Genomic DNA, 115,343 nt, shown 5'->3' on the forward strand with positions numbered 1-115,343 from the left:
TGGTGTCGCCGTTGCGGATGCCGACCTGCCATTGCAGGCCCAGCTCGCGGATCACTTCCTCCATGGCCCGGCCGATATCTTTGGCCAGGGCCCGCAGGGGCGTGATCCACAGCAGCTGCAGGCCGTTTTTACCTTTGGCGGCATACCGGTCGGGGTGCTGGTTGATGAATTGAATGAGGGCGCCCAGGAAAACCGAAAATGTTTTGCCGCTGCCCGTGGGGGCATTGACCAGGCCGCTGTTGCCGTTGCTGATGTGCTGCCAGGTTTCCTGCTGGTAGGCAAAAGGCTGGAAACCTTTCGATGCCAGCCAGCTGCTAATGACCGTATATCCTTTAGTCCGGGTTAATTCCAAGCTGATTGTTTTAGCAAATCCCCTGCATAAACTAGTCCGAAAGTGGCGCTCTATATTCCCTTCAGGTATTCGATCACGGCTGTCCGCTCGTCGCCGGTTAAAAGGTCACCGAAATAGTGGCCGTAATTGCCATAACCCGGCAGGTCGGTGTTGTAGGTTTCGGGGCTGCCGGGGGCCTTTTCTTCCCGGAATTTCCAGCCCACCTTTTGGTAGTCGTATTCCGGATTTTCGAAGTTGCGCGACCAGTAGCGGGGGCGGGCCTTGCTGTTGAGCAGGGCTTCCAGGGTGGGCACCGAGCCGTTGTGCAGGTAGGGGGCGGTAATCCAGACGCCGTCGAGCGGCGGGGCGATATAGCCTTCGAAGGGCTCCAGGCGGGCCCGCCGGCCGCCCTGCGAGTACCAGCTGCTGTTGTACCAGTTGATGAACTGGGGTGCGGTGGTCTGCATTTTAAACAGGAACGAATCGGTCTGGATGATCGATTGGGGGATCAGCAGGTTGGGATAGGTTTCCTGGGCGCCATAGGTGCCGTGGCAGTCCGAGCAGTGGTTTTCGAACAGTTGTTTTCCTTTGGCCGCCAGGGCTTCGTTGCGGGGGCGGGAATAGGCCGGCGGTTCCAGGGAATGGAGGTAGGCCAGCAGGTCGGGCATGCGGTCGTATACCTGCTGCGCTTCCACGGTGTCGCCGACGGTCAGCAGGTTGGAGAGCATGATGAAGCTGGCGAAGTCGCCGCGGCCGAAGCCGGTATAGAACATGCCGTTTTTCTTTTTCAGCACCCACCAGGGCGGGGTGTCCGAAGGGATCACCTCGGCGCCAAAGGGGTAAAGGGGAGTATCGCTCCACTTCAAGGTCTGGGGATCGCGGTGGGCCATCAGCATCCAGGTGAGGCGGTTGGCGGTGTTCACGCCCTTGATCGGCGCCATGATGGAGGGGCCGATGGTGCGGGTGGCGGTCAGGAAGCGGGCGGAGGCTTCGTATTTCGAGCGGGAGGTGGTCTTCAGCAGGGTTTCCACCAGTCCCAGGCCTTTGCCGCCGTACCTGCGTTCATCGGTAAAGTCGATGTTGGCATTGCCGAGGCCCATCACCAGCTTACCCTCGAACACCTGGGCATGGCATTGCATGCAGTTGGGCGCCACCACCAGTTCGCCGTTGCGGGCTTCCAGGGCGGTGAACTGGTGCGAAATGAACTGGTTGGGGCCGGTGCGGTTCAGGAAATTGCTGCTATCCTTGCCGGCGGCGCTCAGGAACATTTTATAGGGGATGCCGCTGTTGACGTAATCGCCGGTGACCAGGTAGTCGCGGCCCTTTTGGGCATCGCCCAGGCGTTGCGGATTGGCCGGGATGGTTACCGGCTGGTCGGTAGTGCCGAAGCGCCCGATAAAGGCCGACAGCAGGATGCCCGCCAGGGCGATGGCTAAAATGGTGGGTGTCTTTTTCATGGACTTTAAGTTCCAGAGTTCCAAAGTTCCAGAGATTCCAACCTTCAGTTCCTGAGTTCCTGAGTTAGGCGGAGCTGTTCCTGAGTTCGTGCTGCGTTTCTGGATTTACTTAGCTGAAACCAACTCCAAATTTAAAACTCTAAACCGAATCTGGGAATAGGTAAATGCAACTCAGGAACTCAGAAACTCACTTCCCGTAGATCTCCAGCATCTTTTTGAGATCGTCGAGCGTGTTGATCTCGTCCACTTTTTTGTCGTGGCGCCAGCGGCTGATGCGGGGGAAGCGAAGGGCCACGCCCGATTTATGGCGGCTGGAGGCGGCAATGCCTTCAAAGGCGATCTCGAACACCAGCTCGGGCTTGACGGTGCGGACCGGGCCGAACTTTTCCAAAGAATTTCTTTTGACGAAGGCGTCCACCTGGGCGAACTCCTTGTCGGTGAGGCCGGAATAAGCCTTGGTGAAGGTCACCAGCTTGTCGCCTTCGCGCACCGCAAAGGTGTAGTCGGTGTAGAGGTTGCTGCGGCGGCCGGCGCCCTTCTGGGCATACACCATCACGGCGTCGATGGTCAGCGGCGACACCTTCCACTTCCACCAGTCGCCCCGCTTGCGGCCCACCTGGTAGGGTGAGGCCTTCCGTTTGAGCATAAAGCCTTCGGCGCCCATCTCCCGCGACGATTCGCGCAGCTTCGCCAGCTCTTCCCAGCTGTCGAAGGGTACTACCGGCGACAGCAGCAGGGCAGGGTGCGCCAGGCCCAGGATCACTTCCTCCAGCCGGCGCCGCCGTTCTTCCAGCGGTTTCGGCCGTAAATCCTCGCCCCCATATTCCAGCAGGTCGTAAGCGAAGAAGGCAATCGGGGCTTCCTGCAGTTGTTTTTTGGTGACGTTCTTGCGGCCGATGCGGGTCTGCAGCAGGGCGAAGGGCAGGGGCTTCTGGTCGACGCTGGGGATGATCTCGCCGTCGATGGCGATGCCGTCGGGCAGCAGGGCCAGCAGCGAGCCGTATTCGGGGAACTTGTCGGTCATCAGCTCCTCGCCCCGGCTCCAGACGAAGAGCTCGCCGTTACGGCGGATGATCTGGCCGCGGATACCGTCCCATTTCCATTCGGCCTGCCAGTCGGCGGGGGCGCCCAGGGCGCGGATCTCCCCCTCTTCGATCGCGTAGGCGAGAAAGAAAGGGTAGGGCTTCGAATAGTCGGAGGTGACGGCCTCATGGCTCAACAGCTCTTCGTAGGCGATGGTGGAGGGATCCCAGTTGCCGCTGATGCGGTGGGCGATCACCGCTGCTTCGAGCCCCGTGGCTTTGGCCAGGGCGTTGACCACCAGCTGCTGGGAGACGCCGACGCGGAAGGACCCGGTAATAAGTTTGTTGAACACAAAGCGTTCGGCGCTGGTCATGCCCGCCCAGGAGCGGAGGACAAAGTCCTTGCGCACTTCTTCGCTTTCCTTTTCGATGCTTTTTAATTGTTCGATATAATAGTGCAGGGGGTAGGATTCCTCTGCCGGTCCGCCGGACCCGCTTTCGGGCAGCAGCAGGGCAATGGTTTCCGCCAGGTCGCCGACCGTGTGATACGATTCCTCGAACAGCCAGAAGGGCAGGCCGCTCACTTCCACGGCCCAGGTCGCCAGCTGGGTGGTGGTCACCGCCCTTTTGGGCCGGCGGCCGCTGAACAGGGCAATCACCCACACTTTATCCTTACCGCCGCCGGAAGAGAAATAATCCACCAGCGCTTCCAGCTTGTCATTGGTTTTGGTGCTCGTGCCCAGCCGCATCACCAGTTCTGCAAATAATTTCATACGATGAGTAATGAGTGATCAGTAATGAGTTTCCCTTCCTAATTCCCAATGAACCAATTCCCTATTGCTCCTTGTCCATTGCCCTTTCTTCCTCGCCCCCGGTAGTTTCCTCCTCACCCGCATATTCGGTTTTTACTTCGGAGGCCCGGATGCCTTGTTCGTTGAGGTAGCGGCTGAAGGCAGCCTGGAAGCCGTGGGTGGCATAGACGTGTTCGGCGCCGGTGGCCTTGACGGCCTGCAGCAGGCCCTTCCAGTCGGCGTGGTCGCTGAGGGCGAAGCCGGCATCGGCATTGCGGCGGCGCATGGCGCCCCGCACCTGCATCCAGCCGCTGCAGACGCCTACCTCGTAGGGGGCGAACCGCCGGATCCAGGGTGAGCCTTCGGCGCTGGAAGGGGCGATGACCACGGCGCCTTTGAGTTGGTCTTTCGGGGTGTCGGGGGTGACCAGTTCTACCGGGGGGAGTTGGACGCCGGCATTGACCAGGGCCTGGTGCATGTTGTACACGGCGCCATGCGCCAGGATACGGTCCGCCACTCCCTGCAGGCAGGGCAGCAGGCGCTGGGCTTTCCCCAGGCTGTAGGCGATGAGCACCGAGGATTTTCCTTCCCGCCGGTTCTTTTGCACCCATTCGCGGATGCCGGAAAAGATCTGCTCCTGGGGCTTCCAGTTGTAGATGGGCAGCCCAAAGGTGCTTTCGGTCACGAAGTGCTGGCAGGGTACCGGTTCGAACTCACCGCTGAGGCCGTCGTTTTCCACCTTGTAGTCGCCGCTGACCACCCACACTTCTCCTTGGTGTTCTACCCTTATTTGCGAGGAGCCGATGATGTGGCCGGCGGGGTGCAGGCTCACCCGGACCCCGTTGAGCAGTACGGGTTCGTGCCAGCCGATGCTTTCGTAGGCGTTGTCGCCCAGTCTCGCCTGCAACAGCGGCCGGGTGAGGTGGTGGCAGAGGTAGGCGCGGCTGCCCCAGCGGGCGTGGTCGCTGTGTGCATGGGTGATGACCGCTTTGTCCACCGGCTGCCAGGGGTCGATATAAAACCCGCCGGCGGGGCAGTACAGGCCTTTGTCAGAGAATTCGATCAGGGGCATAATTTAAAAAGTTCACGGGTTTACGCGTTCACAAGTTCACGGGTTCTTGGCTTCACAGGTTGCTGTTTTGGGTTTAGAGTATTCCAATTCTTATGCTAGGATTGGGGAGGGCGGGGTTGTAAATGTTTCGCTTTCTCAATATATTACGATACTATCGTATGCAGCAAGCGTATCCGAACAATGGCTTCCGGTCCTATTGGCGCACCGTCAGCGCTACCTCGCCTTTCCGGGGTTCCGTGTTTTCGGGCGTTCTCAGCTGGGTGTATACCTTCCTGAAGGTGACCGCCCAGATCGTGAAGGATGCGGCAATCGAGCTGGCTTTCCTGGTCGTCTTCTGGCTGGTGATCACCAAAATGGGCCAGGGCAGGGACCTGATTGTCAGCCTGTTCGAGCCGGACGGCATTTACAACATCGGGCGGATCTTTTATACGGTGCTCAGCGTCATCAGCTTTTCGGTTTCGATGTGGATCATCCCTGCCTATATTTTTCAGAAAAGGGACCGGAAGGATAAAGAGTACGGCAGGGATACCCGCCCGGGCTACCGGACGGTTTTTCAAAAGCACCTCTTTTTTGCCCACCGCGTATTGCCGCTGGTACCGTTCTGGCTAATGGCTTATGTGTTGTTTCATGGTCCGCATACCGACCTGGTGTTTTTCGGCCTTTCGTTCCTGGTCCTGGTGCTGTTGAATCTCTTTAATGAAAAAGTGAAGGCACCCGGTTGCCGGGGGCGGTACGTGCTGGCGGTGGGGGTGTTGCTGTTGGGGGCTATTACCTGGTTCTGTTTTATTTACAAGGAAAAGTACACTGGGGCCAAGGTAGCGCTCAGTACCGTGCTGTACCTGCTTTCCTTTCTCATGAATTTTATTTTCCAGGAGGTGGACCAGCGCATCCTCGCAGAGAATCAAAAGCCCGACGACCCGCGCCAGCCCGCCTTTTACCGGTACCGGATCAACAGCTGGTTTTACCTGGCGTACCTGTGCTTTCACCTGGTGATCATCGTCCTGGTGTTCAGTCCCCGGCGCTTTGTCATCGCCCCGGAGTCGATGATGCTGTACCTCTTTTCGCTGAACGTATTCCTGATCGACCTGTTGGTGTACGTAGTGCAGGTAAGCCCGCTGCGGCGGTTGCTGGCCACGGTAATGGTGCTGGGGGTGGTGTTGCTGTTTTTGCTGAGCCCGTCGGTGAACCTGAACCTGCACCATTATACCATCGACCGCATCGACGACAGCTCGGTGCTGCGGGGGCGGGAGCGGCTGGCCTTCGCCGACCGCTATGCAGTTTTAAAGGAACGCATCCGGGCAAAAATGTCGCCGCAACCTTATCCCATCTTGTTGGTCAGCGGGGAAGGAGGCGGTTCGCGGGCCGGACTGTGGCTGAGCCAAAACCTCATCAACTTCGACTATGCTACCCGGGGCCGTTTCCGCGAACATATTTTTTCCACCTCCACGGTTTCGGGCAGTTCCATTGGCCTGAGCACCGTCCTGGCGTTCTGGGAGCAGCCGCAGCAGGGCGACAGCATCGACGGCAAATGGCTGGACCTGCCCTCGAAGGTCTTTGCCAACAACTTCGTGGGCAGCTCGATCAGCGGCCTGCTGCTGACCGACTTCTGGCGGACGGTGCTGCCCTTCCAGGTGGAACGGGACCGCAACAGCCTGCTGCAGGAAGAGGAAGCGTATTATACGCAAAAGGCGCTCATCGAACTACAGGGAGGCCGGAAGCTCAAACGCCACGAGGAAATACCCGATTCCCTTCGCCTGCTGCGCCGCGATTTCATGGGGTTCTTCTATGAAACGGACAGCGGTCGCCTGGTGCTGAAAAAAGACCGCCCCCTGGTACTGATCAACACCACCCGGAGCAACGACGGCCGCAGGGGCATCTTTTCGCCGGTAAAGCTCCAAAGCGACGTGTTCAACGATGCCATCGACATCAACGCTTACCTGTACGAGGACTCGGTCTGCGACGACAGCGGCGCCAAGCTGTGCTACAGCCGCAAGCGAAACATCTCCCTGGGGCAGGTCTGCAACACCAGCGAGCTATTTCCGCTGTTCAGCGCTCCGGCCTATATCGACAGCCTGGGCAGCTTCGTGGATGCCGGCTACCACGAGAACTCGGGCCTGAAGACCACCCTGGACGTTTATGAAAAGCTGAAGGATACCCTGCACAAGGACGGCCTGGACGGCCGCTACGAGATCTTTATCCTGTACCTCAAGAATGGCTCTTCGGTGAAGGAGTTGTACAAGCCGCTTCCTTCCGAGGCGCCGATCACCCTCCCCTTCAAGGCGTTGTACAGCCAGCCGTTCCAGGGCAGCACTTCTTATTTCGAGGAACGGGCCCGGTACGTGGGCCGCAAGGACCCGTCCGTCCAATACATTGAAGTGCAGCTGGACCACCGTCAGCTCGTGGAGACAGCCATTGTCGGCAGGGACCCAAAGATCGAAAAGCAAATCCTTGCCGACCTGACCAGCGCCATCGATACCACCAAAAAAGACACGACCCTCAACTTCCCGTTAGCACGGTGGTTGTCCATGTCTGTTATTCACCGCATGCGGGCCAATGCCCGGCGGATCCAGTCCACTCAGCCCAATCTAAAAGCATTGCTGGAACGGATCAATGCGGAGGTAAAGGATACGGTCAGGACGACGGCGCCTGCATCTTTGTATAAAGGCCGGACCACGTACCCCGGAATACAATTCCGGGCTACATGGTCCGGCCTTATTCGAAAAAAAAGAGGCTGCCTTTTGAAAAGACAGCCTCTGACTAGTATATGAACGTTTGGGAATTAGTCCTCTCCCTCTACATCCTTGCCGTGGCAGTTCTTGTACTTTTTGCCGCTGCCGCAGGGGCAGGGATCGTTGCGGCCGATCTTGGGGCCTGCATGGATGGGCTCCTGTTTTTCGTCCTCAATGACCTGCGCCTCTTCGAAATAGTCGCGTTCGTTGGCGCCGTAGTCCTGGCCGATGGCTTCGATCTCATCCTTGTTGATCTGGATGTGGCTCATGTCGGTCGGCTCGATATAGCCTTCGTGCAGGTGTACCGGCTCTTCCTCCTGGGCTACCGGCAGGGCGGCATGGCACAGGAAGGAAACGATCTCGCGGTTCATCTCGCTGTCCATCTGCTTGAACAGGTTAAAGGCTTCCACCTTGTAGATCACCAGCGGGTCTTTTTGCTCCAGGTAAGCGGTCTGCACGCTTTGCTTCAGGTCGTCCATGGCACGCAGGTGCTCTTTCCAGGCATCGTCGATGATGGCCAGGGTGAGGGTGCGCTCCAGGGAAGAGGTCAGCTCCTCGCCGCCGGTTTCCACCGTCTTGTCGAGGTTGGCCAGCACGTTGATGCCTTTGCGTCCGTCGGTAAAGGGTACCACCACGTTTTCGATATGGGGTCCCTGGATGTGACGAATGTTGGCAAATACCGGCACGGCCTGTTGCTTGATCCACTCTTTATGCTGCTCGTAGTTGTTGATGGATTCGTCGTACAGCTTGTCGATAAGGGTGTTGGCGTCGGTTTTCAGGAACGCGTCCTCGCTGATGGAAGGCGTGATGTCGATGCCGAAGTTGACGATGCAGGCCAGCTTGAAGCCTTCATAGTCGTCCTGCTCCTTGAACGAGGATACCAGGCCCTCGGACACTACGGAGAAGGCGTTGTCGATATCCAGTGCCAGGCGGTCGCCGAAGAGGGCGTGCTGGCGTTTGCCGTAGATAACGGTACGCTGCTTGTTCATCACGTCGTCGTATTCCAGCAGGCGCTTCCGGATGCCGAAGTTGTTTTCTTCCACTTTCTTCTGTGCCCGTTCGATGGACTTGGTGATCATGCTGTGCTGGATCACTTCGCCTTCCTTGTAACCGAAGCGGTCCATCAGGCCGGCAATGCGCTCGGAGCCGAACATACGCATCAGGTCGTCTTCCAGCGACACGTAGAACTGGGAGGTACCGGGGTCGCCCTGGCGGCCGGCACGGCCCCGCAGCTGGCGGTCCACACGGCGGCTTTCGTGGCGTTCGGTACCGATGATGGCCAGGCCACCGGCATCTTTCACGCCGGGCCCGAGCTTGATGTCGGTACCACGACCGGCCATGTTGGTGGCGATGGTGATGGCGCCCGGCAGACCGGCTTCGGCCACTACCTGGGCTTCACGGGCGTGCTGCTTGGCGTTCAGTACGTTGTGGGGAATCTTTTTCACCTGCAGCATCTTGCTCAGCAGTTCGCTCACCTCTACGGAGGTGGTACCTACCAGTACGGGGCGGCCGGCGGTGCGCAGGGCTTCTATTTCGTCAATAACGGCTTTGTACTTTTCGCGTTTGGTTTTGTACACCAGGTCCTGCTGGTCCTTACGGACGATGGGAACATGGGTGGGGATGGTCACCACGTCGAGCTTGTAGATGCTCCACAACTCGGCGGCCTCGGTTTCGGCCGTACCGGTCATACCGCCCAGCTTGTGGTACATGCGGAAGTAGTTCTGCAGGGTTACCGTGGCGTAGGTCTGGGTGGCGGCTTCGATTTTTACATTTTCCTTTGCTTCGATCGCCTGGTGCAGGCCATCGCTGTAGCGGCGGCCTTCCATGATCCGGCCGGTCTGCTCGTCCACGATCTTCACGGCCTCGTCGATCACCACGTATTCCACGTCCTTTTCAAACAGGGCGTAGGCTTTCAGCAGCTGTTGCACCGAGTGGATGCGGTCGGCCTTCTGCGAGTAGTCGTTCAGCACTTCTTCCTTCATGCGCAGTTTGTCTTCGGCAGAAACCTCGGCCTTTTCCAGGTCGGCCAGGCGCATGCCGATGTCGGGCAGCACGAAGAATTCGGGGTCTTCGCCGGCCTTGGTGATGGCGGCGATGCCTTTATCGGTCAGTTCTACGGACTTGTTCTTTTCATCGATGTGGAACAGCAGCTCTTCGTCGATGATGTGCATGTTGCGCTGCTGGTCGGCGATATAATAGTTTTCGGCTTTCTGGAGCTTTACTTTAATGCCGGGTTCGCTCAGGAACTTGATCAGCGGGCCGTACTTGGGCAGGCCGCGGTAGGCGCGGTAGAGGAACAGGCCGCCGCTCTTGGGGTCGTCGTCGCCTTCGCCGATCTTCTTTTTCGCCTCGTTGAGGTAGCCGCGCACCATGCGTTCCTGGGCTTCCACCAGTTGCTGGATCCGGGGTTTCAGGATATGGAACTCCTGCTCGTCGCCGCGGGGGACGGGACCGGAAATGATCAGGGGCGTACGGGCGTCGTCGATCAGTACGCTATCCACCTCATCCACCATGGCGTAGTGGTGCTTGCGCTGTACCATCTCTTCGCGGCTGTGGACCATGTTGTCGCGGAGGTAGTCGAAGCCGAATTCGTTGTTGGTGCCGTAGGTGAGGTCGGCCATATAGGCCTGGCGGCGGCTTTCGCTGTTGGGCTGGTGTTTGTCAATACAGTCCACGCGGAGGCCGAGCCATTCGAACACGGGGCCGTTCCATTCCTGGTCACGGCGGGCCAGGTAGTCGTTCACCGTTACGATGTGCACGCCTTCGCCGGGCAGGGCGTTGAGGTAGGCCGGCAGGGTGGATACCAGCGTTTTACCTTCACCGGTAGCCATTTCGGAGATCTTACCCTGGTGCAGTACGGTACCACCGATCAGCTGAACGTCGTAGTGCACCATGTTCCAGGTGACCGTTCCGCCGGCGGCGGTCCAGGTGTTCTGGAAGATGGACTGGTTGCCTTCGATGGTGATATAGTTTTTGCGGGTGGCGAGCTCGCGGTCGAGGTCGGTGGCGGTAGAGACCATCTGAGGATTTTCCTTGAAGCGGCGGGCGGTTTCCTTTACTACGGCAAAGGCCTCGGGCAGGAGCTCCTTCAGGATCTCTTCGATCTTCTGGAGGCGTTCCTTGCGCAGCTTGTCCACCTGCTGGTAGATGCTGTCCTTGCCCACCAGGTCGTTAAAGGGAAGCTCTTCGGCACTTTTATTGGTGGCCTCGATCTCTGCGTCTATCTCTTGTATATGCTGTTTGATCCGTTGACGGAATTCTACTGTTTTATGGCGCAGCTCGTCGTTGCTCAGCGACTGGTAGGAGGTGAAATTCTGGTTGATCTGTGCGACAAGCGGCATGATGTTTTTCACATCTTTTTCCGACTTACTGCCGCCGAATAATTTAGATAGGAAACCAATCATAAAAAATGTTGTTGGGTAATCTCAGTGGTCAATAATTAAAAAGGTACCTTGTCAAAAAAGGTGCTAACAAATCTGTTAAAGCCAAATTGACAGTGGTCAAAGATAGCTTAAAAAGAACTCGTCCTGCCCCTTTGTTTCGTCCCGGGCCGGGGGGTGTAATTTATATATTATTTCAGTTCACCCAAACAGGTGCGGCCCGCGGGCGCCGCTTTGAAAGCGCATGGTTATGTACAGAAGGATTCTTTGGGTAGTGTTATGGGCCTGCGCCTTGCCGGCTTGCCGCAACGGCGATGCGCCGGCTCCGCGTGCCCCTGCAAGAGGGGTGCCGGCGCCCCTGTTCCTCGACTTCAGCGTGGAGGGCGGCGAAGGCGAAGAGTCGGTCACCTGCCTGTTTCGGTTCCGGCGCGGCCATAAGGACGGCGTCGGGCAGCCGCTGGAAGGGGAAGGGGAGGTGCAGCTGGACGGCGAGGTGCTGACCGCCGACACCGCTTCCTTTACCGGCACCTATTACGAGGCCATCCGGCCGGCGGAGGGCTTTGCCGGTACCCACGAGCTGGTATTTACCGATGCGGCCGGGGAGCGGCATGTGCGAAAATTCCGCTTTGCGCCCTTCCGGCTGGCGGCCGAGCTGCCGCCGGTGGTGCACCGGAAGCCGTTCCGGCTGCCGTTCGCCTCCCTCCCGGACGGGCTGCGGCAGCTGCACCTGGTGCTGGTGGATACGGCGCTGGCTTCCGGCGGGGTGAACCAGTACGTGCCCCTGGTCGACGACGCCCTGCAGGTGACCCCCAAAATGCTCCAGCACCTGAAGAGCGGGCCGGTTTCCCTGTACCTGGCCGCCGAGGTGGAGCAATCCCTAAAAGAGCCGGGCGGCCCCCGGGGCCGCCTGGTGATCCGCTACAGCCTGAAGCGGGCGTTTGAGCTGGCGGATTAAAAGGGGGGTGGTTGGGGGGAAAACCTGAGCGGGCGCAGCATTTCCCTTGATTCATTTCATGGAATTTCCGTATTCCTGCCGTACTTTTGCGGCGCGGAAGAGGAGGGGTGTGCGATTTCCACCGGAAAAAGCCGCCCGCCGGCAGGAGCTGAAGGCGTTGAATACGGAATGACAGGCAGGAGGAATACTTTTTTCGCCCTTTTGATCATAGGCAAAATATTGAGCCTGAACCCAAAACAAATAAAAGCAAATTATAAATTTCCATGGCTGGTCAATTAAAAGAAGTTCGTAACAGGATTAAATCGGTGCAAAGCACCCAGCAAATTACCAAGGCAATGAAAATGGTGAGTGCTGCCAAGCTGCGCCGGGCAACGGATGCCATTCTCCAAATGCGTCCTTATGCCAAGAAACTGCAGGAAATGCTGAGCAACATCGTCAGCAGCAGCGAGTCGGAAGGGGCCATCTCCCTGGCCGCCGAGCGTCCCGTGGAACGCGTGCTTCTTATTGTCATTACCAGCGACCGCGGACTGGCCGGCGCCTACAACGCCAACGTGATCAAACGTGCCAAGCAGGCCATCCTGGAGCAATACTCCGCCCAGGCCGCCAAAGGCAACGTAGATATCTGGGCCATCGGCAAAAAAGGCTACGAGCACTTCCTGAAAACCAACTATAAAGTAGACGCCACCCATAAAGACGTGTTCCTGAACCTGAAGTTCGAGACCGTGCAGCTGGCCGCCAAAGACGCCATGGAAGCTTTCCAGAACAAGGAGTACGACGTGGTGGACCTGGTCTACAGCGAGTTCAAGAACGCCGCCACCCAAGTGTTCCAGGTAGAGCGCTTCCTGCCCATCCCCAAGGTGCAGAAAGCCGCCAGCACCGTGAAGAATGCCGACTTCATCTTCGACCCCAACAAGGAAGAACTGGTGGCCGAGCTGATGCCGAAGATCCTCAATACCCAGCTGTACAAGGCGGTACTGGATGCCAACGCTTCCGAGCACGGCGCCCGGATGACGGCCATGGACAAAGCCAGCGAAAACGCCAACGAACTGCTGCGCAACCTGAAGATTTCTTACAACCGTGCCCGCCAGGCAGCCATCACCACCGAGCTGACCGAGATCGTGAGCGGTGCCGCCGCCCTGAAAGGCTAGGACGGGTAGTGGATATAATAATTATAGGGAAGAGGGTATTACGGAAGTAGTACCCTCTTTTCTTTTGTGCCGATAATAGCGGTGAAAGCTTAAATTCGCCTTTTGCGAAAAATCAACAGGGTTTGGGTGTTATGGAAACGGGTAATCTTATTCTGCATATCGAGGCGCTGATCTTTGCCAGCGACAAGCCCCTGTCCTTAGCGGAAATGACGGAGCTGGTCAACAGCGCTTTTGCCGCTTCGGGGGAAAAGCTGGCCGAGGAGCAGGTAGCCACGGCCCTGGAGGGCATCGTGGAGAAATACAGCTCGGAATTTTACCCCTTTGAAGTGCGGCAGAGCGGCGGGGGCTGGCAGTTTCTTACCAAAAAAGTCTACCACAAGACCGTGGCCCAGCTCAATGGCGAAAAATTCCTCAAGCGCCTGTCGGCGGCCGCCCTCGAAACCCTGGCCATCATCGCCTACAAACAGCCCATTACCAAGGGCGAGATCGAAACCATCCGCGGCGTGAGCAGCGACTACAGCGTCCAGAAGTTATTGGAGAAGGAGCTGATCGTCATTATCGGCCGCAACGAGCAGATGCCCGGCCACCCGCTCATTTACGCCACCTCCCGCAGCTTTATGGATTATTTCGGCATCAACTCGCCCGAAGACCTGCCCCGGATCAAAGAAGTGTTCGCCAACCAGGTGATCGCCCCCAGCATCGTCAACGAGGCTTCCTTTGAAAGTTCCTCCCTGGTGGTGACCGATACCGGCGAACTGGTGGGCGCCGCCGACGAGCCGGAGAAAAAGGAGCCGGGGGGCGCCCGGCTGTTCCTGGAGGGTGATGAAACGCCTCCGGAAGAAGGTGCGGCCGGAGCGGAGCCGGCAGCAGGGGAGGACGAACCCTGACCCTTTGCTTTTTGCCCCGGAATTCGCCATTCCTTCTCTATCTTCGCGGCCATGTCGCAAAGTTTATCGCATACACAACTGGTAGAGCTCGCCAACCGATTCGGTACGCCCCTGTACGTGTACCATGCCGAGAAGATCAAAGAACAGTACGAAACCCTGCAAACCGCTTTCCGCGGCTGCAATTCGAAGTTCTTTTACGCCTGCAAGGCCCTGACCAACATCAATATATTAAAGTATGTGCAGCAGTTGGGCGCCAACATCGACTGCGTCAGCATCAACGAGGTCCAGCTGGCCCTGAAGGCCGGCTTTTCCCCCGACCGCATCCTGTTCACGCCCAATTGCGTGGATTTCGCGGAGATCGAGGCCGGCAAGAACCTGGGCGTAAACCTGAACATTGACAACATCTCCATCCTGGAGCAGTTCGGCAATAAGTTCGGCGGCAGCTATCCCATCTGCATCCGCTTCAACCCCCACATCATGGGCGGCGGCAACTATAAAATCTCTACCGGACATATTGACAGCAAGTTTGGCATTTCCATCCACCAGATGCGTCATATTGAACGGATCGTGAAGTCCACCAACCTGCAGGTGCGCGGCGTGCACATGCATACCGGCAGCGACATCAAGGATGTCAGCGTGTTCCTGCAAGGGCTGGAGATCATGTTCGAGATCGCGGAACATTTCCCCCAACTGTCCTTTGTGGACCTGGGCAGCGGCTTTAAAGTGCCCTACCACGAGGACGACGTGAGCACGGATGTAGCGGCCCTGGGTGAGCGCGTCAGCGAGGCGTTCCAGCGCTATGCGCAGGAAAAAGGCCGGGAGCTGGAAGTATGGTTCGAGCCCGGGAAGTTCCTAGTGAGCGAATCGGGTTATTTTATTACCAAGGCCAACGTGATCAAGCAAACCACGGCTACGGTGTTCGTAGGCGTGAACAGCGGCTTCAACCACCTGATCCGCCCGATGTTTTACGAGGCGTTCCACCGCATCGAGAACATCAGCAATCCGTTTGGCAACCCCCGTATTTATACGGTGGTGGGCAACATTTGCGAAACCGACACCTTTGCCTGGGACCGCAAGCTCAGTGAAGTGCACGAAGGCGACTACCTGGTGTTTTACAATGCCGGCGCCTACGGCTTTGAAATGTCGTCCAACTTCAACTCGCGCCTGAAGCCGGCCGAGGTGCTGGTGAAAGACGGCGAGGCCCTGCTCATTCGCAAACGCGACGAATTCGAAGACCTCCTCAAAAACCAGATCGAAGTATTATAATCGAAGTAGTATAAAGGAAAAAGCCCGTCTCGCCTTTCGGCCAGACGGGCTTTTTCGTACATGGACAATGGTCAATAGTCATTGGCCATTGCCCGAACTCAGGAACTGAACTCTGGAACTCGTGAACTTTTTTACATTCCCGTCAACGTTTCCGTGGAGGTGGACTTTGTGGACATGGGGATGCTTTGACCGGCCACTTCGACGGTGCCCGTGCCTTCGAAGTTGGTCGTGCGTTGCTTCGGTAAGCCGGATTTCTTATCCACGGTAAGCTTGCCGGTCGATTTAAGCTTCATGTTCACCAACGCCTGCATGCCCATGGCTTCCTGGGTTTTCTGTACGCTGCCATCGGAAGTAAAATCGATCAGGATATCGGTGGCGGTAATGTCGGAAACGGTGTAATGGGCCAGGGAGGCGCCCATATTGGCCACTTGAATAGAGTCGGTCCAGGTGCTGCCCTTTTTGATGCTTTGGGTCGGTAACACCTTGAAAATGCTGGCGGTGCCGGCTTTAGGCCCCTCGATACCCTGCATCATCTGGGCAAGGGGATTCTCTTCATCCTCTTCTGCTGCATTTGCGGCTGCGCCCTCCTCCGTTTTTACCGAAAGGATGCGGCCGGTGGCGTCCACGTCCAGGGTATACTTTTTCATGCCCTTCTGGAGCTGCTTGCCCGTGGAGCTGTTGCGGTCCGATTCCTTGTCGGAGTCGAACGACTGCTTTTGTCCCATTCCTTCCGCGGTAAACTGGAGCCTCTTGATTTTCGATTCCATGGTGGCTACCTCATTTTTTACGTCGGTCACATCATACGCCTGTACCACCGTATTCTCCATGTTCATCTCCAAGGGCATACCCATCATTTCCTGGGTGATCACCGATTTGGATTGGATGGTCCATTCCAGCTTTTTCCCCTTGGGAAAGCTGATCTTATTCTCCGTCTTTTGGGCGGAGCTGTTCAGGGTCAGCATCACCAGCGCCGGTAACAGTATTCTTCTCATAATATTATTGAAGGTTTGAACGTCAAATATAACCGCCCGGCAGGGCTTTTCATTGATTCCTTCCAAAATCCATTAATTCCCTTCTTCGCCGGCGGGCAGCAGCACGTGGAATTCGGCGCCCTTTCCTTCCTCCGAGCGGGCAAAGATCTCGCCGTGGTGGCCGGCCACGATCTTTTTGCAGATGGCCAGGCCGATACCGGTGCCTTCGTAGGAGGAGCGGGCGTTGAGGCGCTGGAAGATGGTAAAGACCTGCTCGGCATACTGCTGGTCGAAGCCGATGCCGTTGTCTTTAAAAATGAGTTCGTAATAGGTCTTTTTGGCGTCCAGGTGCGGGAAGGCGGAGAGGGAGCCGGGCGGCCGCTCGTGGCAGCGGATGGTAATATGGGGCGGCTCGTCCTCGCGGGAGAATTTCAGGGAATTATTAATGAGGTTGTAAAACAATTGGCCGATCTGGAGGGGAATGATGTTCAGTTGGGGCAGGGGGTCATATTCGATCGTAGCCTTTTTCTGGGCGATCACCAGCTCGAGGTCTTCAAGGGTATTTTTCAACAGCATATTCAGGTCGGTTGGCTCGAAGGCATCTTCATCCGCCCGGCTGACGCGGGAAAAGTTCAGCAGGTCCCGGATGAGGGTGTTCATCCGGTCCGAGGCGTTCAGGATCTTGTCCATGAACACCCGCGACCGTTCGGCGCTGCCCCCTTCCTGTTCGCGGTCCAGCATGTTGATGAAGGTGCGGATTTTGCGCAGCGGCTCCTGCAGGTCGTGGCTGGCCACATAAGCAAACTGTTCCAGCTCGGAATTGGAATGCTCCAGGGATTTGTTGGCTTCCTGCAGCTCGGTGGTGCGGTCGGCCACCTTTTGTTCCAGCAAGGCTTCCTGGGTTTTCTGGTCGTGGATATCGGTGGTGGAGCCGTACCATTTGATGATAGTGCCTTCTTCGTTGCGCAGGGGGATGGCCCGGACCAGGTGCCAGCGGTAGGTGCCATCTCGGCTCAGCAGGCGGATCTCGTTTTCGTAGGGGCAGCCTTCCTCCAGCGAGCGCTGCCAGGTGTGAAGGGTCCGGTCCACGTCCCCGGCATGCAGCCAGTGGAGCCAGCCGAAGCCTTTGCTGTGTTCGAAGTCGCTACCCGAAAAGGTATACCATTGCTGGTTGAAGAAGTCGAGGCTGCCGTCGGGCTGGGCCGACCAGAGGATCTGGGGCATCAGGTCGGTCACGAACCGGAATTCGGTCAGCAGGTCCTGGAGTTCCCTGTTTTTCTGTTGCAGGCTTTCCTCGGCCTGCTTGCGTTCGGTGATATCGCGGAAATACCAGGCATAGCCGTAATAGGTGCCGTCGGCGCCCACTACCGGCCGGGCCCGCCGTTCCAGTATTTTGCCGTCCTTGAACAGCAGCTCGTCCTCCTGCATTTCGCAGGGATGGGCGTAGAGGTATTGCACGCGGGCGGTGGCCTTCTCCGGGTCCACCAGCTGGCTCATGGCCAGGGAAAGGGCGGCAAAGTCGTCGCCGGCGGCCAGGATGCCGGCCGGCAGGTTCCACAGTTCGGCAAAGCGGTGATTGGAAAACAGGATCCTGTTGCGGCCGTCCGTGATGAGGATGCCGTCGGCGGAGGCTTCCTGCTGGGCCTCCAGCAGGGCGGTTTTATACTGCTGGGCGGCAATGGCTTTTTTTTCTTCGGTGATTTCCATGATGGTGCCGATAAAGCGGCACACCTGCCCGGCTTCGTTTAGATAGGCTCTGCCGACGGCCCGGATCCAGCGCAGTTGCTGGTCTTCCTGGCCGATCACGCGGTATTCGACCTGGTAGTCGCCCGTGTTGGAAGGATTGAGGGCGCGCTGGACCATCCATTCGGTTTTGGCGCGGTCATCGGGATGGAGGCCGGCGCGGAAGGTATCCAGGGTAACGGGCTGGTCGGGCGAGAGGCCCCAAAGCTCATAACATTTTTTCGACCACACCAGCTCACCGCTCTGGGGGTCGTAGTCCCATACGCCTATATCGGAAGCTTCCAGGGCGGTACGCCACCAGTCCTGTTCTTTGTTTCTGTTTTGTGAATACAGCATACGTCAAGCAGGGTTATTCTATGCCGGAAATGAGTTTGGAAACCAGGAGAAAAACACAGTAATCGGTAAGTAAAAGTAGAGCAATTAAGTGTTTTATCCTAATGCGCCTTCCTGATGATGAAGCGTTTTTTTCTGTGGGCGCCCGGGTAGTGAACTGTCAAAAGAAGGGGTCTTTTGCCTATTGTACGGTACTTCCGTAGCTTGCAGGGAAATTGCACCGGATGAAACGGCTCCTGTTCTTTGCGCTCCTTTTTTCCCTGAAAAGTTATGCCGGCGACACTACCCGCCTGCTGTACCGGCCTTATGCCGACGCGGCCCGGGAGGTGGAGGCGCTGCTGCAGCGGGCCCGGGCCGAAAACAAGCGCCTGCTGATCCAGGTAGGCGGCAACTGGTGCCTGATGTGTTACCGCCTGAACAGCAGCCTGCAAACCGATACGGCGCTCAAATCCCTGCTCGACCGGGATTACCTGCTCTACCATCTCAATTATAGCCGGGAGAACAAGAACCTCGCCCTGCTCAACAAATGGGGCGGGCCTCAGCGGTTCGGCTTCCCCGTACTGGTAGTGCTGGAGGCAACGGGCCGCCGCCTGCATACGCAGAACTGCGCCCTGCTGCTGAAAGGCAACGGCTACGACCCCGCCAAGCTGCGCTCCTTCCTGCTGGCGTGGAAACCGCAAGAAAATGCGCAGTACGAAGTGGGAAGTACGAAGTAAAAAAGGCACATCCGGTGACATTATTGCAGGTGTTTTTCATTTAACAACTCCTTGATCCTGTTTTACTTAGAGGGGCAAAGGCCGTCGTCAACTTTCACATTCCCTTTCAAATATCCGCATGCCCTTTGACGTATAGAAAGCGAAAAACAAGGAGTATATATGAAAGGGTTAAAGCTATATGGACTACTTATAATGTCCCTGGTGCTGCTGGCCGGCTGTGCCAGCGTGGCCCATGTGGAGAAAGATGAAACGGTGAATTTCAGCCGGATCAAAACATTTTCCTGGATCAAAACCTCGGATACGAAAAGCGACAGCGGGTACCGCGTGTCGGATTTAACGGAGCGGAACATTCGTAAGGCCGTGAATGCCGAACTGGAGAAGGCCGGCTGGCGCGAAACCAAAAACCGTCCCGATGTGCTGGTAAGTTATGACCTGCTGGTGGAACGTTCGGTGCGGGAGACCGCCGACCCGGTTTATTCCGTTCCGGTCAGCCGCTATTATTTCAACCCCTACTGGGGGCGCTGGAGCCGGGTATATTATCCCTCCCGGTTCATGGGTTACGAATCCTCTTCCTATGCGGTACGCGAAGGCACCATGACCATCACGCTGATGGATGCCCAAACGGAAAAGACCATCTGGCAGGGCTGGACCACCGACGAAGTGGCCGGCCGCAACCTGACCTCCAAAGAGGTGCAGGGCAGCATTCGCAGCATCTTCAGAAAGTTTGACGTAGCGCAGCGCTAGAGGAATTAGTTAATTGGTTAATTGGTTAATTGGGATATTGGTTAATTGGGATAGTAGAAGGGCATAGTCTGAGCATACAGTTTTGTCTTTAGTGAAGGCCTCCCCGCTTTGGCGGGGGGGCTTTTTTTTAAGAATTTTCGAAAATTAGTTTGATGAGTTACATCCATCCCTATATTTGCACTCCCAAACGAAACGCCGCGTTCGTCTAAGGGTTAGGACACCACCCTTTCACGGTGGTGATACGGGTTCGAATCCCGTACGCGGTACGAATCAAAAGCCTCCTCACCGGAGGCTTTTTCGTTTTCTGCCCCGACTATTCCGGCACGGGCATAAATTTTTGCTCCTTTAGAAAAAATATTTGGCGGAATCAGATTCACGTCTATCTTTGCACTCCCAAACGAAACGCCGCGTTCGTCTAAGGGTTAGGACACCACCCTTTCACGGTGGTGATACGGGTTCGAATCCCGTACGCGGTACGAATCAAAAGCCTCCTCACCGGAGGCTTTTTCGTTTTCTGCCCCGACTATTCCGGCACGGGCATAAATTTTTGCTCCTTTAGAAAAAATATTTGGCGGAATCAGATTCACGTCTATCTTTGCACTCCCAAACGAAACGCCGCGTTCGTCTAAGGGTTAGGACACCACCCTTTCACGGTGGTGATACGGGTTCGAATCCCGTACGCGGTACGAATCAAAAGCCTCCTCACCGGGGGCTTTTTCGTTTTCTGCCCTTCCTGTTCAGCCGCGGTATGATATTTACGGTAGCTTCAGCCCCGGCCGGCGGGCATCCTTCTTTCCCTCTTGCCTGCCCGGCGGATTTTTTATATTTATCGAAAATGAACCGTATGCAAGGACTTCCTATAACCGTCAGAAGAGCTATTGAACTGCTGGGACTGTATTTTCTGGGCATGACCGTTTACCTGGCCAGGGATATCCTGACGCCGATTGTCATGGCCTTTTTTATTGCCCTGGTGCTGTTGCCGGTGTACCGGTTCTTTGTACGCCGGAAATTTCCCGAGCTGCTGGCCATCACCCTGTCGTTGCTCCTGCTGTTCGTGTTTGTCGGCGGCCTCCTGTGGTTCTTCTCGTCCCAGATCGGCAACCTGATCTCCGACTTTCCCCAGATCAAACAAAACGTCACCATTCACTTAAATTCCCTCAGCGACTGGATCGACCGGACGGCGAACTTCTCCACCGAGCGGCAGGTGCAGATGATCAATGATCAAAGCAACAAGCTTTTCAATTATGCCGGCGGGCTGCTGCAGGGCGCCGCCGCCTCGGCAACGGGCATCCTCATCTTCTTCGGCCTGCTGCCCATTTATATTTTCCTGATCCTTTATTACAAAAACCTGCTGCTGCGGTTCGTGTTCCTGTGGTTTCCGCAGGACACCCATCAGAAAGTGGAGGAAGTGATGCGGGAAACCGAGGTTATCATCAAAAGCTACCTGGTAGGCCTGCTGATCCAGATCTCCTACATTACCATTTTGGTGGGCGGCATCCTGATGATCATCGGCATCAAGCATGCCCTGCTTATCGGGGTGATCTTCGCCGTGCTGAACCTGATTCCTTATGTGGGCGCCCTCATCGGCAACGTCATTGGCGTGCTGCTGACGCTTACCTCCTCGCAGGAGCTCTGGCCCATCTTCGCCGTCCTGGGCACCATTGCCTTTGTGCAGTTCCTCGACAACAACATCCTGATGCCCCGCATCGTGGGTTCCAAGGTAAAGATCAATGCGCTCGCCACCATCGTGGGGGTCATCGCCGGCGGCGCCCTGGCCGGCATTGCGGGCATGTTCCTTTCCCTGCCGGTCATCGCAGTGCTCAAGATCGTGTTCGACCGCACCAACAACCTGCGGCAGTGGGGCGTACTTTTCGGCGACGAAAAGCCCAAGCACAGCCCCATGAACTTCCCGGTCTTCCGCAAGAAGAGCGAGGCCGTCCGCAAAGAGCTGGAAGTTCAGAATAAGATCGAGCCGCCCAAAGAATGAATAAGCAACAGGCAATAAGCAATGGACAAGAAGGTGCCGGCACGGATGGGGTTGCCCATTTGCCAATTGCTTATTGCCTATTGTTCCTTTTCTTTGTTCCCATAAATCAATCCGGATGCAGATAGCTTCTTATATAGATCATACGATTCTGAAAGCGGATACGACCCTGGCCGATATCGAGAAAGTTTGTGCGGAAGCCGTCGAGTACGGTTTTGCCTCGGTCTGCATCCCGCCCTATTTCGTACCGGAATCGGTAAAAAGGGTGACCGGCTCGGAGGTAAAGGTGGCCACGGTGATCGGCTTTCCTTTCGGCTACCACCATTATTCGGCCAAGGTGGCCGAAGCGGTACAGGCCGTAAATGAAGGGGCCGATGAACTGGATGTGGTCATGAACATCGCCGCCTTTAAGAACGGTGATTTTGACCTGCTGGAAAAAGAGATCACCGGCATTGCAGGCGCCGCCAAGCCGGCAGGCGTGCTGATAAAGGTGATTATCGAAAGCGGTATCCTGAACGAAGCGCAAATCATCCGCTGTTGCAACTTTTATAAAGATTTTCCCGTCGACTTTCTGAAGACCTCCACCGGCTACGCCGAAAAGGGTGCCTCCCTGGAGGCGGTGCGGTTGATGCGCCATCACCTGCCCCCGGCCATTCATGTGAAGGCCAGCGGCGGCATCCGGACCTTTGAATTTGCCAAAAGCCTGGTAGATGCCGGGGCCGGCCGCCTGGGATGCAGTGCCGGGGTGGCCATTGTCAAAGGACAAACCGCCACCGGTTTAAGCTATTAATTAAAGTACGACGCAAACAAGGGAAAGCTGATCATGAGAATTTTTTTGTTAGTAATGACCCTGCTGGCGGCGCTGAGCGCCGGTGCCCAGTCGGCCGATACGGTACGGCCTTTTTCGGTAATCGTGCACAAGGACCCCCGGATCGACCTGCTGGTACGCAAGCAGGCGAGCATCAATTCGTCCATCAAAAAGCAATACGGCCGCACGGCCCGGGGCTACCGCCTGATGGTGCTGAGCACCAACAAGCGCGATGAGGCCATCGCTGCCAAAACCCAGGTGTACACCTCCTTCCCCGAGCTAAAAGCCTACCTGGTGTACCAGTCGCCCTTCTTCCGCCTGAAGGTGGGCAACTTCCGGGGCCGCGACGAAGCCGCCCGCTACCAGAAGCAACTGAACGCCCTCTTCCCCAAAGGCGTCTTTATCATCAACGACGTCATTGAGATCAAGCCGGAAAAGACGGAAGACGAAGAGTAGGTTCCAACGTTCACAAGTTCCAGGGCTCCATAGTTCAGTTCCTGAGTTCCTAGGTTTCTAAGTTAGTAGTTCGGAGTTTTTAGTAGTTCGGAGTTTATTGTTTGAAGCAGGTCCCCGCCAAATTCCCGATTAACCAATCCCCAATTCCTCCAATCTACTTGCTGCTTCCTTCCAAAGGAATGGTCACCGTCAGCGTACACCCCTTGCCGGGGGCCGACCGGATGCGGGCGGTACCGTTCAGCAGGCTGGCGCGGTTGGCGATGTTGGACAGGCCGAGGCCTTTTTTGACCTTTTTGCGGTCGAAGCCCACGCCTTCGTCCCTGATGGTGAGCACCAGCTTGTCGGCCCTTTTCTTCAGGTCGATGAAAGTGGTTTCCGTCCGGGCGTATTTCAGGATGTTGGTCAGCTGTTCCTGCACGATGCGGTAGAGCGTCAGGTTGCGGGTATCGTCGAAGGTGGCCGGCAGGTCCTTGGCATAGGTGAAATGAATCTTTAGCTTTTCGGTGTACAGCAGTTCCTGCACCAGGGTGGTGATGGCCTCTTTCAGTCCCAGGTCGCCCAGGGTGGGAGACGACAGGGAGCGCGACAGCTTGCGGATCTCGGCGATGGAGGACATGATGAACTGGATGCTGCGGTCGAGGAACAGCTCCCGCTTGTCCTCGTCCTTGCGGGCGATCTCCAGGTACAGCTTTGTCGCCGACAGGATCTGGTTCACGTTGTCGTGCAGCTCGCGGCTGATGGCCTCGCGTTCCTTTTCCGATCCTTCCAAGGACGCTTTGTGGATGGCTTTCTGCTTGTTCACCATTTCGCGGATCAGTTGCTGTTCCATCTTCTTCTGGCCGGTAATGTCGCGCAGGGCGCCTACGATGCGTACCGGCCGGCAGCTTTCGTCGCGGACGATATAGCCGGTGGCGGAGATGTGGGCGTAGCTGCCGTCGGCCCGGAGCAGCCGGAACTGTACCTCCTTTAGCAGGGTGTTGCCGGAAAGGTGGAGGCTGTTGGCCAGCTGCAGCAGTCCCGGCACGTCGTCGGCGTGCACCTTGCTCATCCAGAAGCCGAGGGAGCCTTCCTTTTCGGTCAGCTCGTAGCCCGTCAGCCGCGACAGGCCGTCGCCCCAGACGGTCTGGCCCGTCAGCAGGTTGTGGTCCACAATGCCTTCATTGGTGGCTTTGTTGATCAGGATAAACCGTTCGTTGGACAGGCGGGTCTCTTCTTCGGCGTTCCGTTTTTCCATGATCAGCGACAGCACCGGCAGGATGTGGTCGATGGCTTTCTGTTCGGCCTTCCGCAGTTCGCGGGGATGGTCGAAGTAGAGCGACAGGGTGGCCAGCACCTGGTTGCGGTTGTTGATGATGGGAAAGGAAAACGCCGCCTGGATATTGACTTCCCGCATCAGCGCCCAATAATCTTCCCATAACAGGTCGGCAGCGATATGGGGCGAGAAAACCGAGGTTTTCAGGTGCGCCGCCGTGCCGCAACTGCCCCGGGCGTAGCCGATGGCGGTGCAGGCGGTGGCTTCGGAAAATTTTGCCGGCAGGTTGCTGGAGGCCAGGGCGTGGAGGAAGACTTCTTTTTCATCGGCCTTGCGGATGGCGATGCGGGCGTCGGGCAGCAGCTTCTGCAACCCGTGGATCAGGTATTGGGCGGTGCCGGCCAGCGTGGTGCCGGGGGTGGCGTTGTAGCTCAGCACGTCCTTTTGCAGCTGCATCACCAGTTCCCGGCGTTTGCGCGCCGTAATGTCTTTAAAGTAAATAAAGCAGACATCCGTAAACGGGTAGACCACCGCTTCCACCCAGCGGTTCCGCTCTTTGAGGAAGTGCTCGGTATGCACCTGCTGTTTTTGGCGGTAGGCGTCCAGGATGACCGAATAGGCCGGGGTATTGCGGTACATGCTGAACAGGTCGAGCATGGGCCGGCCGATGACATCGGCGGCGGCCTGTCCGAACACTTCTTCCATTTTCTGGTTCCACATGACGATGGTGCCCTCGTTGTCGAGCGCAATGAAGCCATCGGTAATGCTGTTCAGGATCTTGGTGTTCCGCTCCGCCTGTACCCGCAGCTGTTCTTCCCGCAGGCGGATGGTGTGCTCGGCCTGCCGCATTTCGGTGATGTCGCGCTGGGTGCCCCAGGTGTGGATGATGTAGCCGTTTTCGATATGGGCCATCACGTTGTTGAGAAACACCTTCGGGTTGCCGTAAATATCCTTTTCGAAGGAGAGGTAGTTCTTGAGCTGGAAGTTGTTGTCGATAAAGTCGTTGAAGAAGGCGAGGCTGGCCCCTTCGCTGCGGGGCAGGAAGAATTCGCAGTCTTTGTCCAGGATCTCTTCCTGGTTTTCAAATCCGTACATCTGGGCCATGGCGTCGTTGCATTCCGCTATATAGCAGTTGCGGTAAAAGTGCTCGATGATGGCTTCCCGCTGCATCCCCAGCTTCATGGGCTGCCGCAGGCCGAAACGCCACACGCCCCCGGAGATCTGCTGGACGAATTTTTTGTAGCGTCCTTCGCTTTCGCGCAGGCTGGCCTCCTTTTCCCGTTCCTGCCCTTCCCGCTCTACCTGGGCGGTAATATCCCGGGCCATGCCCGTTGTATACCGGTACTGGCCGGTTCCGTCGAAAAAGGGAGCAACGGAGGCGGTGTACCAGCGCCAGTCGCCTGCCTGGTGCCGCAGGCGGAAGCGGAGGTCCCGGGCAGCTTTTTTGCCCTTCAGGCATTCGCGGAAGCTGTCGGCCAGGCGGCGGATGTCGGCGGGATGGACCAGCCGGAAGATGTTTTTTCCCAGGAGCTCGTCGGACCGGTAGCCGGTTTGGCGGCAGTTGGCGTTGATGTGGGTGATGTGGTTGCCGCGGTCCAGGCCGAACACCACTTCGCCGGTAGCTTCCAGCACCGAGTAAAGGGAAGGGCCCATGCTGCCCAGGCCAGGGCCTGCGGTTTCTTTTATTTCGGAGGTTTCGGGTGTTTTCAGGCGACGGATCACGACAGTTATTTTTGGTAGACAATGCAGATGCACACAACCTCTAAAATAACAAAAGTCCACCACAAGCCGGCAGAAACCAGACGGGAAGGTCTTTTTTTCCGGGCAGCGACAGTTTCGGGCAGGTAAGCCAGGGGCTTTAATTGACCACGGTTTGGATGCCGTTGATGTATTTGACGAAATACAGGTGCTTGTTCTCGAAATAATCCAGCGTCATGTTGGCCTTATTGAGAAAAACCGGCTGGATGTCAAACTGGGTGAAGACCGTATTGCCTTTGCGGGTAAGGTTGGAGCCCAGGTCGGTTTTTGCCTCCAGCAGCAGCAGGGCGAAGCGCAGCATGGTTTCGTAGCCGCGGAACAGCATGTCGGTAGGCCGGCCGTTGACCGCCGCTTCGAACTGGTTGGTCAGGTGGTTTTTCAGGCCGCTGTACCGGCGGTAATAAAAGGGGGTGCTGTAGACGATCTCGATGTTCTTGAACTCGTTGCGGCTGAACTCCTTGATGCCGTCCCAGGTGGGCATCCCCACCAGGGTCAGGGGGTAATATTGGCTCAGGGAGGCCAGGTGCTGGGCCAGTTTCAGGCCGAAGCGTTCGTCGAGGCTGCCGGCGATACAGACCGTTTTCCGGGTACTGTCGAGCCGTGCGGCCAGGGCCGCTTCCTCGAATTCGCCCTCCAGGTCCACGAACTCCATCTTCAGGGGAGCGGCGGTAGTGGTGCCGGCAATGTCCTTCAGGTAGTCGAGGATCAGGCCTTCCTGCACCCCGTTTTTGCGGAACAGGATAATGCGGTCCTGGCTGTGGTATTTTTGGAGGTACTGGTAAATGCCTTCGCAATGGGTACGCAGGGTGGAGTTGAGCAGCACGAAATAAGGGTTGTTCACCACGCCGGCATCGTTGGGGAGGGTCGCCGACACAAAGGGGATCTGGCGGCGGTGGGCTTCCTGCGCCAGGGTCTGCACTTCGGCGGCATTGGCATTGGCAATGAACAGCTCCACGTTGTTCAGTTCGGGATTGGCCAGCCGCGTCGACAGGGGCAGGCGGTGCGAACGGGAGTCATAGACGTACACGTCCAGCGGGGCGCCTGCCTTTTTCAGCGAGTCCAGGGCCAGCTGGGCCCCCTGGTAAAATTCCAGGCCGGGGATCAGGAACTTTGGAAACGTCTTGTCGTAGCGGTAGTTGTAGCCGCTGAAAGCGGAATCAAGGTATAAGGGAACAAACAGGGCGATCTTATGCCGTACGGGCTGTTGGGACTGTGCCCACAGACCACTGGAAAGGAGCAGGAGGAAAAGAGAAAATACGAATTTCTTCATGGATGTAATTGCTAAAAGTTCACGAGTTCACCAGTTCACGAGTTCACAAGTTATTTTGATGCCGGTTTTATCTATGACGATGCAAAAGTTTATTTCGATGCTTCTTCCTTCTTTCTTACCGATGGAAAACCTCCTGCCGTAAACCGCTCATAAACTTGTGAACTTGTAAACTCGTGAACTTTGGAACTTTTCGAGTTATTCCCACTCGATGGTTGCCGGGGGCTTGCTGCTGATGTCGTACACCACGCGGTTGATGCCTTTGACCGAGTTGATGATCTCGTTGGACACCTTGGCCAGGAAGTCGTACGGCAGGTGTGCCCAGTCGGCGGTCATGCCGTCCACGCTGGTCACGGCCCGCAGGGCCACGGTAAATTCATACGTCCGTTCGTCGCCCATCACGCCCACGCTGCGTACCGGCAGCAGGATGGCGCCGGCCTGCCATACGGTTTCGTACAGGTGGTGTTCCTTCAGCAGGCGGGTATAGATTTCGTCGGCTTTCTGCAGCAGTTCTACCTTTTCCTCGGTCACCTCGCCCAGGATGCGGATGGCCAGGCCGGGGCCGGGGAAGGGGTGGCGGTTCAGCAGGGCGTCGGCGATGCCGAGCTCGCGGCCTACTCTTCTGACTTCGTCCTTGAACAGCGAGCGCAGGGGTTCGATCAGCTTCATGTGCATTTTTTCGGGCAGGCCGCCTACGTTGTGGTGCGACTTGATGGTCACCGAAGGGCCGTGCACCGACACGCTTTCGATCACGTCGGGGTAGATGGTGCCCTGTCCCAGCAGGGAAACGTCCTTAATTTCTCCGGCCTCTTCCTGGAACACGTCGATAAAGGTTTTGCCGATGGCTTTGCGCTTGTCCTCGGGGTCGGTCTTGTCTTTTAGTTTTTTGTAAAACAGCTTGCGGGCATCCACGCCTTTTACATTCAGGCCCAGTTCGCGGTAGATGGCCAGCACGCTTTCAAACTCGTCTTTGCGCAGCACGCCGTTGTCCACGAAAATGCCGTACAGGTTCTTGCCGATGGCGCGGTGAATGAGCATGGCGGCCACGGTGGAGTCCACCCCGCCGCTCAGGGCCATAATTACTTTACGGTCGCCGATCTGCTGTTTCAGGTTGTCCACGGTTTCGGTCACGAAGTGGGCCGGGGTCCAGTCCTGGGTGCAGCCGCAGATGTTGACCAGGAAGTTGCGAAGGATTTTTTTACCCTCGATGGAATGGTATACCTCGGGGTGGAACTGCAGGCCGTAGAGGGCTTTCAGGCCGCCGTTGGTGCTTTTGTATGCGGCCACGGGGATGCTGTCGGTAGTGGCCAGCACCTCGAAGCCCTGGGGCAGCTGCAGGATGGAGTCGCCATGGCTCATCCACACCTGGGAGGCGGCGGTGAGGTCCTGCAGCAGGGCTTCTTCCTGTTCGATATGCAGCACGGCGCGGCCGTATTCTCTTTTATTGCTTTTTTCCACTTTTCCGCCGAATTGCTTGGCGGTCAGCTGGGCGCCGTAGCAAACGCCCAGTACGGGGCGATCGGAGGCCAGGGCCTGCACGTCCACCTCGGGAGCGTTCTGGTCATTTACCGAAAACGGGGAGCCGGAAAGGATGATGCCTTTGACCGTCGGGTCGTATTCGATCTTTTTGGAATAGGGGATGATTTCACAATACACATTGGCTTCCCGTACCACTCGGGCAATGAGCTGGGTATATTGAGAGCCAAAATCAAGAATCAATATTTTTTCCGTCATAGGGGTGTGAAGGTAATTAAAGTTTCAGAGTTCCAAAGTTCCAGAGTTCCAGAGTTCAGTGTTTCAGAGGTTTAAGGGGTTAGGAGTGGGTGAATTCAAGGGGCAGAACCGGTTATCCGTTTGGCCTTTTTTTGGGGTAATTTTCCTATCTACTTCGTACCTCGTACCTTGTACCTCGTACTTTTTTTTACAGCTTATATGAGAAATATTTTTGTTTTCATGCTGCTTGTCGTGGCATTGGCCGCCTGCCGCGGCAGGAATGGCAAACGTATTACCGGCAATGGGGTCCGGGGCACCGAGGAACGGGTGGTGGAAGGCTTTCAGTCCGTAACGGTGCAGGGGTCGCTGGATGTGGTCGTCGCTCCCGGCGACGGGTATAGGATAAAACTGGAAGGCGATGAGAACCTGCTGTCTTACGTGCAGGCAGACCTGCACGGCGACCGCCTGGAGGTGCGTCCCCGCCCGGGCTACAGCCTTCGTCCCGATAACAAGGTGAAGATTTATGCCACCGCTCCCGCTTTCCGCGAGCTGCAGATCAACGGCAGCGGCAACATCCGCTCGGCGGGCCGCATCACCGCCGCCGACCGGCTGAAAGTGTCCATCCACGGCAGCGGCGACGTGCGCCTGGAGGTGGACGCCCCGGAAGTGGAAACCAGTATTGCCGGCAGCGGCTCCGTAAAGATCAACGGCACCACCCGCAGCTTCTCGGCCAGCATCGCCGGCAGCGGCGAGGTCTACGGCTTCAACCTGCTCAGCGAGTACACCAAAGTAAAGATCTCCGGCAGCGGCAATGCCGAAGTATTTGCCTCCAAACAGCTCGATATCGCCATCAACGGCGCCGGCGACGTAGCCTACAAGGGCACCGCCGCGGTCAGCCAAAAAATTCACGGGGCGGGGAACGTCCGCAAAAGAGAATAGTTTACGAGTCTACAAGTTCACGGGTTCACAAGTTGGCTGACGCCGGTGCCGAGGAAACTACAAAAGTCTTCAAGACTTTTGTAGTTTGTCGTTCTGCCAGAATGTTCCCGCCGGAGTTACGCCAACTCGTGAACTTGTGAACTTTGGAACGCGTGAACTTCTCAGAGTTCCACAAACTTCACAAAGATCCGCACATTCCGATTGCGGCCTTTGTCGTCGGTGCAAGAGATTTTAACGGGGCCTTCTTCCGGCAGGAAGAAGGCTTTTTCGTTGGCGGCCGTGGCCTTGTAAAACTGGTCGTTGATGTACCAGTACACCTTCGATACGTCGTTGCCGGTGGAGGCGGTGAGCAGCAGGGGCTCGGGCTTTTTGCGGGTCAGGAAATATTCGTTGCCGTTGCGCGGCGAGGTGATGTTGGGGGCGTTGCCTTTGAAAACGGTTTCGCAATCGGGGTAGTGGGGCGGGATCTTTTCAAAGGCAATGCCGTTGGCGATGAAATGGTCCTGCATTTCGGGGGCGATGATGCGAAACAGTTTTTTTATATAGCCGGTGGCAGGTGCGCAGCCGTTGCAGTACGAATAGTGGCCGTCGGCGGACAGTTTTACTTCCTGCAGGTGGCGGCAGACCGCGGTGCTGGACACCAGCGGCAGGAAATAGTCGGTCACCAGCTGGGTGCAGTAGGGGCCGGGCGGCAGGCCGGTTTCGCTGCACACCTGGCGGATGTCGCAGCCCGGGGGCGGGGCGAACCAGTCGCCGTTGTTGTTGTAGTCGATGGTATTGAAGATCTTGAACAGCAGGGGCGTGGCGGTATTGGCGCCGCTTAGTTCGGGAACGCCCAGGGCCGAGAAGTTGCCCACCCATACGCCCACTGTAAAGTCTTTGTTGTAGCCGATGCTCCAGGCGTCCCTGCGGCCGTAGGAGGTACCCGTTTTCCAGGCGATCTTCGGCATGCGCTCGGTGGCGCCCCAGTTCAGGGGGAAGTCGGGCCGCTCCACCTTCGACAGCATGCTGCTCACCAGGTAGGCCGCCTCAGGACTGAGCACCCGCACCTTTTTCGGAGAAGGACCGTTGCGGGTGTATAACGGGGCGGCATAAACGCCTTCGTTGGCAAAGGCGGCGAACAGGCCGGTAAGTTCTTCCAGGGTGGTGCCGCAGCCGCCCAGGATCAGCGACAATCCCAGCTTGCCCCGGTCTTTGGCCACCTGGCGAAAGTCCGTTTCCACCAGTTTGTTTACTAATCTGTCCTTTCCCAGCTGCAACAATCCTTTCACGGCAGGGATGTTGAGCGAATGTTCCAGGGCGTATTCCACGGTGACGTAGCCGTTGAATTTCTGGTCGTAGTTTTCCGGGGCATAGCCGTTGTAGTTTACCGGCACGTCGTTGAGCACCAGCCTGGGCGTCATCAGGCCTTCGTCCAGGCAGAGGCCGTAGAGCAGGGGTTTGAGGGTGCTGCCCGGCTGGCGGATGGCGGCGGCGCCGTTGACCTGTCCGCCGTCGAGGGTGTCGTGGAAGTTGCCCGAGCCCACATAGGCCACCACCTGGCGGGTACGGGAGTCAAGCACCACCACGGCGGCGTTGCGGATGTTCATCAGCCGCAGGCTGCGTACGTAGTCCGCCACCAGCTTTTCCACTTTCAGCTGGGTGTTGAGCACGATAGGGGTGGCGATCAGCGGGCCGGGGTAGAGCTGCTGCAAGCGGCGGGAGAGGTGGGGTGCGTAATGGGGCACGGTGCTGCGGTAGGCGTGCAGCGGTTCGGCCAGGGCATCGGCGATTTCTTTTTGGCTGAATATTTTTTCGGCGGCGAACCGGTGCAGCCAGCGGTTCCGTTCCGCTACGATGCGGTCGTTGGCCCTGCCCGGCACCAGGGTGGAGGGGCGGTTGGGAATAATGGAAAGGGCCGTGATCTCGGCCAGCGACAGGTGGTCGGGGGCCTTCCGGAAGTAGAGGAGGGAGGCTGCCTTGACGCCTTCGATGTTGCCGCCGTAGGGAACGAGGTTGAGGTAGAGTTGCAGGATCTCGTCCTTGCTGTATTTCCATTCCAGCTGGAAAGCCCGGAAGCCTTCGGCCAGCTTGGCCGGCAGGGTGCGCCGGCGGGGTTCCAGGGCGCGGGCCACCTGCATGGTGATGGTGGAGGCGCCGGAGGTGCGCCGGCCCCGGTACAGGTTTTTGACCAGGGCCCTGCCCACCGCAAAGGGGTTGATGCCGGGGTGGCGGTAAAAGTATCGGTCTTCCTTGGCCACGATGGTTTTGCGCAGCAGGGGTGAGATCTCGTCCAGCTCGGTTTTCAGGCGCCATTTCTGGTCGGGGGTAAGAAAGGCGTTGATCACTTCGCCCTTCGAGCCGGTAATGATGGTGCTATAGGCGATCTTGTCGGGCAGGGGTAAAAGCGCATTCAGCAGCAGGAACAAAACGAAAAGGCCGAGGATGGAAAGAAGAATGTTTTTGACCGCTTTGGGCAAAAAAAATCGGGCAGGGCGCATGTATGAATGTACAATAATTTGCAGGTCTTTTGAACTGGTTCTGAGTTTTCAATGGCTTTTTTAAGGTAAGGGGCATTATAGAAACTTTAACACGGAGGCGTCGATTTTATATCGTAACTTTTTAGGGCAATACCTCTTTTATGGGCTCCCCAAGTCTGCCTCCCTAGCTTTCGTTTTATAGCCATCGTTTCTTCCTGTCTGACTGATGAAATAACCCCATCCTTTCATCATAACTCCTCTTTATTGCCTACCTTTTACTCCTAACGTTCCTACATATGCGTAACCAAGTCCTGTTCGCCGCTTTTGTGGCGGCCGCCCTGTTTTTGTGTGCCTGCAACCGTAAGTCCGTTTCCCTCAGCTACACCAACGCCCGCAACGAAGTGCCCCAGCTGGGCAACCTCGTTTTCCGCTTCAGCAAACCCCTGGCGCCCGATTCGCTGCTCAACGCCTGGGACTCTTCCGGTTACATTGCTTTCGAACCCGCCATCCGGGGCCGCTTTCGCTGGCAAAGCCCCGACGAGCTGGTGTTCTCGCCTTCGCAGCCGCTGCTGCCCGCCACTACCTATAAAGCCCGCATCCAAAACGAGGTGCTGCGCTACAGCACCTACGATAAGGTACAAAAGGAAAAGGACATCAGCTTTTATACGCCCGCCCTGCAGCTCGAAGACGCCCAGTCCACCTGGGTGCTGGAAGAAGGCAGCCGCACCGCCGTGCCGCAGATCAGCCTGAAGTTTAACTACCCGGTGCAGCCTGAAGACGTGAAGGAAAAGCTGGACCTTCAAATTGATGGCGTTCCCCGGGAGTATTCGCTGCTGACGGTTTCGCCCGACCACCAGGTGACGCTGCGCCTGGGGGGCTTTTCGGCCCAGGACAAGGCCTACGAGGCCCGCCTGGTGGTGGCCAAAGGCCTGCAGCCCCTGAAAGGCCGCAACCGCACCGAAGAAGCACTGAACGCCACCCTGTCGATTCCTTCGCCCTACGTGCTGAACGTGAACAGCATTGAGTCGGAACACGACGGCACCGAGGGGCGCGTCACCATCCGCACCAGCCAGCAGCTTAATGCAGCTAATAGCAACTCCTTTGTCCGCTTTGAGCCGGCCGTGCCCTTTACCGTGGAATATACCGACTTCGGCGTGGTGCTGCGCAGCCCTAAATTTGATGCCGAGGAAAGCTATACCGTGCACCTGCTCACCGGCCTGCGCGGCTCCATCGGGGGCACCCTGCGCGAGGACTATACCGGCAGCGTGGCCTTCGGAAAGATTGCTGCCGATATCGCCTTCACCGACCGCAAGGCAGTGTACCTGTCCAAAAAGGGCAACGGCAACATCGAGGTGCGCATCACCAGCACGCCCAAAGTAAAGCTCATTATCTCCAAAATTTACGAGAACAATATCCTCATGGCCGAACGCAACGGCTATTATCCTGCCGATCGGAACGAGCGCGATGAGGAGGAGGCCGAATACGCCAGCTACCAAAGCGAGTACATCGAACCGTCGGCCGGCGACGTGGTGTACACCAAAGAAATCGATACCCGCTCGCTGCCCCGCTCCGGCAATGCCCGCATCCTCAACATCGCCCAGTTCGAAGACCGGCTGCCCGACGCCAAAGGCATTTACCATGTGAAGCTGCGCTCCACCGAAAACTACTGGGTGTCCGACAGCCGCTTCCTGTCGCTGTCCGACATCGGGCTCATCGCCAAGCAGGGGCGCGGCAAGATGCTGGTGTTTGCCAACTCGCTCCGCTCCGCTACGGCGCAGGAGGGCGTCACCATCAACGTGTACGGCAGCAACAACCAGCTGCTGGGCACCGGTGCCACCAATAAGGAAGGCGTGGCCGAAGTGCCGCTGGCCGCCCGGGACTTTGCAGGGTACCGGCCAGCCATGGTCATTGCCAAAACCGCCGACGACTTCAACTACCTGCCCTTCAGCAACACCCGCGTCAACACCTCGCGCTTCGACGTGGGCGGCAAGCAGCCCAATGCCGCCGGCCTCGACGCCTTCGTATATGCCGAACGTGACATCTACCGCCCGGGCGAACGGGTGAATTTTTCGGTGGTGCTCCGAGACCGCCAGTGGAAAAGCCCCGGCGCCCTGCCCGTAAAACTGAAGTTCCTGCTGCCCAACGGCAAAGAGTTGAAAACGTTCCGCAAAAGCCTGAACGAGCAGGGATCGGCCGAAGCCTCGGTGGATATTTCGCCCGCCGCCCTCACCGGCAGCTACCTGCTGGAAGTGTACACCGCCAACGAAGTGCTGCTGGCCTCGAAGAACTTTATGATCGAAGAATTCGTGCCGGACCGCATCAAGGTGACCGCCCGCCTCGACAAGCCCTTCCTGCGTCCCTCGGACCAAACCAACCTGGTCCTCAGCGCCGTAAACTTCTTCGGCCCGCCCGCCGCCAACCGTTCCTATGAAGCGGAGATCCAGGTAAAGCAAAAGCAGTTTTCACCCAAAAGCTTTCCGGGTTACGACTTCTCGCTCGAAAACCAACGCTCCTTCTTCGACAAGGAAGTGAAGGAAGGAAAGACCGATGCGCAGGGAGCGGCGGTGGAACCGTATACCGTGCCTTCCCTGTACCAGAACATCGGCCTGCTGCAGGCTACTTTCTACACCACCGTTTTCGACGAAACGGGCCGCCCCGTCAGCCGCAGCGTGAAGGCCGACATCTTTACCCAGGACGTTTTCCACGGCGTGAAGGACGACGGCTTCCATTATTACGCGCTGAACCAGCCCGTGAAGTTCCTGCTGGCGTCGGTGGGCAGGGACGGGCAGGCCGTAACAGCTACCGCCCATGTCCAGGTCATCAAACACGAATACAAGACCGTGCTGGCCCGCAGCGGCTCGTACTTCCGCTACGAATCGCAGCAGCAGGACAAGCAGGTGGCTGATGGCCAGCTGACGGTGGGGCCGTCCACGCTCTACACCTTTGTGCCGCGTTCGCCCGGCGACTACGAGCTGCGGGTATACCGCCCCGGCGCCAACGCCTACGTGAGCAAGCGCTTCTACAGCTATGGCGCCTGGGGCAGCGACAACAGCTCCTTTGAAGTGAATACCGAAGGCGAGATCGACATCAGCCTGGATAAGGACGCCTACGAAGGCGGCAGCAGCGCCAGGGTGCTGTTCAAAACCCCTTTCAGCGGCCGCATGCTGGTGACCCTTGAAAGCGACCAGGTGCTGTGGTACCGCTACGTGGACGTGGGGGGCCGCAGTGCCAGCCTGGACCTGGACCTGGGGGGGCAGCACGTGCCCAACGTCTATGTCACCGCCACCCTCTTCAAGCCCCACGGCGTTTCCGACATCCCGCTGACCGTGGCCCACGGCTTTCACAGCATTGCCGTGGAAGAAAAGAGCCGCCGCATGCCGGTAGCGATCTCCGCGCCCAAATCGGTGCGCTCCCGCACCCGCCAGAAAGTAAGGGTGAAGGCCGAGCCGGGCAGCTTCGTCACCCTGGCCGCGGTAGACAACGGCGTGCTGCAGGTGACCGATTTTAAAACCCCTGATCCTTACGGTTACTATTACCAGAAGCAGGCGCTGGGCGTGGCCGCCTTCGACCTGTACCCACTGCTGTTCCCCGAAAGGCGCCTGAGCAGCACCGGGGGCGATGGCGGCCTTTCCATGGACCGGCGGGTGAACCCCATGCCGGCCAAGCGTTTCAAGATCCTTTCGTACTGGAGCGGCATCCGGCAGGCCAACGGCAGCGGCGTGGCCGACTTCGAGTTCGACGTGCCGCAGTTCAACGGGCAGGTGCGCTACATGGCCGTGGCGTATAAGAATGACCATTTCGGTTCGGCGGAAGGGGCCACCACCGTGGCCGACCCGCTGGTGGTGAGCAGTGCGCTGCCCCGCTTCCTGAGCCCCGGCGATACCGTGACGCTGCCCGTGACCATCAACAACACCACCGGCAAGGCCGCTGCCGGCCAGGCTACCGTGACCACTTCCGGGCCGGTGACGGTCATCGGCGGCAGCACGCAAACCCTTTCCCTGGCGCCGGGCAGCGAGGGCCGGCTGCTGTTCCGGGTGGCGGCTTTTTCCAAAATAGAGACGGCGAAGATCCTGGTCAGCGTGCAGGCGCTGGGCGAGCGGTTTTCCGAGGAAACCGACATCAGCGTGCGGCCGCCGTCCACCCTGCAGTTCCGCACCGGCAGCGGCTCCATTACCGGGGGCGGCACGCAGAAGATCCCCTTGCCGGCGGCGGATTTTCTGCCGGGCAGTGCCCGCTACGAGTTGGTGGTGAGCCGCTCGCCGGCGGCGGAGATCGCCGGGCAGCTGCAGTACCTGGTCACGTATCCCTACGGCTGCACCGAACAGACGGTTTCGGCGGCCTTTCCCCAACTGTATTATGCCGACCTGGCGGACGTGCTGCGGGGCAGTAAGAACGGCCGCGGTAATGCCAATGCCAACGTGCTGGAGGCGATCCGGAAAATAAAGATGCGCCAGCTCTACAACGGTGCCGTCACTCTTTGGGACGGTGAAGGCACGGAGGATTGGTGGACCACGGTCTATGCGGCCCACTTCCTGCTGGAGGCCCGCAAGGCGGGCTTCGATGTGGACAACAGCCTGGTGGAAACGATGCTGGGCTACCTGGGCGAGCGCCTGAAAAGCCGGCAGACCATCAACTATTACTACAACCGCGACCAGCAGCGGAAGATCGCGCCCAAGGAGGTGCCCTACAGCCTGTACGTGCTGGCCCTGGCAGGGCGCACCCAGGTACCGGCGATGAACTATTACAAGGCCAACCAGCAGTACCTGGCCCTGGACGGCCGCTACCTGCTGTCGGCGGCTTATGCGGTTTCCGGCGACAAGCGCTCGTTTGCCGCCCTGCTGCCGCAGTCGTTCAGCGGCGAGGAATCGGTGCAGCAAACCGGCGGCTCCTTCTACAGCGCCACCCGCGACGAGGCCCTGGCGCTGAACGCGCTGATGGATGTGGATCCCGGCAACGCCCAGGTGCCGCAGATGGCCCGTCACCTGGCTGGCCGCCTGAAGACCGAACGTTATCTGAATACCCAGGAGCGCTCCTTTTCCTTCCTGGCGCTCGGCAAGATCGCCCGCCTGGCGGCCCGCTCGAACGTGACCGCCGATATCCGCAGCGGGGGCAAAACGGTGGCCAGGGTGGCCGGGGCCGACTGGAAGGGCGGCAGCAACCTGCTGCAGGGAGGCGAGGTGGAGATCGCCACCCGCGGCAGCGGCCGGCTGTATTACTACTGGCAGGCCGAGGGCATCAGCACCGGCGGCTACACCGAGGAGGACAATTTTTTGAAAGTGCGCCGGACCTTTTACGACCGCAACGGCCGCGAGCTGACCGGCAATTCCTTTGTACAGAACGACCTGGTGATCGTGGGCATTACGCTGGAAAAGGCGTACAGTAACCTGGTGGAGAACGTGGTGGTCACCGACCTGCTGCCGGCCGGCTTCGAGATCGAGAACCCGCGCACCAAGGAGCTGCCGGGCATGGACTGGATCAAGAATGCCGCGGAGCCCGTGGCGCTGGATGTCCGCGACGACCGCATTCACTTCTTCGTGGATGCCCGGGCGCCGAAGCAAACCTATTACTACGCGGTGCGGGCCGTGTCGCCGGGCATCTTCCGGCAGGGTCCGGTCAGTGCCGACGCTCTATATAACGGTGAAATGCATTCTTACCACGGGGCGCAAACGATAAAAGTGGTGGAGCGTTAGGAACCACAAAAAAGCCGGGACAGTGGTCCCGGCTTTTTTGTGGCGTGGCTACCAGAAAGACCGTTTGCGGCGGTGGTACATGCGTTCGGGCTGCGGGCGGCGGCGGACGAAAAAGTTGACCAGGACCATGCCGGCGATAAAGCCGCCGATATGGGCCGCATAGGCAATGCCGCTGGCCTCTTCGCCGCCCAGGACGCCCATGCCGTTGACCACCTGGAACACGAACCAAAGGCCCACTACCAGGAAGGCCGGCAGCGACACCACGCCGAACAGGATCCATACGTGGACGCTGCGCCCGGGAAAGCGCAGGAGGTAGCCGCCCAGCACGCCCGAGATGGCGCCCGAAGCCCCCAGGCTGGGAATGATGGTGCTCTGCCCGAAGTAAACCGTGCTGAAGACATGGCTCAGGCTGGCCAGCAGGCCGCAAAGCAGGTAGAAGAACAGGTAGTTGCGGTGACCCATGGCATCTTCGAGGTTGTCGCCGAAGATCCACAGGTACAGCATGTTGCCCCCAAGGTGGGCAATGCCGCCGTGCATGAACATCGAGGTAAACAGGGTCAGGTAAACGGGGATGTGCGTGGGTTGCAGTCCCGGCATTTCGATCATCTGGCCGGTATACGGGTCGCGGATCATTTCCGAATCCGTAACGATGTCGTGGCCGGAAAGGATCTCGGCCGGCACGGTGGAATAGGCAAAGGTGAAGGGGATATTGCGGCCGATGTCCTGCCAGTAGATAAAGACAAAGATGTTAAGGGCCAGGAACAGGTAGTTGACATAAGGGGTCAGGTGCCGGTCACGGTTGTCGTCGCCGATGGGGAAGAGCATGGGGCATGTTTTAGGGTTCTGCAAACGAAAAAATCCTGCCGGAAAGCAGGATTTTTTAATAAGATGCTATATGGAAGCTGGTTAGTAGTTGTCACGGTAACCACCGCCACCGCGGTTAAAGCCACCACCCTTCTTGAAGCCGCCGCCGCCGCTGCTGCCGCCGCGGTTGAAGCCACCGCCGCCGCCGCTGCCGCCTTTCTTGAAGCCGCCGCCGCCGCTGCTGCGGTTGAAGCCGCCGCCGCCTTCTGTTTTCGGACGTGATTCGTTGACCACCAGGTTCCTGCCGTCTACTTCGCTGCCGTTCAGCTGGGCGATAGCGGATTGGGCCTGGTCGTCGCTGGGCATTTCAACAAAGCCAAAACCTTTGCTGCGCTGGGTAAATTTGTCCATTACAATTTTAGCAGAAGAAACTTCACCGTAAGGTGCGAATAAGTTGGCCAAATCCTGATCTCTCAGGTTCCAACTAAGATTTCCAACGTAAATGTTCATTGTGAGAAAATTTAAAAAACAAAAGAGTTTCGAAGCGACCAAAACACCAAAGAACCTTACGTTCCACCATGGAGTGTTTTTTAAACGCTTGTGCTTACGAATATAAGAAACTGTTTTCACAATTGGAATGTTTACGAAAAAACTGTTTTTAGGGCAATTTTTATTTTTCTTATGCCGTTTCCGCTCTTGCGGCCTTGCTTGCTGCAGGGGTATTGGGCGGTCTCCGGCACTTTCGGCCGGGCAGAAAACCGGCATGATAAAAATCATTATATAACTTCTGCCCGGCAGGGCAAGCCGGCATTCGGATCGCTTGCCCAACAAACACAAGGGCTGCGGGCGGTACCCCCGATCGCTCTTCGCCAATGCCGGTACTGCCGTCAGCGGCAGGTAGGGGAGCCCGTTAGAAGCAAGAGCTGAAAAGGGCCGTCGCTCAGTAGTATGTCTTTGTTTTTTAACAGTGTATGTATGATGAAAACAAGTATATGAAATGAACTTAGCAATACTTGCAAAATCCCATTCTCATCTGTAACTTTAAGATATTTCGGTTTTAGAGTTTCCGGTTTCCTGTTGTTTTCCTGATAAAGCCTTTGGGATTTTCTGGTGATTGGTTTGTGGGGGGTGGGCGGCATGTCGACCGGGTCCTTTTCAAACCAGCGTCCCTTTTTGTCCCTGTGATCGTTCTTTTTTTATCAGCAATTCCTATCCTGTCCCTGTGTTTCATCTGTTCGTGAAAATGTTTGCAGAAACCAACAAGGACTGCTTGTGCCCCGTACCATTTGAATCGACTACAAGCACGCGTCCACTCCTTATGTCTGCTGGTTGTTCACATTTAAATCGGATTCAATGAAACATTTATTACCCGGGAGAAAACTCCTCCTCCCTGCGCTAACCTTTGTCTTCGCATTGGCCCAAATGCTGGTAACCCCCACCTTTGCTCAAACGGCCTATCGCTCCACCGGCGCCAACTCCAACTGGTCCAACCTTGCCACGTGGGAAATGTTTGACGGCACCGCCTGGAAACCTGCCACCGCCTGGCCCGGCCAGAATGTGGGAACGGGAACGGTGACCATCCAAAACGGCACCACGGTGCGCATCAATTCTGCTGTTCCCAATGCCATCGGCTCCTTGGAAGTGGGTGTCAAGGGAACCGGCAAAGCCCAGATAAAATTCGTGGGGGACCGCTCGCTTACCGTTTCCGGTGACGTCAATATCGTCGACGGCGACTTTACCGTGGGAAACCCGGGCACCAACAACAGCACCCTGAGCATCGGGGGGAATTTATTTGTTTCCAAAGGAAGCCTGTTCGATATGACGGACACCAGCGATGCCGCTACGGTCGTTTTTACCAAAAATGGCAATGCCTCCATTACCGGGGAAGGGACCATCGACCTCAAAGGGGTGACCCTGGCCATGGGCAGCAGCCGCAATAATATATTGGATGTCCAGTCGGCCATTACCCTGGGCGGGGGGCTGACCCTTACTGCCGGCACCTTCAAGCTGTCGAGTCCCATTGCCCTGAAGCCGTTTGCTTCGGCGGGCGCCATCGGTGCCAACGCCGGTTTTTGGAACAACGGCGGCACCATCGACGGGGGCGGCAACGACTGGGTGGTGGCGGGACTGCTGCGCCAAACGGCCGGCACCCTGAACATCGGTACCGGCAACGGTGATAATTTACTGTACGAGGCCGGTTCGCAATTGATCTTCGAAGGCGGTACCACCAACATCGCTTCGCGGCTGGAAGGCTCCGGCACCGGCCCGAAAACCGCCTTTTCCATTTCCGGCAATGCGATGCTCAACCTGGTCACCCAATCCTCCACCACCAAATCGGCTTATCCCTTCGATCTCTCCGCCGGTTCTTCTTTTACCATGAGCGGCGGCACCATCGCCATCAAAAGAGCCAGCGCCAATTCCACCAGCGCCAACGGCTACCGCAACCTGGCCGGCACTCACAACGTTACCGGCGGCACCCTGCTGCTGGGCGATGCCACCCTGGACTCTTCGCAAAATATGAGCGTCAACAGCTCGGCGCCTCTGTATAATCTGATCATCAATACCGGCGACAGCGCCAAGGCCTTCCTGGTAGACCACGACCTGGTGGTGCGCAACAACCTCACCATCAACACCGACAAAAAGCTGACTACCAACGGCCTGAATGTATCGGTCGGCGGCGACTGGGACAACCAGGGCACCCTGGCCAGCGCCGGGAAGCTGACCTTTAACGGCAGCGCGGCGCAAACGGCAAGGGGCGCTACAAACTTCAACGGTACGCTGGAGATCAATAACCCCGCAGGGGTACGGATCACCGGCAACATGACCGCCAATGCCTTAACGCTGACCCGCGGCATCGTTTCCATAAAAGCCGGCAAAACCCTGAAGCTGAAAGCGGCCCAACCGGTCGGCGGCGCACCCTTCGGCCCGTCCAAACATGTGGCCACCCTGGTGGACCGCAGCACGGGCGAGGTGGGCGACCTAAGGGTCAATAATATCGCGCCGTCGGGGTTCACCTTTCCCATAGGTAACGGCACCTACTACCTGCCGGTAACCCTGAAGCCGCACGTGCTCAGCAGCTTTGGCGCTGCCGCCTTCACCGGCCTGACCGACAACGGCCTGCCCAACGGCAATCCCGCACCCGGCACCGGCGAAAATGTCGTCAACGCGGTCTGGAACGTCATAAAGGTGCCGGAGGGCACCGATTCGGTGAACATGACGGTGGGCTGGCCCATCGAGGTGCAGGGGGCTGCCTTTGCCGCCTTCCCGGACAGCAAGATCGGCATCTCGCAATACAACTCCGCCATCCAGGGCTGGGGCGAACCTTCCGGGGCAGGGGTAAAAGCCGCCAGCAGCAGTGCGCCCGGCTCCGCTTCCTTCGCGGGTTTGAGCTCCTTTGCGCCCTTTTCCATCGCCGAATTTTCTCCAACCGCGGTATTGCCGCTGTACCTGACCAACGTCAGGGGGATCCGGGTGGCCGGGGGGAACCAGATCAGCTGGCAAAACGCTGCGGAAGAGCACGTGGTACGGTACGAGCTGGAGCGCTCCACCGACGGGCAGAACTTTACCACCGTCGCCGTCCTGACGCCCGTAAAGAACAACGCAGGGTCGGCCGATTACCAGCAGCTGGATGCGGCGCCGGCGGGCGGCAACAATTACTACCGCATCAAGGCGGTGCAGGAGGATGGTAAGGTGGTTTACTCGGCGGTGATTAATGTCGATGCCGGCGCCCCTATTCCCACCATCTCCCTGTATCCCAACCCCGTACTGGGCGGCCAGGTCAACTTGGTGGCCAATAACCTGCCGCAGGGAAGTTATACGCTGCGGTTATTTTCAGCGGTAGGACAACTCCTGATGTCCCGGGTGCTGCCGGGGACAGGCGGTTCCTTCCAGCAAACCATCTCGCTGCAGGGCGTCCGGTCGGGCCAGTATATCCTGGAAATCCGCGGCGGCGTGCGCTGGGTACATTATGTGGTGGTGCCCTAACCGGAGAAGTTTACGAGTTTACACGTTTACGCGTTTACACGTTTTTGGGACCTGTATAAAAGACAAAACCCACACCGAGGTGTGGGTTTTGTCTTTTATCGTATTCGCCTGAATTATTCGGCTACTACTTCGAAAGAAACATCGGCGTGCTGGCCGTTTCCAAAGTCGATAGAGGCTTTGTACTCACCCAGTTCCTTTACTTCCTCGGCGATAGAGATCTTGCGGCGGTCAATCTCGTAACCTTTCTGGTCACGGATAGCGCGGCTGATCTGCAGCGGGGTAACGCTTCCGAAGATCTTGCCGCTGGTGCCGGTTTTGGCGCCCACTTTCAGCGGAGCTTCGTTCAGCTTGGAGATTACCTGGTTGATTTCAGCCAGCATTTTCTCTTCTTTCTTGCGGGCTTGCTTCAGGCGCTCTTCCAGTTGCTTGCGGTTGGAAGGAGAAGCTTCCACGGCAAATTTGAAGGGGATCAGGTAGTTGCGGGCGTAGCCGTTCTTTACTTTCACCAGTTCATTCTTGCCACCAAGATTATCTACATCTTGAATTAAAATAACTTCCATGGTTGTTTGTTTTTACTCAACCCTCCCGCCTGAGGCGGGAGAACTGTCATCATTCTCTCGCCTCAGGCGAGAGGATGAATTAGAGTGATGTTTACTTTAAAAGATCGGTTACGAAGGGCAGCAGGGCCATTTGACGGGCCTTTTTCACCGCATCGCTCACTTTGCGCTGGTATTTCAGCGAGTTACCGGTAATACGGCGGGGCAGCATTTTACCTTGCTCGTTCAGGAACTTCTTCAGGAACTCTACATCTTTATAATCGATGTATTTGATCCCGTATTTTTTGAAACGGCAGAATTTCTTGGGACGCTTCTCGCTTTTAATGGCGGTCAGGTATTTGATTTCATTCGCTTTGGCCATGATTACGCCTCCTGTACTTTTTCAGTTCCTGTAGGTACGCCACTTCTCTTTTTGTTGTTGTACTCGACGGCGTATTTATCGAGTCTGGTAGTCAGATGGCGCAGAACGGTTTCGTCGCGCAGAAGCTGGATCTTCAGCTTCTCATTGAAGTCGGATGGCGCAGTGAATTCCATTACCCAGTACAAACCGGTGGTTTTTTTCTGGATGGGATACGCCAGTGATTTCAGGCCCCAGGGATTTTCCGCAACGATCTGGCCGCCGTTGTCGGTAACCAGTGCTGTGTACTTTTTCTGAGCATTTTTAAATTCGTCGTCGCTCAGAACAGGGGTAAAAATCACCATCAATTCATAATTGTTCATTTCCCTGATGTTTGATTTATAAAAAAATAATTGGGCCGCAAAGGTAGGAAAACAACTGACACGTACGCCGCAGGAAATACGAATTTTCGTTAAAGTTTCCAGCCGGCAAAAAAAACCTGGCAGGTTTTGAAAACCTGCCAGGTTTATGCGGGGGCTTCCGCCTCCCTAATTCCTAATGAACCAATGAGCTAATTCCTTGCCTCCGGCCTATTTTCTTCCCAGACCCGGCATCATCCGGCCCATCATCGGCATTTTGTTCATCATTTTCATCATTTCGCGCATTTGCTCGAACTGCTTCATGAAGGCATTCACCTCGGCAATATCCTTGCCGCAGCCCTTGGCGATGCGCTTGCGGCGGCCGCCGTCGATCTCGTCGGGGTTGGCGCGCTCAAAGGGCGTCATGGAGTTGATGATGGCTTCGATACCCTTGAAGGCGTCGTCGCTGATGTCGATGTCCTTGATGGCTTTGCCCACGCCCGGGATCATGGCCATGAGGTCCTTCAGGTTCCCCATTTTCTTGATCTGGTCGAGCTGCTGCTTGAAGTCCGCGAAGTCGAACTGGTTTTTGCGGATCTTCTTTTCCAGCTTTTTGGCCTGCTCCTCGTCGAACTGCATCTGGGCCTTTTCCACCAGGGTGGTGATGTCCCCCATCCCCAGGATCCGCTGGGCCATCCGGTCGGGGTAGAAGACGTCGAGGGTATCGAGCTTTTCGCCGCTGCTGATGAACTTGATCGGCTTGTTGACGGTATATTTAATGGAAAGGGCCGCACCGCCGCGGGTGTCGCCGTCCAGCTTGGTCAGCACCACGCCGCTGAAGTCGAGGCGGTCGTTAAAGGCCTTGGCCGTATTGACGGCGTCCTGGCCGGTCATGGAGTCCACCACGAACAGGATCTCCTGGGGATTGACGGCATTTTTGATGTTGGCGACCTCGGTCATCATCGCCTCGTCGATGGCCAGGCGGCCGGCGGTATCGATGATGACCACGTTTTTGTTCTTGCTGCGCGATTCGCGGATGGCGTTCTGGGCTATTTCCACCGGGTTTTTGTTTTCCGGCTCCAGGTGCACCTCTACGCCGATCTGCTCGCCCAGCACCCGCAGTTGCTCCATGGCCGCGGGACGGTACACGTCGGCCGCCACCAGCACGGGCGACAGGCCTTTGCGTTTTTTGAGGTAGTTGGCCAGCTTGCCGCTGAAGGTGGTTTTACCGCTACCCTGCAGGCCGGCGATGAGGATAACAGCCGGGGCTCCCTTGGCATTCAGCTCGGCGGCTTCGTTGCCCATCAGGCGTACCAGCTCGTCGTTGACGATCTTGACCATCAACTGGCTGGGACTGATGGCGTTGATCACCTTTTCGCCCAGGGCCTGGTCCTTTACCGAGTCGGTAAACTCTTTTGCGATCTTATAGTTTACGTCGGCATCTACCAGTGCCCGGCGGATTTCTTTGACGGTGGCAGCTACGTTGAGCTCGGTGATCTTCCCTTCGCCTTTCAAATTTTTGAAGGCGCCTTCAAGGCGTTCCTGTAGTGACTCGAACATGTATCGTTAATTTATATATTACAATGATGGGGAATGTGATAAAAAAAAGTGAACATAAGATATGTTCACTTTAATTAAAATGGAGCAAAGATAAAAAGGTTATCGGTTGTTTGTTGCTAGGCGCCCAGGTAAGTGCGTAAAACTTTGGTCTGGGAGTGGGTTTTCAGCCGGTCGATGGCCTTGTCCTTGATCTGCCGCACCCGTTCGCGGGTGAGGTTGAACTTGGAGCCGATGTCCTCGAGGCTCATGGGATAGTCCATGCCGATGCCGAAGAAGTAGCAGATAATGTCCTTCTGGCGGCTGGTGAGGGTGCGCAGCGAGCGGCTGATGTCTTCCTGCAGCGACTGAACATGGTCCAGTTCCCGGTCCGTTTTTTCGGCGTTGGGGTCCTCCATCAGGTCCAGCAGGGTATTGTCCTCGCCTTCCGAAACAGGGGTGTCCACGCTGATGTGGCGGATGTTGGTGCCCAGGGAGTTGGAAACCTCGTTCTTGTCCAGCTCCAGCACTTCGGCCACTTCCTCCACCGAAGGTTCGCGTTCAAACTCCTGTTCCAGTTGCGAATAGGTTTTCAAAATACGGTTGGTCAGTCCCACCTTGTTCTGGGGCAGCCGCACGATGCGGGCCTGTTCGGCCAGGGCCTGCAGGATGCTCTGGCGGATCCACCACACGGCATAGGAGATGAATTTAAAGCCGCGGGTTTCGTCGAAACGGTGGGCCGCTTTGATCAGGCCTACGTTTCCTTCATTTATAAGGTCGGGCAGCGAAAGGCCCTGGTTCTGGTATTGTTTGGCCACCGAAACCACGAAGCGCAGGTTGGCTTTGGTCAGGCGGTCTAACGCTCGTTGGTCGCCTCTTTTAATCAAGGTTGCCAGGCGTACTTCTTCCTCGGCAGTGATCATTTCCACTTTCCCGATTTCCTGGAGGTACTTTTCCAGGCTGAGTGATTCCCGGTTGGTGATGGATCGTGTGATTTTTAGTTGGCGCATAACGGAGGGTGTTTAGATGGTGATGAATGGTATTGGGTAGTCAGCACGAAAGGGTTCCACGTCCGTTCCAACGTATTCCTCATAAGCATATCCCTCAAAGCGTTCGAAAGTGGACCTTTAGGTCTGATGAGCTCTTTGAAGTTAGGAATAAAGCTCTTCTGTTCCAAAAAAAAAATTCTTTTTTGTTAATTTTTTTTTAACATTCGGCGCCCCGCCTGCAACAGCGGCCGGAGGGGCGGGATGGGACAGGATGGCCATGGAAAGCGGGCGGGCACCAGGGCCTGTTGTCGCCGGAACAAAAGCGGCGGAAAAGGAATTTTCAGGTGTGTGGAAAAATTTAGGGGAATTATTTATTTTTTCTTTGGTTATTTAATTATTTTTCTATTATTGCAAGCCTCCGTTAAGTATTCAAATACAAAAGATGAGCAAAAAACAGCTTTATACCCTGGAATATCCGGTGCGATGTTCACCCAGTATCCTCTATGAATTTTTATCCACCGCCAGCGGTCTGCAGGAGTGGTTTGCCGATAAAGTAGACGAAAGAGATGGCATGTTCAGCTTTTCGTGGAACGGTTCGGAGGAAACGGCGAAAGTCGTGGAGAAGGAAGAAGACAAGTTCATCCGGTTTCATTGGTCGCATGCGCCGGATGAGGAGTATTTCGAGTTCCGCATCGAAAAATCCGAGGTGACCAACCAGACCATCCTGGTGATCGTGGATTTCGCGGAGAAAAAAGAGATCAAGGACCAGAGCATGCTCTGGGGCTACCAGGTAAAAGACCTGTTTCACCGGCTGGGAAATTAATTCAGGGTAGTGGAAAAGAGGGCCCATCCCTTATAGAAGGATGGGTTCATTCATCAGCTGCACCAGGAATTTCCAGTTTTCCCATAAATGATTTGCTGCAAGAGGCCAGTCCGACAGGGGCCATTTTGCAGCAATTTTTATATGGGGCAGTGCCCGGCAGGCGTCCCCGAACGCTGCGCGGCTCAGCGAAGCCACCGGTGTATAATTCGACGGCTCGAAATGGTGGATCCAGGGGTCTTCGTGGATACCCATATAATAAGGCCCCTCCCGGAGGCGGTCGTACACCCAGCCGGCCCGGGGCAGGAAGGCGTCGCGGTAGTCGCCCGAGAGCAGCAGGGTGGAGGAGAAGAAGTGGCCCCACCAGAACAGGGTACGTACGGCGCAGATATGGCCGGGGGTAAACCGGCGCGGGTAGTCGAGCACCAGGTAGGGGAGGCCCAGGTAATTTTCGCCCTTCGAGATCTTGGGAGGTGTGGAAAAGGCAGCAGCGGGCAGGAGCCCGGCCGCAGGGGTGTGGGCCTGCATGGCGTCCTGGAGGCTTTCCAGCAGGGCTTTTACTTTCTGCAGCACCCCGTTTTTCATCAAAATGATCCCGGCATCGCACATCAGGTCCATCTCAGGGCCCGAAAGCCGTATTTTTGTTTCCTTCATTTTTAAAATTATCCATAAAGAACAGATCGGGTGTTTAAAAAATTAGATAAGCTCATAATTAAAGCCTTTGTCGGACCCTTTTCCGCCACCTTTTTTATTACCCTGCTGGTGCTGGTGATGCAGTTCTTCTGGCTGTACATCGACGACTTTGTCGGCAAGGGCCTCAGCACCGGGGTGATCCTGGAGTTTATCTGGTACCAGAGCGCCGCCCTGGTGCCGCTGGCCCTGCCGCTGGCGGTGCTGCTGTCCTCGCTGATGACCTTTGGCAACCTGGGCGAGACCTACGAGCTGGTAGCCATCAAGTCGGCCGGCATTTCGCTGCTGCGCTTCATGCGGCCGCTCTTCCTGGTCACCATCGGCATCTGCGCCATGGCCTTCACCTTTGCCAACTACATCATCCCGGTGGCCAACCTCAAATCGAGGACCCTGCTGACCGACATCGTCAATGCCAACCCGGCCTTCGACCTGAAGGAGGGCATTTTTTACGACAAGATCACGGGCTTTGCCATCAAGATCGGTAAAAAGGAAAAGAACGACTCCATCATCCGCGATATCGTCATTTATGAACAGGGCGGCGGCCTGCAGGACAACTTCATCGTGGCCAAGGACGGCGTCATGCGCCTCTCGGCCAACAAGCGTTTTTTGGAGTTCGTGCTCAAGGACGGCTGGCGCTACCAGGAGCGGGGCAGCGCTTACAGCACCAATACCGAGTTTATCCGCCTGGGCTTTAAGGAATACAACAAGCAGTTCGACCTCAGCGCCTTCCAGTTCCAGCGTACCGGCGACAGCGTGTACAAGAACAACCAGCGCATGCTGAGCATCCGCCAGCTCGACAAGGCGATCGACTCCCTGAAAAAAGACAACCGCAAGTACGAGGAGCGCCTCCAAAAGGAAGCCGGCGTTTCCCTGGGCTTTTACCCGTACCTCGACAGTACCTGGCCCAAGCTGAAGCAGGATGTCACGATCAGCAGCTTCGACAAGATGATCCCCGATTCGGTGAAGGAGCAGGTAAAGCAGTCGGCCATCAACCGGGTGGACGGCCTGCGCTCGGGCAACGAGGTGGTGCTGGCCGAGTATAAGGACAAGAAAAGGGGCTTGCGCCTGCACGAGATCGAGTGGCACCGCAAGCTGGCCCTGTCGCTGGCCTGCCTGGTGCTGTTCATGATCGGCGCTCCGCTGGGGTCGATCATCCGCAAGGGCGGGCTGGGCAGCCCGCTGATCTTTTCGATCGTGTTCTTCATGGTGTTTTACTTTTTGAGCACCACGGGCGAAAAGCTGGCCAAGGAAGGCTCGCTGGCCCCCGCCGTGGGCATGTGGCTGGCCACCTATGTGCTGGTGCCCATCGGAATTTTTCTGACCATTACGGCCATGAGGGACTCGCAGTTGTTCAATAAGGACGTTTATTTGCGTATCTGGCGCAGGATCCGCTCACTTTGGCAGCGAAATTGAGCGCCAACCTACTAATCCTTAAATTTTATCGTACAACCATGGCACCATTAACCTCCCGCAGGCAGTTCCTGTTCCAGTCGGCCAAGGCCGGCCTGGGCGTTTGTATCGGTTCGTCCGTATTGTCCTCCTGTTTCCTTACTTCCCGCATGGGTACCGGCAAGTACCGCACGTTTTTCGAGCAGCAGCCCCTGCCGTACGCCTACGGCTCGCTGAGCGAAGCCATCGACGGCACCACGATGGAGATCCATTACACCAAGCATGCGGCCGGCTATGCCCTGAACCTGCAGGATGCCGCCCGGAATGAGAACGTGGACCGCAACGAACCCCTGGAAAAAGTATTGAACCGTATTTCGAAATATACCACCAAGATGCGCAACAATGCCGGCGGCCACTACAACCACGAGCTTTTTTGGAAATGCATGGACCCCAACGGCGGCGGGCGTCCCTCGGGCAAGCTGGCAGCGGCCCTGGACGAAAGCTTCAACACCTTCGACAGCTTCAAGACCCAGTTTACCGAGGCCGGCAAGAACCGTTTTGGCAGCGGCTGGGCCTGGCTGATCCTGGACCGCGATAAAAAGCTGCGCATCGGCTCTACCCCCAACCAGGACAATCCCCTGATGGACGTTTCGGAATTCAAGGGCTTTCCCCTGCTGGGCCTCGACGTCTGGGAACACGCCTACTACCTGCGCTACCAGAACAAGCGCCCCGATTACATCGCCAACTGGTGGAAAGTGGTGAACTGGAAATACGTGCAGGAACGCTATGAGACGGCTATCTGATAGAAGGAATTTGTTAATTGGTTAATGGGTTAATGGGTTAATGGGGATATTTGGAATTAGAAGAATCTTTTCATTGTCAAGACCTAATACCCCAATTAACCAATTAACCCATTAACCAATTCCCAAAAAACCTACTTTCGTAGATGCTTACCAAGAAAGCTTATTATGCCTTCCAGGCGCTGACCCACCTGGTGGAAAAGTATAACGAGGGGCCGGTGCTGATCTCCGAGATCTCGGAAGCCCGGCAGATTCCCCTGAAATTTTTGGAGAACATCCTGCTGGAGCTGAAAAATGCCGGTATCCTGGACAGCAAGAAAGGAAAGGGCGGCGGCTACTTTTTGAAGGCGCACCCGGCCCAAACGAGGCTGGCCACCGTTTTTCGCATCATCGAAGGGCCCATTTCCATGCTGCCCTGCGTGAGCATGTACTTTTACCGCAAGTGCGACAACTGCAACGAAAAGTTCTGCGGGCTCCACAATACCATGGAAAAAGTGCGGGACGCCACCCTCAATATCCTGGAGAATTCGACACTGGAAGACCTCGTCATCAACCGCGACAGCCCCATATTACAATAAAAAAGGAAGTCTACCTGTTTGGTAGGCTTTTTAAGAATCCCTAATATTGCACTCATTCATCACTTTAAAACCAACCTTATGTCATTACGTTTAGGAGATATAGCCCCTAACTTTAAAGCCAAAACCACCATTGGAGAGATTGATTTTCATGAATTTCTCGGCGACAGCTGGGGCCTGCTGTTCTCGCACCCCGCCGATTTTACACCTGTTTGTACCACTGAGCTGGGCCGTACTGCCCTGCTGGGTGACGAGTTTTCCAAACGTAATGTGAAAGTACTGGCGCTGAGCGTGGACCCCGTAGACCAGCACCTGGTGTGGGTAAACGACATCAACGAAACGCAGAACTGCTCGGTAAACTTCCCCATCATTGCCGACGAAGACCGCAAAGTGGCTGAGCTGTACGATATGATCCACCCCAACGCTTCGGAAAAAGCAACCGTTCGTTCCGTATTCATCATCGGTCCCGATAAGAAAGTGAAGCTGACCCTGACCTACCCGGCTTCTACGGGTCGGAACTTCTTCGAGATCCTGCGCGTGATCGACTCGCTGCAACTGACCGCTAACCACAGCGTCGCTACCCCCGCCAACTGGAACCAGGGCGAGGACGTGATCGTTGTGCCTTCGATCACTACCGAAGACGCCGTAAAGAAATTCCCCAAGGGCGTGAAAGTGGTAAAGCCCTACCTGCGCTATACGCCCCAGCCCAACATCGACTAAGCGGGCCCCGGCCGATAGGCTTTAACATTTAAAAACTAAATTAAAAGTGCACCTTTGCGGTGCACTTTTGATTTAATAACAATTAAAGTGCACCTTTGCGGTGCATTTTAACATAAAGGATCGGAGTTTAAGTTGCTTATGGAGCATTTATCACAATTACAGGAAGCTTTTGCCACTCTTCCTGTGGAAGAAGCCCTGAAACGGACCGTGGACCTGTTCCCCGGCCTGGTCAAATTCTCTACTTCCCTGGGCCAGGAAGACCAGGTGCTGACGGATATCATCGCCCGCAACAAAATTGGGGTCAACATCTTCACCCTCGACACCGGCCGCCTCTTTGGCGAGGTATACGACCTTTGGGAAAAAACCGAGGCCCGCTATAAAATAAAGATCGACGCTTACTATCCCCAGGCCCAGGCCCTGCAGGATATGGTGAACGACAAAGGCATCAACCTGTTTTACGAGTCGGTGGAAAACCGCCAGACCTGCTGCGGCATCCGCAAGGTGGAGCCCCTGAACCGGGCCCTCAAAGGAGCGGCCGTGTGGATCACCGGCCTGCGCGCTTCGCAGAACGATCACCGCAAATCCATCCCCATGGTGGAGTGGCTGCCCGAAAAAAATATGTATAAGATCAACCCGCTGCTGCACTGGTCTTATGAAGACATCCTGGATTACATCAAAAAAAATAACGTCCCCTACAACCCCCTGCACGACAAGGGCTTTATCAGCATCGGCTGCGCCCCCTGCACCCGCGCCATCGAGCCGGGTGAAGACCCCCGCGCCGGCAGATGGTGGTGGGAAGTTTCCCATAAAGAATGCGGTTTGCATTTGGTAAAATAAAGAGTATGAGCGAACAAAATATATTCCCCAGAGAGCTGGAGCACGAGGCTATTTACATCATGCGTGAAGTGGCCGCCCAGTTCGAGCGTCCGGTACTGCTGTTCTCGGGCGGAAAAGATTCCATTACACTGGTACGTCTGGCCATCAAGGCCTTTTACCCGGCTAAGGTTCCCTTCCCGATGCTGCACATCGATACCGGCCACAACTTTCCCGAGACCATCGAGTTTCGCGACTGGCTGGCCAAAGAATCGGGCATGCAGCTGATCGTCCGCTACGTGCAGGATTCCATCGACCAGGGAAAGGTAAAAGAGGAAACCGGTAAATATGCCAGCCGCAACATGCTGCAGACGGTAACCCTGCTCGACGCCATCGAAGAGGGCAAGTACGACGCCTGCATCGGCGGCGCCCGCCGCGACGAGGAAAAGGCCCGCGCCAAGGAACGCATCTTCTCCGTACGCGACGACTTCGGCCAGTGGGACGCCAAAAAACAGCGCCCCGAACTGTTTGATATGCTGAACGGAAAGATCAACGTCGGCGAGAACGTACGGGTGTTCCCGATCTCCAACTGGACGGAGCTGGACGTGTGGAATTATATTAAGGAAGAAAACATGGCCATCCCCTCCATCTATTACTCGCACCAGCGGCAGATCATCGAACGCGATGGCATGTACTGGCCGGCCTCTCCCTTCCTGAACACCACGGAAGACGAAGTGCCCTTCGAGGCTACCGTACGCTTCCGTACCGTGGGCGACATGACCTGTACCGCCGCCGTACTCTCCGAAGCCGTTACCATCGACAAGATCATCGAAGAGATCAAGGAAGCCACCATCTCCGAAAGGGGCGCCCGCATTGATGATAAGCGTTCCGAGGCAGCTATGGAAAAGCGCAAGCAGGTGGGTTATTTCTAACCCGATGGGGATAAACCGTAATTCGTAAATCGTAAATCGAACCTATATAAATGGATGTTTTAAGATTAGCTACTGCAGGTAGCGTGGATGATGGAAAAAGTACGCTTATCGGCCGTTTGCTGTACGATACCAAGTCCATCACAAAAGACAAGCTGGAAGCAGTAGAAGCCTCCAGTAAACGCAAGGGCCTGGACTTCGTGGACCTTTCGTTACTGACCGATGGCCTCATCGCCGAGCGCGAACAGGGCATTACCATCGATGTGGCGCACATTTATTTTTCTACCGATAACCGCAAGTATATCATTGCCGATACCCCGGGCCACGTGGAGTATACCCGCAACATGATCACCGGCGCTTCCCATGCCGAGGCTTCCATTGTGCTGGTAGACGCCCGCAACGGCGTATCCGAGCAAACCCGCCGCCACCTGTTCATCTCCTCCCTGCTGGAGCTGCAGAACGTGATCGTGGCGGTGAACAAAATGGACCTGGTCAACTTCGACGAGGCCGTTTTCAACGCCATTGTGGCCAATGTACAGGAGATCGCCTCCAAGATCGGCTATAAAGGCAGCCTGACCTTCATTCCCCTGGCCGCCAAGTACGGCGACAACGTAGTGGCGCTTTCTCCTAAAATGCCCTGGTACACCGGCAAACCCCTGCTGGAATACCTGGAGACCCTGCCGGTACACGAAAAGGACGAGACCCTGCCGGCCCGTTTCCACGTGCAATCGGTGATCCGCCCGCACAGCGAAGAATACCATGACTTCCGCGGCTATGCCGGCAAGCTGGTGAGCGGCACCCTGGAAGTAGGCCAGGCCGTCGTGGCCCTGCCTTCCATGCGCCAGTCGACCATCAAGTCCATCTACGCAGGCCTGAACAAGGTAGCCAAAGGCCACGCCAGCGAAAGCCTCAACATCGAGCTCAACGACGATATCGACGTGAGCCGCGGCAACACGCTGATTGCTGTAGGCAACTCCTGCAAGCACTCCATTACCTTCAAGGCGAAGCTGACCTGGATGGACGAGCAGTCGCTGACCGTTGGAAAAGCCTTCCTGCTGCAGCACGGTGTCAACCGCGTGAAAGCCAAGGTCACTTCCTTCAGCCACGTGATCGACATGAACACCATCGAGGAAAAAAGCGATGTAAAGGAATTTAAACTCAATGATATCGGCGAGGTGATGATCAAAACCGCCAAGCCCATTTTCGCCGACGAGTACAAGGAGAACCCGCACAACGGTGCCTTTATCCTGATCGACGAGTTCAGCAACAATACCGTTGCCGTTGGATTTATTACGGCCCTGTAGCAGCGCTGGTAATTATATATATGTTCTTGACGCCCCGGGTTTTCCCGGGGCTTTTTTTTGCCCGAAGCCCCAGGCTGTCGGGCCATTTTTTTTATGGCCCTGCCGGTAGCGATTCCGATGATAGGGATCCCTTAAGGATTTATTTAGCAGGAATTAGGTGTATTTAGCATTTCACATAAGTGATTGTCAAGATCTTACTAAGTGTTTTAGGTATAATTCTAAAATAAGTTTACTGCGTAAGTTATTTAAAACTAGCTAAGTAAAATTGTTTAAAATAAGTGGTACTTCTTAGTTGGTGATAAGTAAATTAATCCTACTTTTGAGTAAGAAATAGCGGGCTGGGCAGTTAAAAGCGCTGGCTTTCCTACTTCCTCCGCCTTCCCACCAAACAGTCAAACCTAAAACACTGCATATGAAAACTCTGTACCCTACAGGCATGAAAGCTGCCTTGATTTTTTTCCTTTCCTTCCTGGGAGCACGCTCCCTGAATGCCCAAGTCGTAACCATTAAAGATGTGGCTCCTTCCAGCATTACTTCAACAGGAACCGGTACTGCCTGGACGATTCCGGCGCCGAGTTCAAACTCTGGAAAGTATGCCACCTTGTCTTTTGGCCTCCAGAAGTCAGGCGACACGTCTCAAAATCTCAATGCCACCTTTAGTTTTTCTTCCAATCCTCTTGCATCCAATTATATTCCCATGAACGCCGAGGTAAGGGGCATTGAAGTAACCATCGGGCGTAAGTATCTTCAGGTGCAAGGTCCGGGTAGCGCCAATGGTGGCCTTGGAAATGGAACAATAGCTGACCGCAGAGTTACCTTGATAAAGTCAGGTGTTATACTAAACAACTTATCTGCTGCTCAGGTATGGCCGTTAACGACGGAACAAGCCATCACGTTTGGCGGCCCATCCACTACATCGGGTGCCACGACGGTATGGTCCGGTTCGGAATTGATAGCCAATCCCCTGGTTGTACGCCTTGTGGTTGCAAACGGAAACTCGCATGCTACCCAGGCAGACATTAGTTATATTAAAGTAAATATCCATTACGTTGTGGTGGAGCACATTGTAACTCCGCTGACCTGGGTTTCTTTCCAAGGCAAGAAAAATGGCAAAGGCGTGCAATTGGACTGGGAAACCGCTGATGAAGTGAATACCCAGAGCTTTGCCGTGGAGCGCAGCACGGACGGCAAATCCTGGAAGACCATCGGTACGCTGGCCAGCCTGGGCCAAAGCCGCAACAACTATACCTTCAGCGACGATGCTCCGCTGACCAGGAACTATTACCGCATCCAACAGATCGATATCGACGGACAGTCCACCTATTCCAAAACCGTGACCGTAGCGACAGAAGCACTGGCAGCAGGCGGCAGCCTCGGCATAGCTCCCAACCCTGCGGCTTTCGGCCGGGTTTCCCTGACGGTGAATGATGCCAGCCTGTTATCGGGCGAGGTGCTGGTAAAGGTAACCGACCTGTCCGGCAAGATCGTTTACCTGGCACGTACAGCTGCCGCACCGACCCTGTCGGTTGTCAGCAACGGCTTTAAGCCTGGCCTGTACCTGGTAAGCGTACAGAACCTGCATAAAGCTGTGTCTTCCAAATTGTTGGTACCGTAAATTAGAGACAGCGATAGAAAAGAAAAAGACCGGCCCAACAGCCGGTCTTTTTCTTTTTTTATTTGTTTGATGCCTTTTGCAACTGATTCAGCACGGCCCGCAGGTCTTTGGGCAGTTCGGCCTTCAGGTCGTATTCCTTCCCGCCCAGCGAAAACTTCAGCCACCAGGAATGCAGCCCCAGGCGGCCGAGGAGGGGGCGCTCCGCCTCCTCGCTTTTCGACAGGTGGTAATTCTTCTTGATGGTAGACACCAACACGGGCTTACCGTCGCCATAGAGTTCGTCGCAGACAATGGGGTGGCCCAGGTGTTTCATGTGCACACGGATCTGGTGGGTGCGGCCGGTATGGATCCGGAACTGCATCCAGCTGAAAAGCCGGAAGCTCTCCACCACTTCGTAATCGGTTACCGAAGGCTTGCCTTTGCGGTTCACGGCCATCATCCCCTTTTTTACGGGATGTTCGATAATGCCCATGTCGATGGTGCTGGAGGGCGGAACAGGCTTACCCAGCACCAGTCCCTGGTAATACTTTTCCACCTCGCGTCCTTCAAACAGCTGCGAGAGCTGTTTGTGGGCGCTCTCGTTGCGGGCAAAAACCACGATGCCGCTGGTATCGCAGTCGAGGCGGTGCACGGTGAAGATCTCACCGTAGGCCGCTTGCAGATGATTCTTGAGGGAGATGTTTCCTTTGCGGTCGGGGATGGTCAGCAGGCCGGAGGGCTTGTTAATCGCCACCAGCTGCTCGTCTTCCCAGATAATGTATTCGCTGATCTTCATTATAATATTCCGAAACTTAAATCCTGTTCATTCGTAAAACCCGGTGGGGATTTACTTCTTTCCTTTTTTAAAATATTTCAGGTCCCGCACCTCTCTGTCGGTGAGGAGGCGCCATTTGCCCCGTTCCACGTTCTTTTTGGTCAGGCCGGCAAACATGACGCGGTCCAGCGCCTTGACGTCGTAGCCAAAGTGTTCGAACAGGCGGCGGACAATGCGGTTGCGGCCGGTATGGAGCTCCACGCCGATCTTGGTTTTGTCGCCGGCATCGGTATATCCCAGCACGTCCACGTAGGCCATGCCGTCTTCGAGGTTCACGCCTTTGAGGATCTCGTCGAAATGCTTGCGTTCCAGGGGCTTGTCGAGGGTGACGGCGTACACCTTTTTAATTTCGTGGCTGGGGTGGGTGAGTTGCTGGGCCAGTTCGCCGTCGTTGGTCAGCAGCAGTACGCCCGAGGTATTGCGGTCCAGCCTTCCTACCGGGTACACCCGTTCGGTGGTGGCCTGTTTGATCAGGTCCAGCACGGTTTTGCGTTGCTGGGGGTCGTCGGTGGTGGTAAGGTAGTCCTTGGGTTTGTTCAGTAAAATGTACACGAGGTCGGCAACGGGGACCACTTTTTTGTTGGCCACTTTCACGTCATCCGAAGGAGTCACTTTGTGGCCGGGTTCGGTAACGACTTCGCCGTTCACTTTCACCTTGCCGCTTTTGATGATGTCGGCGGCTTCGCGGCGCGAGCTCACGCCGCTATGCGCCAGGTATTTGTTCAGGGGCATCAGTCCGGCCTCGGCAGCGGTGGTCACGGGCTTCGCGGTTTTGCCGGTTTTGGCGGTCTTGCCGGGGGCTTTGATGGTTTTGCCGGGCGCCTTGGCGGGGGCTTTGGTGCCTGCTGCTTTCGGTTTCAGTTCCAGCTTTTTCGTGGGGGCCGTCCGGGTTTTGGCCGGGGCTTCCGCCTTATTCGCCTTCGGGGCGGCCGTGCGGGGCTTCAGTTCCAGGTTTTTGGGCCGGGATCCTTCGGCAGCAGGTTTGGAACGGGATACGCCCGTGGAGGTTCTGGAGCGGGATCCTTCCGAAGCGGCTTTGGTCCTGGAGGTGCCTGCGGATGTCCGGGACCGTGGGGTGTCGGAGGAGGCTTTGGTTACTCTTCTGGCCGGGCGTTCCTCTTCCTGGCGGAAGGAGGTCTTCGCCTTCTTCGGGCCGCGGGCCGGGGTGCGGAACTCGTCCCTTTCGGCGCGGACCTGTCTTTTCCGCTGAGCAATCGCCTCTTCCCGTTCCTTTTTATATTTCCGTTTTTGCTGGCGTAACTCTTCCTTCTTCGCAGCGCCTTTTTTCTCCTGGTTTATAAACTTTTCAAACCCCGATTTCTTTTTCATTTTAGATGTATATGGTGCAAAAGTAAAAAAGGCCGTGCAGTGCACGGCCCTTTTATTTGGCGGGCTTGCAAAAGGGCCGGTTCGTTAGAGGTTACGGGCGGCTTTTTGCTTACGCAGGTTTTCCATTTTCTGGTTCTGTTCGGCGGTCAGCACCTTTTTTACCTGCTCCTGCTGTTGTTTTCTCAGGTCTTCGAGTTTGGACCTTTTCTGGTCCTGGCTCAGGGAGGCGTCGTTGCGCAGGGCTTCCATCCGGGGGCGGTACTGCTGGTGGATGGCGGCTACTTTTTGCTTCTGGTCGGCAGAGAGGCCCAGTTCTTCGGGCAGTTGTCCGCGTTGGAAGCGGCCGTCACCCATGCCGGGACCGCGTCCTTCTTTTCGATCGCCTTTTCTTTCACCCTTGCGGTCTTTCCATTCGGCTTTGTTCTCTTTCCAGGCTTCTTTGTTCTTGGCCAGCTGCTGCTTTTGGGCGGAGGTGAGCACGGATTCGTATTCGGCTTTGAACTTTTGCTGCAGGGCATCCCGGCGTTTCGTTCTTTCGGCTTCACTCAGCTTGTCCTGTTTTTTCAGGTCTTCCAGTTGCTTGCGGTGGTTTTCGCGGATGGATTTCATACGGGCTTTCTGGTCTTCGGTCAGGTTGAGCTCGTCACCGGCAAATTTGCCTTGTTTGTGGGCATGGGGGCGTGGAGCTGGGGTGGTAGTATTTTGGGCGTGCACGGCGGCAAAGGAGCAGGCAACGATAAGGGCAGTAGTGATCAGTCGTTTCATATCTGTTTTTTATTTTTTTAAAAGAACAAATAACAGACCCTAACCGGCAGGTTAGGTTTAAGCGGAAATAAGGCCGGAAGGGTTAATTATGGTTAAAGCCCTGTGCCAGGGAGGAAATAAAAAAGGCACCCATCGAAGTGATGCGTGCCCTGAGTAAAAATATAGTGATCGTTGTTTGCGCTAAGCGTTGGCGGCCTGTGCCTTGGCACCCTCGCCCTTATTTGCCAGCTGGCCGCAGGCGGCATCGATGTCGCGGCCCCGGCTGCGGCGCAAGCGGGCGTTCACCTTATGCTTTTCGAGGTACTGCATGAAGGCGGTCATACGTTCCTCGCTGGGCTTGGTGAAGCGGGCAAATTCGATGGGGTTGTATTCGATAATATTGACCAGGTCGGCGGGCACCTGCCGGTAGATCTTAATCAGCTCGTCGGCATCCCTGTCGCTGTCGTTGAAGTCGTTGAACAGGATGTATTCGAGGGTGATCTCGTTTTTAGTTTGCTTGTAAAAATGGTTCAGGGCCTCCACCAGCGCCTTGAGGTTGTTGGACTCGTTGATGGGCATGATCTCGTTGCGCTTGGCGTCGTTGGCGGCATGCAGCGACAGGGCCAGCTTAAAGCGCACCTGGTCGTCACCCAGCTGGCGGATCATTTTGGCCACCCCGGCGGTGGAAACGGTAATGCGGCGCGGGCTCATGGCCAGGCCATCCTCGGCCGTAATGCGCTCGATGGCTTTGAGCACGTTCTTATAGTTCAGCAGGGGTTCGCCCATGCCCATAAACACGATGTTGGAGAGCTTTTTCCCGTACACCTTCTCGCTTTGCTGGTTGAGCAGCACCGCTTCGTCGTAAATTTCGTCAAAGTCGAGGTTGCGTTTACGGTCGATATAGCCGGTCGCACAGAAGCGGCAGCTCAACGAGCAGCCGATCTGCGAGGAAACGCAGGCGGTGAAACGGCTTTCGGTAGGGATCAGCACCCCTTCGCACAGGTGGCCTTCGTGGGTCTTGAACCGCGATTTCACCGTGCCGTCGGCACTGTACTGGGTAGCGTCCACGGCCAGGGACGGCAGCGTAAAATGGTCGCCCAGCTTCTGGCGCAGGTCTTTGCTCAGGTTGGTCATGTCGGCAAAACTTTGCGCGCCCTTCTGCCACAGCCATTCCCATACCTGTTTGGCCCGGAACTTCTTTTCGCCAAGGGTTGTAAAGAATTGTTCCAGTTCTTCCAGGCTCAGATGCCGGATGTTCTTAGGTGCCGTTTTTATCATCCGGCAAAGATAATTAACCCCTCACAACCTTTAAGGAGGGTGCTGTTAAAGTTAGGCGGGGAGTTTACGAGTTCCATATGGGCGCCAGCAACGCGTAAACTCGTAAACTTGTAAACTCGTAAACTCCAAATTTATGCGACCTGTCTACATAATCGATGCCGTCCGTACCCCTATAGGAAAATACGGGGGCGTACTGAGTACTGTGCGGCCCGACGACCTGCTGGCCCATGTGCTGAAGGCCCTGCTGGCAAGAAATAGGGAGGTGGACCCGCAGGCCATCGAGGACGTGCTGGCCGGAGCCGCCAACCAGGCCGGCGAAGACAACCGCAACGTAGCCCGCATGGCGGCCCTGCTGGCGGGACTGCCCCCGACGGTGGCGGGCTGCACGGTCAACCGGCTGTGCGCCTCCGGCCTGCAGGCCCTTATGGACGGGACGCGGCAGATCCGCTGCGGCGATGCGGAGCTGGTCATCGCTTGCGGGGTGGAAAGCATGAGCCGGGCGCCCTTTGTGCTGGGCAAGGCTTCGACCCCTTTCCAGCGCTCCGCCGAAGTATTCGATACCACCCTGGGCTGGCGGTTTGTCAACCCCGCGCTGGCGGCGGCCTACCCGCCCTACAGCATGGGCGAAACGGCGGAGAACGTTGCCCGGCAGTGGCAGGTTTCCCGAGAGGCGCAGGATGCCTTTGCCTTTCAGTCGCAGGAGCGGTATTTTGCCGCCCTGGAGGCGGGGAAATGGCAGGCGGAAGTGGTACCGGTTGACGTGGCGGGCGTACCGGTGGAACAGGACGAGCACCCGCGAAGGACCAGTATGGACAAGCTGGCCTCCCTGAAGGCGGCCTTTGCGGCGGGCGGAACGGTGACGGCGGGCAATTCGTCGGGCATCAATGACGGGGCGGCGGCCCTGTTGCTGGCCGGTGAGGAGGCGGTGCGCCGCTTCGGGCTAAAACCGCTGGCCAAGGTAGTATCCATGGCGGTGGCGGGCGTGGATCCGGCCGTTATGGGCATTGGCCCGGTGCCGGCCACGCAAAAGGCCCTCGGCCGGGCCGGCCTTACCGTGGACCAGCTGGACCTGGTGGAGCTGAACGAAGCCTTTGCGGCCCAGGCCCTGGCCTGCATCCGCGACCTGGGCCTTGACCCCGGCCGGGTGAATGTCAACGGGGGCGCCATTGCCCTGGGGCATCCGCTGGGGTGCAGCGGGGTGCGCTTGTCCGTTACCCTGCTGCACGAAATGCAGCGCCGGGGCAGCCGCTACGGCCTGGCCACCATGTGTGTGGGGGTAGGGCAGGGCGCTTCGGTGATTTTCGAGGCCTGCAGGTAGGGGAGCGGGCGGATGGTACCGGAACGTTCCCTGTTTTCCGGCGCAGCTTCCTCAATTAGGAAGCATTCTTCCCCGCCCGGCAGGCAGGGGGGCGCATAAAAAAAGGTCGCCCCCGGCGACCTGCTGTTCTGTTGAAAAAGCTTGGTAAATCTACTTCCCTGCTTACGCCACTTCCATTTCGGCGGCCTCGTGTTCGTTTTCACCTGCATTCTCCTGAGCACTCTCCTGGCCTTCGCGGGGAATCCAGGTGATGATCAGCTGAAACTTCGTGTTCATGCTCAATTTGTAGTCGTTGCGGGAAAAGATTTCCTTCACGGCATTGTCCTGCAGCAACACGGCGGCCAGGTCCTTGGCCACGGCTGAAGCGATCACGACATTGGTTACCCTGCCGTTGCTGAACTGAATATTGAACTTGCTTCCGGTCTTGCGGTTAATGCCTGCCCGTTCGAAGTCGGTGATATTCATGCCCAGGGTTTGTTCGCCGGAAAGAGCTTTTTTCAGCAGAATCCTGATGATCGGCAAATACTTGTTCCAGATTTGTGTGTACATAACAGTTTTTATTAGTTCGGCAGGAGGTCGTCCTGCAAAAAAGTATTCGTGGGCAAGCAATGTTATTGTCCGGCTTATGTTCCTGACCGGCCGGTTTCCGTCTTCGACCGCCGCAACAAAGGTGCCATGAAGCCCCCTTTTTGAGGCGAATGGGCGATTACGCTAAAAAAAAGCCCGGAACAAACCCGGGCTTTTCTGGAAGAAAAAGCAGTTGCTTAGAATCTTTTTTTATAGCCGCCGTTGTTCCCGTAGCCGCCGCTGTTGCCGAAGCTGCCGCTGCGGGCGGGACGGTCTTCTTTCGGGCGGGCTTCCATGACTTTCATGGCCCGGCCGTCGACGGTGGCGCCGTTCAGTTCAGCCACGGCTTTTTCCGCCTCGGCGCCCTGGGGCATTTCCACGAAACCAAAACCACGGCTCTGGTTGGTAAATTTGTCAATAATTACTTTGGCAGAGGTTACTTCGCCATAGGCTGCAAAAAATTCCCGCAGGTCTTCATCCTGTACGTTGTAGCTTAAATTGGAAACGTAAATGTTCATGTTCTTTTTTTCAGAAAATCAATAATTGTGAGACGCGGCAAAAACGTAAAGGAAACGAACGAGTAGCGAAACTTACAGATTGTTCAATGTACGAAATGCAATGCTCAAATTGTCGGCGCGAAGATACGGACAATCCGGCGGAAAAGGGAAGAAGAATAGAAATCATTTGTTAAGATGCCCGGGCAGGATAATGCCGGATGGCAGGCGGCAAACAGGGGCGAACTGCAGCCGGCCGGCACCCGGCACGGGAGGGTAGGGAGGAGGGCCGCGGCCCTTAGTTTTCACTGAAGGCGTTGCGGGCAACCATATCCAGGTCGAACAGGCAAAGCATTTGCAAAATGTTGGAGCCGTGCACCAGTATCTTGCCGGTGCATTCGTGGTGAAACCGGCGGCTGTCCTTCTCTTTTACAAAGCAAATCTTGTAGTGGTCTTCTTCGTTGATCAAATAAAAGGTCATATAGAAAGTTTGGGGGTCAGGAAACGGGAAGCGGAGGGCGCAGCCGCCCGCTGTGGCCGTATCAGGGCCGAATTTCCGGGGCGGAAGCGCCGGCCACAGCACCCGCCACGGAAAAGGAACCTCGCTGCAACGGGCAGTACGTACGACAGGTATATATTATCTTTTTCATGGTTTGTTTTTTAGGCCGGCGTATGCCGCTTTTTTGGGTGTAATCTGTTCAAAACCATAAAAGGGAAACACCCAAAAGGGCTTTTTTTAAAAAATATTCCGGGTGTTTTTTTGAAGGAATGTTGGTACCTTTAGTCTTCACTGCCGTCGTTATAAAGACTCTCCACCTGTTCCACCTGCTGTCAGTCGGATTTATGATTACAGCAGTACTCTTGATAGTCATTGGTAATAATTCTGCTAACTATGCCTAACGAAGAAGAAATAACAATCATCCAAGGTTTGCGATCCGGAGGAATTGAACGGCGTCGTTTTGAAAACATCCTGTGGCAGCGGTTTTCCAGCTTTATCTACTGGGGGGTGACCAAGTACAACCTTCCCAAAGACGAGATCCGGCTGGCGTATGATGACGCGATCTGTTCGGTCATCACCAATATCGTTACCGGCAAATACCAGCCCGATGCCGGCGCCCTGCTGAAAACCTATGCCGAGACCATCTTCCACCACAAGTGCATCGACCATATCGGCCGGAGCCGCAAAACGGCGGGCAGCAAAGCCACCGAAAAGCAAAACCTGAAGCACCCGCAGCCGATCCAGGACAGCCTGGCGGATATGCTGCCCGATGATGTAAAAAACGTAGTGGAAGAAATCATCGAGCGGGAGGAACACTCCAAAATGAGAAAATGCCTGGAAAAAGTAGGCGACGTATGTAAGGAGATCCTGCGGTTGTACGCAGGCAGTTATAAAGACAGGGAAATAGCCGTGATGATGCGATACAATTCAGCCGATGTCGTCAAGCAAACCCGGTATCGTTGCATGGAAAAACTTAGTGAGTACTATCTTAACCTGTACAAATATGAATAGCGCCCTTAATTATATAGACCGTTATTTCCAGCATGAGCTGGTCCCGGCCGAAAAAAAGGAGTTCGAAAGCCGGTGTTTGTCGGATCCCGCCTTTGCCCAGATGGTCGCCTTTTACGTGTCGCTGCACGACCACCTGCGCGGCCAGTGGGCCGAGCAGAAAAAACGCGAGTTTGCCCTGCTGGAGGAAGCCGATCCCTCCGCGCTGGATTCCTATTACGCCAACTTCCAGCCCACCGGTGAGTTGCCTCCCTGCCTGGCAGAAGAGCCTGTATACCCGGCCCTGCACAAGGTGACCGCCGAAGGCAGCACGGGCGGCCTGCTGCCCGCCGAGGAGGAAGTGCCTTCCATTGCCCCGGCTACCGGCAAGGTGCGGCACATGCCGCTCTGGTCCAAGCTGGCGGTGGCGGCAGCCGTGGCCGGCGCCCTCCTGTTCACGGTTCCCTGGCTGATGCGCAGCGGTAAGGAGAACCAGGACCTGGCCCACCAACAACCGGTGCAACAGGTCGACCAGCCTGCCGGTCCTGCGCGGCCCCCGGTTCAGGAACCTGCCGGCGCCCCCCCGGTAGCGGTCGTTCCCCAGGACAAAAAAGAGCCGAAAGCCGCCGAACAGCCCTCCCGGAAGCTCGATAATGCCGAACTGCACCGCCTCTATGCCCGCAACTATAAGCCCGACGAACTGCCCGAGGAAGGCCGCGAGCTGATGGCCGCCGCCTTTGACAGCTACGAAACCGGCAGCTACAACCACGCCCGCCGCGAATTCGAAAAGGCCATCGAGGTCATGCAGGAGCTTACGTCCCGCACACCCGAAAGCAAAGCGGAAGAAGAAGAAAAGAACCGCCTGCTCTTTTATGCCCGCTATTATAATGCGCTCAGCTACCTGGGCGAGGGTAAAACCGCCAAAGCCATCACGGAGCTGAAGGCCCTGAAAGAAAGCCCCGATAAGTTTTGGCAGGGCAAAAAGCAATGGTACCTGGCCCTGGCCTACCTGAAAGCCGGCGACGTGAAAAAAGCGGAACCGCTGTTGCGCCAGGTAGCCGCCAACAAGGATGCCGGCGCTTACCGCCAAAAGGCACTGAAGTTGAGCAAGTCGCTGACCGACGGTACCACCGCCTCCAAATAGCATCCGGATCCTGGTTCTTTTCCTTATAACTCCATCCATTTTTTATGAAAGAGTTATTAAAGAACGTGATCCTGTCTGCCATCATCCTGGTCGGGGCGTTGCTGGCTCCCGCCACCCAGGCAGGCGCCCAGCCCCCGCGGCACGACAGCCTGCGGCTGTTGCTGGCATACTTCCGCGACAATACCCGGGAGGAGCCGTTGCGCAAGGCCGTGCAGGAGGCCCTCGACCTCTATGCCGCCGACACGCTGACGGAACCCTTGTCCCTGAAGCTGTTGCAGGCCGACAGCCTGATGATGGCCCGCATCGTCAAGCCGGACCGGCCCCGGGTGCTGCTCTATACGGAGCTCCTGGTGCGGGCGCTGCAGCAGCTGCCCCCGCCCCATGAACACCTCTGTTATGCCGCCGGTCTGCACAAACTGGCCAACCTCCATAAAAGCATGGGCCGTTATGATCAGGCGCCCGCCCTCTACCAGCAGGCATTAGCCGTTTACCGGAAGACGGTGGGGGAGGAGCACCCGGCTTATGGCGCCGCCCTGAACGACCTGGCCAACCTGTACCGGAGCATGGGGCAGTACGACAAGGCCCTGGCGCTGCTGCAGCAGGCGCTGGCCGTATACCAGAAGACCCTGGGCACCACCCATCCCGATTATGCCAACGGCCTCAATAACCTCGCGTCGCTGTACAGCAACATGGGCCAGTACGAAAAAGCCCTGCCCCTGTACCAGCAGTCGCTGGCGATCCTGAAAAAGAACCCGGGGCCCAACCATCCCGACTACGCCTCGGGACTGAACAACCTGGCCAACCTGTATAAAAGCATGGGGCAGTTTGAAAAAGCCCTGCCCCTTTGCCTGGAATCCCTGGAGATCCGCCGGAAAGCCCTGGGCGAAGACCATCCTTCTTATGCCACCGGCCTGCACGGCCTGGCCAACCTGTATAAAAGCACGGGTGAATACGAAAAATCACTGCCCCTCTACCAGAAGGCCCTGGCCATCCGGAAAAAAACCATCGGCGAACAGCACCCCGAATACGGCACCACCCTCAATAACATGGCGTCCCTGTACCGGCTGATGGGCCAGTACGACAAGTCGCTGTCGTATTACCAGCGAGCCCTGGCTATCCGCAAAAAAGTGCTGGGCCCCGAACATCCCGATTATGCCTCCAGCCTCACCCACCTGGCCAATTTATACCGGACCATGGGCCAGTACCAGAAGGCGCTGCCGTTATACGAGCAGGCCCTGGCCATCCGCAAAAAGGTCCTCGGCGAAGCGCATCCCGATTATGCCAACGGGTTGAACAACCTGGCGTTTATCTACGCCCTCATGGGCCAGAACAGGAAGGCGCTGGTCCTTTACCGTCAGACCCTGGCCCTGCGGGAAAAGATCCTGGGCGACGACCATCCCAATTATGCCTTCAGCCTGAGCTACCTGGCCGACCTGTATGTGAAGGAGGGCCAGTACGAGGAGGCCAGGAAGACCTACGAGCAAGCCCTGGCCATTATTAAAAAGTCATTGGGCGAGGAGCACCCCGAATACGCTTCCAACCTGAACAGCCTGGGCCTGGTGTATCCCGAATTGAGCGGCGGCGCGGAAGCCTCCGCCCTGCTGACCCTGTCGGCCCGGATCTCGCTGAAGCACCTGCGCCAAACCTATACTACTTTGTCGGAGCAGGAGAAGATGGCTTTCCTGAACAAGCAGACCAGCCAGTTCGGCAGCCTTCCTTCGCTGTTGTTTGCCCGCTCCAAGGCCGACCCTACGGTGCTGCAGCAGGTATATGCCAATGAGCTGGTGCTGAAGGGGATGGTGCTGGAAGACCAACAGCAGGTGCTGCATGCCATCCGCAAAAGCGGCGACACCACCGCCCTGCAGCTCTACGAGCAGTGGCGCCTCCATAAAGCCTTTATCGGTGGCCAGTTGCTGCTGCCCAAGATCCAGCGGGTATCGTTTCTCGACAGCCTCCAGGAAGTGGCCAACGGCCTGGAGCAACAGCTTTCCCGGCGGGCGGCGGCCTTCCAGCACCTGCAGCGCAGCCAGTCCATTACCGCCGCCGAGATTGCTCAAAAGCTGCAGCCGGGAGAAGCAGCCGTAGAGTTTCTTCGCTTCCGCCTGTACCGCCACAAGCAGACCGACAGCATCATGTACGCGGCCCTGGTGCTGCTGCCCGGCGACAGCACCGCCCGCTTCGTGTCCCTGTTTGAAGAGCGGCAGTTGCTGCGGGTGCTGCAGCCTTCGCTGACGGCCAAAAGCGCCCTGACCCAGTATGCCGCTATCCAAAAGCTGTACGACAAGCCGGCCGGCAAGGCCCTGCACCCGCTCTACCGGCTGGTATGGAAACCGCTGGAGGAACACCTGGCCGGGGTGCGGACGGTGTACTATGCCCCGGTCGGCCTGCTGCACCGCATTGCCTTCCAGGCCCTGCGCAAGGATGCGGACCATTTCCTGATCGACTTCTACCAGCTGCGGCAGGTGCTCAGTACCCGTGCCGTGGTGCTGCACGGGGCCGAGCCCTCCCATTCGGCTTCCATTTCGCTCTGGGGCGATATCGACTATAATAAAGTGCCCGCGGCCTCCGCAGTGGCCCAATCGGTGAAGCGCCTGCTGCAGGCCGGCAGCGATACGGGGGCTTCTGCTTTTAATTTCTATACTGCCGACACCCGGGGCGCCCGCGGCGGGGCCTGGGGCGCCCTGCCCGGCGCCAAAAGGGAAATGGACAGCATCGGCCGCCTGTTCCGGGCGGCGGGCATGACCATTTCCATCGACAGCGGGGCCGTCGCCTCCGAAGAAACGTTCAAGGGCCTGTCGGGCAAAAGTCCGCAGGTGCTGCACCTGGCGACGCACGGCTTTTTCCTGCCCGTGGCGGGGGGCGCCCGGGAAGGGGAGCCTGAGGCCGGGGGCAATGTGTTTACGGTACAGCAGAACCCGATGTTCCGCAGCGGCCTGATCCTGGCCGGCGGCAACCACGCCTGGAAGGGCGAGCCTACACCGGCCGGGGCCGAGGACGGCATCCTGACGGCCTATGAAATTGCGCAGATGGACCTGAGCAATACGGATGTGGTGGTGCTGAGCGCCTGTGAAACGGCCCTGGGCGAGGTACAGGGCAACGAAGGGGTGATCGGGCTGCAACGGGCCTTTAAGCTGGCAGGTGTAAAGCAACTGGTGATGAGCCTGTGGCGCGTGCCCGATGAAGAAACCACGGAGCTGATGACCCTGTTTTACCGCCACTGGCTGGCCGGAAAGTCCACCCGTGATGCCTTCCGTGCAGCCCAGCAGGCCATGAAAGAAAAGCATCCCCCTTATTATTGGGCGGCCTTTGTGTTGGTGGAGTAACGAAAAGAGTTTACGGGTTTACGGGTTTCCTGCGGGCGCAAGCAACTCGTAAACCCGTAAACTCGCAAACGAATACGTCCTGATCCGTTAAAAGCCAATTTTTCCTAATGGGTATTCCTGACTTCTTTGTATTTTTAGCCCGCTATGCTGACAAAGTGGGGCAGACGAGCGATCCTGCCTGCCCGCGGGATGTGCAGGGACAGGTAGTTGGCACCGGTATCAGGTATTTCTTCAGAGCAGCTTTATTTCAGGCCCCGGTAAATTTCTTCCCTTTGTGCGGCCCCTGTTACCAGGAGTTTCGCGCAGGCACCAGCATGGAATGTTTTGAGTGGGCAGCTGGCGGGCTCCAGTGCGGTTGTCGCTGTGCCTTGTTTAATCCTTTACTACATGCTTATGAAACAGGTGCTTAAAAGATTTTTCCTGTTTGCCCTGATGGCAACAGGGGCCGGGTGCATGGGCATCGGCCCGGTTGCCGCCCAGCCTGCGGTTTTTGACAGCCTCCGCCAGGTGCTGTCGTATTACCAGGAACATTCCGCCTCCGGGCCCCTGCGACAGGCCATCGAGGAGATGCCCCACCTGTCCGCCCGCAGCGGGGTGGACGCTTTCCTTTCCAAAAAACTCCTTCTTATCGACAGCCTGCTGCTGGAGCATAGTTCGCTGGCGCCCTCCCAGGTGCTTTCCTATGCCACCTCCCTGAGCCAGGCGCTGCAGCCGCTGCCCCCGGCCCGGGAACATCCCGATTATGGCCTCAGCCTGTGTTACCTCGCCGCTTTATATGCAGAAGTAAACCAGCCGGAGAAAGCTTTACCCCTGGCCCTGCAGGCCCAGGCCATTGTGAAACAGGCGGTGGGGGAGGAGCATCCCGATTATGCCAAAACCTTGTTGGTCCTGGGGCATTGCTATAAAGGATTGCGGCTGTTTGATACGGCCCTCCCCTATTACCGGCAGGCCCTGGCGCTCCGCAAAAAATTGCTGGGCGAAAACCATCCCGACTATGCCGGCAGCCTGCACGCGCTGGGGTATTTATTTATCAAGCTGGGTAAGTATGAAAAGGCCCTGCCCCTGTTGCAAAAGGCGCTGGCCACCTGCGAGCGCTCCCTGGGAAGCGGGCATCCCCACTATGCCGTCATTTTAACGGACCTGGCCGACGTGTATAAATATGCCGGTCAGTTTGAAAAGGCGCTGCCGCTGTACCAGCAGGCCCTGGCCATCCGGAAGGCCGCCCTGGGCGACCTGCACCCCGAATACTCCTTCAGCCTGTACCGGGTAGGCCTCCTGTATGCCGAAGTGGGCCAGTACGAAAAAGCCCTGCCCCTGCTGCAGCAGGCACTGGTTGCCTGCCGGAAAACCCCCGGGGAGGAAACGGCTAAATACGCGGATATCCTCAAAAGCCTCGGCCTCGTGTACCAGGAAATGGGACAGCCGGATAAGGCATTGCAGTACTACCGGCAGTCGTTGGTCATCCGCAAAAAGGTCCTGGGCAGCAACCATCCCAGCTACGGCACGATCCTCAAAAGTTTGGCCGGTGTATACAAAGACATGCGGCAGTACGATAAAGCCCTGCCCCTGCTGCAGCAGGCCGTGGAAACCAGCCGCAGGTCGCTGGGCGAGGACCACCCGGGCTATGCCCGCATTGTAAAGCACCTGGCCAGCCTGTATACCGAAATGGGCCAGTATGACAAAGCCCTGCCCCTGTACCAGGAGGTGCTGGCTATCTACAAAAGGTCCGGCGACGAGGAACATCCGTATGCCGCCGGCCTGGGCAGCCTGGCCAACATGTATATGAAACAGGGCCGCTACGACCTGGCAAAACCCTTGTTCGAGGAGGCACTGGCCATTATCCGGAAGGCAATGGGTGAAAACAGTCCCGGCTATGCGCTCACCCTGAAGAACCTGGCCCTGCTCTACACCCTGGTGAATAGAAGCCGGGAAGCTGCCGACTTATTTATCCAGGTTTCGGGCATTACCCTGCAGCACCTGCACCAGACCTACACGGTTTTATCCGAGCAGGAAAAGATCGCCCTGCTGAACAAAGAAGCCAACCAGTTCTGCTACCTGCCCTCGCTGGTCTACAAAGGCCGCCTGAAAGATCCTTCGGTGCTGCGGCAGGTGTACGCCCAGGAACTGGCCCTGAAGGGCATGGTGCTGGAAGACCAGCAGCAGGTGCTGCATGCCATCCGTAAAAGCGGCGATACCGCCACCCTGCAGCTCTTTGAGCAATGGCAGTTCGAAAAATCCTTTATCGGCCGGCAACTGCTGTTGCCCAAATTGGAACGGGCCACCTTCCTGGACAGCCTCCAGGACGAAACCAATGAGCTGGAGCAGCAGCTTTCCCGCCGGGCGGTTTCCTTCCGTCAACTGCAGCACAGCCAGGCCATCACCGCCGCCGAGATCGCCCAAAAGCTCCAGCCGGGCGAAGCCGCCGTAGAATTTCTCCGCTTCCGCCTCTACCACCACAAGCTTACCGACAGCGTCCTTTATGCTGCCCTGGTGTTGCTGCCCGGCGACAGCGCTCCCCGGTTTGTGCCCATTTGTGAAGAGCGCAAACTGCTCCAGGTGCTGCAGCCTTCGCTGACGGCCAAAAGCGCCCTGGCCCAGTATGCCGCCATCCGCAAGCTGTACGACAAGCCTGCGGGCACGGCCCTGCACCCGCTTTACCAGTTGGTGTGGAAGCCGCTGGAACCGTACCTGGCCGGGGCGCGGACGGTGTATTACGCGCCGGCGGGCCTGCTGCACCGCGTTGCCTTCCAGGCCCTGCGCCCGGATGCGACCCATGCGCTGGTGGACCGCTACCAGCTGCGGCAGGTGCTCAGTACCCGTGCCGTGGCCCTGCCGGCCGCGCCGGCCCAAAAGCCGCTTTCCGTAGCGCTCTGGGGCAACATCGACTATAATAAGAGTACCCCGTCTCTGGCCCCTGGTGCCATTGCTTCCCTCGGGCTGCATCTTCCGGCTTCCCTTCCGGATTTTCATGCCGCCAGTACCCGTGCCGACCGCTGGGGCGCGTGGAGTCATTTAAGCGGCGCCAAAAAGGAATTGGACGGCCTAAGTAAAATCCTGCAGCGTGCAGGCGTGCCCGCCTCCATCGACAGCGGAACGGTGGCCACGGAAGAAGCCTTCAAGGCTCTTTCAGGCCGCAGTCCGCAGGTGCTGCACCTGGCCACGCACGGCTTTTTCCTGCCGGTGGCCGAAGCAAAGGCCGAAGAAGAGGACGCCCAGGATGCGGGCCCCGGGCTGACGGTGCAGCAGAACCCGATGTTCCGCAGCGGCCTGATCCTGGCCGGCGGCAACCGGGCCTGGCAGGGAAGCCCTACCCGGCCGGGCTGGGAAGACGGCATCCTGACGGCCTATGAAATTGCGCAGATGGACCTGAGCAATACGGATGTGGTGGTGCTGAGCGCCTGTGAAACGGCCCTGGGTGACGTGCAGGGCAACGAAGGAGTGATCGGGCTGCAACGGGCCTTTAAGCTGGCGGGTGTAAAGCAATTGGTGATGAGCCTGTGGCGGGTGCCCGACCAGGAAACCATGGAGCTGATGACCCAGTTTTACCGCAACTGGCTGGGGGGGAAATCTGCCCGCGATGCCTTCCGGACAGCCCAGCAGGTTCTGAAAGAAAAATACCCTCCCTATTATTGGGCCGCCTTTGTGCTGGTGGAGTAACGAAAAGAGTTTAGGGGTTAACGAGTTGCTTGCGCCGGCAGGGAACTTGTAAACTCGTAAACCCGTAAACTTCTTTATTCCAGAGGCACCTAGGGATATATAGGTGTAAACCCCTGTTTTTTTGAGGAGTATGCCTACTTTTCTATACCTTCGTGAGCTATGCTGACTCGGTGGGGGCAGATAGACGACCGTGCTTGCCAACTGGATTTTGTGGAACAGGTGGTGGGTACCGGTATCTGGCATACCCTCGGACCCTCTGTTTACCAGGCCCCGGTAATCTTCTCTCCCCTTTGTGTTGTTTCGATCAACAGGCGTTCAAGAACTTTTCAGCAATATCTGTTTGGAGTTTGTGACTGGCGGGCTGACCGGTGTACCTGTAGCGCCTTTTAATCCTATACTACGTACTTTATGAAACAGGTGCTTCAAAAGTGTTTTCTCTATGCGCTGGCAGCAATGGGAGCCGGATGCGCCGGTATCGCTCCTGTTGCGGCACAGCCTGCGGCTGTGGACAGCCTGCGCCAGGTACTGACGTACTACCAGGCGCAAACGGAAACCGGGTTGCTGCAGCAGGCCGCAACCGATATACCGGACCTGTCCCGTGTCAGCGGAATCGATGCGCCTCTTTCCAAAAAATTGCTCCTGGTCGACAGCCTGCTCCTGCTGCAAAGCTCGCCGGTGCCCACCCAGTCCTTTTCTTATGCCCAGGCCCTGACCCAGGTATTGCAACAGCAACCCCCGGCCCGCGAACACCTCGATTATGGCCTTAGCCTGGGTTACCTCGCCGCTTTGTATGCCGAAGCCAATCAACCCGAGAAAGCCTTACCCCTGGCCCGGCAGGCCCAGGTCATTGTGAAGCGGGCGGCAGGGGAGGAGCATGCCGACTATGCGAAGATCTTATTGATCCTGGGCCATTGCTATAAAGGAATGCGGAACTTTGATACGGCCCTTCTTTGCTATCATCAGACCCTGGCGCTCCGCAAAAGATTACTGAGCGATAGCCATCCCGACTATTCGGGCAGCTTGCACGCACTGGGGCTTTTATACATGAAGATGGGCCAGTACGGAAAAGCCCTGCCGGTGCTGCAACAGGCACTGGCCTCCTGCCAACACTCCCTGGGATGCCTGCACGCCAACTTTGCCACCATCTTAAAAGACCTGGCCAACGTATATAAATCTGCCGGTCAGTTCGATAAGGCGCTGCCGCTCTATTTGCAGGCCCTGGCTTTGCATAAAAAGGCCCTGGGGGAAACGCACCCGGAATACATCATTAACCTGTACAAGGTGAGCCTCCTCTATGTCGACCTGGGCCAGTACGAAAAAGCCCTGCCCCTGCTGCAACAGGCACTGGCCGTGTGCCGGAAAACCCTGGGCGAAGAAGATTCGAACTATGCCAACATCCTCAAAAGCCTGGGCCTGGTGTACCAGGAAATGGGGCAGCTGGACAAGGCATTGCAATACAACCAGCAGTCGTTGGTCATCCGCAAAAAGGTCCTGGGCAGCAACCATCCCAGTTATGGCACGATCCTCAAAAGTTTGGCCGGTGTATACAAAGACATGCGGCAGTATGATAAGGCCCTGCCCCTGATGCAGGAGGCCGTGGAAAACAGCCGCAGGTCGCTGGGCGAGGACCACCCGGGCTACGGACGCATGGTCAAGCACCTGGCCAGCCTGTATACCGATATGGGCCATTACGACAAAGCCCTGCCCCTGTACCAGCAGGTATTGACCATTTACCGGAAAACGTATGGGGAGGAACATCCGTATGCCGCCAGCCTGAGCAGCCTGGCCAATTTATACATGAAACAGGGGCGCTACGACCTGGCAAAGCCCTTGTTCGAGCAGGCGCTGGCCATTACCCGGAAGGCATTGGGCGAAAACAGTCCCGGCTATGCGCTGACCCTGAAGAACCTGGCCCTGCTCTATACCCTGGTAAACAGAAGCAGGGAGGCCGCTGCCTTGTTCCACCAGGTATCCGATATTACCCTGCAGCACCTGCACCAGACCTACACGGCCTTATCCGAACAGGAAAAGATGGCCTTGCTGAATAAGGAAGCCAACCAGTTCTGCTACCTGCCTTCACTGCTCTATAAAGGCCGCCTGAAGGATCCTACGTTGTTGCAGCGGGTGTATGCCCAGGAGCTGGCCCTGAAGGGCATGGTGCTGGAAGACCAGCAGCAGGTGCTGCATGCCATCCGTAAAAGCGGCGATACCGCTGCCCTGCAGCTCTTTGAGCAATGGCAGTTCCATAAATCCTTTATCGGCGGACAACTGTTGCTGCCCAAATCGGAACGGGATCCGTACCTGGACCGCCTGCAGGAAGAGGCCAATGAGCTGGAGCAGCAACTTTCCCGCCGGGCGGTTTCCTTCCGTCAACTGCAGCGCAGCCAGGCCATTACCGCTGCCGAGATCGCCCAGAAGCTCCAACCGGCGGAAGCCGCCGTAGAATTTCTCCGCTTCCGCCTGTTTAACCGCAAGTTCACCGACAGCGTCATTTATGCCGCCTTGGTGTTGCTGCCCGGCGACAGCACCGCCCGCTTTGTGCCCCTGTTCGAGGAGCGCCAGCTGTTGCGGGTGTTGCAGCCCTCGCTAAAAGCCAAAAGTGCCCTGGCCCAGTATGCCGCCATCCGCAAGCTGTACGATAAGTCGGCAGGCACGGCCCCGCACCCGCTTTACCAGTTGGTGTGGAAGCCGCTGGAACCGTACCTGGCCGGGGCGCGGACGGTGTATTACGCGCCGGCGGGCCTGCTGCACCGCGTTGCCTTCCAGGCCCTGCGCCCGGACGCGACCCATGCGCTGGTGGACCGTTACCAGCTGCGGCAGGTACTCAGTACCCGTGCCGTGGTGTTGCCGGCGGCGCCGGCCCAAAAGCCGCTTTCCGTGGCCCTCTGGGGCAACATCAACTACAATACGGGAGCCGTGGCTGCCGCTGGCCGCCCGGGTGCCGATACCAGGGCGGGCGACTGGGTGCTGTTGAGTGGTGCAAAAAAAGAATTGGATGGACTCGATAAGTTATTGCAGCGCGCAGGCGTGCCCACGACCACCGACAGCGGAACGGCGGCTACGGAAGAAACGTTTAAGGCCTTGTCGGGCCGCAGTCCGCAGGTGTTGCACCTGGCCACGCATGGCTTTTTCCTGCCGGTGGCCGAAGCAAAGGCCGAAGAAGAGGACGCCCAGGATGCGGGCCCCGGGCTGACGGAGCAGCAAAACCCGATGTTCCGCAGCGGCTTGGTGCTGGCAGGCGCTAACCAGGCCTGGCAGGGAAAGCCTACGCCTGCCGGGGCCGAGGACGGCATCCTGACGGCCTATGAAATTGCGCAGATGGACCTGAGCAATACGGATGTGGTGGTGCTGAGCGCCTGTGAAACGGCCCTGGGCGAGGTGCAGGGCAATGAAGGGGTGATCGGGCTGCAGCGGGCCTTTAAGTTGGCCGGGGTGCAGCAACTGGTGATGAGCCTGTGGCGGGTGCCCGACCAGGAAACCACAGAGCTGATGACCCTGTTTTACCGCCACTGGCTGGGGGGGAAATCTGCCCGGGAGGCATTACGCCTGGCCCAGCTGAAAATGAAAGAAAAATATCCCCCGTACTATTGGGCCGGCTTTGTGCTGGTGGAGTAAGAAACTAGTTCCAAAGTTCCTGAGTTCCAAAGTTCTTTAGGTGGAACAGGCTTTCATTCATCCAAACAACTCAGAAACTCAGGAACTCAGGAACTTATGAGGAGCCGGGCAAAGCCAATTTTTCACCTGGCGTATTTCGACTTCTTTGTAACTTTAGCTGAATGTGTGGACGTATTTTTTCTCTCCCTATGTGATGCTCCTCTTATCAGACGTGTAGCCGATTTACCAGCAACGAACGTTTTGAGACCGCGATGGACAGGCCGACCCATGTACCCGGTGTGCTTTTTTAACCCCTTACTACAAGCTTATGAAGCGGGTTCTTATCCGGTTTTTCCTGTTTTTCCTGTGGGGGGGCGGATGCATAGGCGTCGGTCCCGCTGCCGCCCAGTCTGCAGTTATGGACAGCCTGCGCCAGGCGCTGGCTTTTTTCCGGGGGCATGCGGAATCCGACCTGCTGCGGCAGGCCATAGCCGACATACCGGACCTGTCCGGCCTCAGCCAGGTGGATACTTCCCTTTCCCAAAAGCTCCTCTTTGTCGACAGCCTGTTCATGGTGCAAAGCGCCCCGATTCCTTCCCGGGCTCTTTCCTATGCCGAAGCCCTGAGCCAGGTGCTGCAGCCGCTGCCCCCGGCCCGGGAACATCCCGATTACGGCCTCAGCCTGTGTTACCTCGCCGCTTTGTATGCCGAGGCCAGCCTGCCGGAAAAGGCGTTGCCTTTAGCCCTGCAGGCCCAGGAGATCCTTAAAAAAGCGGTGGGAGAGCAACATGCCGATTATGCCCAAACCTTATTGGTGCTGGGTCATTGCTATAAACGCCTGCGGCTGTTCGATACCGCCCTTCCCTATTACCAGCAGGCCCTGGCGCTCCGCTCCCAGCTGCTGGGGACGGGCCATCCCGACTATTCGGGCAGCTTGTATGCGCTGGGGCTGCTATTTATCAAGACGGGCCAGTACGGAAAAGCCCTGCCGATGCTGCAGCAGGCCCTGGCCACCTGCGAGCGCTCCCTGGGAAGGAGGCACCCCAACTATGCCAGTATATTAAAAGACCTGGCCGACGTGTATAAATATGCCGGCCAGTTCGATAAAGCGCTGCCCCTTTACCAGCAAGCCCTGGGCATCCGGAAACAAGCCCTGGGCGATACGCATCCTGAATACATCAACAGCCTGTACAAAGTGGGCCTCCTCTACGCAGACGTGGGCCAGTACGAAAAAGCCCTGCCCCTGCTGCAGCAGGCGCTGGAACTTTGCCGGAAGATCATGGGCGAGGAAGATCCCAATTATGCCAACATCCTCAAAAGCCTGGGCCTGGTGTACCAGGGCATGGGCCAGCTGGACAAGGCATTGCAGTACTACCGGCAGTCATTGGTCATCCGCAAGAAGATCCTGGGCAATAACCATCCCAGCTACGGCACGATCCTCAAAAGCGTGGCCAACGTATATAAAGAAATGGGACAGTATGATAAGGCCCTGCCCCTGCTGCAGGAGGCCGTGGAAACCAGCCGCAGGTCGCTGGGCGAGGACCACCCGGGCTACGGGCGCATTGTAAAGCACCTGGCCAGCCTGTATACTGAAATGGGCCAGTATGACAAAGCCCTGCCCCTGTACCAGCAGGTATTGACCATTTACCGGAAAACGTATGGGGAGGAACACCCCTATGCTGCCAGCCTGGGCAACCTGGCCAATTTATACATGAAACAGGGCCGCTACGACCTGGCAAAGCCCCTGTTTGAGCAGGCACTGGCCATTATCCGGAAGGCGTTGGGCGAAAACAGCCCCAGCTACGCAGTTACGCTGAAGAACCTGGCCTTGCTGTATACCCTGATGGACAGAAGCAAGGAAGCCGCCGACCTGTTCATCCGGGTTTCGGGCATTACCCTGCAGCACCTGCACCAGACCTACACGGCCTTATCCGAGCAGGAAAAGATCGCCCTGCTGAACAAAGAGGCCAGTCAGTTCTGCTACCTGCCCTCGCTGGTGTACAAAGGCCGCCTGAAAGATCCTTCGGTGCTGCGGCAGGTGTACGCCCAGGAGCTGGCCCTGAAGGGCATGGTGCTGGAAGACCAGCAGCAGGTGCTGCACGCCATCCGTAAAAGCGGCGATACCGCCACCCTGCAGCTCTTTGAGCAATGGCGGTTCTACAATTCCTTTATCGGGCGGCAACTGATGCTGCCCAAGTCGGAACGGGCTACTTATCTCGACAGCCTTCGGGAAGAGACCAACGGGCTGGAGCAGCAGCTCTCCCGCCGTGCCGCCTCCTTTCGTCAACTGCAGCACAGCCAGGCCATCACCGCCGCCGAGATCGCCCAAAAGCTCCAGCCGGGCGAAGCCGCCGTAGAATTTCTCCGCTTCCGCCTCTACCACCATAAGCTTACCGACAGCGTCCATTATGCCGCCTTAGTGCTGCTTCCCGGCGACAGCGCCGTCCACTTTGTGCCCTTGTTCGAAGAGCGCCAGCTGCTGCGGGTGTTACAGCCTTCGCTGACGGCCAAAAGCGCCCTGGCCCAGTATGTTGCCATCCGTAAGTTGTACGATAAGCCTTCCGGTCCGGTTCACCCCCCGTTGTACCGGCTGGTGTGGAAGCCGCTGGAGCGCTACCTGGCCGGGGCGCGGACGGTGTATTACGCACCGGCGGGCCTGCTGCACCGCATTGCCTTCCAGGCCCTGCGCCCCGATGCAACCCATGCGCTGGTGGACCGCTACCAGTTGCGGCAGGTGCTCAGTACCCGTGCCGTGGCACTGCCGGCCGTACCGGCCCAAAAACCGCTTTCCGTAGCGCTCTGGGGCAATATCAATTATAATACAGGTACCCCGGCCCTGGGGGCCGGCGAAGTCGCTTCCCTCAAGTTGCATCGCCCGGGGGCGCTCCTGGATGTCAGCGGCGGCCGGGGCGCCCGGGGAGGAGCGTGGGGATTATTGAGCGGTGCAAAGGAGGAAGTGGACAGCCTCGGCAGGTTACTGCAGCGTGCGGGTGTTCCCATCACCACCGACAGTGGAACGGTGGCCACGGAAGAAGCGTTTAAGGCCCTGTCGGGCCGCAGTGCGCAGGTGCTGCACCTGGCCACCCACGGCTTTTTCCTGCCGGTAAGGGAAATAAAGGGCGAAAGCGAGGAAGAAGGACAGGGGGCGGGACTTACGTTGACGGTGCAGCAGAACCCGATGTTCCGCAGTGGCCTGGTGCTGGCGGGTGCCAACCAGGCCTGGACCGGCAAAGCTACCCGGCCCGGCTGGGAAGACGGTATCCTGACGGCTTATGAAATTGCGCAGCTGGACCTGGGCAATACGGGAGTGGTGGTGCTGAGTGCCTGCGAAACGGCGCTGGGCGAGGTGCAGGGCAATGAAGGGGTGATCGGCCTGCAGCGGGCGTTTAAGCTGGCGGGCGTGCACCAACTGGTGATGAGCCTGTGGCGGGTGCCGGATGAGGAAACCATGGAGCTGATGACCCTTTTCTACCGCAACTGGCTGGGCGGAAAGTCTCCCCGGGAGGCGTTACACCAGGCCCAGCTGAAAATGAAAGAAAAATATTCCCCCTACTATTGGGCTGGTTTTGTGGTGGTGGAGTGATGAAAAGAGTTTCTGAGTTCCTAAGTTCCTGAGTTTCTAAGTTTTTTGAAGGAAAAATGCATCAAGGATTCCTGTAACAGCTATTTGCTTCCCGCAGTTGCAGGAACTCAGGAACTGAATTCATAAACTCGTGAACTACCCCGGACGGGCCCACGCTGTATCTTTGCGGCATAAGACCGGACGGGCCGTCCGGCGCTCCTTAAAATTATGGTTCATGTTAGCGCTGTTCCCGGATGAGCAAATCATATCCCAGGTCGACTGTGGGGGCGGCACCCTGGTGCTGACCACCCAGCGCCTTTGCTGCGAGGCAAAGGAGGGCGAAGATCCCTGTTTGCACAGCATGATGCTGGAAGAAATCCTTTCTTTTGAACGCGAAGGCAGCAGCAACGGGCTGCTGCTGGTGCTGGCGGGCGCCGCCCTGCTTTCCGGCTGGGCCGGGGCCGCCCACGGCAATCCCGGGGTGCTGGGGCCGGGTATCTTCCTGGCGGTGGCCCTGGGCGCTTTTTATTATTTTACGCGCCGCCGCTACCTGATCATTACTTCTTCCATTACCCGGATGCGCCTGTCCGTTGCCGGGTTGCGGGAGGAAAAGCTGCTCCATTTTCTGAAACAGGCCGGGCGGGCCCGCAAAAAACGCCTCGCCTGCCTGGAACGCCTGCGGCAACCGGCACAAAAAAAGCCCGAAAGTTTTTAACCGCACTATACCTTAATGAAAAAATCCCCTCCGCAGAGGGGATCTTTTCATTGCAGGCGTGGACGGTTATCCTTAAACGGCCTGAATCTTCATGGGGACAAATTTAGGATAAGGCAAAGGTAGGCCGGGGGACCAGGGCAAAGGGCCGGAAATCGGCGGATGACGGGAAAAAGGCGGTATAATGGGGTGCAGCAGGAGGTTGATACCAGCAGCCTGAAGCGTATTAGTAGTTATTGTTGGGGGTTTTACGAGTATAGATACGTATATTTACTATCTTTAGGTCGTATTTTTACCATACCAAAACACCCTATGTTTACTGTTACCTACTACAAGCTGGGAGCCCGTTGGTTCCTGGACTACCCCGAGTACATTGAGAAAGGAGGATCTGAAGAAGACCTCGAGCCTATCGGCGGCTTTGTCGACCTGCTGGAACTGGCCTCCGCTGGCAACAATATCGTTTATTTTCAAGTGGACTGCAAGCCTTTTGAAGGCGCCGACGCGGCGGACCTGATCGGTTCCAGCGGCGGCGATACCGGCGGTTATTTTCGCATTCACCAGTTCGAAGGCAGCCCCGCCGACATCGAACTGTGGGTGAACCGAACGATCTATGCGCAATTTGAACGGCTGCCGGAGCACCTGTACTTCCGGAAAGTGACGTTACAGAATTAACGCCTTTGGCCTGCGGCCAATTGATATCCGGGTGAGAGCGGCGCGGTCGTGTCGCTCCACACCTTCAATACCCCATTTCCCGGCCCCTTCCTTCCGGCCCGGGAGCAGCTCGTACTTTTTTTCAAAAATACGTCAATCCGCCCTTTCCCCGAAACTTCCTTCACCGTCGGGCAGTTGCGCTCCGGCCGCTATATTTGTGCCTGTTTCCGGCTTCCGGGATTTACGAAACCTTGTTTTTTTATGAAAAAAATGCTTGCCGCTTCCCTGCTGCTCCTGAATGTCCTGTGGGTATCCGCCCAAAGCAACGAAGCCCTTGTACGAAAGATCGCCGACCAGGTGATGAAAGAAACCGTACTGGGGTTTGAAGGCGTGGACAACAAACAGTTTTATGCCTCCGCCGCCGCCATCCCCGAGGGGGTAAAAGTAAAATATGCCACCCCGTATACCGGTTGGCACTACACCCATGGCGTGCTGAACATGGCCATGATCAACCTCGGAAGGTACCTGGGCGAACAAAAGTATACCGACTATGCCGCCCGGCACGTGGCCTTCGGCTTTGACAACCAGCAGGTGTTTGCACAACGGTTCCGCCACGATGTGAAGCATTATACCTATCCCTACGGCGAATTCTTTACCATGGACGAGCTCGACGACTTCGGCGCCATGTCGGCCAGCATCATCGAGGTGTATGACCAGGCGAAGCGGCCCGAATACAAGGCCTACCTGGATAAGGCGGCAACGCACCTGACCACCGAACGCCTGCGCCTGTCCGACGGCACCTTTGTGCGTACTTTTCCGAACAAGAACACCCTCTGGGCCGACGACCTGTACATGAGCGTACCCTTCCTGGCCCGCATGGGCAAGCTGACCGGCCAACAGAAATATTTTGACGACGCGATCAAACAGGTGCTGAATTTTAACAACTACCTCTGGGACGCTCCCCGGGAAATTTACTGGCACACCTGGTACAGCGATCTGAAGCGCAACGGCGTGGCCCACTGGGGCCGCTGCAACGGCTGGGTGATGCTGTCGCAGGTGCACCTGCTCGACCACCTGCCGAAAAATCATCCCCAGCGGGCAAAGCTGATCGGCCTGCTGGAGCGGCAGATCCTGGGCATCGCCAAATACCAGAACGGCAACGGCCTGTGGCACCAGGTGCTGGACAAAAGCGATTCCTACACGGAGTCTTCCGCTTCCGCCATGTTCGTGTACGGCATTGCCCATGCGGTGAACCAGGGCTGGATCGATGCCCGCTACGCCTCCATTGCCCGCACCGGCTGGGAAGGCCTGAAAAAGCACAAGATCGACGAGGAGGGCCGCCTGAAGGACATCTGCGTGGGCACCGGCATCCAGGACAACCTGGTGTACTACTACAACCGGCCGGTGGGCACCAACGAAAAGCACGGCACCGGCCCGCTGCTGGATGCAGGCGTCGAGATCCTGAAGTTGGAAAAAGCCAAATAAGAGAAATTTCGGATTTGGGATTTCGGGTCCCCTTGATTGCTGGAAGACGCCAACTGCTTTCAATCGCGCCCAAGGCGAGACGACATCCGAAATTTCTTTATATTACCGCCCATCAGGAGCCTGTAATTCCCGGCCGGATCACTAATCGGATACATATGAAATGGATTTTCGCCTGTCTGTTCCTTCTTTTCCAGAGTTATGCCGTTTGGGGAGCGGACAGGGACAGCCTGTTGGGGGAGTTGAACGGGGCCATCCGGGAAGCGGAAACCTACGATGCGCAAAAGCTCGAAAAGATCGGGCAGCTGAAACAGCGGTACCGCCAGGCGCAAAGCCTGCCGGCCCGTTACGACCTGGCCCTGGACCTGTACGAAGAGTACAAGGTCTTTACCTTCGATTCGGCCTTTGTATATGCCCAGACCCTGGAGCACCTGGCGGGGCAGCTGAATGATCCCGCCCGCCTGGCGGCTTCCCGCATGCGGCTGGCGTTTATCTTCCTGTCTGCCGGCCTGTACAAGGAAACCGACGACCACCTGGACCGGATCGACCTGCAACAGCTGCCCGATAGCCTGAAAGGGACTTATTATCCCCTGGTGGGGCGCTTTTATTATGACCTGGCCGACTACGATAACGACCGGTTTCTTTCGCCCGGCTATACCCGAAAAGGAACTGCCTATATGGACTCGGCCCTGGCCTACCTGGCCCCCGGCTCCTTCGACCACTACTTTTACCGCGGCCTGAAAGCCCTCAAAATGGGTGCGGTGGAAAAAGCATTTGCCGACTACCAGGTGCTCTACCGTCAGCCCGGCCTTACCGACCGCCAGCTGGCCGTGGTGACCTCCACCCTGGGCATTATCTATTTACGAAAGAAGGACACGGACCAGGCAATCAACTACCAGATCAAAGCCGCCATTGCCGACATCCGTTCCTCCACCAAGGAAACGTATGCCACCTTCAACCTGGCCGAGCTGCTCTTCGGCCAGGGCGATTTCCGCAACGCTTCGGTCTATATTGAAAAAGCCATTGCCGATGCCTCCTTTTACGGAGCGCGGCAGCGCAAGGTACAGGTGAGCTCCATCCTGCCCCTGATCGAGGCCCGGCGCATCGGCCATATCGAAAGCCAGCAAAAGCTCTGGATCATTTATGCCGCCGTGGTCACGTTCTTCCTGGCCGTCCTGGGCTTTCTCATCACCGTCATCATCCGGCAGGTCAACAAGCTGAAAACTGCCAAACGTCTCATCACCGAGGCCCACAACAACGTGCGGGACGCCAATGCCCGGCTCCAGGAAGTGAATGCCGCCTTGCACCAGGTGAATTCCGAACTCCAGGAAGTGAACGGCCGGCTGCTCGAAGCCAACAAGATCAAAGAAGAATATATCGGCTACTTCTTTAATATCAATACCGGCTTTTTCCAAAAACTGGAAAAGATCAAAAGCGCCATCGAGCAAAAGGTGGCGGAACGTAAGCTCGAGGAGATCCGCTTCCTGGTCCACAACATCAACGTCCGAAAGGAAAAGGAGGACCTGCAAAAAAGCTTCGACAAGATCTTCCTGAAGCTGTTCCCCAATTTCGTGGAGGAGTTCAACAGCCTTTTCCGGGAGGAAGACCAGATCCGCCTCAAGGACAACGAGCTGCTGAATACCGACCTGCGGATCTTTGCCCTGATGCGCATGGGCATCAGCGAGAATGACAAGATCGCCCAGATCCTGGAATATTCCATCAATACCATCTACGCCTATAAAACCAAGATCAAGAACCGGGCGATCGTGCCCAAGGAGGAGTTCGACCGGCGGGTAATGGCCATAAAATCCCTGTAGCAGACGCCGGACAGCCACTTTTTTCGTTTGCAGCGCCTTTGTATTAGCTTGGAATTTAATTTATTGTAACCTGTTGCTAACCAGTGTATTGGTTTCTGTAAGTAGGCCTGTCCCCCTTATATTTTCTATATTTCCTCTTGATGTTTTTCCAGGACCCCCCTCTTTTCCTTCCTTTAGGTCGTGGAAGGGGAGGGGCCCGGTTCAACAGGTACCCTTCACCAGCCATACCCCTTCAACCGATCTGAATTTTCTCTACATAGCAGTGTGTTAATAAGGAAGCACGTTAGACAGCGCCCTGTATCTACAGGGCGTTTTTTTATTGCCCGGAGGTGACTGCCAAAAGAGCTGCAGTTTGGGGTACAGGCTACCAGTTTACTGTCCCGTTTGTTCCCCTTCGGCTTGTTCGTATCCTCATTTCCGGCCAATTTTTTCACCTGAAATGCCCTATAAGCCTCCTGTATTAATTTTTTAATAATATGATAACAATCCATTGGTAATCAGTTGGTTGTGTGGGTTGTAGGGACTCCTGTAAGCTTTATTTTCTATATTTTGCCGGGAAAAATTGACAAGGTATTTGGGGGTTTCTTTCTTTGGTTCACCGTTGGAGCTGCAACTACCGCCGTGGTTGTTTTCCCGGTACGGGCACGGTGCCCGCTTCTCTTTAAAAACGATTCGCCAGCATGAAAAAGAACCCATTTCTACTTCCCCGGATAGAAGGATGCTGCAAAAGGCCTCCTCCTGATCCTTCGTCCCCACACCTGACCGGTGCCCCTATGGCCGGCTTGTATCTGTCCCTTCTTTTTTCTTCCATTAATTATCCAGCTAATTCACCACGAAAGTTTGTTGTATGAGCATGAAACGCATCCTTCCCGCTCTGCTATTTAACCTGTTGGCTCTTACTTCCGCCCAGCAGGTCCTGGCCCAGGCCAAAACAGTTACCGGAAAAGTAGTATCCGATAAAGGGGAGCCGGTTCCCAGTGCTTCCGTCCATGTAAAAGGAGCTTCCGCTGGGGTGGTTACCGACTCCACCGGCACCTTTCATATCAGTGTGCCCTCGCCCGATGCCGTACTGATCATTTCTTCCACCGGCTATTCCCGGGAAGAAGTGCCGGTAGGAAAAGATGCGGATCTGAGTGTGCGCCTGGTGCAGGAGCCCCGCGCCCTGAACGAGGTGGTGGTCGTAGGTTACGGCTCGGCCCGCAAAAAGGACCTGACCGGGGCCGTGACCACCGTAAGTGCCAAGGATTTTCAGAAAGGGGTGATCTCTACCCCCGAACAACTCATAGCTGGCAAGGTGGCCGGCGTGCAGATCACCTCCAACGGCGGTGCGCCCGGTGGCGGCAGCAGCATCAAGATCCGCGGGGGCTCCTCGCTCAGCGCTACCAACGATCCGCTGATCGTGGTGGACGGCGTTCCGCTGTCTACCGGTACCATCCCGGGCGCCGCCAACCCCCTGTCGCTGATCAACCCCAACGACATCGAGTCGTTCAACGTGCTGAAGGATGCCGCCGCCACGGCCATTTACGGGGCGCGGGCCTCCAACGGGGTCATTATTATTATCACCAAAAAAGGCGTTTCGGGCAAACCGAAGTTCAACTTCAGCTCGCAGGTGTCGGCCAGCAAGCCCGCCGGGAAGGTGGAGGTGCTGTCGGCTACCGAGTACCGCGACCTGGTGAACGCCAAAGGCTCCGCCGGCCAGAAGGCCCTGCTGGGCACTGCCAATACCGACTGGCAGGACGCCATTTACCAGACCGCCATCAGCCACGATCATAACCTGAGCGTCCGGGGTTCTTTGGCCAAGATGCCCTACCGGGTGTCGGTGGGCTACCTCGACCAGGACGGCATCCTGAAAACCGGCAACATGAAGCGTACCTCCGCCGCCCTCAACCTCAGCCCCAAGTTCCTGGACAACCATCTGTCCGTGGAGGTCAGCCTGAAGGGCGCCCAGACCAAGAACCGCTTTGCCAACGAGGACGCCATCGGCGCCGCCGTCATCTTCGATCCCACCCAACCCGTCCGTTCCGGCAACAAGCGCTACGGCGGTTATTTCGAATGGCTCGACCCGGGCACCGGCCGCCCCAACTCCCTGGCCACCCGCAACCCCCTCGGCCTGATCGAGCAGAAGGACGACCAGAGCACCGTTTACCGCAGCATCGGCAATGCACAGATCGATTACAAGTTTCACTTCCTCCCCGAGCTGCGTGCCAACCTGAACGTGGGCTATGACGCCTCGCAGGGTAAGGGCGGCGTATTTATCAACGACAGCGCGGCGGCCCAATACGGCCAGCAGGGCCAACGGACCCAGTACAAGGAAAGCCGGACCACCCAGCTGCTGGAGGGGTATCTGAATTACACGAAGAACTTCGGCTCCAGCCGCCTGGAAGCCATGACGGGTTATTCGTACCAGGATTTCCTGACGAAGACCTACAACTTTGCCGAACGCAACGCTTATGGCGATACCATTCCCGGCAAAATACCCAACTTCCCCTTTGACAAGCCCCGCTACACCACCATCGGCTTTTACGGCCGCGTGAACTACAGCTTCAAAGACCGCTACCTGCTGACCGCGATCGTGCGCCGCGACGGGGTATCCCGCTTTGGCCCGGAACATCGCTGGGGCACCTTCCCCGCCTTTGCCCTGGCCTGGAACATCAACGAGGAAAGCTTCCTGAAAGGTTCCACCGCCATCAACCAGCTGAAGCTCCGCCTGGGCTACGGGATCACCGGCCAGGCCGAAGGCATCGCCAACTATGACTATATCTCTTATTATGCCTTCAGCAGCCAGACCGCCCGCTACCAGCTCGGCGACCAGTTTTACAACATGTACCGGCCGGGCGGCTATTACGCCAAGCGCAAATGGGAAGAAACCGTTACCTACAATGCCGGCCTGGACTACGGCTTTGCCAAGAACCGGGTAAGCGGTAGCCTGGACATTTACCTCCGCAAAACAGGAGACCTGCTGAACGAGATCCCCCAGTCGGCCGGCAGCAACTTTTCCAACCGCATCGTGGCCAACGTGGGCAGCATGGAAAACAGGGGCGTGGAATTCAGCCTCAATACTACCCCCATCCGCAACAGCAGGCTCACCTGGGACGTGAACTTCAACGTCACCTACAACAAGAGCAAGATCACCAAGCTGACGCTGGCGCCCGATACCTCTTACCGCGGCAACCCCACCGGCGATATTTCCGGCGGTACCGGCAACACCATCCAGATCCATTCGGTCAACAACCCCCGGAGCTCCTTTTATGTGTACCAGCAGGTGTACGACAGCACCGGCAAGCCCATCGAAAACCTGTTCGTGGACCGCAACGCCGACGGCGTCATCAACGAACGCGACCGCTACCACTACAAATACCCCGATCCCCGGCTGCTGTTGGGTTTGAGCAGCAACCTCACCTATGGCAAGTGGAATGCGGGCTTCGTGATGCGGGCCAACTTTTTCAACTACGTGTACAACAACGTGTACAGCGACCTGGGCAAATTCAATCCCAACGGCAGCACGCTGGCCCTGTACAACGCCTCGGTGAACTATTACGAGACCGGCTTCGAGGGTACCAGCGTGAACCAGTACCTCAGCGATTATTACGTGCAGAACGCCTCCTTCCTGCGGATGGACAACCTCTTCGTAGGGTATAACCTGGGCAGGATCTACCGGAATGTGAACCTGCGGCTGAACGGTACCGTGCAGAACGTGTTCGTCATTACGAAGTACAAAGGCCTGGACCCCGAGATCGGCAACGGGATCGACCGGAAGTTCTACCCCCGTCCCCGCACTTATGTCCTGGGCGTGAACCTCGATTTCTAATTCAAAACCTGCAACAACTTTATGAAAAAGAATTTTTTGAACATATTCCTGGCAGGGAGCCTGCTCGCTGCCGCCCTCACTTCCTGCACCAAAAACCTGGACCGCTTTCCCCTGAATGATATTACGGCCGAAACCGTCTACAGCACGCCCCTGGGCTACAAGCAGGCCTTTGCAAAAGTGTACGGCGCCTATGCCCTTACCGGCAATTCCGGTCCGGACGGCACCCCCGACATCCAGGGCATCAACGAAGGCTTTTCCGATTTCCTGCGCCTCTACTTCAAGGCCCAGGAGCTGTCGACCGACGAAGCCGTGACCAGCTGGGGCGATGCCGGCCTGCCCGATTTTCACAACATGAACTGGGGCGCCAGCAATCCGTTTCTCCAGGGCCTGTACTACCGCTGCTTTTACCAGATCACCGTGGCCAACGACTTTATCCGCCAGTCTGCCGATGACCAGGTGAGCGCCAGGGGCATCACCGGCGCCGATGCCGAAGCCATCAAGGTATACCGGGCCGAAGCCCGCTTCCTGCGGGCCTTCCAGTACTGGGTGCTGATGGACCTGTTCGGCAACCCGGCCTTTGTGACCGAAACCGACGTGATCGGCGAAACGGTGCCCAAGCGGATCGAGCGGGCCGCCCTCTTTAACTATATCGAGTCGGAGCTGAAAGCCATCGAGCCGCTGCTGGCCGCGCCGCGTACCAACGAATACGGCCGTGCCGACAAGGCCGCCGCCTGGGCGCTGCTGGCCCGCATGTACCTGAATGCCCAGGTGTACACCGGCACCGCCCGCTACAACGACGCCATCACCTACTCTAAAATGGTGATCGATGGGGGCTATTCGCTGATCAGCGATTACCGCAACCTGCTCACCGCCGACAACCAGCTGAACACCAGCGAGTTTATCCTCACCATCAATTACGACGGCACCAGCACCCAGTCATACGGCGGCACCACCTACCTGGTACGGGCCACCATCGGCGACAACATGAACCCGAGGGAATTCGGTATGCCCGACGGCGGCTGGTTCGGCCTGCGCACCACCAAGAGCATCGTGGCCCTGTTCCCCGACGCTGCCGACAAGCGCGGGAACTTCCAGCAGAACAACCTCGAGATCAACGAGATCAGCAAATCCTCGGACGGCTATATATTCAAAAAATACCGCAACGTGACCCGTACCGGCGCCCTGGCGCCCCACCAGGATCCCGGCGGCAAGTTTTCCGACGTGGACTTTCCCCTGTTCCGCCTGGCGGAGATGTACCTGGTGTACGCCGAAGCGGTAGCAAGGGGCGGATCGGGCGGCAGCCGGGCAACCGCGGTGCAGTACATCAACCTGCTGCGCACCCGCGCCTACGGCAATGCCTCCGGCAACATTACCGACGCGCAGCTGACCCCCGGCTTTATCCTGGATGAACGGGCCCGCGAGCTGCACTGGGAGGCCCACCGCCGGACCGACCTGATCCGCTTCAACCGCTTTACCGAAGGCACCTACCTGTGGCCCTGGAAAGGCGGCGTGAAGGAAGGCCGGGGCGTGGAAAGCTTCCACAACCTGTATCCCATCCCGTCTTCCGAGCTGACCGCCAATCCCAACCTGCGGCAGAATACCGGTTACTAATAAACGAAAATCGAAAGATCATTGAATCACCTCTTTAATACGAGTAGCATGAAAACGCTCCGCCATATTTTCTCATTCCTCTTTTTGACCGGCTTTTTGTTGCCGGCCTGCAAAAAGGACGAAGTAAAGACCATCCTGAAACCGGGCCCCACACCCGCCCTGACCGCCAGCGCCAGCACCGTGGTGCTCGACACTTCGCGCAGGGCGCAAAACGCCGTCACCTTCAGCTGGAAAGCCGCCGATTTCGGTTATACCGCAGCGGTAAACTACACCATCCAGCTGTCGAAGAAGGGCGCCTCCTTCGCTTCCGCCTCCTCCACCGAAATGGGCATGGGCAACGCCTCGGCAAAGACCTTTACCGTGGCCGAACTCAATAAGGAACTGCTCAAAATCGTTCCGCCCGGCCTGGCCTCCGACGTGGAAGTGCGCATCAAGGCCGACCTGGGCAACTCGCCGGTGGCGCCCGTTTATTCCAATGTGCTGACGGTGAATGCCCGTCCCTACCGCGACATTATCGACTATCCCTCCCTGTATGCTCCCGGCGATTACCAGGGATGGTCGCCCGCTACCGCCGCCCGGATCGCTTCCAAAAACAACGATAAAAAGTACGAAGGCTATGCCTACATCAAGCCCGGCACCCTGGAGTTCAAGCTGACCAGCCACCCCGACTGGGACCATACCAACTATGGCGATGCCGGCAGCGGCAAGCTGAGTGCCGGCGGCGGCGGCAACCTGAAGGTGCCCTCGGCCGGCTACTACCTGCTGAAAGCCGACCTGAACGCCCTGACCTGGTCGGCCACCAAGACCTCCTGGAGCATGATCGGCAGCGCCACGCCGGGCGGCTGGCCCGCCGATACCGACCTGGTGTACAACGAAACGGCCGGCACCTGGTCGGCCACCGCCAACCTGTCGGCCGGCGAACTGAAATTCCGCGCCAACAAGGCCTGGGAGATCGACCTGGGCGATAACGAAGGCGACGGCATTCCCGACTACGGCGGAAAGAATATCCAGGTAACCACCGCCGGCAATTACACCATCACGCTGGACCTAAGCGTCGGGGGGAATTACAGCTATACGTTGAAAAAGAATTAAGAAGAACTGCGCATCAAAAAGGCCCTGAAAAGCCTTTTTGATGCCTCAAAAAATTGCTGCCGTAATGAAACGAAAACATGCGCTTTTTACCTGTTGCTTCCTGGCGCTTTCCTCCCTGCTGCTTTTCTCCTGTAAGAAACAAAAAGACGCCGGAACGGCGCCGCCGCCGGCGGCGGAAGCCGCCACACCTTCGGGCGACGTGATGCTCCAAACATTTTACTGGGATGTAACCCCCGGGGGCGTCTGGTGGGATACCCTCCAGGCCCGCCTCGATCCCTGGAAGAGCGCCGGCATCACCGGCCTGTGGCTGCCCGTCATTTCCAAAGGGCAGAGCGGACAATATTCCATGGGCTACGACCCCTACGACTATTTCGATTTTGGGCAATACAACCAGCAGGGCACCACCGAAACCCGCTTTGGTTCCTATGCGGAATTAAAGACGCTGCTCACCTCCGCCAAAGCAAAAGGCTTTACCTTGTTTGCCGACATTGTGCTCAATCATAATTCGGGCGGCGACCTGGAGGCCAACCCTTATACCGGCACGACCACCTACACGAAGTTTGTGCCCAAATCCGGTAAGTTCAACCGGGGCGCTGCCGATTTTCACCCCAATGCCCTCCATGCCCGGGACGAAGACGTGTTCGGCGGTTTTGCCGACCTCTGTCACGATGCCGCCAACGTGAAGGACTGGCTGTGGAAGCGGCAGGACGGCGTGGCCAAATTCTACCGCGACAGCCTCGGGTTCAGCGGTTGGCGCTTTGATTTCGTAAAAGGCTTTGCTCCCTCGGTCATCAAAGACTGGCTGACGGAAGTGGGCGGGAAGTCCATCATCGAGTACTGGGACGGCGACGTGAAGCTGGTGAACAACTATGCCACCGCCGCCGGCAGCGGCGCCTTCGACTTTCCGCTGATGTATGCAATGAAAAACGCTTTCGACGGCGGCAACATGGCGGCCCTGGAAACCGGCGGGCTGATACGGGTGGACGCTTCCAAAGCCTATACGTTCGTGGCCAACCACGATGTCGACGAGATCAGCGCCGCCAGCAAGTTAATGGCCTACGCCTACATCCTGACCTCCGAGGGCACGCCCTTTATTTTCTATAAGGACTACGAATGGTTGCTGGACAAAGCGAAGATGCATGCGTTGATCCAGGTGCGCAAAACGCTGGCCGCCGGGTCCACCACCACCTTGTTCGCCAGCCCCTCGCTGTACGTCTTTCGCCGCAACGGCACGCCCGGCCTGGTGGCCTATTTCAACAACGGCGCCACGGGCACCCAGCGGACCGTGCAAACCACCTGGGCCAATAAAGTGCTCCGCGACTATACCGGCGCCAACCCCGACGTCACCACCGATGCCGGCGGGCAGGCCACCATCTATTGCCCTGCCAAAAGCTTCGCCATCTACGCTCCCCGGTAATTCATTTTTTTCCGATCACTCTTACTCTGGTTTTCATGAATAAACTATTCGCTTTTCTTCTTCTTTTCTTTATTTCTGTAAATGCCTCCCAGGCGCAGAAAGGGGCGCCTGCCATCCGGCGCATCCACCCCACCAACTGGTGGGTGGGCATGAAAAACCCGAACCTGCAGCTGCTGGTGTACGGGCCCTCCGCCGGCCGCCTGGCGTATTCCGTCAACTATCCCGGCGTGACCCTGGTGAAGACCCAAACAGTAGAAAATCCCAACTACGCCTTCCTCGACCTGGTTATCGATGGATCTACCCGGCCCGGCACGCTGCAGGTGGTGGGCAAAGACGGCAGGAAAACCATTACCCGCTCCTACGAATTGAAGGCCCGCACGGCGGAGCCCAAAGGCAGGGGCGTCAGTTCGGCCGACTTCATCTACCTGCTCATGCCCGACCGCTTTGCCTCCGGCGATGCCACCAACGATAAGTTCAAAACCATGGCCGACACCTCCGCCAGCCGTACCAGTCCTTACCTGCGCCACGGCGGCGACTTCAAGGGCATCATCGACCACCTCGACTACCTGCAGGAGCTGGGCGTCACCGCCCTCTGGCTGACCCCCGTGATCGACAACGACGAAAAGCTCAAAAATGAAGGCCCCGGCCGCCAGCAGGCCGGCTACCACGGTTATCATTTTACCGACCATTATACCGTCGATGCCCGCTTCGGCGGCAACGAAGGCTATCTGGCCCTGGCCAACGAGCTGCACCGCCGCGGCATGAAGCTGGTGCAGGATGCCGTGTACAACCATATCAGCGACGACCACTGGCTGAACAAGGACCTGCCTTCAAAAGACTGGCTGAACCAATGGCCCGCCTATACCGGCAGCTCGCACAAGGAGCATGCCCTGGTGGATCCCTATGGCGCCGAAGCCGATCGCAAGCTGCTGCTCGACGGCTGGTTCACGCCCTTCCTGCCCGACCTCAACCAGCGCAACCCCTTCCTGGCCAATTACCTCATCCAGCACGCCCTCTGGTCCACCGAAACCTTCCACCTCGACGCCTGGCGCATCGACACCTACAAATACAACGACACCGGCTTCATGAACCGCTGCAACGCGGCCCTGCTGGAAGAATACCCCAACATCCACCTGTTCGGCGAAACCTGGGTGAACAACCCGCTGCTGCTTTCTTATTTCGTGAAAAGCAAGGTGGACTATCCCTTCAAAAGCAACCTGCCGGGTTCGCTCGACTTTCCGGTCTGCAGCGCCATCTACGATGCCCTGAACCAAAAGTTCGGCTGGGACGAGGGCGTCAGCCGGCTGGCCAATACGCTGGCGCAGGACGTGGTTTATGCCCAGCCCGAAAAGATGGTGACCTTCCTCGACAACCACGACATGAACCGGTTCTTCTCGGTGATCGGCGAGGACCGCGACAAATACCGCATGGGCGTTACCTGGCTGCTGACCACCCGGGGCATTCCCTCCTGGTATTACGGCACGGAGATCCTGATGAAGAACTTCAAAGAACCTTCGGATGCCGAGGTGCGCCGCGACTTTCCCGGCGGTTTCCCCGGCGACCGGCACAATGCCTTTACCGCTGCCGGCCGCAGCAAAAGTCAGGACTCCGCCTTCAGCTATGTAAAAGCGCTGGCCCAATACCGTAAGCAAACGCCGGCCCTGCATTCCGGAAAACTGATGCAGTACGTGCCGCAGGAAGGTGTTTATGTGTACTTCCGCTACGATGCCGCCAAAACCGTTATGGTCGCCACCAACACCGGCGAAAAGGAAATGCTCCTGGATACGGCCCGCTTCAGCGAGCGGATGGCCGGTTTTACGGGCGCCCGTAATGTGATCACCAAGGAGGTAATCGGCAACCTTGCCCAGTTGAAGCTGCCGGCAAAGACCGCCCTGGTGCTGGAGCTGACCCAATAACCGCAGTAATCATCCCAAAAATCAACCGTTTGCGCATGTCCCGAATACCCGCCATCTCCCTTACCACGATTTGCCTGTTCCTGCTGGCCGGCACGCTGAGCGCCGTTGCGCAACCGGCAGATACGGCCCGCACTACCGGCGAAACCGTGGTGGACAACAAGCTGGTGATTTACCAGTTGCTGGTGCGGCTGTTCGGCAATAAAAACACCGCCAACAAATTCTACGGCTCCAAAGAAGCGAACGGCACCGGCAAGTTCAACGACATTACCGGGAAGGCGCTGGACGAGCTGAAGAAAATGGGCGTCTCCCATGTCTGGTATACGGGTGTCATCGAGCACGCCACCATGACCGACTATTCGGCCTACGGCATTGCACCCGACGATCCCGACGTGGTGAAGGGACGGGCCGGCTCACCCTATGCCATCAAGGACTATTACGACGTAGACCCCGACCTGGCCGTGGATGTGCGCCGCCGCATGGACGAGTACGAAGCCCTCATCGCCCGTACCCATGCCCACGGGCTGAAGGTGCTTATGGACTTTATCCCCAACCACGTGGCCCGCACTTACCGGTCCGATGCAGCGCCGGCCGGTGTCCGGGGCTTTGGCGTGGACGACGATACCACCAAAGCCTTCGATCCGAAGAACGACTTTTATTACCTTCCTTCCCAGCCCTTTGCGGTGCCCGAAGGCGTGCAGGCCGGCGGGGAAGCGTTTTCCTCGCCTTTAAAGGACGGGCGGTTCCGGGAAACCCCTGCAAAAGCCACCGGCAACGACGTGTTTGCCGCCCGGCCGTCCATCGACGACTGGTACGAAACCATCAAGCTCAATTACGGTGTGGACTATGCGAACAGCCGCATCCCCCACTTTTTACCCGTGCCCCCGGTCTGGCAAAAGATGCGCGACATCCTGCTGTTCTGGGCCGGCAAAAAAGTCGACGGCTTCCGCTGCGACATGGCGGAGATGGTGCCCGTGGAATTCTGGAGCTGGGTGATCCCGCAGGTAAAAAAAGCGACGCCCCACATTATTTTTATCGGCGAAGCCTACAATTCCAAAGAATACCCCAACTACCTCACCCGGGGGCAGTTCGATTTCCTCTACGACAAGGTGGGCCTGTACGACGGCCTGAAGCGCCTGATCCGCGACGAGCCCGCGGCCGATGTGGCCGACATTACCCGTGTCTGGAAGGAAGAAAGCCGGGGCTTTTCCAGCCGCATGCTGCGTTTTCTGGAAAACCACGACGAAGAGCGCATCGCCTCGGACGGCTTTGCCAAAGATCCCTGGCTGGCCGTCCCGGCCCTGGTGGTTTCCGCCACGCTGGGCAGCGGTCCCGTGATGCTTTATTCCGGCCAGGAGGTGGGCGAGCCCGCCGGGGGAAAAGAAGGCTTCGGCGGCGACGACAACCGCACCACCATCTTCGATTACTGGGGCGTGCCCGAACACCAGAAGTGGATGAACGGCGGCCGGTTCGACGGTGGCGGGCTGTCCCCCGACCAGAAGAAGCTGCGGAACGTTTATGCCACCCTGCTGCGGGCCGCAGCAACACAGCCCGCTCTGCGTACCGGAAAATTTTACGAATTGAACGGAACGGGGTGCAACAACCGCCAGTATGCCTACCTCCGCTACACCGCAAAGCATAGGGTGCTGGTGGTGGTTAACTTCCACCGCAGCCAGGCACTGGATACGAAAATCCTCCTGCCCCAGGCCCTGAAGCAGGAGCTGGGCCTGTCGCATAAAAGGCCGCTGCCGGCACGCGACCTCCTGGGCGGAAGAAAATCGAAAACCCTAAATATCGATACCGGGATACCCGTTCACGTGCCGCCGGCGGGCGCCTGCATCATCAGCTTTTAAAATTCAACGGAACGTATGCATACAGAAACCCTGACGATTGCGCTGAAAAAGCCGCGCCTCACCCTGGCGCAGATCTGGAATATGAGCTTTGGTTTTCTCGGGATCCAGTTCGGCTTTGCCCTGCAAAACAGCAATGCTTCCCGCATCCTGCAAACCTTCGGCGCCGACGTGGAGCACCTTTCGCTGTTCTGGCTGGCGGCCCCCGTCACCGGCATGATCGTGCAGCCCATCATCGGCCATTACAGCGACCGCACCTGGACGCGGCTGGGACGCCGCAAGCCGTATTTCCTGGCGGGCGCCCTGCTGACGGCCCTGGCGCTGGTGCTCATGCCCAATTCCGAAATGCTGGCCAGCATGCTGCCGCCCATTATGGTGGGTGCCGGCATGCTGATGATCATGGACGCCTCCATCAACGTGGCCATGGAACCCTTCCGGGCCCTGGTCGGCGACATCCTGCCCGACGAGCAGCGGAGCCTGGGCTTCTCGGTCCAGACCTTCCTGATCGGCATCGGCGCGGTGGCCGGCTCCTGGCTGCCCTATATCCTGGCCGAGTACTTCGGCTTTTCCAAAACGGCGCCTGCCGGCCAGGTGCCGCCCAACGTGATCTTCTCCTTCTACGTGGGTGCGGCGGTGCTGCTGGCCACCATCCTCTGGACGATATTCACTACCAAAGAATATTCGCCCCGCGAATACGAAAAGTTCTATCCTCCCGAAGTGCTGGAGTCCGAAAAGAGCGGGCTGTCGGCCATCCTCGAAGACTTTGCCCGCATGCCCAAAACCATGAAGCAGCTGGGCATCGTGCAGTTCTTTTCGTGGTTCGCCCTCTTTTCCATGTGGGTGTTCACCACGCCGGCGGTGGCCCAGCATATTTACAAAGTGGCCCCCGGCGATACCTCCTCCGAGCTGTATGCCGATGCCGGCAACTGGGTGGGCATCCTGTTCGGCATCTACAACGGGGTATCGGCCATCTATGCCCTCATCCTGCCCTCCATTGCGGCGGCCACCAGCCGCAAGGCGGCCCACGCCTTCTCGCTGGTCTGCGGCGGGCTCGGACTGCTGTCGATCTTCTTTGTCACCAACCCCAACGCCCTGGTGTTTTCGATGATCGGCATCGGCCTGGCCTGGGGCAGCATCCTGGCCATGCCCTACGCCATTTTATCCGGCGCCCTGCCGCCCAAGAAGATGGGCGTGTACATGGGCATCTTTAATTTCTTCATCACCTTCCCGCAGATCGTGAACGGCCTGTTCGGCGGCCTGATCGTCAAAAAGCTGTACGGCGGCGAAGCCATTTATGCCATTGTGCTGGCCGGCGTTTTTATGCTCCTTGCCGCCGTTTCCGTGGTCTTCGTCCGCGACCGGCATGTGCCGGAGAAGTTTGAACTGGTGGAGGAGCCGTTGTGAGGGTATTGGTTAATTGGTTAATTGGGAATTGGGAAGTGCCTTACGATAAGGGATAATCGAACTATTTATAGAGAAGAACGAACAGGTGAACTTATAATAAACAGCGAATGAAGATCAGTTTTTACGTACGATACCATACGCAGCCCGGGCAAAGCCTGCAGGTGCGTTTGACGGTGCAGGGTCCGGGTGGAGCGCAAAGCGAACAGGTGCTTCCTATGGAATACCTGAATGAAACGTTCTGGCAGGTTTCTGTAGATGTTCCTGGCGCCACCGTGCGAATAAGGTATGGCTATACCCTTGTAGATGCTGAAGGAGATCTTATCCCCGACGGCGAACGCGAACGGGAGATCGAGCTTACGGAACGCAAAGGAGGGGAGCTGCGCCTCCTCGATACCTGGAACGATGCCAACGCCGTGGAAAACGTTTTCTATACCGCCCCTTTCCAGCAGGTGCTGCTGTCCGGCGGAGGCACCGGCGTACCGGGCAGGCAGGAGGGCTCCTACACCCACATTTTTAAAGTAAAAGCGCCGCTGCTGCAGCCGGGCGAAGTGCTCTGCCTGTCGGGAGACGGCGACGCCCTGGGCCGCTGGCAGGCCGCCAAGGCCCTGCCCATGGCCAGGGAAGGCAGCTGGTGGACCGTGAAAGCAGATTTGTCTGCCGCGGACTTCCCGCTCCAATACAAGTACGGCATTTCCAATGGGGAGGAGCAGGAACACCTGCGCTTCGAAGGCTACGAAAACCGCCGGCTGGAGGGCGGGGCCTCCCGCGAAACCATCCTGGTGGTGCACGACAGCTTTGCCCGCTTCCCGGCCAACACCTGGCGCGGAACCGGTGTGGCCGTGCCCGTGTTCAGCCTGCGCACCGCGGGCAGTTTTGGCGTAGGCGAATTCGAGGATATAAAACTGCTGGCCGACTGGGCAAGGCAAGTGGGCATAAGGCTGATCCAGATCCTGCCCGTGAACGATACCACGGCAACCCATACCTGGATGGATTCTTATCCCTATGCCGCCATTTCCGCCTTTGCCCTGCACCCGCTTTATATCCATTTGCAGCGGGTGGCCGGCGAGCAGGATGCCCCCCTGCTGGAAAAATACCGGGGCGAGCAGGAGCGGCTGAACCGCCTGCCCGAAGTGGACTACGAAGGCGTCATGCGTTGCAAATGGGAAGCGCTGAAAGCGCTGTGCGCCGCCCAAAAAGACCACTGCCGGCAAGAGGAGGGCTTTGCCGCTTTCTTTGAAGCCAACCGCCACTGGCTGGTGCCCTATGCCGCCTTCTGCTGCCTCCGCGACCACTACGGCACGGCCGACTTCAGCCAATGGAACGGCCAGGGCGTGTATCAGCAGGAAGCCATAGAGCGCCTGGGGGCGCCCGGTTCGGAACACTACGACGCGATCTTTTTACACTATTTTATTCAATACCACCTGCACCTGCAGCTGAAGGAGGCTACCGAATACGCCCACCGGCAGGGCGTCATCATCAAGGGCGATATCCCTATCGGCATCTACCGCCACAGCTGCGATGCCTGGGTGAGTCCCGGATTGTACAACATGGACATGCAGGCCGGCGCCCCGCCCGACGCCTTCGCGGTCAAAGGCCAGAACTGGGGCTTTCCTACCTACAACTGGCACCGCATGGAAGACGACCACTTCGAGTGGTGGCGCCGCCGCTTCGGGCAGATGAGCAACTATTTCGATGCCTTCCGCATCGACCACATCCTGGGCTTCTTCCGCATCTGGTCGGTACCCCTGCACGCCGTGGAGGGTATCCTGGGCCACTTCGTTCCCTGCATCCCCGTGCACCGCGTGGAGTTTGACCAGCGGGGCATCTGGTTCGACTACGACCGCTACACCCGCCCCTTCATTACCGATGGCGTGCTCCATGACACCTTCGGGCAGGCCGCCGCGCAGGTGCGGGCCGAATTCCTCGACGAATTGTCGCCCGGCTGGTACCGCCTCAAGGAGGCCTTTTCCACGCAGCGGCAGGTGCAGGAGCACTTCGCCGGCAGGGAGCAGACCCCCGAAAATGAAACGCTCCAAACCGGCCTGTTCGACCTGGTATCGAACGTGCTTCTTTTGGAAGTGGAAGGATCGAACGGGCAGGAGTTCCATTTCCGCATCGATATGCAGGCGACTTCCTCCTTCCGCGACCTGCACCACGATACGCAGCAAAAGCTGAAAAACCTGTACGTAAATTATTTTTTCCGCCGCCAGGATCATTTCTGGAAGCACGAAGCCCTCAAAAAGCTGCCAGCCCTGAAGGGCGCCACCAACATGCTTGTTTGCGGGGAGGACCTGGGCATGGTGCCGCATTGCGTGCCCGAGGTGATGCAGGAACTGGGCATCCTGAGCCTGGAGATCCAGCGCATGCCCAAGGACGTGCGGCGTACGTTCTTTCACCCCGCCGATGCGCCCTACCTGTCGGTGGTGACGCCTTCCACCCACGACATGAGCACCGTCCGGGGCTGGTGGGAAGAGGACCGGGCGGTGACACAGGCGTTCTTTCACCGCGAGCTGGGGCAGGAGGGCGAGGCGCCCTTTTTCTGCGAGCCCTGGATCAACCGGGCGGTGGTGCAGCAGCACCTCCATTGCCCCGCCATGTGGAGCATTTTCCAGTTGCAGGACCTGTTCGGCACCGATGGCGCCCTGCGGCGCGAAAACCCCCACGACGAACGCATCAACGTACCGGCCAACCCGAAACATTACTGGCGCTACCGCCTGCACCTGGCACTCGAAGACCTGTTGCAGGCACATGAATTTAACGGGTCGTTAAAAAATGAGATCCGGGCCAGCGGACGATGAGGGAATTTCGTGGAAGGCAGGATAGATTCTTAAAGGAGAAGCAGCTATTTCGGTAAAAGGCTGTTAAGGCCCAACGGGCCGCAATATCCCAGCACAGGGCGCAGCCCTGTGTCTCCGGGGTAAACTTCCGCTAAGCCCTGAAAGGGCGCAATATGTGGTTCGGCCTAAGAACTGCCGCAGTCCTATGAAGGTATTGCGCCCCTGCAGAGCTTCCCTTAGTGGAAACTTCCTTGTCCCAGGGCTGCGCCCTGTGCTGGGATATGGCGGCCTTTCAGGCTTAAAATCCAGTTTATTTCAGTCTGTTAGATGTGTCCTGGCGGCAGGCTTCAGGGGAGTATTCAGAGGAAGCCCTGAAAGGACATAATACGGTGTCTGGAAATATACATATAAATACTTTTAATATGTCACAGTCGCTTGTTAAAAACTACATCCACCTGATATTCAGTACCAAAAACCGCCAGCCGTTTATCAGTGAGCAGTTGCAACCGGAACTGTATCAATACCTCGGGGGTATTTGTAATAGCCTGGATTGTAAGCCGATAAAAATTGGAGGCTATATCGATCATGTGCACCTACTTTGCCTCCTGTCCAAAAAGATAGCCCTGGTTACTCTGTTGGAGGAAGTCAAAAGCCACTCCTCCAAATGGATAAAGACGAAAGGCGAGACGCTACGCCAGTTTTATTGGCAAAACGGGTATGGAGCCTTCTCCGTCAATCCAACAGAAGTAGATGTGGTCGTTGAGTATATTGAACATCAAAAAGAACATCACCGGGTAAAAACATTCCAGGAAGAATACCGGGCTTTTCTAAAAAAGTATCAAATGGAATACGATGAACGGTATGTCTGGGAGTAACAGGCGTGTTATTTTTGGGGGCGTTCCGTGGATGGTCTTGCGCCCTTACAGGGCTACGCGCTATAATCCTATTTGGTACTCCAGGGCTACGCCCTGGGCTGAGATATTACGCCCCGTTGGGGCTGCTTAACCGCCACGGACTTAGGCGAGCGGGAAAGCTAACCTGATGGAAAAAAAAGCCCGGTTATTCCTTCGAATAACCGGGCAAAAGCACAAATGAAAAAGTTAAATATCCAGGAAGGCGGTAACATAAAACCGTTCCGGTGAGGACGGGGCAGGATGGACCGCCTTACGTTTCCGGTATTTTTTGATCCGCTGCAGCCGTTGCGTGGCTTTCCAGCGGGTCTGCAGGCCCTTCAGGGGACTGAAAAAATTCAGGGGGAGTTTCCCGGCATATGGTACATACATAAGATTTCCGTTTAAAGGTGAACAATATTGCATCTCGATCCATATGGGGCGAACACCTATAACCCCTGGTTCAAAGACCGTACCATTGTTTAATCGTTTAAACAGTGGCCGGGACGCCCACCGCCACAGCAACCCGCCCTCCCGGTGCGCAATTTGCCCGATGCCCATTATCTTCAGCACCCGATTTAAAACTCAAAAGGAATGACGAATAACTCCCAACAGTACGCCATCGGCATAGACATCGGCGGTACTAATACCAAGTTCGGCCTGGTGGATCACCGCGGCGGCATCACCCACCAGGGAAGCCTTTCCACGGCCACCTTCTCAACGGCGGAAGCATTTGTGTACGCCCTGCATGCCGCCTTACTGCCAGCTATAAACGAATTAGGCATAGATGCCATTAAGGGCGTAGGCATCGGCGCCCCGAACGCCAACTATTACAACGGCTGCATCGAGCTGGCGCCCAACCTGCCCTGGAAAGGCGTGGTGCCCCTGGCCGCTCTGGTCCGCGAACGCTTCGGCCTGCCCTGTTCCCTGACCAATGACGCCAATGCCGCCGCGGTAGGGGAAATGATGTACGGAGCGGCCCGGGGCATGAACGACTTTATCGTCATCACCCTGGGCACCGGCGTGGGCAGCGGCATTGTCGTGGGCGGGCGCCTGGTGCTGGGCCACGACGGCTTTGCCGGCGAGCTGGGCCATACCATCATCCGTCCCGGCGGGCGGCCCCACTGGTCCAGCGGCCTGGTGGGCTCGCTGGAGGCCTATGCTTCCGCCACCGGCATTGCCCTGACCGGCCGGGAAATGCGGGAGCGGGAAGGCGACAACAGCCTGCTGCACCAGTTCGCTGCCGAAGCCATTGATTCCAAGGTGGTGTACGACTGCGCCCGCAAAGGCGATGGGGCGGCCCAGGAGGTATACCGCTTTACCGGCCAGGTGCTGGGCGAAGCGCTGGCCAACTTCGTGATGTTTTCCTCGCCCGAGGCCATTATCCTCTTCGGAGGGGTCACCAAGGCCGGCGACCTGATCATGAACCCGGTGCGCGAACACCTGGAAAAAAACCTGCTGCCCATTTTTCGCAAAAAGGTCCAGCTCCTGTTCAGCGAGCTGAAAGAGGCCGATGCCGCTATCCTGGGCGCCAGCGCCCTGGTGTGGGAAACCAAACGGGAAAGCCAGTATGCGGAAGCCAATCCTTGAGGATTATTGTTTGATTCTTAAGAAATTCTGAAGTGAAATTCTTATAAAATTCTGAAGAAGGAGTTGCCGGGTAGTTAAATAATGCACCCGTCTGTAATAAATTGTTCAAAAATTTCCCATTTAATAACAAATCCTCCTAATTTCGCAGTTCTCATAAGCAGTTAGTTTTGGTTGCGACCCCTGTTTCTACAGGGGTCTATCTTTTTTATACCCCCTTGTTCCCGGGTTTCAATGGTTTTCGCCGTTTGCCCACATTGCTTATCTTGTTCCCGGGGAAAGGGACAATTGCTGCCCCGGTGCTCCCCAACCACTACCCAACAAATTTGCCACATGGAAAAACGCAATTCGCGTCGCAGCTTTTTGAAGAAGGCCGGCCAATGCCTGCTGGTAGCCCCGGCGGCCGCTTCGCTGGTGGGCTGCAGCGCCTCCCGGAAAACATCCGGCAACAATGTCCCTGGTGCCGGTCAGCCGGCGGCTTCCGCCACAACCGGCCTCATCCTCAATATCCGTGACTTCGGTGCTACCGGCAACGGTACCACGAAAGATACCGCAGCTATCCAGCAGGCCCTGGACCGCTGCTGGGTGCTGGGCGGCGGCGAGGTGCGGGTGCCCGCCGGCAACTACCTGACCGGCGCCATCGCCCTGCGTTCCAATACCACCCTGCGCCTCGAAAAGGACGCCGTCCTCACCGGCACGCCGGATTTTTCCGACTACCCCATCATGCAGGTGCGCTGGGAAGGCAAGTGGATCCAGGGTTATACCGCCCTCATCTACGCCGTGGACGCCGACAACATCGGCATCGTGGGACCCGGTCGGATCATGGGCAACCATGCCCTCGGCGGCCGTCCCAATGCCCAGAACCCGCTGCGCCACCCCGCCCTGATCGAGCCTATAGGGTGCAGCAACGTGCGCTTCGAGGATTTCGCTACCGACTACCGCCTGATGTGGTCCATCCATCCCACCTACTGCACCAACGTGTTCATTAAGAACCTGACCATCCGCAGCACCGGTGGCAACGGCGACGGCATCGACGTCGATTCCTGCAAACACGTGCGCATCGACAACTGCGACATTGCCACCGGCGACGACTGCATTTCGCTGAAGTCGGGCCGCGGCATGGAAGCGTACACGCTGTTACGCACTACCGAGGACGTGCATATTTCCAACTGCACCTTTGCCGACTCCATCTTTGCCTGTATCGGCATCGGCAGCGAAACATCCGGCGGCATCCGCAACGTGCGCATCGAAAAATGCAAGTTCACCTATGCCAAGACGCATGCCGTCTACATCAAAAGCCGTCCCGGACGCGGCGCTTTTATCGAGGACATCGTGGTGGACGACATCGAGGTGTCGGGCATGGAGGGCGGCTTCCTGCGCTTCAATATCCTGGGTAGCGGCCTGCAGGACCAGGTGCCCGTGCCGGGACACGAAGGCATTCCCACCATAAAGAATTTTCATTTCTCCAACATCCGGGTAAAGGACGTGCCGGTGCTGGTGGAAGGTACGGCTATCCATCCCGACAAGCCGCTGGACGGCTTTTCCCTGGTAAATGTCAGCGGCACCTGCAAACAGGGCATTTCCCTGGCCAACATCAAAAACGCCCGCCTGCGCGGGATCGATGTCGCCGGGTACAACGGGCCGCTCCTGCGTATGCACAACGTTACCGGTAAAGGCCTGGAGGGAGCCGTCCGAATCGACAGTCCCAAGCTCCCCGATCCCGTGCCGCCCCAGGTGCCGCCCTATAAGCTGGGGTGAGGCCTCACCCTTTCAATAACAACAACCAACTGTCCCCTGTCGGCTTGCGCACAGGGGATTTCTTTTTCAGCTTACGGGGCAGGGTGGCAGGCATGGTCTTGCCGCTGCGCGGGTCGAACCAGGTGCCGGTAAACGCTTTCTTCGGCAGTTTTTTCAAAAAGCGGATATCCGTTCCCGTAAGTGAGTAGATCAATACGGTGCTTCTTTCCCCGTCGGCCAGCATCCAGTTGTTCGCGGCATCGGCCAGCTGACCGTCGCGGGGCAGCAGGTGCATCAGGCGCTCTTCCAGGTGCTGGCGGATAAAGGTGTCCAGGGCCTGGGCATCGACGATGCGCCCCTGGCGGTGGCCGGCAGCCGGGTTCAGCCGCAGCACCTGTGCCGCGCCGGCCATCAGGGCGGGAACCGGCCCCACCTCGTTGTGCCAGGCCACTACCGCCTTGTCGGGGTATCTGTCACGGTATTCGCGTACCTGGCGGTAGGCCTGCTGCGGCGTGGTGGCGTTGGGGAAGTCCACGGAGCGGCCGAACTTTTCGGTTACGTATTCCCGAAAGGCAAGGTTCTTGCCGCCGGCGGGCGCCCAGAGGGTGCCGTCGGGCAGGTACTGCCAGTACCGCATGTCGATGACGGCCACCTGGCGCGCCAGGGCGGGGTCGGCCAGGGTGGAGTCGGTGATGTCCTTGCTGGTGCCCAGCACGATGCGCACCTGCTGTCCCTGCCGCTGCTCCCATTCGGCTACCGTTTGCTGGAAGAACCGCTGGAAGGCCAGGGGACCGAAAAACTGGAAGCCGGTGCACAGCACCAGGTTGTCGCTACGGCCGATGCTGTCGAGCAGGTGCAGGATGTAGGAGCGGTGCAGCTCGCGCAGGGCCGGCTGGCGAATATCATAAAACTCGTTGGCCACGTGGATGCGGTGACTGCTGTCGAAGGGCGGCGGTTCGGGCAGGCCCGTAGCATTGATGTTGTTGGCGGGGCGCCAGGGAAAGTCCACCCAGTGGGGACCTACTTCCACCAGGTTGTGGTTGTTGTAGGCGTGGTGGTACAGCACCAGTCCTTCGGCGTCGGCCAGGGATGCAAACTGGCGCAGGCGGCTGAAGTACCAGGGGTTGAATTTCGTGAGGTCGTAGCGGCTCAGGCCGTCCCAGGCCGTGCCCTGCCCGCTGCGGGCCCAGGGCTGTTCCAGAAAAGGCGCCCATACGTTAGCGTCCATTCGCTGCTTCGTGGAGTGCTCGTCGCGGCGGCGGTCGTACCACAGCCCGAAGGGACCGCTCTGGTAAAAGGGCGTGCCCTGGGCTGTGGCCCTGCGGGCCAGTTGCGGCAGGTCCTCGGTCAGGCCCGTGCCCACCCGGCCGGGGATAAAGCGGGTAATGCTCCTGCCTCCATCGGGCGCCTGGGACGGGGCGGCAAAGCCCAGCCACCAGGCATCGTTTACCGCTCCGCCCCAGAGCGTTTTGCCGGCCACCACGAAGCGGCCGTTCACGATACGGAAGGGGTGCTTTTGCGCCGGGGGCAGGGGTGCCTGCTCGGGGATATTCGTTAAGGTAAAGGAGGGGAGGGCGGCCGTTGCCGCCGGCGATTGCCCGGGGGACGGCACGGCGGTGTATAAGGCCCACCCGGTCTCGCCCAGCCGTCTTCTCAGTTGGAATTCATAAAGGGATCCCGGCTCGTTTTGTACCAGCACCGGGGCCGTTTGGTGTCCTTTGGCCACGATAACCGATGCCGTACAATTGCGGACCACCGCGTTGGCGGCCGTCCAGCCGCCGCCCTGTACCCGCCCGGAATCGTAGGCCAGGCGCAGGGCGGCGCCCCCGATGCGTACGTCTTCGTACAAGATGCCGGAAGCCCAGCTTTCGAAGGCGCCGCTGGCGGCCAGGGCGTTGGTGGCGGTGCAGTGGCGGAACACGTTGGGACCGGCGGCCAGCAGCCCGGCGGCGAAGTCATTGAGGCCGCCATCGGCGGAGCAGTGCTGCACCAGCACCTGCTGGCCTTCGATCCAGAAGCTCAGGCGGCGGAAGCCCCCGGTTTCCGAAACCGGCTGTTCGTTGCGGCAGCCTTCCACGGTAATGCGCCGGCCGGCCGGGCCCACCCGTACCGCCGAGCCCGCAAAGTGGCGGGCCGTTACGTTATCCACCCAGGCGTCCTCGACCCGGTCGAGCAGGATGCCGAACCAGGCATGTTCCTCGTCCTTCGGGTTGGCCGGATTGTATTCGCTGCGCAGCTGCAGGTGCTCGATGCCGATGTTGCGTACCGGTCCGCCCCCTTCCACCTGGGCCACGGTGCCGCTGCCAAAGGCGTAGGCCAGGGCGGTGGTCAGCGGGGCGTCGAGCCGCAACAGGCCCTTGTCCCGGTCCACGGCCTCGATGGTGCGGTGCCACACCAGGTTGCGGGTGCCTGCCGGCCACAGGGCCTGCATCCCGATACTTTCGATCCATTCTTTGGTGGAGGGGCGGGTAATGGCAATGCGCTCGCCGGCGCGAAAGCCCCGGCTGTTGCCCACCGAAAGCACGCGGCTGCCGGCAGGCACCAACGGGTCGGTAACGGGTTCGGGGGCGCCCAGCCGGAGGGTATCGGCCGCACCGGCTTCAATCAGTGCACGGCGGCTGTTGCCGGTGGCTACCATAACGGTTGTGCTGTCGGGACTGCCCCGCAGCACCAGGCCGCTGACGTCCAGGCGCAGGCTGCCGGAAATGCGGAACACGCCAGCCGACAGTTGCAGGGCACCCCGGAAGCCGTCAGCCCCCAGGGGCTGGCGGGCCAGCTCGTTGAGGGCTGCCTGAAGCAGCCGCGTATCGTCGCCCCCCGTGGGACTCACCGACAACACGGCCGGCACCACGGGCAGCCGGACGCCGCCCCCGCCATAGCCGGCGTAGGAAAAGTCAATAGGGGAGGAGGTGGGCTGGGCCTCCGGGCAGAAAGGCGTAAACAGGCCGGCAAGCAGCGCCAGCAGGGCGAAGCAAACAAAGCGGGTGGGGCGCATAAGAAATGTAAAATGTAGAATATAAAATCTAAAATGTAAAATAAGGATATCAGCAGGTTTTACGGCCTTCTTTAATAATGCGGCTGCTCCTTTGCGGAAGGGCAGTTGGGCATTTTCCTTATTTTACATTCTAGATTTTATATTCTACATTTTACATTTCCTCCTCCTTTGCGCTTTATTTGCCAAAACTTTAATTACCCCGGATGAAAAGCGTTCTTCTTTCCCTCGTGCTTGCCTTTTGCGTTGCCGGAAGTGTTGCCGCCCAGGTGACCCCGGCCCCTATTAAACTGGTTGATTTTGTGCTGACCCCCGGTAAAAAAGACTGGAAGTATGCCGTCGGTGAAACGGCTTCGGTGCAGGTGACCGTGCTGCAATACGGCGTACCCCTGGACAGTGCCGTGGTGGCTTACGAACTGGGGCCGGAGCTGCTGCCGGCGGAAAAGAAGGGAACGCTGGTGTTGCCAAAAGGCACCGGTACCATCAGCCTGGGCACGAGCCGCCAGCCCGGCTTCCGCCAGCTGCAGGTGAAAACCACTGTTAAGGGAAAGACCTACAGCGACGAGGTAAAGCTGGCTTTTTCGCCCGAAAAGATCACGCCCACCGTGTCCCTTCCGGGCGACTTTACCCAATTCTGGGACAGCGCGAAGGCCGAGGCGGCCAAAGTGCCCATGGATGCGCGCCTCACCTTGCTGCCGCAATATTCCACCCCCACGGTGGACGTGTACCTGGTGAACCTGCAAAACTACAAGCCCGGCCAGCGCCTGTACGGTTTCCTGAGCAAGCCCAAAAAAGAAGGCAAATACCCCGTGCTGTTCTCCCCTCCGGGCGCCGGCATCAAGCCCTCCGCCCCCTTTACCACCTATGCCGATGCGGGCTACATTTCCTTCACCACCGAGATCCACGGCATTTCGCCACTGCTGGACGCCGACACCTATAAAAATATTAGCAATGCCTTTGGCGACTACTGGATGAACAAGCTCGATGACCGCGACAACTACTACTACAAGGGCGTATACCTGGGTTGTGTGCGGGCCATCGACTTTTTGTGCAGCCTGCCCGAGTGGGACGGCAGGAACGTGACGGTAACCGGTGGCAGCCAGGGTGGCGCCCTGACCATTGTAGCGGCCGCCCTCGACAAGCGGGTCACCTGCCTGGCCGCCTTTTATCCGGCCCTCTGCGATATCACCGGCTACCTGCACGGAAGGGCCGGCGGCTGGCCCCATATGCTGGGTCCCCGCTATGCCGCCATCAACAACACGCCCGCCAAGCTGCGCACCATCAGTTATTACGACGTAGTGAACTTTGCCCGCCAGCTCACCGTTCCCGGCTTTTACTCCTGGGGCTACAACGACCACACCTGTCCGCCCACCTCGGTCTATGCCGCCGTCAACAGCATCCGGGCGCCCAAGACCATCCTCATCACGCCCATCACCGGCCACTGGCGGTTCGAGGAAACCAATGCCGAGTCCCTGCAGTGGATGAAAAGCCAGTTAAAGTAAAGAAATGGAAAACGGCCCCTCCCGGGGCCGTTTTCCATTTACCGGCAGAAAGGTTCCATTCGTCGAGACATAGCCCGAAAGGCGGGAAATAGGATTAAACTTTACAGTACGCATCCGTCATAACCTCCGATACCCGCACTAAAAGAAAAACGCTATGGAAAGAAAACTCTTTTTACGCAACGGCCTGGCAGCCCTGGGCCTCGCCGCTCTCGGCCCCCTGGCCTCCGCCTGCAAAAAGGATTCGGAAACCACCGATTCCACTACGGGCACCACCTCCGGCTCCTGCACCGTTTCGCCCACCGAAACCGAAGGTCCCTTCCCGACCAAGTCGCCCTCCTCGCTGGTGACCAACGATATCCGCAGCGACCGCACCGGTGTTCCGTTTACCATCAGGATCAACATCCGCAATACGAAAAACGAATGCGCCCTGCTGGCAGGCGCCCTGGTGGACATCTGGCACTGCGACAAGGACGGCTATTATTCCGAGTACGGCGGCACGGGCATGCAGTCGGTGAATTTTACCGGCGTGCATTTTTTACGGGGCCGTCAAACCACCGATGCCAACGGCCAGGTGACCTTTACCTCCATCTTCCCCGGCTGGTATTCCGGCAGGGCCCCGCACATCCACGTGCACGTCTACAATGCCAGCGGCACGTCCCTGCTGGTCACGCAGATCGCCTTTCCCACCGACGTTTGCAACACGGTCTACACCACCGCCACGAACTATTATACCAAGGGCACCCAGGATACGTCCAATGCCCGCGACAACATTTTCTCCGATTCCCTTGCCACCGAGCTGGCCACCCTCACCGGCAGCGTATCCGCCGGCTACGTGCTGACGCATACCATTTTTGTGGCGGCCTGAGGAGAGAATAGGGAATTGGTAAATTAGTTAATTGGGATATTAGAGCCTTGAGTATTGGGGCTGGCCTGTTTGATTGTCCGTTATTAAAATCCGTATCATTTATACTATGCAAAAAGCCATAATCCGCCTGTGTTACCGCAAAGTGATTGACGCTGCGGCGAAAACCGCCTGGGAAAAGTATGTGTTCGAGGATACATATACTGAGTTCCGGTTGCAGGCGCAGTATTTTAACCAGGAGAAAAAGTACACGTCCTTCAGTGAGCTGGTAAGCCAGGTGCCCGGGGCCGACAAGCTGCATTTTTTGGTCAGTGCGGCGGTGACCGGCTACCTGCGGCAGTTGAACGGGATGGTGCCCGGCGTGCTGAACGTGCTGGGAAGGCAGTTCCTGCCTTTCCGTAATTTCAGGTTCGAGATCATCAACAGCGACCTCCGCGATAAGTCCAAGCACCAGGTGGCCATCAACTTTTACTCCGAGCCGCTGGTCTGGCACGACACCATCAACGACCAGTTGCTGGTGTCGATTCCCGACAAGAAGGAGGACGGCGAAACCCTGACGGAACTGTTTTCCCTGCAACCTTTTCTGAGTATTTACTCGCTGGTCCCCGGGACCGGCGAATTGGTAAACAAATGAACCCGTGAACCATGATAGCGCAATCCAACGCAAAGATCTTCCTTGCCCAGGAACGTGGGCATACCGAGTGCGAGTGGTTTCGTAGTTACCAGACCTTCTGCTTCGGCAACTACCAGAACCGGCACAAGGGGCCGTTCGGACCGCTGTATGTATGTAACGACGACACCTTGGCCGGCGGCCGCAAGCTGACCCTGCACGTGGAAGAGGATTCCACCCTGGTATTCGTTCCCTGCGTTGGCGCCCTTACGTATAGCGACAGCCATGGCCATACTACCTTTGCCGAAGCCGGCGAGACGCTGAAATGCGCCGTCCCGGCCGGTACCGTCATCGAAGTGCAGAACCCCTACGAAAGTGAATTGATCAATTTCCTGCATTTCTGGATCAAAGGTTTTCCGCAGGATGCGGTCCCCGGGCCGGAGGTGCATGCCTTTGATATTCAGAACAACCGCAACCGGTTGCAGGAGCTTTTCGCGCCGGATGGCCGGGTAAAAGGTTTTATCGGAAAGTTTGCCGGCCGCGAAGAATGGTTGTACCCGGTGAGCGAAAAAGGCAGGGGTGTATTTGCATTCGTATTGGAAGGCGCTTTCGAGGTGCAGTGCCGCCTGCTGGAAGCCTGCGACAGCCTGGCTTTGCAGGATGTCCGTGAAGTGGACATGGAAGCCCTGTCGAATGATGCTATTGTGTTATTGCTGGAGGTTGGATTTTGAGGAGCGCAGGGAAACAAATTCCGTGTACCTATAAATCCTTCTTTTTAAATGCCCTTACGGCCAGCCAGAGCGGGGTGGCCATCCACAGTAACAAGACTGCAGTTGTATACGCTACGCCAAAAGCGTTGCCGAAAAAATCTTTGTATAAGGCGCCGGTATAGCCCATAAGCGCACTCACGTCCATTTTCAGCATGATGGAAATCCGGCCCAGGTCCACGGGGTTCAGCGAGGACAGGAAGAGCGTGAGCTTTTCCAAAGGATAATCGGAGAACGCAAACAGGATCAGCAGCACCAGTCCATCATAAATAAGCGCGAAGTAAAACCAAAGCATCAGGGCGGCACCAATGCCGCGGGCCTTGTCGCGGGATTTGACGGAGGCATAAAATGCCAGCGAACTGAAAATGAACGTCAGCAGCACCCCGGTGGCCAGCAGCGACAGGCCGGTGGCATCGGGCTGGAACAGCAGCACGGGCATACCTACACCCACAAAAAAGGCAGCCGCCAGGGAGCCGGCCGTTCCCAGGTATTCACTCAATAAAATTCGGGTGCGGCTGACGGGCTGCGACAGCATCAGCTCGATAAACTCGTAGGAGTTGTAGTAATGAATCGTAGCGAACACCATGCTGACCAGCGGCACGACGATCAGCACGATATTCAACAGGCTGAGCAACGCCTTGCTGCCGCTGTCCTCCATCTGGAACAGGCTGACGGATACCACCGCCAGGAACAGGGTATATGCCAGGATGATGCGGCTGCGCAGGATGTCGGACAATACGTATCGGGAGATCTTAAGCATAAGAAATGTCTTTAGGCGTTAAGGAACGTTCGCGGGCCGGTGGCTTCATTTCAAAACCTTCTTTCATGATCCGGGCGATGGCCTTGCCCAGGCGGGCCTCGCCGGTCACGGCTTTCAGCCGTTCAATAGGCTCATAAAAGCGGAGACGGCCGTCCTGCAGGTACAACACGTCGGTGGTCAGTTCGTCGAGGTCGCTGAGCACGTGCGAGGTAAGGAGGATCAACTTTCCTTTGGCTTTTTCCTTCAGAATTTTCTCCTTCAAAATTTCGCTGGCCAGCGGGTCGAGGCCGGCGGTGGGTTCGTCCAGGATCAGCACGTCGGGGTTGAAGAGAAAGGCCAGCACGGCGCTCACTTTCTGGCGGGTGCCGCCCGACAGGCTGCGCATGGTTTTGTGCAGCAGGCCCTCCATGCCGTAGCGGTGGTACAACTCCTCGTCCAGGTTTTCCTCTTGCCGGTTGCGGATATCCTTGACCATGTTGATTACCTGACCGATCTGTATGTTGTCGGGGTAGCGGCCGATCTGCGGCATGTAGCCGATAGCGTCGCGGTAGGCCACCTGCCGGCTGATGGGCGCCTTATTGAAAAGGATCGTACCCGCATCGGGCTGCACCATGCCCAAAATAGACTTGATCAGCGTGGTCTTTCCCGACCCGTTCGGCCCCAGCAGCGACACCACCTGCCCCGGGGAAAAGGAGGCACTTACATCTTCCAATGCCGGCAGTCGCTTGAATCGTTTATAGAGGTGCGTTATTTCGATCATGGTAATAGCTTTAAATATGTTTAGTTTACGAGTTTACGGGTTTACGAGTTCCAAACGGGCGCCGGCAACTCGTAAACCCGTAAACTTGTAAACTCGTAAACTATCCTTCCACGCCCTCATCAGCGGCTTTTCATCTTTCAGCGCCTCGGGCGTGAGGGAGGGAAGCGCTTTCTCGGCCTTGTCCAGCAGCGACACCATGAAGGAGCGGAGCAGCAGCAGGCTGTTGGGGTTTTGCTCGATCACCGTCGCGTACAGGCTGACGGGGTGGTAGGGCACGTCGCCGGTGCCGTTGCGGTCCAGGTCATAGCCTTCGTATTTGTCCCAGTAGTTGTGTTCAAAATGGTTCAGCACCAGGTCGCCGTTGGTGGCGATGTCGAAGGTGTTACCCAAAAAATTGTTTTTGCGAAAATTGTTGTCGTTGCAGGAGGCCTGCACCCGGGCGGCCCAGCCGTTGCGATCGAAAACGTTTTGCTCCACCTGGATGCGGTTGGTGCCTTCGAGGTGAAGGCCTACGGTGTTGCGGAAAAAGAGGTTGCCTTCGATTTTGCTGTCGCTGATCTCCTTCAGCAGCAGGCCGTAGGCGGCAGCGCCCCAGTTGTTGCGAAAACGGTTGCGTTCCATGGTCACTGTTTTGGAGTACATCACCGCTACGCCGGCCCCGTTGTTTTCAAAAATGTTGTTCACGTAGCGGTCGTCGTTGGAGAACATGAAGTGGAGGCCGTAGCGGATGTTGCCTTCGCTGCGGTTGTCCTGTACCACCGAGGCGGAAACGAATTCGAAGTAGATGCCGTCGCGGTGGCCGCTGACGGTGTTGCCCTGCACCAGGGCGTCGGTGCACTTCCACAGGTGGATGCCGTTGCCGGTGGTCTGCTCGGTGCGGGTAAGGCCGGAGAGGCGGTTGTTGCGAATAGTGAAGTGGTCGCTGTTGGCTACGTGGATGCCGAAGTAGGCGCCGGTAATGCGGTTGTTTTCGATGGTGATGTCGGAGGCGTCGACCACCTTGATGGCGGCGTAGTCGTTCATGCTCGAGTAGCCCGAGTGGGCGAAGTGGAGGCCTTTGATGACGATGTGGCGGCCGCTGAGGGTGAGGAGTTCGTATTTGTCCGCCCCGTGCAGCAGGGGGTAGTCTTCGCCCAGGAGGGTGAGGGATTTGGTGATGACGGCGTTGTTCAGGTAGTATACGCCCTTGCGGATCCGCACCGTGTCGCCGTCGGCGGCTGCACCGATTGCCTGTCGGATGGTGGAGAAAGGCCCTGTGGGACTTACGGTCAGGGTGCGGGAGAGGGCCGGCAGGGTGGCGAGGAGGGCGGCCAGCAGCAGGAGCTTTTTCAGTATCATGGCCGGAAGGAGTTATAGAGCGTGTTCCAATCGGTTCTTTTTCCGCCGGTGGTTTGGGCGACAGTTGCGGCGGTGGCGGCATCCGCCAGGGCGGCGGTGTTGGCGTTCATGGGGCTGTGCAGCTGCCCGCCCTGCACATAGGCGGCGGTAGCGGCTTCCAGGAAGCGGTTGTCGTTTTTGAAATCCGCGACAAGGGTGCGGTCAATGTTTTCTGCTTTTATTTCGCCTTTTTTCAAAAAAGCGAGCAGGCAGTGCAGGTCGTCGAACTTGTAAATTTTGCCCTTGCGGGTAATGAGCTCCCCTCCGAAGCCGGGGGTGATGATCGTCATTTTGCAAAAATGGCAGCCGTCCTTGCCGTAGGCAAAGGGCTGGGGCCCGGTGGTACAGGATGGCAGCAGGAATAAAAGGAAAGGCAGTAGGGCGGCCGATTGCCGCCAGCGCAGCTGCCGGGCGGAATGCTTTTGTTTGAGGGTTTCCTTGATCCAGACGCCGAGCAGCACACCGAAGGCGGCCACGACGATCCAGCCGGCGGCGGCAGGGTAGGACCAGGCGTCGAAGTTCAATAATTGCTTGTGGCCGATCACGGGCGGCTGGTACGAGAAGCCCGGCACCTGTATGGCAGCGGCTGGGTCGAGGTGGTGGCCGTAGTCGTAGCCCCAGCGGTAAAAGTCGTAGAGAGCGGCGAGGCCGGCACTCACCAGCAGGCACAGGTAGGCGGACAGCAGCCGGCGGCTGTTGGCCAGCGCCGTCAGCAGTCCCAGCCCCACCAGGAAAGCGGCAGCATAAGGAAGGTAGGTGAATTCGGGGAACATGTCGGCGCTGATTTTTTTCATGCCGATGTAGTGATTGAGCCCGTTGATGGTGGACACGTCGCCGGTAATGCGGTTGAGCCAGATTTGGAGGCCCAGGCCTTCGGGGTATTGCGGCGCCGCCAGGTCGATCTTCCAGACCGGCAAAACGTAAGCGGCCGTCAGGGCCAGGGAGGCGGCGGCGATCAGGATGCGGGAGGTTCGGTTCATGGTGATTCGGTTGAGCGTGGGGAAAAGACCCGGCAGGTTTTTACAACCTGCCGGGTCGGGAGGCTGGATGCGGGCTTATTTTTTCACCGTGGCATCCGCGGCCGGTTCTTTTTTACCCGTGCCCCAGGTCAGGGGTACGTTGCTGCCGGCAGGGGATACCCGTACGTAGCCGGACATCTCCTGGTGCAGGGCCGAGCAGAAGTCGGTGCAGTAAATTGGAAAAACGCCGGTGCGGTCGGGCTGCCATTTTAGGGTCTGGGTTTCTCCCGGCATGATCAGGATCTCGGCGTTGTTGGCGCCTTTGACGGCAAAGCCGTGCGGAACGTCCCAGTCCTGCTCCACGTTGGTCACGTGGAAGTACACCGCGTCGCCCAGCTGCACCCCTTCGATGTTGTCGGGGGTGAAGTGCGAACGCACGGCGGTCATGTACACGTGCACTTCTTTGCCCTTGCGTTCCACCTTGACTGCATTGTCGCCAAGGGTGGCATAGGGGTGCTGGTTCTCTTCGATCTTATAGATCTTCTGGCTGTTCTTCATGATCAGCGAGGCCGGGATGGCTTCGGCATAGTGCGGCTCGCCCACG

81 protein-coding genes and 3 tRNA genes (2 of these 84 running past the window's edge) are annotated in these 115,343 nt (G+C 57.5%); 51 read left to right on the plus strand and 33 right to left on the minus strand.

Going from position 1 to position 115,343, the window contains the following annotated elements; translation table 11 throughout:
- The 4 genes from V9K67_RS06750 to V9K67_RS06765 all read right to left on the minus strand — a co-directional run.
- Positions 1–352, minus strand: the start of a protein-coding gene (locus V9K67_RS06750; RefSeq protein ID WP_336720995.1) for a ligase-associated DNA damage response DEXH box helicase. Its footprint begins 2,162 nt before the window's first position; only the first 352 of its 2,514 coding nucleotides appear in the window; the start codon lies at positions 350–352; its stop codon lies beyond the left edge, outside the window.
- A gap of 50 nt (positions 353–402) precedes the next feature.
- Positions 403–1,788 carry a c-type cytochrome gene (locus V9K67_RS06755; protein WP_336720997.1) on the minus strand — a complete coding sequence of 462 codons (1,386 nt, stop codon included), beginning with the start codon at positions 1,786–1,788 and terminating at the stop codon, positions 403–405.
- 187 nt (positions 1,789–1,975) lie between these two features.
- Positions 1,976–3,583: an ATP-dependent DNA ligase gene (locus tag V9K67_RS06760; protein WP_336720998.1), complete on the minus strand. Its 1,608-nt coding sequence runs from the start codon at positions 3,581–3,583 to the stop codon at positions 1,976–1,978.
- A 61-nt stretch (positions 3,584–3,644) separates the two neighbouring features.
- On the minus strand, positions 3,645–4,673 hold the full coding sequence (locus tag V9K67_RS06765; protein WP_336721000.1) for a ligase-associated DNA damage response exonuclease: 1,029 nt from the start codon (positions 4,671–4,673) through the stop codon (positions 3,645–3,647).
- A 158-nt stretch (positions 4,674–4,831) separates the two neighbouring features.
- Here V9K67_RS06765 and V9K67_RS06770 point away from each other — a divergent pair, with 158 nt between their 5' ends.
- Positions 4,832–7,441: a hypothetical protein gene (locus V9K67_RS06770; RefSeq protein WP_336721001.1), complete on the plus strand. Its 2,610-nt coding sequence runs from the start codon at positions 4,832–4,834 to the stop codon at positions 7,439–7,441.
- An 11-nt stretch (positions 7,442–7,452) separates the two neighbouring features.
- Here V9K67_RS06770 and secA read toward each other — a convergent pair whose 3' ends face one another.
- Positions 7,453–10,806, minus strand: a complete 3,354-nt coding sequence (gene secA, locus V9K67_RS06775; RefSeq protein WP_336721002.1) for a preprotein translocase subunit SecA — start codon at positions 10,804–10,806, stop codon at positions 7,453–7,455.
- Positions 10,807–11,032: 226 nt separating this feature from the next.
- Here secA and V9K67_RS06780 point away from each other — a divergent pair, with 226 nt between their 5' ends.
- The 4 genes from V9K67_RS06780 to lysA all read left to right on the plus strand — a co-directional run bounded on the left by V9K67_RS06780 (position 11,033) and on the right by lysA (position 15,038).
- The gene (locus V9K67_RS06780; RefSeq protein ID WP_336721004.1) at positions 11,033–11,737 is read left to right on the plus strand and encodes a hypothetical protein; all 705 of its coding nucleotides are present in this window, start codon (positions 11,033–11,035) and stop codon (positions 11,735–11,737) included.
- Positions 11,738–12,000: 263 nt separating this feature from the next.
- Positions 12,001–12,885 (plus strand): ATP synthase F1 subunit gamma, encoded by an 885-nt coding sequence (atpG, locus tag V9K67_RS06785; protein ID WP_336721006.1) that lies wholly within the window; start codon positions 12,001–12,003, stop codon positions 12,883–12,885.
- 131 nt (positions 12,886–13,016) lie between these two features.
- Positions 13,017–13,772 (plus strand): SMC-Scp complex subunit ScpB, encoded by a 756-nt coding sequence (scpB, locus tag V9K67_RS06790; protein ID WP_336721008.1) that lies wholly within the window; start codon positions 13,017–13,019, stop codon positions 13,770–13,772.
- A gap of 51 nt (positions 13,773–13,823) precedes the next feature.
- Positions 13,824–15,038: a diaminopimelate decarboxylase gene (lysA, locus tag V9K67_RS06795; protein WP_336721009.1), complete on the plus strand. Its 1,215-nt coding sequence runs from the start codon at positions 13,824–13,826 to the stop codon at positions 15,036–15,038.
- A 131-nt stretch (positions 15,039–15,169) separates the two neighbouring features.
- Here the strand turns inward: lysA and V9K67_RS06800 are convergent, their stop codons facing one another.
- On the minus strand, positions 15,170–16,030 hold the full coding sequence (locus V9K67_RS06800) for a DUF6263 family protein (RefSeq protein ID WP_336721010.1): 861 nt from the start codon (positions 16,028–16,030) through the stop codon (positions 15,170–15,172).
- Positions 16,031–16,102: 72 nt separating this feature from the next.
- Entirely contained in the window at positions 16,103–18,088 is a 1,986-nt protein-coding gene (locus tag V9K67_RS06805) for a PAS domain-containing sensor histidine kinase (protein ID WP_336721011.1), read from the minus strand.
- A gap of 221 nt (positions 18,089–18,309) precedes the next feature.
- Between V9K67_RS06805 and V9K67_RS06810 the strand changes: the two genes are divergently transcribed.
- The 8 genes from V9K67_RS06810 (at position 18,310) to V9K67_RS06845 (ending at position 22,793) form a co-directional block, all read left to right on the plus strand.
- A complete protein-coding gene (locus tag V9K67_RS06810; protein WP_336721012.1) occupies positions 18,310–18,801 on the plus strand; it encodes a thioredoxin family protein in 492 nt (163 codons plus the stop codon).
- Positions 18,802–18,993: 192 nt separating this feature from the next.
- Positions 18,994–19,545 carry a DUF4136 domain-containing protein gene (locus V9K67_RS06815; RefSeq protein ID WP_336721013.1) on the plus strand — a complete coding sequence of 184 codons (552 nt, stop codon included), beginning with the start codon at positions 18,994–18,996 and terminating at the stop codon, positions 19,543–19,545.
- Positions 19,546–19,739: 194 nt separating this feature from the next.
- Positions 19,740–19,811 (plus strand) — tRNA-Glu (locus V9K67_RS06820).
- Between the two features lie 138 nt (positions 19,812–19,949).
- Positions 19,950–20,021: transfer RNA gene (locus V9K67_RS06825), tRNA-Glu, on the plus strand.
- A 138-nt stretch (positions 20,022–20,159) separates the two neighbouring features.
- A tRNA-Glu gene (locus V9K67_RS06830) sits at positions 20,160–20,231 on the plus strand.
- A gap of 158 nt (positions 20,232–20,389) precedes the next feature.
- Positions 20,390–21,532 (plus strand): AI-2E family transporter, encoded by a 1,143-nt coding sequence (locus V9K67_RS06835; RefSeq protein ID WP_336721015.1) that lies wholly within the window; start codon positions 20,390–20,392, stop codon positions 21,530–21,532.
- Between the two features lie 115 nt (positions 21,533–21,647).
- Entirely contained in the window at positions 21,648–22,319 is a 672-nt protein-coding gene (gene deoC, locus V9K67_RS06840) for a deoxyribose-phosphate aldolase (RefSeq protein WP_336721016.1), read from the plus strand.
- Positions 22,320–22,352: 33 nt separating this feature from the next.
- A complete protein-coding gene (locus V9K67_RS06845) occupies positions 22,353–22,793 on the plus strand; it encodes an SPOR domain-containing protein (RefSeq protein WP_336721017.1) in 441 nt (146 codons plus the stop codon).
- A 154-nt stretch (positions 22,794–22,947) separates the two neighbouring features.
- Here V9K67_RS06845 and V9K67_RS06850 read toward each other — a convergent pair whose 3' ends face one another.
- The 3 genes from V9K67_RS06850 to guaA all read right to left on the minus strand — a co-directional run bounded on the left by V9K67_RS06850 (position 22,948) and on the right by guaA (position 28,804).
- The gene (locus tag V9K67_RS06850) at positions 22,948–25,767 is read right to left on the minus strand and encodes a PAS domain S-box protein (RefSeq protein ID WP_336721018.1); all 2,820 of its coding nucleotides are present in this window, start codon (positions 25,765–25,767) and stop codon (positions 22,948–22,950) included.
- 136 nt (positions 25,768–25,903) lie between these two features.
- Entirely contained in the window at positions 25,904–27,073 is a 1,170-nt protein-coding gene (locus V9K67_RS06855) for a hypothetical protein (protein WP_336721020.1), read from the minus strand.
- Between the two features lie 195 nt (positions 27,074–27,268).
- Positions 27,269–28,804 carry a glutamine-hydrolyzing GMP synthase gene (gene guaA, locus V9K67_RS06860; protein WP_336721021.1) on the minus strand — a complete coding sequence of 512 codons (1,536 nt, stop codon included), beginning with the start codon at positions 28,802–28,804 and terminating at the stop codon, positions 27,269–27,271.
- Between the two features lie 219 nt (positions 28,805–29,023).
- Here guaA and V9K67_RS06865 point away from each other — a divergent pair, with 219 nt between their 5' ends.
- Positions 29,024–29,722 (plus strand): head GIN domain-containing protein, encoded by a 699-nt coding sequence (locus tag V9K67_RS06865; RefSeq protein ID WP_336721023.1) that lies wholly within the window; start codon positions 29,024–29,026, stop codon positions 29,720–29,722.
- A 161-nt stretch (positions 29,723–29,883) separates the two neighbouring features.
- Here V9K67_RS06865 and pbpC read toward each other — a convergent pair whose 3' ends face one another.
- On the minus strand, positions 29,884–32,202 hold the full coding sequence (pbpC, locus tag V9K67_RS06870; protein ID WP_336721025.1) for a penicillin-binding protein 1C: 2,319 nt from the start codon (positions 32,200–32,202) through the stop codon (positions 29,884–29,886).
- Positions 32,203–32,477: 275 nt separating this feature from the next.
- Here pbpC and V9K67_RS06875 point away from each other — a divergent pair, with 275 nt between their 5' ends.
- Positions 32,478–37,871, plus strand: a complete 5,394-nt coding sequence (locus V9K67_RS06875) for an alpha-2-macroglobulin family protein (RefSeq protein WP_336721026.1) — start codon at positions 32,478–32,480, stop codon at positions 37,869–37,871.
- Between the two features lie 48 nt (positions 37,872–37,919).
- Here V9K67_RS06875 and V9K67_RS06880 read toward each other — a convergent pair whose 3' ends face one another.
- Positions 37,920–38,696, minus strand: a complete 777-nt coding sequence (locus V9K67_RS06880) for a rhomboid family intramembrane serine protease (RefSeq protein ID WP_336721027.1) — start codon at positions 38,694–38,696, stop codon at positions 37,920–37,922.
- 81 nt (positions 38,697–38,777) lie between these two features.
- Positions 38,778–39,452: an RNA-binding regulator gene (rbp, locus tag V9K67_RS06885; RefSeq protein ID WP_336721028.1), complete on the minus strand. Its 675-nt coding sequence runs from the start codon at positions 39,450–39,452 to the stop codon at positions 38,778–38,780.
- 576 nt (positions 39,453–40,028) lie between these two features.
- Between rbp (V9K67_RS06885) and V9K67_RS06890 the strand changes: the two genes are divergently transcribed.
- Positions 40,029–42,659, plus strand: coding sequence for a T9SS type A sorting domain-containing protein (locus tag V9K67_RS06890; protein ID WP_336721030.1), 2,631 nt, complete (start codon positions 40,029–40,031; stop codon positions 42,657–42,659).
- Between the two features lie 113 nt (positions 42,660–42,772).
- Here the strand turns inward: V9K67_RS06890 and rplI are convergent, their stop codons facing one another.
- The 5 genes from rplI to V9K67_RS06915 all read right to left on the minus strand — a co-directional run bounded on the left by rplI (position 42,773) and on the right by V9K67_RS06915 (position 46,458).
- The gene (gene rplI, locus V9K67_RS06895) at positions 42,773–43,219 is read right to left on the minus strand and encodes a 50S ribosomal protein L9 (protein ID WP_336721032.1); all 447 of its coding nucleotides are present in this window, start codon (positions 43,217–43,219) and stop codon (positions 42,773–42,775) included.
- A gap of 91 nt (positions 43,220–43,310) precedes the next feature.
- Positions 43,311–43,577 carry a 30S ribosomal protein S18 gene (gene rpsR / locus V9K67_RS06900; protein ID WP_336721033.1) on the minus strand — a complete coding sequence of 89 codons (267 nt, stop codon included), beginning with the start codon at positions 43,575–43,577 and terminating at the stop codon, positions 43,311–43,313.
- A 2-nt stretch (positions 43,578–43,579) separates the two neighbouring features.
- Positions 43,580–43,936, minus strand: coding sequence for a 30S ribosomal protein S6 (rpsF, locus tag V9K67_RS06905; protein WP_336721035.1), 357 nt, complete (start codon positions 43,934–43,936; stop codon positions 43,580–43,582).
- 207 nt (positions 43,937–44,143) lie between these two features.
- Positions 44,144–45,472: a signal recognition particle protein gene (ffh, locus tag V9K67_RS06910; RefSeq protein ID WP_336721036.1), complete on the minus strand. Its 1,329-nt coding sequence runs from the start codon at positions 45,470–45,472 to the stop codon at positions 44,144–44,146.
- 116 nt (positions 45,473–45,588) lie between these two features.
- Positions 45,589–46,458, minus strand: a complete 870-nt coding sequence (locus V9K67_RS06915) for a sigma-70 family RNA polymerase sigma factor (protein WP_336721037.1) — start codon at positions 46,456–46,458, stop codon at positions 45,589–45,591.
- A 421-nt stretch (positions 46,459–46,879) separates the two neighbouring features.
- On the opposite strand from V9K67_RS06915, the gene V9K67_RS06920 reads away from it, so the two are divergent.
- The gene (locus V9K67_RS06920) at positions 46,880–47,260 is read left to right on the plus strand and encodes an START-like domain-containing protein (protein ID WP_336721038.1); all 381 of its coding nucleotides are present in this window, start codon (positions 46,880–46,882) and stop codon (positions 47,258–47,260) included.
- Between the two features lie 30 nt (positions 47,261–47,290).
- Here the strand turns inward: V9K67_RS06920 and V9K67_RS06925 are convergent, their stop codons facing one another.
- Positions 47,291–47,911 (minus strand): hypothetical protein, encoded by a 621-nt coding sequence (locus V9K67_RS06925; protein ID WP_336721040.1) that lies wholly within the window; start codon positions 47,909–47,911, stop codon positions 47,291–47,293.
- Between the two features lie 30 nt (positions 47,912–47,941).
- On the opposite strand from V9K67_RS06925, the gene V9K67_RS06930 reads away from it, so the two are divergent.
- The 8 genes from V9K67_RS06930 to V9K67_RS06965 all read left to right on the plus strand — a co-directional run bounded on the left by V9K67_RS06930 (position 47,942) and on the right by V9K67_RS06965 (position 56,092).
- On the plus strand, positions 47,942–49,360 hold the full coding sequence (locus V9K67_RS06930) for an LptF/LptG family permease (RefSeq protein ID WP_336721042.1): 1,419 nt from the start codon (positions 47,942–47,944) through the stop codon (positions 49,358–49,360).
- 38 nt (positions 49,361–49,398) lie between these two features.
- The gene (locus V9K67_RS06935; RefSeq protein WP_336721043.1) at positions 49,399–50,139 is read left to right on the plus strand and encodes a superoxide dismutase; all 741 of its coding nucleotides are present in this window, start codon (positions 49,399–49,401) and stop codon (positions 50,137–50,139) included.
- Between the two features lie 143 nt (positions 50,140–50,282).
- Positions 50,283–50,714 (plus strand): RrF2 family transcriptional regulator, encoded by a 432-nt coding sequence (locus V9K67_RS06940; RefSeq protein ID WP_336721045.1) that lies wholly within the window; start codon positions 50,283–50,285, stop codon positions 50,712–50,714.
- Between the two features lie 78 nt (positions 50,715–50,792).
- Positions 50,793–51,431, plus strand: coding sequence for a peroxiredoxin (locus tag V9K67_RS06945; protein WP_336721047.1), 639 nt, complete (start codon positions 50,793–50,795; stop codon positions 51,429–51,431).
- A 138-nt stretch (positions 51,432–51,569) separates the two neighbouring features.
- Complete coding sequence (locus V9K67_RS06950) at positions 51,570–52,268, plus strand: phosphoadenylyl-sulfate reductase (protein WP_336721049.1); 699 nt, start codon at positions 51,570–51,572, stop codon at positions 52,266–52,268.
- A gap of 5 nt (positions 52,269–52,273) precedes the next feature.
- Positions 52,274–53,176, plus strand: a complete 903-nt coding sequence (gene cysD, locus V9K67_RS06955; RefSeq protein ID WP_336721050.1) for a sulfate adenylyltransferase subunit CysD — start codon at positions 52,274–52,276, stop codon at positions 53,174–53,176.
- A 50-nt stretch (positions 53,177–53,226) separates the two neighbouring features.
- On the plus strand, positions 53,227–54,477 hold the full coding sequence (locus tag V9K67_RS06960) for a sulfate adenylyltransferase subunit 1 (RefSeq protein WP_336721051.1): 1,251 nt from the start codon (positions 53,227–53,229) through the stop codon (positions 54,475–54,477).
- Between the two features lie 412 nt (positions 54,478–54,889).
- Complete coding sequence (locus tag V9K67_RS06965) at positions 54,890–56,092, plus strand: T9SS type A sorting domain-containing protein (protein ID WP_336721053.1); 1,203 nt, start codon at positions 54,890–54,892, stop codon at positions 56,090–56,092.
- A gap of 58 nt (positions 56,093–56,150) precedes the next feature.
- Here V9K67_RS06965 and V9K67_RS06970 read toward each other — a convergent pair whose 3' ends face one another.
- The 4 genes from V9K67_RS06970 to rlmN form a co-directional block, all read right to left on the minus strand.
- On the minus strand, positions 56,151–56,867 hold the full coding sequence (locus tag V9K67_RS06970; RefSeq protein ID WP_336721054.1) for an RluA family pseudouridine synthase: 717 nt from the start codon (positions 56,865–56,867) through the stop codon (positions 56,151–56,153).
- A gap of 51 nt (positions 56,868–56,918) precedes the next feature.
- Positions 56,919–58,235 carry a pseudouridine synthase gene (locus tag V9K67_RS06975; protein WP_336721055.1) on the minus strand — a complete coding sequence of 439 codons (1,317 nt, stop codon included), beginning with the start codon at positions 58,233–58,235 and terminating at the stop codon, positions 56,919–56,921.
- Positions 58,236–58,319: 84 nt separating this feature from the next.
- Positions 58,320–59,000: a hypothetical protein gene (locus V9K67_RS06980; RefSeq protein WP_336721056.1), complete on the minus strand. Its 681-nt coding sequence runs from the start codon at positions 58,998–59,000 to the stop codon at positions 58,320–58,322.
- Positions 59,001–59,180: 180 nt separating this feature from the next.
- Entirely contained in the window at positions 59,181–60,257 is a 1,077-nt protein-coding gene (rlmN, locus tag V9K67_RS06985) for a dual-specificity RNA methyltransferase RlmN (RefSeq protein ID WP_336721057.1), read from the minus strand.
- A gap of 133 nt (positions 60,258–60,390) precedes the next feature.
- Here rlmN and V9K67_RS06990 point away from each other — a divergent pair, with 133 nt between their 5' ends.
- Complete coding sequence (locus V9K67_RS06990) at positions 60,391–61,575, plus strand: thiolase family protein (RefSeq protein ID WP_336721058.1); 1,185 nt, start codon at positions 60,391–60,393, stop codon at positions 61,573–61,575.
- A gap of 162 nt (positions 61,576–61,737) precedes the next feature.
- Here the strand turns inward: V9K67_RS06990 and V9K67_RS06995 are convergent, their stop codons facing one another.
- From V9K67_RS06995 to V9K67_RS07005, 3 genes are all read right to left on the minus strand, one after another.
- Positions 61,738–62,124 (minus strand): hypothetical protein, encoded by a 387-nt coding sequence (locus V9K67_RS06995; RefSeq protein ID WP_336721059.1) that lies wholly within the window; start codon positions 62,122–62,124, stop codon positions 61,738–61,740.
- Between the two features lie 215 nt (positions 62,125–62,339).
- Complete coding sequence (gene rbp, locus V9K67_RS07000; RefSeq protein ID WP_336721061.1) at positions 62,340–62,660, minus strand: RNA-binding regulator; 321 nt, start codon at positions 62,658–62,660, stop codon at positions 62,340–62,342.
- Between the two features lie 274 nt (positions 62,661–62,934).
- Positions 62,935–63,117, minus strand: a complete 183-nt coding sequence (locus tag V9K67_RS07005; protein WP_336721064.1) for a hypothetical protein — start codon at positions 63,115–63,117, stop codon at positions 62,935–62,937.
- A 447-nt stretch (positions 63,118–63,564) separates the two neighbouring features.
- On the opposite strand from V9K67_RS07005, the gene V9K67_RS07010 reads away from it, so the two are divergent.
- The 19 genes from V9K67_RS07010 (at position 63,565) to tnpA (ending at position 100,811) form a co-directional block, all read left to right on the plus strand.
- The gene (locus V9K67_RS07010; protein WP_336721066.1) at positions 63,565–64,146 is read left to right on the plus strand and encodes an RNA polymerase sigma factor; all 582 of its coding nucleotides are present in this window, start codon (positions 63,565–63,567) and stop codon (positions 64,144–64,146) included.
- The gene (locus V9K67_RS07015) at positions 64,139–65,266 is read left to right on the plus strand and encodes a tetratricopeptide repeat protein (RefSeq protein WP_336721067.1); all 1,128 of its coding nucleotides are present in this window, start codon (positions 64,139–64,141) and stop codon (positions 65,264–65,266) included. The genes V9K67_RS07010 and V9K67_RS07015 overlap by 8 nt, the downstream gene beginning before the upstream one ends.
- Before the next feature lie 44 nt (positions 65,267–65,310).
- Positions 65,311–68,589: a CHAT domain-containing tetratricopeptide repeat protein gene (locus V9K67_RS07020; protein WP_336721069.1), complete on the plus strand. Its 3,279-nt coding sequence runs from the start codon at positions 65,311–65,313 to the stop codon at positions 68,587–68,589.
- Between the two features lie 393 nt (positions 68,590–68,982).
- On the plus strand, positions 68,983–72,246 hold the full coding sequence (locus tag V9K67_RS07025) for a CHAT domain-containing protein (RefSeq protein ID WP_336721071.1): 3,264 nt from the start codon (positions 68,983–68,985) through the stop codon (positions 72,244–72,246).
- 408 nt (positions 72,247–72,654) lie between these two features.
- Entirely contained in the window at positions 72,655–75,861 is a 3,207-nt protein-coding gene (locus V9K67_RS07030) for a CHAT domain-containing tetratricopeptide repeat protein (protein ID WP_336721072.1), read from the plus strand.
- Between the two features lie 307 nt (positions 75,862–76,168).
- Positions 76,169–79,423, plus strand: coding sequence for a tetratricopeptide repeat protein (locus V9K67_RS07035; protein ID WP_336721073.1), 3,255 nt, complete (start codon positions 76,169–76,171; stop codon positions 79,421–79,423).
- A 214-nt stretch (positions 79,424–79,637) separates the two neighbouring features.
- Complete coding sequence (locus tag V9K67_RS07040) at positions 79,638–80,117, plus strand: hypothetical protein (protein WP_336721074.1); 480 nt, start codon at positions 79,638–79,640, stop codon at positions 80,115–80,117.
- Positions 80,118–80,426: 309 nt separating this feature from the next.
- The gene (locus V9K67_RS07045; protein WP_336721075.1) at positions 80,427–80,786 is read left to right on the plus strand and encodes a DUF6717 family protein; all 360 of its coding nucleotides are present in this window, start codon (positions 80,427–80,429) and stop codon (positions 80,784–80,786) included.
- Positions 80,787–81,026: 240 nt separating this feature from the next.
- Positions 81,027–82,250, plus strand: a complete 1,224-nt coding sequence (locus V9K67_RS07050) for a glycoside hydrolase family 88/105 protein (protein ID WP_336721077.1) — start codon at positions 81,027–81,029, stop codon at positions 82,248–82,250.
- A gap of 155 nt (positions 82,251–82,405) precedes the next feature.
- Positions 82,406–84,064 carry a SusR family glycan utilization regulator gene (susR, locus tag V9K67_RS07055; RefSeq protein WP_336721079.1) on the plus strand — a complete coding sequence of 553 codons (1,659 nt, stop codon included), beginning with the start codon at positions 82,406–82,408 and terminating at the stop codon, positions 84,062–84,064.
- Between the two features lie 853 nt (positions 84,065–84,917).
- Complete coding sequence (locus V9K67_RS07060; protein WP_336721081.1) at positions 84,918–87,872, plus strand: SusC/RagA family TonB-linked outer membrane protein; 2,955 nt, start codon at positions 84,918–84,920, stop codon at positions 87,870–87,872.
- Between the two features lie 21 nt (positions 87,873–87,893).
- Positions 87,894–89,483, plus strand: coding sequence for a RagB/SusD family nutrient uptake outer membrane protein (locus tag V9K67_RS07065; protein ID WP_336721083.1), 1,590 nt, complete (start codon positions 87,894–87,896; stop codon positions 89,481–89,483).
- A 48-nt stretch (positions 89,484–89,531) separates the two neighbouring features.
- Positions 89,532–90,575 carry a SusE domain-containing protein gene (locus tag V9K67_RS07070; protein ID WP_336721085.1) on the plus strand — a complete coding sequence of 348 codons (1,044 nt, stop codon included), beginning with the start codon at positions 89,532–89,534 and terminating at the stop codon, positions 90,573–90,575.
- Between the two features lie 64 nt (positions 90,576–90,639).
- Positions 90,640–91,992 (plus strand): alpha-amylase domain-containing protein, encoded by a 1,353-nt coding sequence (locus V9K67_RS07075; RefSeq protein WP_336721087.1) that lies wholly within the window; start codon positions 90,640–90,642, stop codon positions 91,990–91,992.
- Between the two features lie 35 nt (positions 91,993–92,027).
- Positions 92,028–93,908: a glycoside hydrolase family 13 protein gene (locus tag V9K67_RS07080; protein ID WP_336721088.1), complete on the plus strand. Its 1,881-nt coding sequence runs from the start codon at positions 92,028–92,030 to the stop codon at positions 93,906–93,908.
- Positions 93,909–93,943: 35 nt separating this feature from the next.
- The gene (locus tag V9K67_RS07085) at positions 93,944–95,758 is read left to right on the plus strand and encodes an alpha-amylase family glycosyl hydrolase (RefSeq protein ID WP_336721090.1); all 1,815 of its coding nucleotides are present in this window, start codon (positions 93,944–93,946) and stop codon (positions 95,756–95,758) included.
- Positions 95,759–95,773: 15 nt separating this feature from the next.
- Entirely contained in the window at positions 95,774–97,159 is a 1,386-nt protein-coding gene (locus V9K67_RS07090) for an MFS transporter (RefSeq protein WP_336721092.1), read from the plus strand.
- A 107-nt stretch (positions 97,160–97,266) separates the two neighbouring features.
- The gene (locus V9K67_RS07095; RefSeq protein WP_336721094.1) at positions 97,267–99,957 is read left to right on the plus strand and encodes a 4-alpha-glucanotransferase; all 2,691 of its coding nucleotides are present in this window, start codon (positions 97,267–97,269) and stop codon (positions 99,955–99,957) included.
- Positions 99,958–100,358: 401 nt separating this feature from the next.
- A complete protein-coding gene (gene tnpA, locus V9K67_RS07100; protein ID WP_336721096.1) occupies positions 100,359–100,811 on the plus strand; it encodes an IS200/IS605 family transposase in 453 nt (150 codons plus the stop codon).
- Positions 100,812–101,036: 225 nt separating this feature from the next.
- On the opposite strand, the gene V9K67_RS07105 is transcribed toward tnpA, so the two are convergent.
- Complete coding sequence (locus tag V9K67_RS07105) at positions 101,037–101,219, minus strand: hypothetical protein (RefSeq protein ID WP_336721098.1); 183 nt, start codon at positions 101,217–101,219, stop codon at positions 101,037–101,039.
- A gap of 201 nt (positions 101,220–101,420) precedes the next feature.
- On the opposite strand from V9K67_RS07105, the gene V9K67_RS07110 reads away from it, so the two are divergent.
- Positions 101,421–102,416, plus strand: a complete 996-nt coding sequence (locus tag V9K67_RS07110) for an ROK family protein (RefSeq protein WP_336721100.1) — start codon at positions 101,421–101,423, stop codon at positions 102,414–102,416.
- 330 nt (positions 102,417–102,746) lie between these two features.
- The gene (locus V9K67_RS07115; RefSeq protein ID WP_336721101.1) at positions 102,747–104,171 is read left to right on the plus strand and encodes a glycoside hydrolase family 28 protein; all 1,425 of its coding nucleotides are present in this window, start codon (positions 102,747–102,749) and stop codon (positions 104,169–104,171) included.
- 4 nt (positions 104,172–104,175) lie between these two features.
- Here the strand turns inward: V9K67_RS07115 and V9K67_RS07120 are convergent, their stop codons facing one another.
- A complete protein-coding gene (locus V9K67_RS07120; RefSeq protein ID WP_336721103.1) occupies positions 104,176–107,145 on the minus strand; it encodes a DUF6298 domain-containing protein in 2,970 nt (989 codons plus the stop codon).
- A 203-nt stretch (positions 107,146–107,348) separates the two neighbouring features.
- Here V9K67_RS07120 and V9K67_RS07125 point away from each other — a divergent pair, with 203 nt between their 5' ends.
- The 4 genes from V9K67_RS07125 (at position 107,349) to V9K67_RS07140 (ending at position 110,847) form a co-directional block, all read left to right on the plus strand.
- Positions 107,349–108,644, plus strand: coding sequence for an acetylxylan esterase (locus tag V9K67_RS07125; protein WP_336721104.1), 1,296 nt, complete (start codon positions 107,349–107,351; stop codon positions 108,642–108,644).
- A gap of 154 nt (positions 108,645–108,798) precedes the next feature.
- Positions 108,799–109,509 (plus strand): dioxygenase family protein, encoded by a 711-nt coding sequence (locus V9K67_RS07130; RefSeq protein ID WP_336721106.1) that lies wholly within the window; start codon positions 108,799–108,801, stop codon positions 109,507–109,509.
- Between the two features lie 106 nt (positions 109,510–109,615).
- Positions 109,616–110,140 (plus strand): hypothetical protein, encoded by a 525-nt coding sequence (locus V9K67_RS07135; RefSeq protein ID WP_336721108.1) that lies wholly within the window; start codon positions 109,616–109,618, stop codon positions 110,138–110,140.
- A gap of 11 nt (positions 110,141–110,151) precedes the next feature.
- Complete coding sequence (locus tag V9K67_RS07140) at positions 110,152–110,847, plus strand: pirin family protein (RefSeq protein ID WP_336721109.1); 696 nt, start codon at positions 110,152–110,154, stop codon at positions 110,845–110,847.
- A gap of 28 nt (positions 110,848–110,875) precedes the next feature.
- Here the strand turns inward: V9K67_RS07140 and V9K67_RS07145 are convergent, their stop codons facing one another.
- The 5 genes from V9K67_RS07145 to nosZ form a co-directional block, all read right to left on the minus strand.
- A complete protein-coding gene (locus V9K67_RS07145) occupies positions 110,876–111,643 on the minus strand; it encodes an ABC transporter permease (protein WP_336721110.1) in 768 nt (255 codons plus the stop codon).
- The gene (locus V9K67_RS07150) at positions 111,636–112,403 is read right to left on the minus strand and encodes an ABC transporter ATP-binding protein (protein WP_336721111.1); all 768 of its coding nucleotides are present in this window, start codon (positions 112,401–112,403) and stop codon (positions 111,636–111,638) included. Before V9K67_RS07150 ends, V9K67_RS07145 begins: the two co-directional genes overlap by 8 nt.
- 33 nt (positions 112,404–112,436) lie before the next feature.
- The gene (locus V9K67_RS07155; RefSeq protein WP_336721112.1) at positions 112,437–113,741 is read right to left on the minus strand and encodes a nitrous oxide reductase family maturation protein NosD; all 1,305 of its coding nucleotides are present in this window, start codon (positions 113,739–113,741) and stop codon (positions 112,437–112,439) included.
- Positions 113,738–114,760 (minus strand): nitrous oxide reductase accessory protein NosL, encoded by a 1,023-nt coding sequence (locus V9K67_RS07160; RefSeq protein WP_336721113.1) that lies wholly within the window; start codon positions 114,758–114,760, stop codon positions 113,738–113,740. Before V9K67_RS07160 ends, V9K67_RS07155 begins: the two co-directional genes overlap by 4 nt.
- A 75-nt stretch (positions 114,761–114,835) precedes the next feature.
- A protein-coding gene (gene nosZ / locus V9K67_RS07165) for a Sec-dependent nitrous-oxide reductase (RefSeq protein WP_336721115.1) crosses the window boundary here: on the minus strand, positions 114,836–115,343 show its end. Its footprint extends 1,487 nt past the window's final position; only the last 508 of its 1,995 coding nucleotides appear in the window; its start codon lies off the right edge, out of view; its stop codon occupies positions 114,836–114,838.

This window comes from Huijunlia imazamoxiresistens (assembly GCF_037132455.1).
GTDB classification, from domain to species: Bacteria; Bacteroidota; Bacteroidia; order Chitinophagales; family Chitinophagaceae; genus Flavisolibacter; species Flavisolibacter imazamoxiresistens.

Excerpts from the sequence above, each read along its gene's own strand:
- V9K67_RS06755 (WP_336720997.1), bottom strand. The coding sequence starts at position 1,788 with ATGAAAAAGACACCCACCATTTTAGCCATCGCCCTGGCGGGCATCCTG.
- V9K67_RS06760 (WP_336720998.1), bottom strand. The coding sequence starts at position 3,583 with ATGAAATTATTTGCAGAACTGGTGATGCGGCTGGGCACGAGCACCAAA.
- V9K67_RS06765 (WP_336721000.1), bottom strand. The coding sequence starts at position 4,673 with ATGCCCCTGATCGAATTCTCTGACAAAGGCCTGTACTGCCCCGCCGGC.
- V9K67_RS06770 (WP_336721001.1), top strand. The coding sequence starts at position 4,832 with ATGCAGCAAGCGTATCCGAACAATGGCTTCCGGTCCTATTGGCGCACC.
- secA (WP_336721002.1), bottom strand. The coding sequence starts at position 10,806 with ATGATTGGTTTCCTATCTAAATTATTCGGCGGCAGTAAGTCGGAAAAA.
- V9K67_RS06780 (WP_336721004.1), top strand. The coding sequence starts at position 11,033 with ATGTACAGAAGGATTCTTTGGGTAGTGTTATGGGCCTGCGCCTTGCCG.
- atpG (WP_336721006.1), top strand. The coding sequence starts at position 12,001 with ATGGCTGGTCAATTAAAAGAAGTTCGTAACAGGATTAAATCGGTGCAA.
- scpB (WP_336721008.1), top strand. The coding sequence starts at position 13,017 with ATGGAAACGGGTAATCTTATTCTGCATATCGAGGCGCTGATCTTTGCC.
- lysA (WP_336721009.1), top strand. The coding sequence starts at position 13,824 with ATGTCGCAAAGTTTATCGCATACACAACTGGTAGAGCTCGCCAACCGA.
- V9K67_RS06800 (WP_336721010.1), bottom strand. The coding sequence starts at position 16,030 with ATGAGAAGAATACTGTTACCGGCGCTGGTGATGCTGACCCTGAACAGC.
- V9K67_RS06805 (WP_336721011.1), bottom strand. The coding sequence starts at position 18,088 with ATGCTGTATTCACAAAACAGAAACAAAGAACAGGACTGGTGGCGTACC.
- V9K67_RS06810 (WP_336721012.1), top strand. The coding sequence starts at position 18,310 with ATGAAACGGCTCCTGTTCTTTGCGCTCCTTTTTTCCCTGAAAAGTTAT.
- V9K67_RS06815 (WP_336721013.1), top strand. The coding sequence starts at position 18,994 with ATGTCCCTGGTGCTGCTGGCCGGCTGTGCCAGCGTGGCCCATGTGGAG.
- V9K67_RS06835 (WP_336721015.1), top strand. The coding sequence starts at position 20,390 with ATGCAAGGACTTCCTATAACCGTCAGAAGAGCTATTGAACTGCTGGGA.
- deoC (WP_336721016.1), top strand. The coding sequence starts at position 21,648 with ATGCAGATAGCTTCTTATATAGATCATACGATTCTGAAAGCGGATACG.
- V9K67_RS06845 (WP_336721017.1), top strand. The coding sequence starts at position 22,353 with ATGAGAATTTTTTTGTTAGTAATGACCCTGCTGGCGGCGCTGAGCGCC.
- V9K67_RS06855 (WP_336721020.1), bottom strand. The coding sequence starts at position 27,073 with ATGAAGAAATTCGTATTTTCTCTTTTCCTCCTGCTCCTTTCCAGTGGT.
- guaA (WP_336721021.1), bottom strand. The coding sequence starts at position 28,804 with ATGACGGAAAAAATATTGATTCTTGATTTTGGCTCTCAATATACCCAG.
- V9K67_RS06865 (WP_336721023.1), top strand. The coding sequence starts at position 29,024 with ATGCTGCTTGTCGTGGCATTGGCCGCCTGCCGCGGCAGGAATGGCAAA.
- pbpC (WP_336721025.1), bottom strand. The coding sequence starts at position 32,202 with ATGCGCCCTGCCCGATTTTTTTTGCCCAAAGCGGTCAAAAACATTCTT.
- V9K67_RS06875 (WP_336721026.1), top strand. The coding sequence starts at position 32,478 with ATGCGTAACCAAGTCCTGTTCGCCGCTTTTGTGGCGGCCGCCCTGTTT.
- V9K67_RS06880 (WP_336721027.1), bottom strand. The coding sequence starts at position 38,696 with ATGCTCTTCCCCATCGGCGACGACAACCGTGACCGGCACCTGACCCCT.
- rbp (WP_336721028.1), bottom strand. The coding sequence starts at position 39,452 with ATGATTTTTATCATGCCGGTTTTCTGCCCGGCCGAAAGTGCCGGAGAC.
- V9K67_RS06890 (WP_336721030.1), top strand. The coding sequence starts at position 40,029 with ATGAAACATTTATTACCCGGGAGAAAACTCCTCCTCCCTGCGCTAACC.
- rplI (WP_336721032.1), bottom strand. The coding sequence starts at position 43,219 with ATGGAAGTTATTTTAATTCAAGATGTAGATAATCTTGGTGGCAAGAAT.
- rpsR (WP_336721033.1), bottom strand. The coding sequence starts at position 43,577 with ATGGCCAAAGCGAATGAAATCAAATACCTGACCGCCATTAAAAGCGAG.
- rpsF (WP_336721035.1), bottom strand. The coding sequence starts at position 43,936 with ATGAACAATTATGAATTGATGGTGATTTTTACCCCTGTTCTGAGCGAC.
- ffh (WP_336721036.1), bottom strand. The coding sequence starts at position 45,472 with ATGTTCGAGTCACTACAGGAACGCCTTGAAGGCGCCTTCAAAAATTTG.
- V9K67_RS06915 (WP_336721037.1), bottom strand. The coding sequence starts at position 46,458 with ATGCGCCAACTAAAAATCACACGATCCATCACCAACCGGGAATCACTC.
- V9K67_RS06920 (WP_336721038.1), top strand. The coding sequence starts at position 46,880 with ATGAGCAAAAAACAGCTTTATACCCTGGAATATCCGGTGCGATGTTCA.
- V9K67_RS06925 (WP_336721040.1), bottom strand. The coding sequence starts at position 47,911 with ATGAAGGAAACAAAAATACGGCTTTCGGGCCCTGAGATGGACCTGATG.
- V9K67_RS06935 (WP_336721043.1), top strand. The coding sequence starts at position 49,399 with ATGGCACCATTAACCTCCCGCAGGCAGTTCCTGTTCCAGTCGGCCAAG.
- V9K67_RS06940 (WP_336721045.1), top strand. The coding sequence starts at position 50,283 with ATGCTTACCAAGAAAGCTTATTATGCCTTCCAGGCGCTGACCCACCTG.
- V9K67_RS06945 (WP_336721047.1), top strand. The coding sequence starts at position 50,793 with ATGTCATTACGTTTAGGAGATATAGCCCCTAACTTTAAAGCCAAAACC.
- V9K67_RS06950 (WP_336721049.1), top strand. The coding sequence starts at position 51,570 with ATGGAGCATTTATCACAATTACAGGAAGCTTTTGCCACTCTTCCTGTG.
- cysD (WP_336721050.1), top strand. The coding sequence starts at position 52,274 with ATGAGCGAACAAAATATATTCCCCAGAGAGCTGGAGCACGAGGCTATT.
- V9K67_RS06960 (WP_336721051.1), top strand. The coding sequence starts at position 53,227 with ATGGATGTTTTAAGATTAGCTACTGCAGGTAGCGTGGATGATGGAAAA.
- V9K67_RS06965 (WP_336721053.1), top strand. The coding sequence starts at position 54,890 with ATGAAAACTCTGTACCCTACAGGCATGAAAGCTGCCTTGATTTTTTTC.
- V9K67_RS06970 (WP_336721054.1), bottom strand. The coding sequence starts at position 56,867 with ATGAAGATCAGCGAATACATTATCTGGGAAGACGAGCAGCTGGTGGCG.
- V9K67_RS06975 (WP_336721055.1), bottom strand. The coding sequence starts at position 58,235 with ATGAAAAAGAAATCGGGGTTTGAAAAGTTTATAAACCAGGAGAAAAAA.
- V9K67_RS06980 (WP_336721056.1), bottom strand. The coding sequence starts at position 59,000 with ATGAAACGACTGATCACTACTGCCCTTATCGTTGCCTGCTCCTTTGCC.
- rlmN (WP_336721057.1), bottom strand. The coding sequence starts at position 60,257 with ATGATAAAAACGGCACCTAAGAACATCCGGCATCTGAGCCTGGAAGAA.
- V9K67_RS06990 (WP_336721058.1), top strand. The coding sequence starts at position 60,391 with ATGCGACCTGTCTACATAATCGATGCCGTCCGTACCCCTATAGGAAAA.
- V9K67_RS06995 (WP_336721059.1), bottom strand. The coding sequence starts at position 62,124 with ATGTACACACAAATCTGGAACAAGTATTTGCCGATCATCAGGATTCTG.
- rbp (WP_336721061.1), bottom strand. The coding sequence starts at position 62,660 with ATGAACATTTACGTTTCCAATTTAAGCTACAACGTACAGGATGAAGAC.
- V9K67_RS07005 (WP_336721064.1), bottom strand. The coding sequence starts at position 63,117 with ATGACCTTTTATTTGATCAACGAAGAAGACCACTACAAGATTTGCTTT.
- V9K67_RS07015 (WP_336721067.1), top strand. The coding sequence starts at position 64,139 with ATGAATAGCGCCCTTAATTATATAGACCGTTATTTCCAGCATGAGCTG.
- V9K67_RS07020 (WP_336721069.1), top strand. The coding sequence starts at position 65,311 with ATGAAAGAGTTATTAAAGAACGTGATCCTGTCTGCCATCATCCTGGTC.
- V9K67_RS07025 (WP_336721071.1), top strand. The coding sequence starts at position 68,983 with ATGAAACAGGTGCTTAAAAGATTTTTCCTGTTTGCCCTGATGGCAACA.
- V9K67_RS07030 (WP_336721072.1), top strand. The coding sequence starts at position 72,655 with ATGAAACAGGTGCTTCAAAAGTGTTTTCTCTATGCGCTGGCAGCAATG.
- V9K67_RS07035 (WP_336721073.1), top strand. The coding sequence starts at position 76,169 with ATGAAGCGGGTTCTTATCCGGTTTTTCCTGTTTTTCCTGTGGGGGGGC.
- V9K67_RS07040 (WP_336721074.1), top strand. The coding sequence starts at position 79,638 with ATGTTAGCGCTGTTCCCGGATGAGCAAATCATATCCCAGGTCGACTGT.
- V9K67_RS07045 (WP_336721075.1), top strand. The coding sequence starts at position 80,427 with ATGTTTACTGTTACCTACTACAAGCTGGGAGCCCGTTGGTTCCTGGAC.
- V9K67_RS07050 (WP_336721077.1), top strand. The coding sequence starts at position 81,027 with ATGAAAAAAATGCTTGCCGCTTCCCTGCTGCTCCTGAATGTCCTGTGG.
- susR (WP_336721079.1), top strand. The coding sequence starts at position 82,406 with ATGAAATGGATTTTCGCCTGTCTGTTCCTTCTTTTCCAGAGTTATGCC.
- V9K67_RS07060 (WP_336721081.1), top strand. The coding sequence starts at position 84,918 with ATGAAACGCATCCTTCCCGCTCTGCTATTTAACCTGTTGGCTCTTACT.
- V9K67_RS07065 (WP_336721083.1), top strand. The coding sequence starts at position 87,894 with ATGAAAAAGAATTTTTTGAACATATTCCTGGCAGGGAGCCTGCTCGCT.
- V9K67_RS07070 (WP_336721085.1), top strand. The coding sequence starts at position 89,532 with ATGAAAACGCTCCGCCATATTTTCTCATTCCTCTTTTTGACCGGCTTT.
- V9K67_RS07075 (WP_336721087.1), top strand. The coding sequence starts at position 90,640 with ATGAAACGAAAACATGCGCTTTTTACCTGTTGCTTCCTGGCGCTTTCC.
- V9K67_RS07080 (WP_336721088.1), top strand. The coding sequence starts at position 92,028 with ATGAATAAACTATTCGCTTTTCTTCTTCTTTTCTTTATTTCTGTAAAT.
- V9K67_RS07085 (WP_336721090.1), top strand. The coding sequence starts at position 93,944 with ATGTCCCGAATACCCGCCATCTCCCTTACCACGATTTGCCTGTTCCTG.
- V9K67_RS07090 (WP_336721092.1), top strand. The coding sequence starts at position 95,774 with ATGCATACAGAAACCCTGACGATTGCGCTGAAAAAGCCGCGCCTCACC.
- V9K67_RS07095 (WP_336721094.1), top strand. The coding sequence starts at position 97,267 with ATGAAGATCAGTTTTTACGTACGATACCATACGCAGCCCGGGCAAAGC.
- tnpA (WP_336721096.1), top strand. The coding sequence starts at position 100,359 with ATGTCACAGTCGCTTGTTAAAAACTACATCCACCTGATATTCAGTACC.
- V9K67_RS07105 (WP_336721098.1), bottom strand. The coding sequence starts at position 101,219 with ATGTATGTACCATATGCCGGGAAACTCCCCCTGAATTTTTTCAGTCCC.
- V9K67_RS07110 (WP_336721100.1), top strand. The coding sequence starts at position 101,421 with ATGACGAATAACTCCCAACAGTACGCCATCGGCATAGACATCGGCGGT.
- V9K67_RS07115 (WP_336721101.1), top strand. The coding sequence starts at position 102,747 with ATGGAAAAACGCAATTCGCGTCGCAGCTTTTTGAAGAAGGCCGGCCAA.
- V9K67_RS07120 (WP_336721103.1), bottom strand. The coding sequence starts at position 107,145 with ATGCGCCCCACCCGCTTTGTTTGCTTCGCCCTGCTGGCGCTGCTTGCC.
- V9K67_RS07125 (WP_336721104.1), top strand. The coding sequence starts at position 107,349 with ATGAAAAGCGTTCTTCTTTCCCTCGTGCTTGCCTTTTGCGTTGCCGGA.
- V9K67_RS07130 (WP_336721106.1), top strand. The coding sequence starts at position 108,799 with ATGGAAAGAAAACTCTTTTTACGCAACGGCCTGGCAGCCCTGGGCCTC.
- V9K67_RS07135 (WP_336721108.1), top strand. The coding sequence starts at position 109,616 with ATGCAAAAAGCCATAATCCGCCTGTGTTACCGCAAAGTGATTGACGCT.
- V9K67_RS07140 (WP_336721109.1), top strand. The coding sequence starts at position 110,152 with ATGATAGCGCAATCCAACGCAAAGATCTTCCTTGCCCAGGAACGTGGG.
- V9K67_RS07145 (WP_336721110.1), bottom strand. The coding sequence starts at position 111,643 with ATGCTTAAGATCTCCCGATACGTATTGTCCGACATCCTGCGCAGCCGC.
- V9K67_RS07150 (WP_336721111.1), bottom strand. The coding sequence starts at position 112,403 with ATGATCGAAATAACGCACCTCTATAAACGATTCAAGCGACTGCCGGCA.
- V9K67_RS07155 (WP_336721112.1), bottom strand. The coding sequence starts at position 113,741 with ATGATACTGAAAAAGCTCCTGCTGCTGGCCGCCCTCCTCGCCACCCTG.
- V9K67_RS07160 (WP_336721113.1), bottom strand. The coding sequence starts at position 114,760 with ATGAACCGAACCTCCCGCATCCTGATCGCCGCCGCCTCCCTGGCCCTG.